Here is a 115,343-nt window from a genome sequence, read left to right as displayed (position 1 = left end):
GAAGGGCCTGTGTCATCGGACTCAGGCCGGAAGGATGCCGGATTTCTGCATGAAGTCGCGCACCTGATTCCACTCGTCGCGCTGGGCGATCATGTGGTCACCGATGCGGGCCCGCGTCTGGCTGGTGAGATAGAACATCTCGTAAAGCTCGACGCGGCTGCCGAGAGCGGAGCCGGCGAAGTCCCAGGCCATGCGCATGATCCGCGCGCGGTCTTCCGCGGCCATGCCGTTGGAGCCGGGCAGATATTTGCGCAGCTTGTCGCCGATTTCCGGGTTCTCGAACAGGTCGAGCGAGGGCGTGCAGAGCAGATTGTGCCCGCCGATCACGCGGATGATCTGGTTCACGCGGGTCATCCAGCCAGGCATCACGCAGCGCAGCACGGACAGGTCGCGATGCGGGAAGAAGGCGCCTGCGCCCCAATCGTGCGCCCGCGCTTCGGCCGCCACGATGGCCGAACGAGTGAGCGAGAGATAGGAGTGAATCTCGCCCAGCATCTCGGCGGTTTCCGGATAGGCGAGGCTGTTGGTTACCTTGGCGATGCTGGAACACAGATCATAGGCGAATTCGAGCTTCACCATGGCGCGGATGGCGGTCTGCTGCAGGGTGTTCCCCGGGGAGACGCCTGCATTGAGGTTGTTGTAGACGGTCAGGTCGCCATCGCAGAACACGCGCTCGTAAGGCACTTCGACATCGTCGAAGATCACGAAGGCATCCTGCTCGTCGAAACGCGAGGAGAAGGGGGCATCGGCCACGCTGGCATCGACGCCATAGTGATCGCGGCAGATCTGGATCACGCCCTTGGTGTTGACCGGAATCGAGAAGATCAGCGCGTATTCCTCGGCACCCGAGGGGATCGGCGCCGAGGAATAGACGTAAAGCTCGTCGGCAAGCGGGCCGAGGGTCGCCAGCACCTTGCCGCCGCGCACGATGATGCCGTTCTCGTTGCGGCCAACCACGCGCAGGGTGAGTTCGGAGTTCATGCCCGCAAGCGGCGGGGCCGACTTGTCGATATTGGCATGGACGATGGTATGAGTCATCGAGAGGTCGCCCTCGATCACCTCGCGGTGGAACTTCTTGAGGCGGTCATAGCCTTCCGGTGCGCCCTTGGCCCAGATGTCCGCGCGGGCGGTGTGGCCCGACAGCACGACATTCACATAGTCCGGCGTGCGGCCCAGCATGCCGTTGGAATAGCGCGACAGACGCTCAAGGCCGCGGTGGCGGATCGCCAGGTCTTCCTTGGACTTGGGCAGCATCAGGCTGACATTCATCTTCTCGCCCGGACGTTCCGGATCGGGAATGAGGCACTCGTCCGCATATTCGTGCTGCCAGTCGAAATAGCCGGCCATGCCGTCGATCGACCCGGCAAGCTTGGGATCGGTCGCCACGTCGACCTTGCCTTTGCCGAGCCAGACCTCGCGCCCGTCAGCCAGCGATGCCTTGTATTCCTGTCCAGTTCTTGCGGCCATGTCGCCTCTCCTTGGTATTTGTTGAAAACGCCTGTATTCACGATTCGCGAGTCATGCAAGAAAAACAGACTATCGTTCTGTTTGACGGACCAACGCGTATCCTCAACCGGTTGACGGCTGGTGGTTCGCAGAATAAAAGAATGATGTTCTGTTATAGAGAACGATGAGCCGGGTCGCCGGCCTGCAAGGAATGCCGGTGCAACCGGCTGGGAGAACGTGATGCAGTCACAAGGCAGGCCGTGGGCGCGCCCATCGGCGGATATGCTCGAAAATGCGCGGGAGCGATTCTCCCGCTTGCTCGGCGCGGAAGGCGTGCAGGCCGAAGGGCCGCTTTTCGCCGAATTCCACGATCCCTTCGAGGGGCCGGACGCTGTGGGGCACCAGCCCTCGCTGGTGGTGCAGCCCGCTTCGGTCGAGGAAGTGCAGGCCGTTCTAAGGCTCGCCACCGAACTGGGCGTCCATCTGTGGACCTCCTCCATGGGGCGCAATTTCGGTTATGGCGGTTCGGCGCCGGTGGTCGACGGCGGGGTGGTGCTCAATCTGCGCCGGATGAACCGCGTGCTGGAGATCGACGTGGCCCAGGGCTACGCGCTGATCGAGCCGGGCGTCAGCTTTGCCCAGCTTTATGACGCCCTGCGCGAACAGGACGCGCCGCTGATGATGTCAGTGCCGGATCTCGGCTGGGGCAGCATCATCGGCAATGCGCTGGAGCATGGCTATGGCTATAACGTCATGGGCGATCACGCCTCGGCCATCTGTGGGATGGAGGCGGTGCTGGCCGACGGCACATTGCTGCGCACGGGGCAGGGCGCATTGCCGGGCAGCCCGCTATGGGCGTGTCACCGCCGCGGCTATGGCCCGTCGCTCGACAGCCTGTTCATGCAGAGCAATTTCGGTGTGGTCACCAAGGCCGGGCTGTGGCTGATGCCCCGGCCTGAGATCTTCGCTACCGGCACGATCACTTGCCAGGGCGAGAACGATATCGCACCGCTGGTGGACATGATCCGGGGCCTGCTGCGCGAAGGGGTGCTGCAAGGCGTTCCGATGATCGTGGGCTCGCCGGACGATGTCGATGGCGAGGAAGGCGCTGGCCGTTTCACCAATACCAATCTCAGGCAGGTTCTGCGCCCCGGGCGCTGGAGCGTGCGAATTGGCCTTTATGGCGATGCCCGCATGGTTGCGACGCGGCGGGCGATTCTTGAGAGCGCGGTGGCCGGGCTTGAGGGTGCGGAGCTGGACCTACGGACCTATCCTGGCGATGCCGGGCCGGAGACAGTCGAGCCGCGCGATCTTATCCCCGCGGGCATTCCCAATCAGGTGCTGCTCGAACGGCTGAAGGGCGTGTTCGGAGAAACGCTCGGGCATATGGATTTCTCGCCGGTTGTCCCCCTCACCGGGGAGGCGGCACAGCGTGTAGACCGGTTGGTGCGCGAGACCATGGCCCGATACGGGTTGATCGCGCCGGTGGGCTTCCTGCTCAACCAGCGCAGCATGGTCAGCGCCTGCATGGTGATGTTCGATGCTTCGGACGCGGCCCGCGTGCAGCTGGCGCGCGAGGCCGTGCGCGAAATGTACGATCGCATCGCCGAATGGGGCTGCGCGCCCTATCGTTCGCATATCTGCCTGGCCGATCACGTCGCGGGCAAGTTCTCCTTCAACGGCCATGCGCTGGGGCGGACCTATTCGCGCATCAAGGATGCGCTCGATCCGGCAGGCATTCTTTCACCCGGCAATCACGGCATCTGGCCCGGTTTCCGGGCGGCGGAGGCTGGTTGACTCTGTCATGATCGAAAAATAAGAAAACGTCATTCTGTAGAAAAGAACATTGTGGCGAAGGGGCGCGCAGGCAGTCAGGCGCGCCGGTTTCTCGCCAGAATCCGAAAAAGGAAAACAGGTAATGGGAGAAGATCGCCCCTCCATCGGCACGATGCGGCGCTATGCCTGGGCCAATGTGGCCACGGGCTTCCTCGTCTGGGGCATCGCGCTGGCCGGCATCTCGATGATGATGCCGGTGATGTATGCCACCATCTCCGAGGATATGGGCTGGACCGTGGCGCAGACCACCAGCTTCATGGTCATCAAATCCACTGTCTCGGCCGTGGCCGGGCTGTTTGCGGGCGCCATCTTCGTGCGCTTCGGGGTCAAGCGGGTCTACCTGCCGTCCATCTGGGCCGTGGGCCTCAGTTCCGTGGGGCTCTATTTCATTGACAGCCTGTGGGAATATTACGTGCTGGCTGCGGTTTCGGGCTTCGCCTCGATCCTGTGCCTCATTGCCATCCAACTCACCCTGGCGCGGTGGTTCGACAACAAGCTGGGCCGGGCGACCGGCGTGGCGATGATGGGCGGGGCGGCTGCCGGTGCGATCGTGCCGCTGGCTACCACCTATGGCCTCAAGCATTTTGGCTGGCAGGCGACCGCGGGCATCTCCGGCCTGATCGTGCTCGTCACGCTGTCGCTCGTCGTCATGTTCCTCGTCCATGAAAAGCCCGAGGATTACGGCTACTCTGCCGAGGAACTCGATCACGGCGCACGCGCCGACGGCAAGGGCGCTCCGCCGCCTGTGGCACGCGATCCGGGGCCGGAATTCCGCGACATCGTGCGCACCGGGCCGTTCATTCTGCTGGTGGTCGCTACTGGCCTGTCGGGCGTGATCAGCAACGGCATCAATGAATATATCCCGCTGTTCATCGAAACGCAGACCAACCTCGGCAGCTATATGGCGGCCCTGGGCTTCACTATCGTGATCGTGCTGTCGGGCCTCGGCAAGCTGCTGTTCGGCTGGCTGTTCGACAAGTTCTCCACCCGGGGCGTTGCCATGTGCTGGGCGCTGTGCGGCATTGCCGTGCTGCTGGCCTTCCCGGTTTCGGGCATCGTCACTTTCATGCTGTTCACTGTGGTGCGCGGCCTTTCGCACGGCGGCATCGTGGTACAGGCGCCGATCCTGGGGCGGCACATCTATGGTGTGCGCTCCATCGCGCAGCTTATCGCGGTGCTTAACGCCACCTTCCACATCGGCGCGGCGGCGGGCATCGGCCTGATCGGCCTGGCGGTCGACTGGACCGGCGGCTTCACTGTGCCGTTCACTATCGTGATGGTGGTGGCCTTCGCTTCCGCATTGCTCGCCCTGAAGTTCGAGCCCCGTTACTGGAGCGGCTATCGCGGGTCCAAGGGGTGAGTGACGCCCTGACGCTGGCGCTGCTGGCGGCGGCCTCTTTCGTGGCCGCGCTGGTAAGCGCCAGCCTCTCCATCGGCGGAGGCTACGTGCTGTTCGGGGCGACGACCCTGCTTTACCCGCTGCCTAGCGCCATCGCGCTCCAGCCAGCGCTGTCCTACGCCTCGCTGGTGGCGCGCGCGGTCGCCTTTCGCGAGGCGATCGCCTGGCGGATCGTGCGACCCTTTACCTTCGGTTCGCTCGCAGGCGTTGCGGCGGGGCTGACGCTCTACCACGCCTTGCCGGAACGGGCGCTGGCGGTGGGCGTGGGGCTGATGATGCTGGTGCTGACCTGGACCCAGCTGCCCATGCGGCATGTTCATTCCCAGCCGGGCATGGCGGGCGTCGGCGTGGCCCATGCGGTCAGCGGGACGGTGCTGGGCATGGGTTCGGTACTGCAGCCGGTGCTGCTCAATTCGGGGATCGACCGGCGCGCGCTGGTGGGCACTTTCGCGGCCTGCCTGCTGGTGCTGGAAGCGATCCGGGCGGGCGGATATGCGGTGACCGGCTTTGCCTATGGCCCCTTCGCCGCAGCCATCGCGATTGCCACTATCGCCGGTTTTGCCGGCACATGGTGCGGCAAGCAGCTGATCGGCCATATCCCGGAAGAGAAGTTCCGCATTGTCATGCGTCTGATGGTCAGCGCATTGGCGCTGCGGCTGATGTGGACCGGCCTTGCCGGGGCCGATTGACTCCACTTTTGCCCGTGCTAGAAATTACAGAACACAAATCTGTCTAACAGAACATTATCCGGCTTCGGGCCTCAAGCCCGCCAGCTGTGGGGAGAAGACATGCAGCCCAGTCCCTTGCCGATAGGCGTTGGCGCGGAAGGCTTCCGCGCGGCATTGACGGCGTTTCGCGCGGCGCTTGGCGCGGATGGCGTCCTCGACCGTGACGAGGACCGCACCGCCTATCTCGATCCCTATGCCTTCGGCGACGGGCTCGACCATGAATCCTCCGCGATCCTTGCCCCGGCCGAAGTGGCCGAGGTGCAGGAAGTGGTGCGCATCGCCAATCGCTTCGGCATTCCGCTCTGGCCGGTAAGCCGGGGCAAGAATTTCGGCTATGGCTCGGCATCGCCCGTGCGCCGGGGGGATGTGATCCTCGATCTCAGCCGGATGAACCGCGTGCTGGAAGTGGATGAGCGGCAGGCCAATTGCCTGATCGAGCCGGGGGTGAGCTTCTTCGACCTGTTCGATCACCTGTGGGCCAACAACATCCCGCTCTGGATGTCTGTGCCCGGCAATAGCTGGGGCAGCGTGCTGGGCAATGCGCTCGATCGCGGGATCGGCTACACGCCGCTGGGCGACAATTGCGAGGCGCTGTGCGGGCTGGAAGTGGTGATGCCCGATGGCGATCTGGTCCGCACCGGCATGGGTGCCGTGGGCAAGGGCGCGACCTGGCGGAATTACAAATACGGTTACGGCCCCGGCTGGGACCAGATGTTCATGCAGTCCAATCTGGGCGTCGTCACCAAAGCGGGCCTGTGGCTGCAGCCCGAGCCGGAAATGACCGCCTCTGTCGAGATCGCCTTCCCCAATTTCGACGATGCCGGCTGGGCTATCGATATTCTGGCGGATATGCGCCGGCGCGACATCATCCAGCATAATGTCGTGTTCGGCAGCCCGGTGCGCGCCGCCTCCACTCTGACCCAGCGCGCCGAATGGTATGAAGGCGAAGGCGCCCTGCCTGAAGAGGCGGAACGGGCGATCATGGAAAAATACGGCCTCGGCTGGTGGAACGCCAAGATCAGCTTCTACGGCCCGGCCTATGTGGTCGAAGGCAATATGCGCCAGCTGCGCGAGCTGTTCGAGCCGAAGCTGGGCACGGAGCTGAAGTTCCGCATGTGGCACAAGGGCGAGCCCTACGATGCCTCCGCGCGCGGCGTGCCTTCCACCCTGGGGCTGCAATCGGTCAACTGGTTTGGCGGCCGCGGCGGCCATCTCAGCTTCGCGCCGGTCATGCCGCAGGATGGTGTCCGCGTGCTTGACTATGCCAAGCGGGTGAAGAGCATCTATCGCGAAGTGGGGCAGGATTATTACTCCACATTCACGATCGGGCGCCGCCACATCAACAATGTCAGCCTGATCCTCTACGACCGTGACGATCCGGCGAGCACCGGGCGGGCCAATACGCTGTTCCAGCGCCTCGTCGTGGAAGCGGCCAAGGACGGGTACACCGAATATCGCGGCCATATCGACTATATGGACACCATCGCGCAGACCTATGACTTCAACGATCATGCGCTGAACCGGCTGAACAACAAGGTGAAGGCGGCGCTCGATCCCAACAACATCATTGCCCCGGGGCGCAACGGCATCGGGGGGAAGAAGTGATGGCTGCCGATCGCACGATACTGGCCCTCGCGGCCGTGGCCCTGATCGCTGCCTGCTCGGCCAAGTCCGATGCCGGGGAAGAGAAGCCCAGGCCGGCGCTGCCTTCCCAGATCGAGGCTGTGACCTTCGGCCAGAAATCGGCCGATCCGGGCGAGCGTCTCTATGGCAAGGAATGCGCCTTCTGCCATGTCGGTCGGAACACCGGCACGGTGATGCTGCAGAAGCGCCTGCCCGAGGATGTGCCCGCCCAGCTTCATCAGCGGACCGATTTGAGCGCCGATTACGTCAAGGCCGTGGTGCGGAACGGGCTGATGAACATGCCCGCTTTTTCCCGCGCGGAACTGAGCGATGCGGAGCTGGAGCAGATCGCGGCCTATCTGGCGAAGGACAAGACCAAGTGAGGCGGCGCGAACTTCTCGTCGGGGCGCTCGCCGCGCCGATGGCGCTGGGTCTCGGCTTTGGGGGGACTCTCGCCCGGGCGGCAGAGCCTGTTCTGCTGCTCTATAATGGAAGCATGCCCCGTGCCGCGCGCGCGGCGAAGCTGGCGACGGCGGGCGGCGCGCAGGCCCGCGCGACCGGCGGAGAGATCGCCGCCCTGCTGCTGCGCGAGCGGCTGTTCGCCGGTGCCAAGCCGGTGCTGGGGATCACCGGCCATTCCGAATATGTCCTTGCCGCCGACATTGCCCGCATGGGCGGGCGCCGGGTCGTTCCCCTGATGCAGCTGGGGCGGCAGGACCGCTGGCTGGGCAGCGCGGCTGAAGAACAATGGCGGCCGCTGCTGGGCGGCCTGACCGGCGGGAAGGGCGCGCAGAGTGCCGAGACGGCCTTTGCCTGGCTTGCCCTTCCCGGGCGCAATTCCTGAAGAAAGTGATGGGCGTGAGCGACGCGGAATTCGATTACATCGTCGTGGGTGCGGGCAGCGCGGGGGCAGTGGTTGCCAACCGGCTGAGCGAGGACCCCGATTGCACGGTGCTGCTGCTGGAAGCGGGCGGGGAGGCGAGCCATCCCTATATCCGCATGCCGCTGGGCTTCCTTCAGGCACTGCGCAATCCGCGCTTCACCTGGCAGTTCGCCTCCGAGCCCGAACCGCATCTGGATGGCCGCGTCTTCCCGCTGCCGCGCGGACGAGTGCTGGGGGGATCGTCCTCGATCAACGGCACTGTGCATTTTCGCGGCCACCCGAAGGATTTCGACGATTGGGCGCAACTCGGCTGCACCGGGTGGGATTATGAAGCCGTCCTGCCCTTCTTCAAGCGGTCGGAGGATTTCTGGAAGGGTGCCAGTAATCGGCGCGGGGAGGGCGGGCCGATTGCGGTGCGCCCGGTCGACAATAGCCGCCTGATGGGCAAGGAATTGCGCAAGGCCGCCGCTTCCATGGGGATCGCCTATGTCGGCGATTACGATGGCGAGACGAATGAAGGCCTGGCCGATGTTCATGTCGCGCTGAAGGATGGCAGCCGCTGCGGCAGCGCGCGGGCCTATCTGGAACCGATCCGCTCTTCCCGGCGCAATTTGACGGTGTGGACCGACAGCCTGGCCGCCAAGCTGGAGATTGCCGAGGGCCGGGCGCGAGCCGTGGAGATCGAGCGTAACGGGCAGCGCATGACAGTAAGGGCACGGCGCGAGATCGTGCTGAGCGGCGGGACCTATAATTCGCCGCAATTGCTGATGCTGTCCGGCATCGGCGATGCGGAGGAACTGCGCCAGCTGGGTATCGATCCGGTGCACCACCTGCCGGGCGTGGGGCGGAACCTGCAGGAGCATCCGCGCGTCGCGAACCAGTACGATGCGCGGCTCAATCACAGTTTCGCGCAGGAATTGCGCTTCGACCGGGCGACGCTTTCGTTCCTTAACTGGTATTTCAGGGGCAAAGGCCCGTTCACCAATCAGATCGCGGCAGGCTGCCTGCTGCTGCGCAGCCGCGAAGGGCTCGACCGGCCGGATATCCAGATCATGGTCAGCCCGGTGCGAGTGGATGCGAACATCTGGTTCCCCGGCATCCGCAAGGCGAAGCAGGATTGCTTCTACAGCTCGGTCTGCCTGCTGCGCCCGCGCAGCCGGGGCGCAGTGAAATTGCGCGATGCCGATTTCCGCTCCAACCCGAAAATCCACCTCAACATGCTGGCCGATGCGGATGACTGGCGCCGCCTGAAGGACGGGCTGGCCCTGTCCCGCAAGCTCTTCGCGCAGGAACCGCTCGCGTCCCATGTGCTGGAAGAGACGATCCCCGGCCCGCGCGGGACGATGGAAGAACAGATCGACGCCATGCGCGCGGAACTGCTCGGCGTGGTCCATCATCCGGTGGGCACTTGCGCCATGGGCGTGGGGGCAGAAGCGGTGGTCGATCCGCAGCTGTGCGTGCGCGGCATCGAAGGGCTGCGCGTGATCGACGCATCGGTGATGCCGCAGCTGGTCGGCGCCAACACCAATGCCGCTGCCGTTATGATCGGCGAAAAGGGCGCGGACATGATCCGCGCCGCCGCCCGCAACTGAAAGGGATTTACCAATGACCGACCTGGCGCGTGAAGCCGCCTTCCGCTCTGCACGCGCATGGATTGCCAGTGCGGGCGGGCACATCGTCGGCGGGGAGACGCAGGCGATCTCCGGCACGGCGATCGATGTCCTGAACCCGGCGGACGAGACAGTGCTGGGGCGCATCGCCGAGGGCACGGCGGAAGATGTCGAGGCTGCCGTCAGTGCCGCCAGGGCCTGTTTCAGCTCGCGTGAGTGGCGCGACATGCTGCCTGCCCGGCGCGAGGAATTGCTGCTGCGCTTTGCCGCGCTGGTGGAGGAAAACGCCGCCCAGCTGGCCGCCATCGAGACGCTGGACAATGGCGTGCCCTATCCCATGGCTCTGATGATGGCAGGCAAGGGCGGGCCTTCCGCGATCCGCTATAATGCGGGCTGGGTCCGTCGTCTGGGCGGGGAAACGGCAGAGCCATCCGTGCCGGGCCGCTGGCATGCCTATACGGTGAACGAGCCATTGGGCGTCGCTGGCCTGATCGTGCCGTGGAACGCGCCGCTGGCCATTGCCTGCAACAAGGTTTCCGCCGCGCTGGCGGCAGGCTGTACGGCAGTGCTCAAGCCTGCCGAACTGGCGCCCTTCAGCTGCATCCGTCTGGTCGAACTGGCCCACGAAGCGGGCTTTCCCGCCGGGGCGATCAACCTGGTCAATGGCACCGGCCAGTCGGCTGGCGCGGCACTTGCTGCCCATCCCGGCGTGGACAAGATATCCTTCACCGGCTCGACCATGACCGGCAAGGCGATCATGCATCAGGCAGCCGAGCGCGTGACGCGCATCTCGCTGGAACTGGGCGGGAAATCGCCCGTGGTGGTGTTCGACGATGCCGATCTCGCCCGTGCCGTCCCCGGCGTCGCCATGGGCATCTTCGCCAATAGCGGGCAGGTCTGTGCCGCAGGCTCGCGCCTGTTCCTGCACGATGCGATCTATGACCGTTTCATGGATCAGCTCTGCGCCTTTGCCGCAAAGCTGGCGCTGGGGCCGGGCGAGCGGGAAGGCAGTGCCCTCGGTCCGCTGATCTCCGCCGCTCAGCGCGCCAAGGTAGAAGGCTATGTCACCGGAGCGCTCGAGGCGGGTGCCCGTCTGACCTTTCGCGGCGAAGTGCCGGAAGGGCCCGGCTATTTTGTGCCGCCCACGATCCTCGATCGCGTGACGCCCGACATGCGCGCCGTGCGGGAGGAGATTTTCGGCCCCGTCCTGTGCGTCCAGCGCTTCTCGGATGACGAGGAACTGGAGGCGCTGGCTGCCCGCGCCAATGACAGCGATTACGGCCTGTCCGCCTATGCCTGGACCAGCGATCTCGAACGCGCACAGTCCATGGCTCGGCTGCTGCGTGCCGGTTCGGTGAAGATCAACGGTTCCGGTATGGAATTCACTCTGCCGTTCGGCGGTTTCGGCCAGTCCGGATTGGGCCGCGAGAATGGCCGCCACGGGGTGCTGGCCTTCACCGAGACCAAGTCGGTCATGCTGGGTTACTGACCTCTCCCAAAAGAAACCCCCCGCGGCCGGGCCGCGGGGGGTGGGGAGGGTACCTTTATAGTGGCCTCAGGCCGCTTCGAGCGCGGGCACGTCCATCGCATTGGCCCAGTTGCCGTGCAGGCCGAAGCGCAGGCGCACGGGGATGTCGATCGTGGCGATCGGGCCCTGTTCGATGTTGGTGGCTTCGAACAGCAGCAATTCGCTGCCGCGTTCTTCAAGCCGGTTGCAGACCATCACGATCCAGCCATCGCCTTCGGCGGCATCCGGCGTGCGCGGGATGAAGCAGGGTTCCTGGATGCTGGAAACGGGGCCGCACCACCATTTCTGTTCCTTGCCGGTTTCATGGTCGACCATGCCCAGCGTGTTCATCACCCAGCCGCCGGCGCTGCCGCCCTTGAGCTCCACCGGCTGCGAGGGATCGATCACGACCAGCCAGCCAAAGCGGTAGTTCTGGCCGCAATAGCGGTCGTCATAGCGCGGGAATTCGCCGATCATCTCGGACAGGCGCTGCGACTGATATTCCTCGGTGTTCTGGGCCATGTCGACGGTCCAGCGGGTAAGGTAGGTCGCGCCTGCCACCGGATCGAACGGGGCATCGTTGATGTCGGGGAAGAACGGCATCATGTTGTTGGCCGCAACCGGCAGGTCGAGATGGATCTTCGTCCCGTCCTGGAAGGCATTCATCACATGGGCGGTGAAGCAACTCGGCCCCTTGAACCAGCGGATATCCTCGGCACTGGTCCCGGCCTTGCGCGGCACCACGGCCAGATAGCTCGGCAGGGACGTGTCGAAGCCGAAATGCGGCTTGCCTGCCTTCAGGCGATCCCAGTTGCTGGTCATCCCCATCACGGTGAACAGCGCATAATCCGGCGTGATCGCGAAATCATGCATCATGCAATAATAGGGCGTTTCGAACCAGATATCGAACAGCAGGTTCCCGTCCGTGTCGATCTCGTAATAGGTCATGTCGCGGGTCAGCACGCCCTTGGAGGCATAGCCGAAGCTGCACAGATTGCCGGTGGCCGGATCGGTCTTGGGATGGGCGGAAAAGGTCTCGCCCGTCATCTTGCCGTCGAAATCGGTGTAGCCGAAAGTTTCGAGCGAAGCCGGGTCCATCACCAGGGCGGGGGAATCTTCCTTCAGCGCGTAAAGGCGCCCGCCATGGATATAGGCATTGGTGTTCGCGGTGCCGCGAATCTTGCCCTTCACTTCCTCATCGTCGGTCAGTGGGTTGCGATAGGCGCCGAACACGGCGCGGCCGGCGGCGTTTTCCAGCTTCCACTTGTCGGTCTTTGCCCAGCGCTGCCGGTAATCGACTTTCCCGTCCTTGAAGCGGAACATGGAGATCATGCCGTCGCCGTTGAAGGCGATGTCATTGCCCAGCTTGGGCGGGAACTGGTGTTCGGGCTGCACGCGATAGAACGCGCCGTCGAGCTCCGGCGGAATCGTGCCGCGCACGTTGAGATCCTGCACATCGGCCTCGACTCGCGACGGCTTGTTGAAGCCCGTGAATGCCGGAACGTCTGGGAAACTGGTCACACATCCTCCTAGATTGTTCTAATTGACAGAACATCATTCTATTAATCAAAATTGGATTTGTCCAGCATTCGTTGGCGATTGGGCGCCGATCCGGGGAGCGGGCGGGTGCGCGATCCGGAGGTGCCGAAGCGGCCTGCGCGTCAGGGATTTGACAAAGGGCCGAATCATCGCCTAAACGGAAAAAGAATGAGGTTCTGCTAGAGAGAACGACTGACTTGAAAGTTGGCGTTATTCGGGAGAAAAGTGATGCGAATGTGCGATCTTCGTCTGAAGCTGCTTGCCGGAGTCGGGGTTGCTGCCCTGCTTCCCGTTCCTGCCTTTGCGCAGGATGCGGAGCCGCAGGAGGCCGAGAATACCCATGAAATCATCGTGACCGCCCAGTTCCGCGAGGCGAGTGCCCAGGACACGGCGATCTCGCTCGAAGTCCTGTCGGCCGACGATCTCGCCAAGGCCGGCGTGACGCAGATGACCGATCTCAACCGCATCGCCCCCGGCGTGCAGGTGACTCAGGGCGGCACGGCGCTGCAGATCTTCATTCGCGGCGCGGGCGACTTCTCGACCACGTCCTATAACGATCCCGCCGTGGCGCAGAATTTCGACGGCGTCTTCGCAGCCCGCACCCAGTGGATGGGCGGCACCTTCTTCGACCTCGAGCGCGTGGAAGTCCTCAAGGGCCCGCAGGGCACGCTTTACGGCCGCAACTCGACCGGCGGCGTGCTCAGCATCCTCCCGGTGCAGCCCAAGCTGGGCGAGACCTCCGGCTATGTGCTGGCAGGCGTCCAGAATTATGACGGCTACCTGGCCGAAGGCGCGGTGAACGTGCCCCTGGGCGACAAGGCAGCCCTGCGCCTTTCCTATCAGGGTTCCTGGCGCGACGGCTACATCAGCGACGGCACCGACGACGACAAGCACCAGTCGGTCCGCGCGCAGGTCAAGTTCGAGCCCACCGCAGACGTCACTCTGCGTCTGGCCGGCAATTACCAGCATCTCGGCGGTCGCGGCCATGGCCAGGTGATCTATGCCGAAACCGCGCCGAACGGCCCGGGTATCACCAATCCGCAGCCGATCCTGCCGGAAGATCGCTGGACCTCGATCAACGACACTTTCAATACCCTGACGGGCCAGCTCACCGCGCCTCCGGGGCCCTATCAGATCGACACCAGCAAGGTGCAGCAGGATATCGATTCCTGGGGTGTCAGCGGCCATCTCGACTGGGATCTCGGCCCGGCGACCCTGACGATCATCCCCGCCTATCAGCGGGTGGTGAATGACAGCCAGTCCTATCCGGCGCTGAGCTACAATTCGATCAACCCCTATACGGGCGAGCCCACCACTTCCGACGCGCAGACCCTGGAAGTGCGCTTCGGCAATTCGGATGGTGCGCTGACCTGGGTTGTCGGCGGCTATTTCTTCAACGAGGATCAGGACAGCCTCAACGAAGTCTCGCTCGGCAAGGCCAGCGACACGGCCTTTGTCGCGGATCTCAATACCCGCGCCTATGCCGGCTTTGGCGAGCTGACCTATTCCCTCACCGACAGCTTCCGCGTGACTGCAGGCTTGCGCTATACCGACGAGACCAAGACCGTCGACGCGCATCGCTATGCCAAGAAGGGCAGCCTTGCCTGTCCGGCGGGCGGCAATGGTCCGGGCCAGAGCTGCGAATTGCTGACCTCGGCGGGGACCTGGGTGCAGGGCACCTATTCGGCCGATCGCCTGAACTACAAGGCCGGTATCGAATTCGACGCGGCGCCGGACAGCCTGCTCTATGCAACGGTCACCACCGGCTTCAAGTCGGGCGGCCAGTCGAATGCCGACCTCGATCCCTATCGCCCGGAAGACGTGACGGCGTTCACGCTCGGCTCGAAGAACCAGTTCCTCGACCGGACGATCACGCTGAACCTCGAAGGGTTCTATTACGAATACAAGGACCGTCAGGAAAACTTCGCCTCGCTCGATCGCGGCGGCGCGCAGGTTTCCTCGCTGTTCAACGCGGGCAAGGCCGTGGCTCAGGGCGGCAGCGTCGAGCTGGCCTGGGATCCTTCGCCCAACGACTCCCTGCGCGTCACTGCGGAGTATGTCGACAGCGAGTACAAGGATTTCACCTATCGCACCTATCGTGCGGCGAACCCCGATGCCCGCACGGCCTGCGCCGTCAGCGCGGTGCAGGGCGGCAATGCCCAGATCGGCTTCTGGGAAATCAATTGCGACGGGTTCCAGCTGCCGCGCACGCCCAACTGGACGGGTTCGGTCAGCTATAACCACACCTTCGATCTGGCCAACGGCGCCGCGATCGACTTCTCGCCCAACATGACCTTCGCCAGTTCGCGGTGGCTGTCGGCCGAATTCGTCGAGAACGCCCGCGGGGCAGCCTATGCGGTGTTCAATGCCAGCCTGACCTATCGTTCGGCGAACGATAACCTCTCCGTGCAGGCCTTCATCCGCAACATCACCAATGAAGCGGTCTACACCGGCACGCAGCAGGCACCCTTCATCAACAATTACAACGGCCTCGACATCCAGGCCCCCCGTACCTTCGGCGTCCGCGTCCGGTACGGCTTCTGAGGTTCCTCCCGCGGGCGGCGGGAGGGACGGGATCCATGCGTACCGGTTTCTTCCGTCGCCCAAGGGCGAAGCATAAGTATTAAGTCGAACGATATTCTATTCAACAGAACAACGGGTTTCACATGCGCTTGGCACGATATGATGGAGGCAAGATTGGGCTGGTAGTGGATGGCGGCGTTGTCGACGTCTCCGACATTGCCGGGGCAGCCACCGGGGCATCGGCCGAGAACTGGCCCGATACGGCACCGCTGCGCCTGATCCGCGATTTCGAAAAGCTCCGGCCCTCGCTCGAAGGTGCCATGCGCGAGCGGGCGCCGGTGCCTCTCGACCAGGTGCGGCTGGAAACGCCGGTTCCCTGGCCGAACAAGGTCATTGCCTATCCGGTGAACTACCACGCCCATGGCAAGGAAATGGGCGCCAATTACCGCGCCAAGAACCAGGGCTTCTTCCTGAAGCCCAGCTCCTCGGTCAGCGGGCCGAACGATCCGGTGGAACTGCCGAACGTGCCGGGCCGCGAAGTCCACCACGAGGCGGAACTGGGCATCATCATCGGCAAGGAATGCCGCGACCTGCCGCGCGAGCGCTGGCACGAGGCGGTGTTCGGCTATGCCTGCCTGCTCGACATGGTCGTGCGCGGGCGGGAAGAACGCGTGTTCCGCAAGGCCTACGATACGTTCTGCCCGGTCGGCCCGTGGATCGTGACCGCCGACGAAGTCGAGCATCCCGATGCGCTGTCGATGAAGCTGTGGGTGAACGGCGAACTGCGCCAGGCGGCCAATACGCGCGACCTGGTGCTGGATATTCCCGGCATGATCGCGACGGCCTCTGCCGTCATGACGCTCTATCCCGGCGACATCATTGCCACCGGCACGCCCGAAGGCGTCGGCCCGGTGCAGGATGGCGACACGATCCGCATCGTGATCGAAGGCGTGGGCGAAATGAACGTGCCCGTCGTGCAGGGCAGCCGCGGCATGACCGAGGTCTTCGCAGAACCCTACGTGCCCCCGATCGTGAAGCAGGAGCTCACCGCAAAATGAGCGCCGCCGCCGATCTGGAGGCGCTCTACGCCTCGTTCTCCGATCTCAACATGGAGGGCGGCTGGCATCGCAAGGTGCCAGCATTGTGGCCCGAACCGCGCGCCAATTTCCTGCCCCATATCTGGCATTACGCCGATGTCCGGCCGATCCTCGACCGGGCGGGCGAACTGGTCGACACAGAATTCGCCGAACGCCGCAACCTGACCATGTTCAACCCGGTGGAAGGGAACATCTATTCCACCGTGCGGACGCTGGTGGCGGCCTATCAGATGGTGAAGCCGGGCGAAGTCGCCCGCGCGCATCGCCACACGCCCAACGCCCTGCGCCTGATCCTGGAAGGTCGCGGCACCTATACGGTGGTGAATGGCAAGCAGGTGGAAATGCGCCCCGGCGACGTGCTGCTGACGCCCAATTGGGCGTGGCACTCGCATGAAAATCTCGGCAGCGAGAATTGCTACTGGATGGACTTCCTGGATGTGCCGCTGGTGCATCTGCTGGAGCCGATGTTCTACCAGCCCCATCCCGACGGGGTGGAAGCATCGCCCGAACGGGTCGAGAGCGCGCCCATCGCCTTCCGCGCGGAAGATATCGACCGCGATCTTGCGGCCGCCGCACCGGATCCCGCGCAAGGCGGGCTTCGCGCGATCACGCTCGGCCCTGCGGAGCTGGCTTCCATCGCGCTCGACGTGATCGGGCTCGATCCCGGCCAGACAGGCGGCGAAGTCCGCGACACCAGCAATGCGGTCTATGCCGTGATGGCCGGTGATGGCGCCATCGAGATCGACGGCAAGCGCATGGCCTGGGCCTTCGGCGACACGATCGCCGTGCCCGCATGGCGTGCCCATTCGCTTTCGGCGGGGCCGAAGGGAGCGAAGCTCCTCAAGGTTTCCGACCGTCCCCTGATGAAAAAGCTCGGATGGTACCGTCGCGCCGGTGCCGGTGAAGCGGCGTGACCGCCTCCGCTTCCCCCTTGCTCGCCCCCCAAACAAGTCTGGAGTAATTTATGGCCGATAAGCCTCGCATCACAATCGCCGGCGGTGGAATTGGCGGCATGGCTGCTGCGCTTTCGCTGCTGCGGCGCGGCTATCCCGTGCAGGTGTTCGAACAGGCGCCCGAACTGGGCGAAGTCGGTGCCGGGGTGCAGATCAGCCCCAATGGCTCGCGCGCGCTGGATTCGCTGGGCGTGTTCGAAACGCTGCGTGCGCAGTCCTGCGCGCCCAAGCGCAAGGAATTCCGCCTGTGGAACACTGGCCGCGCCTGGCCGATGTTCGATCTGGGCCCGGTTGCGATCGAGAAATACGGCTATCCCTATCTCACCGTCTTCCGGCCCGACCTGCTCGCCACGCTTTACGATGCCGTGCGCGCCATCGACCCCGATGCTGTGCATCTGGGCTGCGAAGTGGCCGGTGCGGAAGCGGATGACGACAAGGCCGTGCTGATCCTCAAGGACGGCCGCCGGATCGAAAGCGACGTGCTGATCGGGGCGGACGGGGTGAAGTCCATCGTGCGCAAGAGCCTGTTCGGCGACGATCATACCGAATTCACGGGCATGATCGCCTGGCGCGCCGTGATCCCCATGGAGCGCCTGCCCGAGCGGTTCCACGAAATGGTCGGCTGGACCTGGATCGGGCCGGGCGGCCATCTGGTGAATTACCCGCTGCGCGGCGGCAAGCTGATGAATATGATCGGCACGATCGAGCGCAACGATTGGCAGGTCGAATCCTGGTATGCCGAAGGCTCGATCGAGGAATGCGCGAACGATTTCGCCGGCTGGCACGAGGATGTGCAGACCCTGATCCATGCGGCGCCCAAGGTGCTCAAATGGGCCTTCATGGAACGCCCGCCGCGCCAGATCTGGAGCAAGGGCCGCGCCAGCCTGCTGGGCGATGCCTGCCACGCGACGCTGCCTTTCCTGGCGCAGGGTGCGGTGATGTCGATCGAAGATGGCGTGGTGCTTGGCCGCTGCCTCGACAAATATGCCGATCCGGTGGAAGCGCTGAAGAAATACGAGCAGGCGCGCGTGGAGCGCACCAGCAAGATGGTGCGCGGTGCCAAGGACAACACGGCCCGCTTCCACGAATCCGCCCTCAAGACCGAAGAGGGTGCGGTCGCCTATATGGAAAGCGAATGGAGCCGCGATCCGATCAAGGATCGTTACGACTGGCTCTATCGCTATGACGTGGAGACGGCCGAGATATGAGTTCTGCGCCGTCGCCCGCGCGGCAGCTGGAAGGTGTCCGGGTCCTCGACCTCACCAATATCCTTTCCGGCCCCTATGCCGCCTTCCAGCTGGCCTTGCTGGGGGCGGAAGTGATCAAGGTGGAGCGTCCGGACGGGGGCGATCTCGCCCGCAAGCTGGGCGCCGATCCCGCGCTGAACGAACAGATGATGGGCACTTCCTTCCTCGCCCAGAATGCGGGGAAGAAGTCCGTCACGCTCGACCTCAAGAAGCCGGAGGGGCGGGCGCTGTTCCAGCGGCTGGCGGCGACGGCGGACGTGTTGATCGAGAATTTCCGCCCCGGCGTGATGGACCGGCTGGGGCTGGGTTACGAGACTTTGGCCAGGGATAATCCCGGCCTGATCTATTGCGCCATTTCCGGCTTCGGGCAGGAAGGCCCGCTCAGCGGCAATCCGGCCTATGACCAGATCATTCAGGGCTATTCCGGGGTGATGAGCATCACCGGCGATGCCGAATCCGCGCCTCTGCGGGTCGGCTACCCGCTGTGCGATACTCTGGGCGGGCTGATGGCGGCCTTTGCCATTTCGAGCGCGCTCTACGGGCGGGACCGGACCGGGAAGGGCGCCTTCATCGACGTGTCCATGCTCGATGCCACGCTGTCGGCCATGGGTTGGGCGGTCTCGAACTATCTGATCGCGGGTGTCGAGCCCCGGCCGCTGGGCAACCAGAACATGACTGCCGCCCCTTCGGGCGCCTTCACGGCGGCGGACGGCCAGATCAACGTCGCGGCGAACAAGCAGGAACAGTTCGAGGCCCTGTGCGAGGCCATGGGCCTGCCGGAGCTGGTTTCGGACCCGCGCTTTGCCGAGCGCGAGGCGCGCAAGCGCAACCGGGCCGAACTCAACGCGATCCTCAACCTTGTATTCGCGACAAGGCCGGGTGCCGAGTGGGAGGAACTGCTCAACCGGGCGAATATACCCGCCGGGCGCATCCTCACCATTCCGCAGATCCTCGATCACCCGCAGACCCGGCAGCGCGATTTCCTGCAGGAAACGGGCGGGATCAGGGTGGCTCGCAGCGGCTTTGTGATGGCGGATTCCCGGCCCGAGGCCGCCTGCCCGCCGCCTCGCCTTGGCGAACACAGCGCCGAGATACTGGGCTCTCTGGGCGTGGACGAGGCGGAACTGGAACGCTTGCGGAATGCCGGTGTCGTTTGAGAGGGAAGACGCGCTAAGGGGCGGGGCTGGGTTGGCTAGGGCGGCGCTGGCCGGGGCGTCAGGCGCCCCGGAACAGCCCCGGTTGTGCCCCCAGCATACGCGAAAGGGTGACGACCTGCTCCGCCAGGACCGGCTTCAATCGCGCGACCGAAGGCTCGTCGAAGCGCGAGAGCGGCCCGGAAAGGGTAATGACGCCCACCAGATCGTTGCCCTGTCCGAAGACCGGCGCCGCCAGCGCCGCCATTTCCGGCGTGACCGATCCGAACGATCCGACGACCAGATCGTCCACCGTATAGGGCCCGCCCTTGTTCTCGAACTTGCGGAAGGCCTCTGCCGAAGCGCCCTTGTCGAGCGGGCGGCGGTCGCCCAGGCGGATCGTGTAGTCGCGGATGGTCTGGTTGCCGTCGACGCGGAACAGGCACATCTGCATTTCGGCGTGGCGGATGAAGAAGCTGGCGCCTTCGCCCGTTTCCACGACCAGCCGTTCGAGCGTGGGGTGCACGAACTGCCGCAGGTCGAAGGAATCCTGGTAGATGCTGGCCAGTTCCAGCAGGCCGGGGCCCAGCTGGTAGCTGCCATCGGCGCGCTGCACCACGAAGTAGGATTTCTCCAGCGAGCCCAGCAGGCGCAGGATGGTGCTCTTGTAGAGCCCCGTCACGCGCGAGATTTCGGCCAGCGTCATCACCGGCCGCTGATGCGTGAACGCCTGCATGATCGCGAATGCCCGATCGACTGCGGCCACACCGCCCTTGGAATTCATGCCAACCCCTCTCTATCGTCTCAATTCGAACCCGCGTTCTACATAGCGGAACGTTACTGCCCCTTGTCAACACGCCATTGCAGGAAAATCGTATAAATGACCCAACTCCCCGATCGCGTCTTCATCAAGGAGGAAGGCCCCCGCGAAGGTTTCCAGATCGAAGGCGGCGATATCGCCACGGCGCGCAAGATCGAACTGATCGATGCCCTGTCGCAGACCGGGCTTCGTCATATCCAGATCGTGTCCTTCGTAAACCCCTCTCTGGTGCCGGGCATGGCCGATGCCGAACAGGTGGTCGCCGGATTCACGCCCCAGCCGGATGTCGCCTATGCCGGATTGTGGCTCAATAGCCGGGGGCTGGAGCGGGCCATCGCCACCGGGCGGCTGGCGCTCGACGGGAAGCTGACGCTCTACGCCTCCGACGCGTTCCTGAAGCGCAACCAGAACCGCACGCCGGTCCAGCAGCTTGCAGCGCAGCCCGAACTGATCCGCATGTATCGCGATCATGGCATTCCGGTGCGCACCGGCTTCGTCACTGCGGCCTTCGGCTGCAACTTCGAAGGCGATGTGGCGCCTGCGCGGGTGGTGGAACTGGTCGGCCAGTTGCTCGACATCGCCGCGGCGGAGGGAGAGAAGCTGGAGATCGTCGGTCTGGGCGACACCATGGCCTGGGCCACGCCGGAGCGTATCCGCCGCGTGGTCGGCATGGTGCGCGATGCCTATCCGCAGCTCGAACTGTCGCTCCACCTCCACGATACGCGCGGACTGGGCCTCGCTAATGCCTATGCGGGCCTGCAGATGGGCGTGCGCCATTTCGATGCTGCCGTTGCCGGACTGGGGGGCTGCCCCTTCGCTGCGCATAAGGGCGCGGCGGGGAACATCTGCACCGAGGACTTCGTGCTGATGTGCGAGGAAATGGGCATCGCCACCGGTGTCGATCTTGAAAGGCTGATCGAATGCGCCCTGCTCGCGGAGGACATTGTCGGCCACCCGTTGCCCGGCAAGGTCAAGCAGGGCGGGACGCTGGCTAGGCTGCGCAGCAGGATCGCGGGCTGAGCGGGCGAGGCATGACGGATCGGCTTCCTACGGCCTGGGACAGGTTGGACAGTTCCATGCAGGCCCGGCTCGCGGGCCTGCCGCGCTCGCTGCGCCTGCTGCTTGAGAACGCGCTCGGTCATGGGGCCCGGCCCGATGTGGCGAGAGGGTTCGCAGCCTGGCTGGACGGCAGGCTTGAGGGGCTGACCGTTCCCTTCGCTCCCACGCGCATCCTGATGCAGGATACGGCGGGCGTCGCCGCGCTGGTCGATCTGGCAGCGTTGCGGGACAAAGCGGCACAGGCGGGAAATCCGATCAATCCGGCGGTGCCGATCGATCTGGTGATCGACCATTCGGTCAAGGTCGACTTCAGCGGCACGCCCGACGCGCCCGAGCGGAACATCGCGCTGGAATTCGAGCGCAATCTGGAACGCTATGGCTTTTTCAAATGGGCCGAAAGCGCCTTCGCCTCGCTGCAGATCGTGCCGCCGGGCAACGGCATCTGTCACCAGATCAATCTCGAGCGGCTTTCCGCCATTGCCCGTTCGGCCAAGGACGGTAGCGGCAGGATCGTGCCCGAAGTGGTGATCGGCACCGATAGCCACACCACCATGATCAACGCGCTGGGCATATTGGGTTGGGGCGTCGGCGGGATCGAGGCGGAAGTCGCGGCGCTGGGGCAGTCCTCGGACATCCCGATTCCGCCGGTGACGCAGGTCGTGCTCAGCGGCGCGCTGGCACCGGGCGTGAGCGCGGCCGATGCTGCGCTCAGCCTCACGGCCTTCCTGCGCGGGCAGGGTGTGGTCGATCAGATACTCGAATTCATCGGGCCGGGCGCAGCAAGCCTCCGCCTGCCGGACCGGGCGGCAATCGCCAATATGTGCCCCGAATATGGGGCGACTGCCGGGCTGTTCGCAGTCGATGGCGAAACCCTGCATTATTTGCGCTCCATGGGGCGCAGCGAGGAAGATCTGACGCTTTACGAGGCCTATGCCCGGCAAAGCGGCCTTTGGGCGGAGGACGGTCAGGAGCGCCGCTACAGCCGGACCCTGAAATTTGACCTGTCCTGCGTGGTGCCGGTCATGGCCGGGCCTGCGCGGCCGCAGGACATCCGGCCCTTGGCGGAGGTGCCTGCCAGCTTGCCTGCTCGCACAGACGCGGAAGGCAACGCCGATGGCGCGGTGCTGATCGCCGCGATCACCAGTTGCACCAATACCGCCAACCCGGTGCTGATGCTGGAAGCGGGCCTGGTGGCTCGCCGAGCGGTGGAACACGGCCTGCATCCACCCGCCTGGGTCAAGACCAGCCTAGCACCGGGATCGCGCGCCATGGCGGACCTGCTGATCCGCGCAGGGCTGATGCCCTATCTGGAACAAATCGGCTTTTCGGTGGTCGGTTTCGGTTGCACCACATGCGTGGGCAATTCGGGCGCACTGAAGCCCGAGGCGGAGGCCATGCTGGCGGCCGATCCCGGTCTGGTGAGCGCCGCTGTATTGTCGGGCAACCGCAACTTTCCCAATCGCATTCATTCCCGCGTTCAGGCGAACTATCTCGCTTCGCCGCCGCTGGTGGTGGCTGCCGCCTTGGCTGGCAGTCTGTCGGGCGATCTCGCAGCGATGCCGGTAGGCAGGGATGCGCAAGGCAAGGACGTCTACCTCGCCGATCTCTGGCCGGCGCCGGGCGAGGCACAGTGCCTGCTGGCGGAACTGGAGCGCGAGGGTAAGCCTGCAGGTGCGCCCGCCAATGCCCGCTGGGACGATCTGGCTGCACCGGAAGGCGATCTCTTCCCATGGAATGCCCAGTCGCTGCTGATCCGCAGGCCGCCTTTCTTCGATGTGGATGCGGGCCCACCGGCAGCGAAAATCCGCGAGGCGGCGGTACTGCTCTGGCTGGGGGACAGCATCACTACCGATCACATCTCACCCATCGGCGCAATTGCCGGGGATTCTCCGGCTGCCGAATGGCTGCGGGCCCATGGCTGGCAACGCGGCGATTATGGCGGCTATGGCGATTTTCGCGGCAATCACGAAGTGATGCTGCGCGGCACCTTCGACAATCGGCGGCTGGTGAACCGGTTTGCGTCGGACGAGGGCAATCGTGCTATCGACACTGCCGGGCGCGAAACGAACATCTTCGATGCGGCCCTGTCGTATCAGGCAGAGGGCCGACCCTTGGTGATCTGGGCAGGCGAGGCATATGGCTGCGGCTCCGCGCGGGACTGGGCCGCAAAGGGCACTGCCTTGCTGGGCGTGCGCGCCGTGATCGCGCGCAGTTTCGAGCGGATACATCGCAGCAACCTCATCGCCATGGGCGTCTTGCCTATCCGGCTGGAAGATACGCGGGAGCCCATGCTCGATGCCGCGAGCCGCTTGACGATCCATGGGCTGGATCAGGCGGGCGTCCATGCGCGCCTATGGATCGAGGTCAGCGGACCTGGCGGCGGCGAATACCAGGCTGTCGCTGAATTGGTCACGCCGCAGGATGTGGCCGTCTATCGCGCGGGCGGCATCCCGCGCATGCTGGGCGGGGGCATGTGCGTCGAAGAATGATCGGCCCGGTGGTGGGCCCCGCCGCACAAGGGGGGTAGTGTGACGAGGCCCGAGATCAGCCCGAGGAAATGGCTGACAACACGAACAGGGCAGCGGCGCGAAGCCACTACCCGGCTGTGATCCGACTTGGGGAAATCAGACATTCGCAAGACTTCATTTCTGTTTAGCCGATCTGGGGCTCTGGCTCGACCTGTCCTTTAGGGCAATCGCGGCGGTGTTTCGCATTGTCGATGCGGCCAGGAAGCATCGGAAAGTGTCACCCTTACAGGCAGGAAATTGGCCCTTTTCGTGCACACCGTCTCCCTCCCGCGGGGCGCGGTTTCGAGCCGTTTCAGGGCACTGCGCGCGGGCCGGAGTGTCACCTTCCATGTCGGCGTTTCGTGCAGGCTTAGCGCGCCTGGGATGACCCGGTCGGAAGCGAGGCAAGGCAGGGGAAAGTCGCGGCTGTTCATCGCGCAGGATAAACGCCATTTCAGGGTCTGTAGGAAAGTGTTTTTCCGCCCCTAGAGCCCGGCTTCGACTGCAAGGCGGATCGCATCCGCGCTGGTCTTCACGTCGAGCGCCTTGAGCAGGGCTGCCCGGTGCATCTTCACTGTGCGTTCGCTCAGGCCCAGCGCATAGGCGATCTGCTTGTTGAGCTGGCCTGCCGACATCATTTCAAGGATTTCCCGCTGGCGCCCGGTTAGCGCGGCGATCTTGTCCTGTGCCTGACTGCTGCGGTCCGCGCTGGAAAGGCCTGAGGACAGGACCACTTCCATTTGGGAACCGAGAAAATATTCCAGTTCGCCCGCGTCGTCGAAGATCGGCGCTACCATCACCGCGTTGCGGAAGCGGCTGCCGTCCTTCTTGTAGTTCAGGATTTCCACCATCACCGGTTGCTTGCGGCGAATGCCGTCGCGCAGCATTTCGGTCAGTTCCGGCTCCGTCTCCGGCCCGCTGAGAAAACGGCAATTGCGGCCCACGATCTCTTCGCGCGCATAGCCGGTCAGCCGCACAAACGCGTCATTGCAGGCAATGATGGGATTGTCGGGCTGACGGGGATCGCTGATGACTGCAGCGGTAGGGCTGGCGTCGATTATGTCGTGTATGGCCATGATCGGAAGTTAGCATTTCCCTTGCCGAGGGCAAGGCGCTGCCCCTTCGGCCATGTTGGCGCAAGCGCCCGTCCTTGGCAACGCAGACGTGCCCATGACTATTTCACGCCCCCAGTCCAACCGCCCGTCTGAACGCGAAGGTGTGCTCGGATGAGGGTGGGGATCATCGGGGCTGGAATTGCAGGGCTGTCCTGCGCAGAAATGCTTTCGCGGCACGGCCATTGCGTAAGCCTGTTCGACAAGGGGCGTGCACCGGGTGGGCGAATGTCGTCCCGCCGGATGGAAACAGATTGCGGCAATGTCACTTTCGATCACGGCGCCCAATTTCTGGTGGCCCGCGATCCTGAGTTCATCAGGCAGATTGGCCAGTGGGAGGCCGCTGGCGTGGTCAGCCGCTGGAGCGAGGCACGCGATGACGCCTGGGTGGGCGTGCCGGCAATGAATGCCATTCCAAAGCATATTGCCCATCCGCTCGACGTGAGCGCGGGCGTGCATGTGCGCGGGATCGCGCGCAGTTCGGATGGCTGGCATCTTGCCTTCGAGCAAGGACGGGCCGGCCCGTTCGATGCGCTCGTGATTGCGTTGCCCGCCGAACAGGCTGCCCCGCTGCTGGGCCTCTATTGCCTCGATATGGCGCGCGTGGCGGTTTCCGCTCCTTCAACGCCCTGTTGGGCTGCCATGCTGACCTTTGCCCTACCGTTGGAAGGCCCACCCGTCGTGACGAACAGCGGCATCGTTGCCTGGGCTGCGCGCAACAATTCCAAGCCGGGACGTTCGGGGGCAGAGGCATGGACCATTCACGCAACGCCCGAATGGTCGCGCGAACACCTTGAACGCGATCCGGATTGGGCGGCAGCGGCATTGTCCCGCGCTTTTCTCGCCGCATCGGGAACCTCGCAACAGCCTGTCGCAGTCGTCGGCCATCGCTGGCGTTTTGCCTTGTCCGGCAGCGCCGGGCGTGGGGCGCTCTGGGATAGCACCTCCCGCCTCGGCGTTTGCGGAGACTGGCTGATCGGCCCCCGCGTGGAGGCGGCCTGGCTTTCCGGCCGCCGCCTTGCGGAGCAGATCTTGTCCGGCGCGACCGGTGCTTCCTGCGATCAGCCGATGGCGCGCAGTTCAGGCATTGCCTGATCGAGCGACTTGCGGATGATCTCCACCAGATCGTCGATCTGCTGGCGTGAGATGGTCAGCGGTGGGCACATGACGATAGTGTCGCGGATGCCACGCACCATCAGGCCATTGGCGATGCAGTGATCGCGCACGATGGGCCCGGCAGTACCTTCCTTGCCGCCGAAACGCTCGTTAGTGCCCTTCTTGCTGACGATCTCGACCGCACCCAGCAGGCCGATGGAGCGGGCCTCGCCCACCAGCGGGTGATCCTCGAGCCGGGCTAGTGCCTCGGCCAGATAGGGCCCGGTATCCTCGCGCGTGCGGGCAACCAGCCCTTCGCGCTCGATGATGTCGATATTGCGCAGGGCGACCGCGGCAGACACTGGATGGCCGGAATAGGTGAAGCCGTGGACGAAATCGCCGCCGGTCTTCAGCACCTCCACGATGTCGCTGGACACGGCGGTGGCGCTGATGGGCAGGTAACCCGACGATAGCCCCTTGGCCATCGGCACCAGATCGGGCGTGAAACCCAAGGTCTGATGGCCGAACCATTCGCCGGTACGGCCAAAGCCGCAGATCACTTCATCCGCCACCAGTAGGATGCCGTATTTGCGGCAGATCGCTTCCACTTCCTGCCAATAGCCTTCGGGCGGGATCACCACCCCGCCCGCGCCCTGTACCGGCTCGCCGATGAAGGCGGCGACGTTTTCCGGGCCGACTTCAAGGATGCGTTCCTCGATGGCGGCGGCGCAGAGCTTGCCGAACTCGCGCTTGTCCATGCCGAAGCCTTCACCGAACCAGTAGGGCTGGCGGACATGCTCAACGCCTGGAATGGGCAGGTCGCCCTGTTCATGCATGAACTTCATGCCGCCAAGGCTCACCCCCGCCACGGTAGAGCCGTGATAGGCGTTCCAGCGGCTGATGAATATCTGGCGCTTGGGCTCCCCTTTCAGCTTCCAGTAGTGGCGCACCATGCGGAAGACGGTGTCATTCGCTTCGGAGCCGGAACTGTTGAAGAACACGTGCTGCAGCTTGCCGCCAGTTAGCCCGGCAATGCGGTGGGCCAGCAACACCGTGGCAGGGGCGGCGGTCTTGAAGAAGGTGTTGTAGAAGGGCAGTTCGCGCATCTGCTCGGCGGCCACTTCCACCAGTTCCTCGCGCCCATAGCCGACATTGACACACCAAAGGCCGGCCATGCCGTCCAGAATGCGGTTGCCGTCGCCATCGTGGATGTAACAGCCTTCCGCATGGGTCACGATGCGGCTGCCGCCCATATCCTCGATCAGCTTGTAATCCTGTTGGGCAGGCAAATGGTGCGCCACGTCGAGGCGCTTCAGTTCGGCGATGTCGTAATTGCGAGGCATGTCGGTTCTCTCTCGGAAGGAAGGGGTGCAGGCCGTGCGTGTTACACGGATGTGTAACACGCCTTCAGGGTGAGAACCCGATCCGGGCGAGAAACCGATTGGTGCGCGTGATGGGCATCATTCCCCTCGCAACATCTGTCCGAGCAGGCGGAAGAAGGCCTGGCTGTCGGCATTGCCTTCCGGGTGCCACTCGGGGTGCCATTGTACCGCAAGCACGGGGGCGCTGCCAATCCGGGTGGAATAGGCTTCGACGAGCCCGTCGGGCGCGGTGGCTTCCACGTTCAAGCCATCCGCCAGCCTGCCCACGCCCTGGAAATGGACCGAGTTGACGGTGAGGTCCTGTTTGCCGAACGCCTGTGCCAGCATGCCGCCTTCGGCAAGGTGGACCGGGTGCATATGGTCGAACATGGCGTTGAACGGCACATCGTCAGGCGCGTGGTGATGCAGCGGGGCGCCATCGGCGGATACATCGCGCCTTAGCGTGCCGCCCAAGGCGACATTGATTTCCTGAAAGCCCCGGCAGATGCCGAAAACCGGCCTGCCCAGATCGGTCATGCGGCCGACCATGGAGAGGGCGATCTCGTCCCTGCCCGGATCGAAGGGGCCTTCGCCGCCTTCGTCCTCATAACGAAAGCCTTCGATATTGGAGGGGCTGCCCGTGAGCAGCACTCCATCGAGCCTTGAGGCGACTTCGCCTGCCGTCATCAGATCGGGCAGGGAGGGAATGATCAGCGCCGCCACATCGGCATATTCCATGGCCGCGCGGATATAGCGTTCGATAACGGTCTGGGCCGGTTCGATACCGACCCTGCGCTGGCAGGCGATGACTCCGAGTACGGGGCGCGACATGGGGTCAGTGCTTAATCATCACATGGCGCGTCGTCATGTAATGTTCGAGGCAATAGATCGACAGGTCCGAGCCATAGCCGGAACTCTTCACCCCGCCATGAGGCATTTCCGTCGCGTTGACCGAATGGGTGTTGATCCACGTCACCCCATATTGGAGCTGCGCGGCGAATTGCGCGGCCTTGCCGACATTGGTGGTCCAGACCGAGGAGGCGAGGCCATATTCGCAATCATTCGCCCATTCGAGCGCCTGGGCATCGTCGGTAAAGCGGGTGACGGAGACAACGGGGCCGAAGACCTCCTTCTGCACGATCTCGTCCGTATGGCGCGCGCCTGCGATCAGGGTGGGGGCGTAGAAGAAGCCTGGCCCTTCCGGGGCAAAGCCCCCGGTCACGATCTCGGCGGGTGTATCTGCGGCGGCACGGGCGACGAAGCCGTCCACACGGTCGCGCTGGCGGGCGGTGATGAGCGGGCCGAGCTGGGTTCCCGCCTCGGCCGGATCGCCCATCGGGATAGCCTCGATTGCGGCCTGCAGTTCGGCCACCAGCCGGTCATGCACGCTGGCGTGGGCGTAGACGCGGCAGGCGGCGGTGCAGTCCTGCCCCGCATTGTAATATCCACCCTCGGCAATGGCGCTGACGGCGGCGGGAATGTCCGCATCCTCCAGCACGATCACCGGGGCCTTGCCGCCCAGTTCGAAATGGGTGCGCTTGATGGTGGGGGCCACTGCCTCCAGAATCTTGCGTCCGGTGGCAACATCGCCCGTCAGCGAGACCATGCGCACTCGCGGATGGGCGACCAGCTGGGCGCCGACACTGGAGCCATTGCCGGTGATCACGTTCACCACGCCCTCGGGCAGGAATTCCGCGCAGACCTCCGCCAGCTTCAGCGCGCTGAGCGGAGTGTGTTCCGAAGGCTTGAGAACCACGGAATTGCCGGCGGCGATCACCGGGGCGATCTTCCAGCTGGCCATCATCAGCGGATAGTTCCAAGGCGCAATGCCCACGCACAGGCCCAGCGGGTCTCGGCGGAGCATGGACGTATGGCCGGGGCGGTATTCGCCCGCAGGCACGCCGGGCACGGTACGGGCGGCCCCGGCGAAGAAGCGGAACACGTCCACCGTGTTGCCGACATCGACTGCGCGGGCAGTGCCGATGGGCTTGCCGCAATTGATCATCTCGATCCGGGCGAATTCGTCGGCGAGTTCCTCGATCCGGTCGGCAATCTTCAGCATCCGGCGCGAACGCTCCGCCGGCGTCATGCGCGACCAGACGGTAAAGGCCTTCTCGGCAGATGCAACGGCACTTTCCACCTGCGCGCGGCTGGCGCTGGCGAGGCTGGCGATTTCCCCTCCAGTGGCCGGATTGAACACTTTTTCGGGCGCTTCGTCCCCGTTCATCGGCTGGCCGGCGATGAACTGGCTGTACTGGTCTACCATGGGATTCCTGCCTTGCTGATGCCGGTCGAAGTTAGGCTTCGCTCCGCGCAGGAGGAAATACGAAAAGAAAAGCGCAGGTCATCGAATTTACCGATAGGCCGGGGGAATGGTCAGGACAGCAGGACGACAGGGCTGTCCGCGCGCCAGTGCATCGATACCCGATCGTCCCAGGAGAACACCTCCTGATCGTGCCGCGAAAGATTGGGGCGCGATACGCGCAGCATGGCGCCTGAATCGAGGCGGATTTCGTAGAGGGTGATGTCGCCCAGATAGCTCATCCCCTTGATCTGCCCGCGCGCGAAATTGTGATCGTCGGGCGCATCCTGCGCCGCGCCCCGGATGGCCTTGCCCTTGCCGGGAACGTGCAGATAGATCTTCTCGGGCCGGATCGCGACCCAGACGTCGGCGCCGTGCGGGCCGGTGACCCCGTGATTGAGATAGACCTTGCCCAGACCCGGGCAATCGACTGCCGCCCGGTGCGGCTCATCCAGCGTCAGCTTGCCTTCGAACAGGTTCACCGAGCCGACGAAATCCGCGACGAAGCGGTTGGCGGGAAACTCGTAGAGATCGGCGGGAGTGGCAAGCTGCGCCACATCGCCCTTGTTCATCACGGCAATGCGCCCGGCCATGGAGAGCGCCTCGTCCTGATCGTGGGTCACGGTGATGAAAGTGATGCCTACCTGATCCTGCAGATCGGCCAGTTCGAACTGCATCTGGGCGCGTAGTTTCGCATCGAGCGCGGAAAGCGGTTCGTCCAGAAGCAGCACCTTGGGCCGCATCACCAGAGAGCGGGCAAGGGCCACGCGCTGGCGCTGGCCACCGGAAAGCTGGTTGGGCTTGCGAGCGCCGAAGCCGTCGAGCTTCACCAGTTCCAGCGCCTCCGCCACGCGGCTGTCCCGTTCTGCCTTGCCGACCCCCGCGATCTTCAGGCCATAGCCGACATTGTCCGCCACGCTCATATGCGGGAACACGGCGTAGGACTGGAACACCATGTTCACTGGCCGCTTGTTGGGCGGCACCTTGGCCATATCCTGCCCGTCGATCAGAATCTGGCCTTCGGTGGGCATCTCGAAGCCCGCGATCATGCGCAGCAGGGTCGTCTTCCCACAGCCCGATGGGCCCAGTAGCACGAAGAATTCGCCCGGCATGATGTTGAGCGAGACATTGTCGACCGCAGTGACCTGCCCGAAGCGTTTGGACACATTGCGGATCTGGATGATCGGTTGCTTGTATTCCATGCGATCAGTGACCTTGCGCGATCGTGCCCATGCGGCTCTGCATCTTGAGCGTGATCGTAGTGAGAATGACAGTGAGGGCGATGACCATGGCAGAGGCGGCATTGACCTCCGGCGTCACCGAGAAACGGACCATGGAATAGACCTTGACCGGGAAGGTCACGGTATTCGGGCCGGACGTAAAGAAGGTGATGACAAAATCGTCGAGGCTGAGCGTGAATGCCAGCAATGCGCCTGCCACCAGCCCCGGCTTCATGTGGGGCAGCAACACGTCGCGGAAGGCCTGCCATTCATTGGCGCCCAGATCCTTGGCCGCTTCCTCTTCCTCACGATTGAAGCTGGTCAGCCGGGATCGGACTACCATCGTCACGAAGGGGAAGCAGAACGTGATATGCGCGATGGTGATCGCGCCCAGATTGAACGGCCAGACCAGGTCGCTCGGAAAGCCGATCTTGGCGAAGAACACCAGCATCGCCACGCCCATGCAGATTTCCGGCACCACGATGGGCAGGGCCATCGCGCCTTCGGCCGCAGCCTTCATCGGGAAGCGGAAACGCCACAGCATCACCGCCGCCAGCGCGCCGAGCACCACGCTGACCACGGTGGCGAGGGCGGCAATGGTGATGGAGTTCACCAAGGCTTCCATCAGGCTGTCGTTATTGATGGCCTTCTCGTAATATTTGAACGTGAAGCCGCGCCACACGATGTTGCGGCGGCTGTCGTTGAAACTGAAGGCGACCAGCGTGATCAGCGGCGCGTAGAGGAAGAACAGCACCAGAGCGACCCACGCCCGCATCCACAGGCGGCGCGTATATTCCAGCGGTGCGATCGGGGTGCGCTTGCCGAGCCCGATCATTGCCGTGCCTCCGCCTGGCGCGCTTTCATCGCCTGGAAGGCAATGGCGATGAAAGTGGCATACATCAGGATGAAGGACAGGGCGGCGCCGAAGGGCCAGTCGTTCGCGCGCTTGAACTGGCGTTCGATCACATTGGCGATCATCTGGCTGTCCGGCCCGCCCAGCAGATCCGGAGTAAGATAGGCGCCCAGCGCCGGCACGAAGGTGATGATGATGCCCGAGATAATGCCCGGCGCGGCCAGCGGGGCCACGATCATCAGCAGGGTGCGCAAATGCCCGGCACCCAGATCGAGGCTGGCCTCGATCAGCGATTTGTCGAGCTTGTCCAGCGCGGCATAGAGCGGCAGGACCATGAAGGGCAGGTGGACGTAGACCAGCCCGAAGATCACCGCGAAATTATTGTAGAGCAGGTGCATCGGCTCATAGGCGCCGGGCGGCGGAAGGCCCACCAGCGTCATCAGCCAGCCGAATTTGTCATGCAGCCAGCCTATGGTCTGGTTGGCGTAGCCTTCGGTCCGCAGCACAGCCATCAGCGCGTAAGTACGGATCAGCAGATTGGTCCAGAAGGGCAGCATGATGCCCAGCAGCAGCCACGGCTTCCACTTGTCGCTTGCAAAGACGATGGCCAGAGCCACCGGGAAGCCCACGATCAGGCAGATCACGGTGGTGGCCGCCGCCACCAGCACGGACTTCCACAGGATGCCCAGGTACAGCGGTTCCAGCGCCCGCGCATAGTTGGAGAAAGTGCCCGAGATATCGATCTCGGTCAGGCCCTGATTGGTGCCGAAACTGTAGAGCCAGACTATGCCAAGGGGGGCGAGAAAGAACAGGATGAGCCATGTAAGAGGCGCTGTCGCAATCGCTGCGAACAGTGCCCTGTGGTTCTTCCAGCTCTCCATTCGCGGCCCCCCGGTTGCTGGCTGATCGTCTGGTTTCTCAGGCCGCCCGGATGCGGGTGAAAGCCTCTTCGTAAAGTGGCTGGAGCTTCTCGTTGTAGGAAGCGTATTCGCACTTCGCGAGCAGGTCCGCCGGCGGGAAGATCACCGGATTGTTCTTGTAGGAATCCGGCATCAGCGCCTTCGCTGCCGCATTGGGGGTGGGGTAGAGGATCGTTTCGGTGATCTTCTTGCCCACTTCCGCATCGAGCAGGTTGTTGATGAAGGCATGGGCATTCTTCGGATGCGGCGCGCCTTTGGGGATGCACAGCGTGTCCGAATTGAGCTGGCTGCCCTCCTTGGGGAGCACGAAATCGATATCGTCGTCCTCGACCATGATCTGGGCGATGTCGCCATTATATTCCATCACCACATCCACTTCGCCGGACAGCAGCAGGTCCTGCCCGTTATCCTCGTGGAACGTCTTGATGTTGGGCTTCTGCTTGATCATCATCGCCTCGACCTGCTTGATGATCTCGGGCGTAAGCGCATTGACGGAATGGCCGAGATATTTCGCGCCGAGGCGGATCACGTCGCCGGCTTCGGAAAGCAGGGCGATGCGGCCCGCGTATTCCGGCGAATCGAACAGATATTTCCAGCTGTCGGGAACGCCCTTCACCTTGGACTTGCGATAGCCGATCCCGAGCGTCAGCCAGGTGTAGGGCATCGAATATTTGCGGCCCGGATCGTAGGCGACGTCGATGAAGGTCGGGTCGACGTTCTTCATGTTGGGGATCAGCGCGTGATCCAGCGGCACGATCAGGTCGGACTCAATCATGCGCTCGACGAAGTCGTTCGAGGGCACGATCACGTCGAAGCCGGGATTGCCCGCGCGCAGCTTGGCGAACAACTCGTCATTGGTCGCGAACAGGCTCATATTCACGGAGATGCCGCTGGCATCCTTGAAATCGTCCAGCGTGGTTTCGCCGATATAGGTGTCCCAGTTGTAGAAGTTGAGCGTGGCTTCCTCGCCGGTGGCTGCCACCTTGTCGCCGCCAGACTTGCTGCAGGCGGCAAGCCCGCCAAAGCTGATGCCGACCGCCGCAACACCCAAGGCCTGGAGCAGCGAGCGGCGGCCCATTCCCCTGTGCTGTGCGATTTTGCGTGCTGGAATCTCGAAGTCGCTCATGTGGACTGACCCCTTATTCGTGCCCGGTTGCAACCCGGTGCTGTTCCCCATGGACGGGATGCTACCTCACGCTGGAAATGCTGCAAGTGCACAATTCAGCCCGAGCGAAAATATGAAACCTCTCTATCGCCCGTTGCGCCAGTCGATTATGCAAAGCGAGAGCTATCGGAAAGACAGATGAACATCACCTTCCGCCAGATTCGCTACTTTATCGCCGTGGCAGAGGCGCGTTCGGTATCCGGCGGATCGAGTGCGGTGGGTATTTCGCAATCGGCAGTGACCGACGCGATCCGCACGCTGGAACTCGAAACGGGCGTCACCCTGTTCCATCGCCATGCCAAGGGCGTGACGCTGACGCGCGAAGGCAGCCAGTTCCTGCGCCACGCGCGCTCGATCGTGGATGCGATCTCGAATCTGGCCGGCGGGGTAGGCAAGGGCGAGGATCATACCGAAGGGCATATCCGCATCGGCGTCACCCCGCTGGTGACCGGCTATTTCCTGTCCGATCTCCTCTCCCGCTTCCAGCGTCTGTTTCCCCGCATCCAGGTTTCGCTGGTGGAGGACAAGCGCGCTTATATCGAGCACATGCTGGTCAATGGCGAGTTGGACCTGGCTCTGCTGATCGTCTCCAATCTGGAGCAGCGCAGTGCGATCGATCACGAGGTGCTGCTGCGCAGCGAATGTCGCGCGTGGCTGGCTCCGTCGCATCCGCTGGCCAATGTGGACGGGCTTTCGCTCGCCCAGTTGGAGAACGATCCGGTCGTGATGCTCTCGCTCGACGAGTTGGAGGGGCTGGTGGAAGGGATATGGTCGAAATTCGATCATCCACCGCGCGTGGCTTTCCGCACGTCCTCGATGGAGGGGGTGCGCAGCCTTGTCGGCACCGGGGCAGGGATCACCCTGATGCCCGATCTCGTCTATCGCCCGTGGAGCCTTGAAGGCGACCGCATCTTGTCAAAGCGAACGCGCGAAAGCCTGCCCACGGTGGATATCGGTATCGGCTGGCGCCGCCTGACGCGCCATAGCGATGCGGCGAACATGTTCATGGAAACGGCGCAGAACCACCGGCGGCAGTAAGCATTGGTGCAGTCAAATATACTCTTCGTCATTGCGAGGGGCGAAGCCTCGACGCAATCCAGGGCCCAACGGGTTACGCTCTGGATTGCTTCGCTGCGCTCGCAATGACGAAACAGGCGTGTTTTTCGTTTTCAAGTTAACCGGGTGTTGGCTTGGCGTTTGCGAACGGCTTACGCGTTACGCAGATACCAGGCGTAATCCAGTTCAGTCACCTGCCCCATGAAGTTGGCCATCTCCACCTGCTTGACGATGGCGTAGTTCTTCACGAAGCGCTCGCCCAGATAGTCCTTCAATAGGTCCGAATTCTCGAAGGCCTCGATAGCTGCCGCCCAGTGATTGGGCAGGCGGGTTGCGGAGGCTGCCTCGGCATAGCCATTGCCCACAACAGCCGGGCCGGGATCGATCTGGTTGCTGATGCCATGATGCATGGCGGCCAGCACTGCCGCCGTTGCCAGCGTGGGATGGGCATCCGCCCCGCACACGCGGTGCTCGACGTGGCGCGAGGAGGGCGGGCCGGCGGGGACGCGCAGGCTGACCGTGCGGTTGTTCACGCCCCAGGTCGGCGCGACCGGGGCATAGGAATTGGCCTTGAACCGGCGGAAGCTGTTCGCATTGGGAGCGAAGATCGCCATGGAATCCGCCAGCAGTGCCTTCATGCCGCCAATCGCGTGACGCAGCAGGGGCGAGCCTTCCGGGTCTTCGCTGGCGAAGGCATTGTTGCCCTTCTCGTCCGCCATGGAGATGTGCAGATGCATGCCGTTGCCTGCCTGATCGGCAAAGGGCTTGGCCATGAAGGTCGCCTCGAAGCCGTGCTTCATGGCGATGGCCTTCACCAGCCGCTTGTACATCGCCGCCTCGTCCGTGGCGCGCAGCGCATCGGCCTTGTGGCGCAGGGTCAGTTCGAACTGGCCGGGTGCAAATTCGGAGATGGCGGATTCCAGCGGCAGGCCCTGAACATCGCAGGCGGAATAAAGATCGTCGAAGAAGGGCTTGAATTCCTGCAATTCACGCAGGCCATAGACCTGAATGTCATCGCTGCGGTGGCCGGTCAGCTGCCCGGCGGCAGGCTCGATCTTGCTGCCCTTCACGTCGACCAGATAGAATTCCAGCTCCACTGCAACCACCGGAGTGAGGCCGTCCGCCTCCAGCCGGTCGATCACGCGGCCGAGCACATGGCGCGGGTCGAGATCGTTGGGCGTGCCGTCCAACTCGTAGAAGCTGGTGAGGAACTGTGCGGCCCTGTCACCCAGCCAGGGAGCACGTACCAGAGTGCCGGGCACGGGCTTCACATAGCGATCCGCGTCGCCATCTTCCCAGACCAGCCCGGTCTCTTCCGTATCGCGCCCGGTAATGTCCACCACCAGCACCGATCCGGGGAGAAAGCGGCCGGATTCATACACCGCTATCACCTCATGCTGGCGCAGCCGCTTGCCGCGCGGCACGCCGCACATATTGGTGAAGATGATGTCCACCGCGTCGATGTCCGGGTTGGCCTTGAAGAAATCATAGGCCTCCGCAGCGGAGGCGATCTTGTTCGAACTGTAAGGCGGCTTGGTCATCCGGGTCATCCGATCAGTGTCTTGAGGCAATCGTCGAGCACGCCTGCCAGCCGCTCGACCTGGGTTTCGGTCGTAGAGGGGCTGACCAGCGTCATATTGTGGAACGGGGCGATAAGCACGCCGCGATTGACGAGGAACAGGTGCAGCGCATGTTCCAGCGGCCCCTGCATAGCGGCGCGGGCCTGAGTGCCGTTGCGGGGCGCCTCGGGCGCGCAGATGAACTCGCCGCGAGAACCGATATGGGCGACATGCCAGTCAAGCCCGCGCCCCGCGATTACTTCGCGCAGGCGCCGGGCGAGATGTGCGGCCAGCGGCAGCATGTGGGCATAGGCGGCGGGCGTCATCACCTGAGTGAGGCAGGCGCGCATCGCGGCAAGGGCCAGGGCATTGGCTGAAAGTGTGGTGCCGATGCCGGAATGGCCGGTCTCCCCTTCGGCGCGGGCCCGTTCCATCCGGTCTGCCACTTCGGCGGAGAAGCCGAACACCGCGCAGGGCACGCCGCCTGCCACTGGCTTGCCCAGCACGAACAGGTCCGGCAGCGGGCCGTAAGTGCCGGTATGGCCGCCATAGCCGGTGGAGATCGTGTGCGTCTCGTCAAACACCAGCATGGTGCCGTGGCGGGTACACAGATCGCGCATGGCTTCCAGGTAACCGGGATCGGGCAATACCATGCCGACATTGGTGAGGGCCGGCTCGGTCAGGACTGCGGCGATATCGCCCTTCGCCAGTTCGGCCTCCAGCGCGGGCAGGTCGTTGAATTCGATGACGGCGGTATGTTCGCGCACGTCATAGACCTGCCCGACAAGGCTGCGGCGCAATTCGGGCACGCCGTCGCGTAAATCCACGAACACATCGTCCACCGCGCCGTGATAGCAGCCGTTGAATACCAGAATGCGCTTGCGGCCGGTGATGCCCCGGCACCAGCGGATCACTGCGCGGTTGGCGTCGCTCGCGCTGCCGGTGACCTGCCAGAAGGGCAGGCGGAAGCGGGTGGCCAGTTCTTCTGCCACCGCCACTGCGTCTTCCGAAGGGAGCATGTAAGTCAGCCCGCGGCTCGCCTGCCGGGCGATGGCTTCGGCCACTGGGGCGGGGGAATGGCCGAACATCGATCCCGTGTCGCCCAGGCAGAAATCGTCGAAGCGATTGCCGTCCACGTCCCACAATTCTGCGCCCTGCGCGCGGTCCACGAAGAGCGGGAAGGGCGTGCCCCAATCGAGCATCCAGTGGAACGGCACGCCCCGGTGCCAGTGGCGCGCGGCCTCCATCGCCAGCGCGGCCGAGCGGGGATTGCGCTTCACGAACAGGTCTCGCTCGGCGGCGATCATCGCCCTGATGGATGTGTCAGCGATCATAGGCGGTCCTTCAAGGCAAACCACAACATGCCGAGCACGTAGAGTGGATGGCGCAGCAGCGCGCCGCCGGGGAAGGGGCGCTTGGGCAGGTTTGCGAACAGGTCGAACTGCTCGGCGCTGCCGCGCATCGCATCCGCGATCAATTCGCCGGCCAGCGTGGTCAGCAGCACACCGTGGCCGGACCAGCCATGGGCGTAGAAGCAGTTACCTCGCCGCCCGAAATCGGGAAGCCGGTTGAATGTGACGCCGACGAGGCCGCCCCAGGCATAGTCGACCCGGACGCCCTGCAATTGAGGGAAGACCTGCTCCAGATAGGGGCGCACGAACCCTTCGATATCGCGGGGCGGGGTAGGAGTATATTTCTCCCCTCCGCCGAAGATCAGGCGGTTGTCCGCGCTCAGCCGGTAATAGTTGAGCACGAACTTGCTGTCGGACACGGCCGCACCTGACGGGATCAGCGCGTTGGCCTGTTCGGGCGACAGCGGCGCAGTGGCGACGTTGTAATTGGCGACCGGCATTGTCATCCGGCCAAGCCCCTTGTCGACCGAGGCCATAAAGGCATCGCAGGCAAGCACGCCGTGGCTGGCCGTAACCCGGCCCAGAGGCGTGGTGACGATCACCGGGCTGCCATGGTCGACATCGACGGCAGGCGTGTTCTCGAAAATCCGCACACCGGCACCCAGCGCTGCCTTGGCCAGCCCCAATGCATAGTTCAGCGGGTGGAGATGGCCGCCATTCCGGTCATAAAGCCCGCCGTGATAGATCGGGCTGGCGACGAACTCCTCGACCTCGCCGGTGCGTACGATGCGAGCGCCTTCATAGCCCAGATTTCGCTCCAGCCAGTCCAGTTCGCGGCGCATGTCATAAAGATGGCCGGGTCTGGCGGCGGCGTGGAAATGGCCCGAGCGGGGCGCGCAGGCGATGTGGTGGAGGGCAATCCGATCGCGGACCCTGTCGCCCGCCCGGTTCGCCACGGCAACCAGACGCCGGGCGAGATCGTTGCCGAATTTCTCCGCCAGATCGGCCGCGCCCCAGCGCATGCCGGGGATCATCTGCCCGCCATTGCGCCCGGACGCGCCCCAGCCGATGCGGTTGGCTTCCACCAGTACCACGGAAAATCCGGCCTCGGCGGCATGGAGCGCTGCCGAAAGCCCGGCGAAGCCGCCACCGACCACCACCACATCCGCCGAAACTTCGCCGGCAAGCGTGGGCTGATCGGGAAAGGGATTGGCGGTCGCCGCGTAATAGGACGGCGCGTGATCCGTCACCTCACACCTTCAGCAGCAGATGTTCGCGCTCCCACGAACTGATTACCGACTGGTAAGCGAACAGTTCGGTTTCCTTGATCGCGTAGAACAGTTCGAAGAAATCCTCGCCAAGCAGCTGTTTCACCGGGCGGCAATGGCTGAAGCGATCGAGTGCTGCTTCCAGCGTGCGGGGCAGGGTGCGTGCGCGATTATAGGCACTGCCGGTGATGGCCTTGGGCGGCTGCATCCGGTCGATCATGCCGATATAGCCGCAGATCAGCGACGCGGCGATGGCGAGATAGGGATTGGCATCGGCGCCGGGCAGGCGATTCTCGATCCGGCGATCCTTGTGGCCTGAAACTGGTACGCGCAGCCCGCAACTGCGATTGTCCTCGCCCCAATGGACGTTGATCGGCGCGGCCGTGTCGGGCTGCATCCGGCGGAAGGAATTGACGTTGGGGGCAAAGAGCGGGAGCACTTGCGGCATCAGCCTTACCAGCCCCGCGATATGGCTGCGGAACAGCGCACTGTCGCGACCGTTCTGGGTGGAAAAGACATTACGGCCCGTATCGATGTCCAGGATCGACTGGTGGATGTGCATCGCGCTGCCCGGCTGGTCGGACATGGGCTTGGCCAGGAAAGTGGCGTAGACGCCGTGTTCCAGCGCCACCTGCCGGACGATACGCTTGAACAGCAGCGCCTGATCGGCCAGCGCCAGCGGATCGCCGTGGATGAAGTTCACTTCCAGCTGTGCGGCGCCGGCTTCGTGGATCATCGTATCGATGTTCAGATCGGCCTTTTCGCACCAATCGTAGATCTGCTCGATTATGTCCTCGAACTCGCCGAGTGCCTCTAGGCCGAAGGGCTGGCTGGCGGTTTCCGCGCGGCCCGACCGGCCGACGGGCGGCACCAGTGGCAGATCGGCGTCGAGGTTCTTGGAAACGAGATAGAATTCCAGTTCCGGCGCGATCACCGGCTTCCACCCCCGCTTTTCGTAGAGGGCCAGCACGCGCTTGAGAATCTGGCGCGGGGCGATCTCGATCGGGTGATCGTCCCCGTCGAAGGCGTCGGCGATGACATAGGCGGTAGGCGTGGTGAAGCCCGGTGCCTCGCGGATAGTGGTCGCATCCGGGATCAGGACCAGATCGGGATCGTATCCCGGCATGATCCCGTCCATGTCCTCGGGATAGTCGCCCGTCACCGTTACCATGAAGACGCTGCCCGGAATGCGCAGGGTCTTGTCGGTCAGGCTCTTGAGGAACTTGTTGGCGGGCAGGACCTTGCCGCGCTGGATGCCGTTCATGTCGGGCACGATGCACTCGACCTCGGCTATCCCTCGTTCCCTGATCCAGCTGGCAATGTCGGTGGTCATGCGTGTCTCGCTTTGCGGGCGGGGAAGCCGGGGCCCCCGCCCATATGCCTAGAATGACTTGCTGATGGAGAATACCGCAGTCGCATCGCCCAGCGAAGTGAGTGAATGGGCGGTGTCTACGTAGTCGAGCGTGGCAGTGAAGCCCGCGCCCATGTCGAAGCTGGCGCCGACCAGCCAGTCCTTCTTGTTGTCGGCAAAGCCGCCGTCTTCATAACCGAGAGTGCCGTGCAGCGAGAGCGGCGTGCCCTCGATCGGCACTTCGCCGGAGATATAGACATAGGTATTGTCGACATTGCCCAGCGCGTCCTGGCTGGGGGCATAGGCGATCCCTACGGTGATGTCCGCCGGGCCGATGGTTGTGCCGATGGAGCCGGTGAACTCGATATAGTTGAAGTCGTCATTGCCGGGATAAAGGTAATAGACCGCCCCGATATCGAGGCTCGCGCCGCCCAGATCGGTGGCGAAGCCGGCCAGAAGGTCCACTTCCAGATCGTCGGCCCCGTCATCCAGATCGACATTGGAAACCCAGGTGCCGGCATAGAAGCCGGATTCGTGAGAGACAGTCACTTCGGCAGTCACTTCAGGATCGTTGCCGGAGAGCGAAATGCCGCGAAAGCGATAGTCGGTAAGAGCGGCGATCCCGGCATCCACTTCCCATGCGCCTGTGGCTTCTTCCTCTTCATCCTGCGCGTAGGCTGCCGTTGGCAACATGGCGAGCGGAACGGCCGCGAAAGCCAGCAGTCTGATCAACTTCATGACATACCCCCTTCTTATTGGGCCTCCCCCTGCAGGTAGGCCGTAAGTTCCGAAGCAGTCCGCCGGGCCTGTTCTGGCGGATAAAAGTGAAGTGCCATTGTCCCAGTCTGCATTGTGTCGGTCATTCGCCTTGAAGGCCAATGGGATTTATTGGGGCTATGGCTATCAGCTTTTCCGATAGGTGAAAACGATGCGAACCGAATAGCGGTCGTCATCACAGGCGGTTACTGTCCAGCAAGGCCTAAATCCCCACTCAGGAGTCTCCATGAGCGAGCCCAACGATCTTTCGGCATTCTGGATGCCCTTTACGGATAATCGCGGCTTCAAGGCCAATCCGCGCATGTTCGTTGCGGCGGAGGGGATGCATTACACGGCGGCGGCTGGGCACAAGGTGCTGGATGCCACGGGCGGGTTGTGGTGCGTGAATGCCGGGCATTCCCGGCCCGAGATCGTGGAGGCGATCCGCAAGACCGCGGGCGAAATGGATTTCGCACCCACGTTCCAGCTCGGCCATCCGCTGGCCTTCGAAGCGGCATCGCGCCTGTCGCTGATCATGCCGGAAGGGCTGGACCGGATATTCTTCGTCAATTCGGGTTCCGAATCCGTCGATACCGCGCTCAAGATCGCGCTCGCCTATCAGAAGGCGCGCGGGCAGGCTGGGCGCTATCGCTTCATCGGGCGCGAGCGGGCCTATCACGGGGTGGGGTTCGGCGGGATTTCCGTTGGCGGGATCGTGGGCAATCGTCGCCCCTATCCGACGCTGCTGCCGGGCGTGGACCATCTGCGCCACACGCACGATCCGGCGCGTAACGCCTTCAGCCGCGGTCAACCGCTGCATGGGGCCGAACTGGCGGACGATCTGGAACGGCTGATCGCGCTGCACGGGGCGGAAACCATTGCGGCGGTGATTGTGGAGCCGGTCTCAGGCTCCACCGGCGTGCTGGTGCCGCCGGTCGGCTATCTCAAACGCCTGCGTGAAATCTGCGACAAGCACGATCTGCTGCTGATCTTCGACGAGGTCATCACTGCCTTCGGCCGCGTGGGCAAGGCCACTGCGTCCGAACGCTTCGGCGTCACGCCCGATATCATCACCATGGCAAAGGGGCTGACCAACGCCTCTGTCCCGATGGGGGCTGTTGCGGTACGGCGTGAGGTTCACGACACTATCGTCAACAGCGCCGCACCGGGCACGATCGACCTGTTCCACGGTTATACCTATTCAGGCCATCCGCTGGCCTCTGCCGCCGCGATCACGACTTTGGGCATCTATGAGCGCGAAGGGTTGTTCGAAAAGGCAATCGAACTGGAAGAGTACTGGGCCGATGCGGTCCATTCGCTGAAGGGCGTGCGCAACGTGATCGATTGCCGCAATATCGGCCTGATCGGCGGGATCGAACTGGAACCGCGCCCCGATGCGCCGGGCAGGCGGGCGATGGAAGTGTTCCACCGGGCCTTCGACAGCGGGCTGCTGATCCGCGTGACGGGGGATATCATTGCCCTTTCACCGCCCCTGATTCTCGAGAAATCCCACATTGACGAGATATTCGGCAAGCTGGCCCAAGTGCTCGCGCAGGTGGATTAGAAGGCGCCGGGATTCCCCGCCAAAGGAGTGCGATCATGATCGTCGGTACGGTTCGCGAGATCAAGAACAACGAATTCCGGGTGGGCCTTACGCCCGAAGGGGCGGAAGAACTGGTCCATTCGGGGCATCAGGTGCTGGTGCAGAGCGGCGCTGGGCTGGGCATCGGCTCTTCGGACGAGGCCTATGTCCGCGCCGGGGCGGAGATCGTGGCCGAGGCGGCCGAGGTTTTCGCACGGGCCGAACTGATCGTGAAAGTGAAGGAGCCTCAGCCGGGCGAGCGGGCCATGCTGCGCGAAGGGCAGATATTGTTCACCTATCTCCACCTTGCGCCCGATCCGGAACAGGCGGCGGACCTGATGGCCAGCGGCGCGGTCTGCATCGCTTATGAGACGGTGACGGACAGTTCCGGCGGATTGCCGCTTCTCAAGCCGATGAGCCAGGTGGCTGGGCGCATGGCAGTGCAGGCGGGCGCGACGGCGCTGGAAAAGGCCCATGGCGGGCGTGGCGTCCTGCTGGGCGGTGTGCCGGGCGTGCTGCCGGCCAAGGTCGTGGTGATCGGCGGCGGCGTGGTCGGCTTCAATGCCGCGCAGATGGCCGCAGGGCTGGGCGCCGATGTCACCATTCTCGACCGCTCCGCCGAAGTGCTGGAGCGGCTCGGCATCCATTTCGAGGCGCGGGCGAAGACGCGCTTTTCCAACAAGGCGAACCTCAGCGCCTGCGTGGCCGAGGCCGATCTGGTGATTGGCGCCGTGCTGATCCCGGGGGCAGAGGCGCCCAAGCTCGTCACTCGCGCTATGCTCCACACGATGAAGCCCGGCGCAGTGCTGGTGGACGTCGCCATCGATCAGGGCGGTTGCTTCGAGACGAGCCATCCCACTACGCACGCCGATCCGACCTATGTGGTGGATGGCATCGTCCACTATTGCGTGGCCAACATGCCCGGCGCCGTGGCGCGGACTTCGACCTACGCGCTGAGCAACGTCACCCTGCCGCATATCCTGCGGCTGGCCGGGCTGGGGTGGAAAGAGGCCCTGCGCCGCGATCCCCATCTGCTGGCGGGGCTCAATATCTGTGCGGGGAAGGTCACGTGTCGTCCGGTGGCCGATGCTCTTGCTCTTGCTTATACCGATCCCGCCGACATGCTGGCCGCCTGACAGAAGAAAGACGCGCGCGAATGGCCCAGATTACCCATTACATTGCCGGACGCCGGGTGGCGGGCGGCAGCGGACGCAATGCGCCCGTGTTCAACCCCGCAACCGGGGAACAGAGCGGCCGCGTTCCGCTCGCATCGGCGGCGGAAGTGGGCGCGGCAGTGCGTGCAGCCCAGGCGGCCTTTCCCGGCTGGGCGGCCACTCCGCCGCTGCAGCGCGCGCGTGTCCTCAACCGCTTCCTGCGCATTCTGGAGGCGCGGTCCGGGCAACTGGCAGAGGTCATCACTGCCGAGCATGGCAAGTTGCTCTCCGACGCTCTCGGGGAGGTCCAGCGTGGGCTGGAGGTAGTGGAATTCGCGACGGCCGCGCCGCAACTGCTGAAGGGCGAATTCAGCGAAAATGTCGGCCGTGACATAGACAGCCACGCGATCCGCCAGCCTCTGGGCGTGGTGGCGGGGATCACGCCGTTCAACTTCCCGGCCATGGTCCCGATGTGGATGTTCCCTGTGGCGCTGGCTTGCGGCAATTGCTTCATCCTCAAGCCGTCGGAACGCGATCCTTCCGCCTCGCTGCTGATTGCCGAATGGCTGACCGAGGCGGGGCTTCCGGCGGGTGTGTTCAATGTCGTCCATGGTGACAAGGAAGCAGTCGATGCGCTGCTTGCCGATCCGCTGGTCAAGGCGATCAGCTTCGTGGGCTCCACCCCCATTGCACGCTACATCTACGAAACAGCGGCGCAGAACGGCAAGCGTTGTCAGGCGCTCGGTGGGGCGAAGAACCACATGGTGATCCTGCCCGATGCCGATCTGGATCAGGCTTGCGATGCACTGATGGGCGCGGCCTATGGCTCGGCTGGGGAGCGCTGCATGGCAGTATCGGTCGCTGTGCCGGTGGGCAAGGAGACGGCGGACGCCCTGATCGCGAAGCTCGCCCCGCGCGTGCGTGCGCTCAAGGTCGGGCCGGGCACCGATCCTGAGGCCGAGATGGGGCCGCTCGTCACGGCAGCCCATCGCGACAAGGTCGCCTCCTATATCGAAAGCGGCATTGCCGAGGGAGCAAAGCTGGTTGTCGACGGGCGAGGGCTGGAGCTTCAGGGCTATGAAGGCGGCTATTTCCTGGGCGGTACCCTGTTCGACGATGTGACGCCGGACATGGCGATCTATCGCGAGGAGATATTCGGTCCGGTCCTCTCCGTGGTGCGCAGCCCCGATTTCGAGGACGCAGTGCGGCTGGTGAACGAACATGAATATGGCAACGGCACTGCGATCTTCACGCGCGACGGCGATGCGGCGCGCGAATTCACCTATCGCATTCAGGCGGGCATGGTGGGCGTGAATGTGCCGATCCCCGTGCCGATGGCGTTCCACAGCTTTGGCGGGTGGAAGGCGTCACTGTTCGGCGATCATCACATGCATGGGGCGGAAGGGGTGCGTTTCTATACCCGCCTCAAGACGGTGACGACCCGCTGGCCCAAGGGCATCCGTGCGGGCGCCGAATTCACCATGCCTACGATGAAATAAGCCGCGAGTAGGGGGCGAAGCGGCGCTTTCCCCCAACTTCCGCCTCTCAATCGGGCCTTCTCCCGGAGCGATCTGCGCGTCCGGCCGATCGCGCTCGCCTCCCTGCGTATTATGACCTAGGCGTTTTGGCTGGACATAATTCCGTTGCAGGAATTGTATCCATTGGATACAATTATTCAGGTTGGGGGCGATGAAACTTGCTGAAATTGTCGGTTATCAACTGGATATGGCTCGCTGTGCCGCGTTGCGCAGCGTCCATCGCCGGCTTGATGGCACAGGATTGCGACCGGCTGACACGACTGCGCTGGCACTTGTCCGGGAACGACCGGGCTGCAACCAGACCATGCTTGGCCAGGCGCTCGCCGGGGGACGTTCGGTGGGCATGAAGGTAGCCAACCGGCTGGAGGCTCGCGGCCTGCTGACCCGCGCCGAGGGGCGGGACGGGCGCAGCAAGGGGCTATACATTACGCCGCAGGGCGAGGCTGCTCTGGCCGATCTGCTGGAGCGGCACGGCGATGCCGAACAGCGGCTCGCCATTTATCTCGAACCCGAGGAGCGCGGCCAGTTGCTGCGCCTGCTCGGCAAGGTTCAAAAGGCCATCGATGACGAAGAAGCCGAAATACGGCGCGCGTCCTCGAACCGGCCTGCCGCGCGATCCGCGCGGAAGGAGGCTGTTGGTTAGGCGTTTGCCGTCTGCGGTGGGGCGCCTGACGTTTTCTCAGGAGGAGGGGAAGCATGAGGTTGAAATCGTTTATTCTGGGCACGTCTGCGCTGGTGCTGTTCGCACCGGCGCTTGCTCACGCCCAGGAAGAAACCGCCGCGAAGGAAGAGGCAGACACGGGCGAGATCATCGTTACCGCCCAGTTCCGCGAGCAGAACCTGCAGGATACGCCGCTGGCGATCACCGCAGTGAACTCCGCGATGCTGGAGGCCCGCAGCCAGACCGACATCACCCAGGTTGCCAATCAGGCGCCTTCGGTTACGCTCAAGCCCCAGGGCGCTGCCTTCGGCCCGTCCATCGCGGCCAATATTCGTGGTGTCGGCCAATATGACTTTAACCCGGCGCTGGAGCCGGGCGTCGGCCTCTATGTGGACGACGTCTATTACGCCACGCTCACTGGCTCGATGTTCGATCTGCTGGACCTCGACCGGGTGGAGATCCTGCGCGGGCCGCAGGGCACGCTGGCAGGCCGCAATTCCATCGGCGGTGCGGTGAAGCTCTATTCCAAGCGCCCCGAAGGCACCAATACCGGCTCGATCCAGGCGGCCTATGGCAGCCGCAACCGTGTCGACCTGCGCGGCAGTGCCGATTTCAACCTCGCCGAAGGGCTCGACGCACGGTTTGCGGGCGTGGCCAAGAAGCAGGAAGGCTACGTCAAGCGGCTGGACTTCGGCTGCGTCTATCCGATGGGCGGCGGCGATCGCCTGCCGTCGGACGCGCCGCTGAACGCCGGGGCGGAAATCAATCCGGCCGTGGGCGGCATTCCCGCCACCATGCCGTCGGGCAGCGATTGCGTTGTGGCGGATGAGGGTAACGTCAACCTCTTCGGCCTGCGTGGCCAGCTGCGTTGGCGTCCGACCGACACGGTCGATATCAATATCATCGCCGATTACACGCTGGACGATCGCTGGCAGGTAGGTTCCGTCCTGCTCGAAACCTATTATCCCAACGATGTGCTGGCGAGCCCGCACTTCCCGCTGCCCGCGAACCCGCCTTACAACAATGCCACTGCACCGGGCCGCGACATCAATCCCTATGGTCCGGGCATTGCCTATGACACGCGCTTCGTGTGCGGGCCCTACTGCAACTTTGCCAGCTACACGAACGAGCCGGACACCAACTCGCCGTTCCGCGATCAGGCTGCTGGGCGGATCAAGTTCGAAGGCTGGGGCATTTCCGGCCAGCTCGACTGGGATCTGGCGGATCGCCTGAAACTGGTCTCGATCACGGCCTATCGCGAATATGTCTCGAACTTCGAGAACGACAACGATACCTCGCCCATGGCGCACAGCCTGGGTTACGGCCCACTGACTTTCCATTCCTTCAGCCAGGAACTTCGCCTCAACGGCGCCTTCGGCGAGAATGACGAGGTCCAGTACACGATCGGCGGCTATTACGGTGATCAGAAGTCGGTCTACACCTCGTTCCAGGGGCTGCGCAGCTCGAACCTGCGCTTCGAGCAGAGCGACCCGGTCGACCTGACCAGCAAAGCCGTGTTCGCCAATGTCACCTGGAATGCCACCGAGGCGCTCAGCGTCAATGGCGGCATTCGTTACACGGACGAGAAGAAGACCTACCAATATGTCCGCCGCAGCCCGGAAGGCGGCCCCGCCCCGGCGGCGCTGGCTCCGCTCAACGGGCTGGTCGGCACGTCGGCGGGCGATCAGGTCGATTACCGCATCGCCCTCCAGTACCGCTGGAACGATCAGTTCATGACCTATGCCCAGTTCGCCACGGGCTATAAGGGCGGCGGCGTCAATCCGCGTCCCTTCTATCCGCAGCAGGTGCTGCCTTTCGGGCCGGAAACGCTGCAATCGTGGGAAGCGGGCTTCAAGAGCGATCTGTTCGATCGTCGTGTGCGCCTGAATGTGGCTGGCTTCTTCAGCAAGTATAAGGGCATCCAGCTCACCCTCACCAACTGCACTGTGCAGGCTGGTACCGGCTTCGGAGCACCTTGCGCCCTGCCGGTGAATGCGGGCGATGCCGAGATGAAGGGGATCGAGGTCGAGACCACGATCGAGCCGGTGGACGGCTTCCTGATCGATGGCTCGCTGGCCTATCTGGACTTCGACTACAAGAAGTTCGCCAGCTTCGCCACGCCGGGCGGCGGCTCGGTCAGCGTTGGCGGGCCGACCAACATCAACGCCCCGCAATTCGGCGACTATCCGGCCTTCACTCCGGCATGGAAGTGGAGCATCGGCGCGCAATATGAGATCGATCTGGGCGGAAAGGCCGGGACGCTCACCCCGCGTATCGATGCGGCCTATCAGGGCAAGATGCACACCAATGCCATCAACCGGGACAGCAATCTGATCCCCGGTTACACTCTGGCCAATGCGCGGCTCACCTGGCGTAATGAGGAAGGCGATCTGAGCATCGCGGCCGAGGTTACCAACCTGTTCGACAAATACTACTACCTCAGCATCAACGACCAGACGACTGGCGGCCAGGGTTACACCAATGCCCAGCCGGGCCGTCCGCGTGAATGGGCGGTGACGCTGAAGAAGCAGTTCTGATCCAAAGGGGGGGAGGGCCGCGATCTTCGCCGGAAACGGTGAGGGTCGCGGCCCTTTTTGCCTGCGCCGCGCGCGGGGCTGAAACAATTGAAACAATTCTCCGCCGAAACAGAAACAAGGCGGAAGCGCTGGCCTGTGTAGGGTGCCCGGCAAAGAGCCGGAATTCCCCTTCAGGTCGCGCCGGCTCGATGGAAAAAATGCTGCAAGCGATGCAGAAAAGAAGGCAAGCATCGAGCCATGACGAATGAAGCCGCCGATTCCATGGCCGCCATTGCGCAAGAGGCGGGCAACCTTACGGGCGCCGCCGGAGGCACTGCTGCAGGAGCGGCAGGGGACAATCCCTTCATGCTGGAAATCCTCAGGTCCGCCATCGACTGCATCGTGGTGGCCGACGAGGAAGGACGCATCCTCTATTTCAATCCTGCCGCCGAAGAGACATTCGGCTGGCTGGAGCAGGAAGTGCGCGGGCAGTTGCTGGACGAGGCGATCATTCCGCATCCCTATCGCGCTGCGCATCGGGCGGGCATGGCGCGGCTGCGTGACAATCCGCAGGCCATGATCGGGCGCCGCAGGGTGGAACTGGAGGGCCTGCGCCGCGATGGCAGTGTGTTCCCGGTCGAACTGGCGCTGACGCAGATATTCGAGGGCGGGCGGCGGCGCATCGTCGCTTTCATGCGCGATCTGACCGAGCAGCGGCGCATCGCTGCCGAGCGCGAGCAGGCCATGGCACGGTTCGAAGCCTTCTTCCGCCATGCGCCCGCCACCATGAGCATCCGCAACACCGATGGCGCGTTGCTCCTGATGAATGACTGGGTCGCGAACAGATATGGCCTCAAGCGCGACGACGTGCCGCATATGGGCACGCCGGTCCTGCGCCATGAAGACGAGGCTCGTGCTCGCGCCCAGATTCGCCGCGTGATCGAGAGCGGCGAGCCACAGGTGGACGAATATGAATATCATCTGCCCGGTGGCCCGCGGCTGGGCCAATGCACTGTCTTCCCGATCCGCGATCCCGACGGCAAGGTGCGGCATGTGGGCGAGATCGTGGTCGACATCTCGGAAGAGCGGAAGGCCCAGGCAGACCTCGTCGCCTCGCGTGAGAGCCTGTATCAGGCCGAGAAGCTGGGTGCACTTGGCCAGTTGCTTGCCGGGGTCAGCCATGAGCTGAACAATCCGCTGGCGATTGTGGTGGGCCGCGCGGCGATGCTCAAGGACCAGCTTGCCGGCACTCCGCAGGAAGCCTCCATCGATAAGCTGCGTGCGGCGGCCGAACGCTGCGGGCGGATCGTGAAGACCTTCCTCGCCATGGCTCGCCAGTCCGGCCCCCAGCGCAGCCTTGTCCAGCTCACCGATCTGATCGAGGCTGCGCTCGATCTCACCGAATATGGCCTCGCCAGCGCGGGGATCGAGGTCTCGCTGACCGCAGGCGAAGATCTGCCGCTGACCTATGCCGATGGTGACCAGATCGTGCAGGTGCTGATCAACCTCTTCGTCAATGCCCAGCATGCGATGGAAGGGCTGGAGGGGGAGAAGCGGCTGGAGATCGAGGCGGGGCGCGATCCGCGCAGCGGCGCGCTTTACGTGCTGGTCCGCGATACCGGCCCGGGCGTGGACGAAGGGCTCGCCACTCGCATTTTCGATCCTTTCTTCACCACCAAGGATGTCGGCACCGGTACCGGCATGGGCCTGCCGGTGAGCCGGGGCATGATCGAGGCGCAGGGCGGCGTGCTGGAACTGGCGGCCAATGGCCCTGAAGGCGCCTGCTTCCGCATCGTCCTGCCGGTTCTGGAACATCCGGGCGATACGGCGCAGCAGGAGCAGGCCGTCCCCGCCGCCTCGCGCGGGCGGGTTCTGATCGTGGATGACGAGCCGGAGATCGCCGAAATGCTGGCCGAGTGTCTCGAGGCTTACGGCCTGACCTGCGAAGTGCGTTTCAATGCGCTTGCGGCGCTGACCAATATCTCGGCACGGAATTTCGATGTGGTGGTCACCGATCTCAAGATGCCCGGCATGGACGGGATCGCCTTTCATCGCGAACTTGCCCGGCGCGATCCGGTGCTGGCGCGCAAGATGATCTTCGTGTCCGGCGACGTGCTCCAGCGCGAGCGCACGCGCGCGCAGATACCTGCAGGGCATGTCCTGCTGGAAAAGCCGTTCGACCCCGTGCAGGTCTGGGAAGAGGTCAAGCTCCTGATCGATGGGGAGAGCGGGCAATGAATGCCACCCGAGCTCGGATCATCGTCTGCGACGACGAAGCCGACGTGCGCGACATGCTGCAGGAATATCTGGTCGGTGAAGGCTATGACGTGACCTGCGTTTCGGGCGGGCCCGAACTGCGCCTTGCCGTCCCGCAGGTGCGGCCCGATCTGGTGATCTGCGATCTCCGCATGCCGGGTGAGGATGGGCTTTCGCTCACGCGCTGGCTGCGCTCCGAATATCATTGCGGGGTGATGCTGCTCACCGGCATGGGCAGCACGATGGACCGTGTGATCGGGTTGGAAATGGGGGCAGACGATTACCTGCCCAAGCCATTCGAACCGGCGGAGCTGCGTTCCCGCATCAAGGCGATCCTGCGTCGCACCATGTCGCCTATGCATGCCGATGGTCGACCGGCCACGCGCATCCGCCTGGGCAAATGCGTGGTGGACACGGAACAGCACCGCATGTTCGACGATCAGGGCAATGCCGTGCCGCTGACGGCGATGGAATTCGACCTGCTCTACACTTTCATCACGCATCCCAAGCGCGTGCTGTCGCGCGATCAACTGCTGGAGATGGCGCACCACCAGCGCTGGGATCCCTATGACCGGTCGATCGATATCCGCATCACTCGCCTTCGCAAGAAGATCGAGCGCGATCCTGCCAGGCCCTCGGTCATCAAAACCGTGCGTGGCGAAGGGTACATGCTTATACCTGAGGGTTGAATTTGAAAATTTGTCAAATTCAATCTGAAACAAAAGAAACAAAAATCAGGTTTTCAAGAAACACCTGAACAACACGGCACTCATACTTGCTCCCCATCCGGCGACTGCGCCGAGTTTCTTTTCAAGGGGGAGTATGAAATGAAGTATCTGACCAATATCGAGCGCGCTGAAAACAGCAAGCGCCTGGGCTTCGGTGTCGCGGGCCTGTTCGCAACCGTCTGCGCCGCTGCCCTGCTTGCGCCGGCCGAGCGAGCCCACGCGGCGGAATGTCTTATCGACACCAACAAGAGCGATGCGCCCGATGTAGGCGACAGCACCGCTGGTGCCAACGATGGCGACGTCGGCTATGACGCGAATGCGTTGGCCTGCGGTGATCATGCTAGCGCGACCGGCGACAAGGCCACCGGGATTGGCACCTATGCTGCCGCGACCGGCGTTCAATCGACCGCCGTAGGCTTCGAAGCTACGGCAAGCGGTGGCACCAATGGTGTCGCCATCGGCTTCAGCAGCGAGGCGACCGGCACTTGGGCAACTGCGGTGGGTGGCAATGCTACCGCCGGTGCGGAGTCAGCCACCGCCCTAGGCGGAGCTGCCAATGCCAGTGTCATTGGCGCGACGGCGCTGGGTAGCAGCACGGTCGCCAGTGGTCTTGGCTCGACAGCAGTCGGCTTTGATACGGAAGCCACTGCAAGCAACGCATCGGTCTTTGGTAACCTAGCCAAAGCCTCGAGTCAGGGGGCGACCGCACTGGGTACCAAGGCAGAGGCCTCCGGCTCCTCCTCGCTTGCCGCGGGTGACCGCTCCAAGGCAACCGCCGAAGGAGCGGTGGCGCTTGGCAATCTGGCGAGTGCGAGTGGCATTAACTCTGCGGCACTGGGTCAGGGTGCGTCTGCCACCGGCGAACGGGGGCTCGCGCTGGGTAACAGCGCCACGGCTACGAAATCCAGCACCGCGGTGGGCTTCAGCGCGGATTCGGTCGATTACGCTGTCGCGCTCGGTGCCAGCGCACAGGCCATGGCCGGTTCCTCGCTTGCCCTTGGCATGGAGGCGAACACGCAAGCGATCGACAGCATCGCAATCGGCTCCGTTGCGAAGGTCAAGACGGGCGCGGAAAAAGGCATCGCGATCGGCACTAACGCCAGCGTGGACGCGACCTATGGCATTGCGCTGGGTTATGCGGCGCAAGTCACCGGCGGCAGCGCCCTTGCCCTCGGTGCCAGCTCGCAGGCGCTATTCTACAATTCCGTCGCCATCGGCCCCAGCGCTGCCACCACTCGAGAAGGGCAGATCATGCTCGGTAATTCGCAGCAGTCGGTCACGGTCGGGGGGCTCATCAACGGCAACGACTACCAGACGGGCACGCTCTACATGGTCACTGCCGACGGCGACGGCAATCTGGGCATGACCGCCATTCCCGCAGGCGGCGGCGGTGGCGGCTCGGTCGATCTCACCCCCATCAACTCCGCCATCGACGATCTCAACGCCCAGATGGATGTTGTAAACGACCAGCTGGCATCGCAGGCGAGCCAGATCGCGGCGCAGGGCTCCCAGATTGCCGCGTTGAACGGGCAGGTTGGCGGCAGTGGCGACATCGGCGCACTGGGCGACGAAGTCGCCGATCTGAGCGATGCGGTCGATGCGCTGGGCGAAGAAGTGGATGCGCTCGGCAACCAGGTCGCAGATCATGAAACCCGGCTCGATTCCGCCGAGACCCGCCTCGATCAGCATGACGAACGTCTGGGCTCGCTGGAGGAAGGGCAGGCCCAGCTTTACGACATGGCCGCTCGGGATCGCCGGGAAGCTCGTCAGGGTATTGCTGCAGCGGTCGCCATGTCGGACGCACCGATCCCTTCGGCGCCGGGCCGCACCAGCTATGTGTTCAATCTTGCGGAATTTCGCGGTCAGGCTGCAGTCGGCGTCAGCATGGCGCACCGCCTGAACCTCGACAATCCTTTCGCGATCACCGTCGGCTTCTCCCAGGCTGGCGGAAAGAACACCGCCTTCCGCGTCGGCGTGGCGGGAGAATTCTGACCTGCCCGGCGATAGCAGTCGATCGCCGAGGCAAATTCGGGCCGGTGCATTACGCACCGGCCCTTTTTGTCGACTGCCCGCCCGGGGGGTGGGGTTGGGTCAGGTGGACGGTCAGTCGATCGTAATCGTGGCGGCGCGGCGGTTCTGCGCCCATGCGGCTTCATCGGAGCCCAGCGCCACCGGACGTTCCTTGCCATAGCTGACCACCGCCAGGCGCGAGGCATCGATGCCCACGCTGACAAGATAGTTCTTGGCCGCATTGGCGCGGCGCTCGCCCAGCGCGATATTGTATTCGCGCGTGCCGCGTTCGTCGCAGTGACCTTCGATAGTGGCGCGCTTGGCCGGGTAACGCTTCAGCCATTCGGCCTGGGCACGAAGGGCCGCCGCGTCGGTCGCGTCGATGTCGAACTTGTCCGTGTCGAAATAGACCACGTTGCGGCCCTGCATCTGCGCCACGAAGTCCGCATTGCTGCCCGGGATCGGGCCGGTCGGCTGCGGCGGAGCAGGGGTGGCGGGCGAAGTGGCAACCGTAGCCGGCGGCGGCGGCAGGTCCTGCACGTCCGACTTCTTGGAGCAGGCGGCGAGCCCGGTGGTCGCGGCAAGGATCAGGCCAACCCGAATTGCGTTCTTCATGCATTTTTCTCCATGTCCGGCCGCAGCGCTCCCGAAGGCCCGGCCAGTATCGAGCGGCAGGTTAGGGCAGGGCGCGCCATCGCGTTAGCATGGCTTTTTTACACGGCTCGTCGCGTACCCCCGGCCGATGTGAAAATGCTGTAGGTACGCAAGGGGCGCGATTGCGCTAGGCTGGCCGGAGCGGCGGAGTTTCAACCGAGATAACGGAATTGCGCCTGAATTCCCGATAGCCGGCGCCTTGCGAGTGGGTGCCGGCTATCTCTCTCGAGCCGCTCCATCCGGCGATCCGGCGTTCGATCAATCCGGCAGAGGCGCCGCGCCCAGGCGATAGCCTACGCCCGGTTCGGTCAGGATCAGCTGCGGCTCGGAAGCGTCATATTCCAGCTTTTGCCGCAGCAGGGCGATGTAACTGCGCAGATACTGGCTGTCGGCATGGGGATCGTTCCATCCGGCTATCAGCAACTTGCGATGCGTCACGACCTGCCCTGAATGGCGGCATAGCGTTTCCAGCAGCGCGAATTCCTTGGGCGAAAGCCGGATTTCCTCGCCCAGCAGCCGCACCTCGCGCGTGGCGAAATCCACTGACAGTTCCCGCGAGACGAAGCGCGTGAGCCCGCCGGGGCTGCCCATTCCCGAACGCCGCCCGGCAGCACGAATGCGGGCCAGCAATTCCTCGATCCCGAAGGGCTTGTTGACGTAATCGTCTGCCCCTTCATCCAGCGCGCGGACCTTTTCCGCCTCCTGGTGGCGGGCGGAAAGGATGATGACGGCGTGGCACAGTTGCTTGAGCTTGGCGATGATATCCACGCCATCCGCATCGGGCAGGCCCAGATCGAGCAGCACGAGATCGAACTGCTTCATCTCGGCTGTCTTCAGTGCGCTCGCGGCCGATTCCGCCGAGGTGATGAAATAGCCCTGCGATTGCAGCACCGGACTCAGCGCCGTGACGATGGCCGGCTCGTCATCCACCAGCAGAATGTTCATCCCCATGTGCCGACCCGATCCAGCGAGACATCGGCCAGCGGCAGTTCCACCGCGATCTTGGTGCCATGCCCTTCGAAATGGGGGCTGACGATGCGGATCGTGCCGCCGAATGCCTCGGCAAAGCCATTGGCGATATGCAGGCCCAGCCCATTGCCCTCCCGATGCGTGGCCGAGCGGGAGCGGTAGAATTTGTTGAACACCAGTGGCTGCTCATCCAGCGTGATGCCGGGGCCGAAATCCACGATTTCCAGCACGCAATTCCCCGCCGCGCGGGTAATCACGACATAGATCGGCCTTATGCTGGCGCCGTGAAGGATGGCGTTCTCGATCAGGTTGAAGATCACCTGTTCCAGCATGGCCGGATTGGCCTTTACCACGGCCGTATCGAGCTGGATCTGCTTCTCGATCTCCTGCCCCGGATAGGCCTCGCGGATGGCGCCCAGCACCACGCCCAATATCTCGATCACATCCACTTCGATGAATAGGAAATCGGGAATGCCGGCCTGGATGCGCCCCATGTCGAGCAGGTTGGCGGTATAGCGATTGAGCTTGCGGCATTGCTGGCTGATCGTATCCAGCATCTTTTCCCGGTCGGCGGGGGTCAGGCTCCTGTCGAAGGATCGCAGGCTCGTCGCAGCGGCCTCGATCGCGGTCAGTGGCGTGCGCAGATCATGCGAGACGGAAGAGAGGATCGCGGTCTTGAGTTCTTCCGATTTCTGCAGTGCGGCGCTTTCGGAAAGACGTTCCAGCAACTGGCAGCGGTCGATCGCCAGGCCCAGGATGATCGCAATGCCCTGCAGATCCGGCAGGCCGATATGGACATTGGATCGCCGGTCCAGTTCGAAGCAAACGCTCCCGATGGTTCCTTCCGCGCCATTGAGGGGCAGAGTGCGGAAGCCGGTGTCGGGCTCGGCCGCTTCCTCTGGCCGGGAATACTCCTCGCCCTTGCGGATCAGCGAAATTTCCAGATCGAGCAATCGCCCGAAAGGCAGGCTGCGCCGCGCGATGCGGGCAACGTCGTCCACGGTGATGGCCCGCTGCAACTCATCGCTCAGCCGCAGCAGATGGGCATTCTTTTCCTCGGCCGTGCGGGCCAGCTTCACGCTGTCCTTCAGCCTGCCGGCCATCGCACCCGACAGGATCGCACTGGCGTTGAATGCAATCAGCGGAATCCATTCATCCGCCGAAGGAGTGCTGAAGCTGAAGACCGGTTCGCTCAGAAAGAAGTTGTAGACCAGTGAAGCCGAGAGCGCCGCAGCCAGGCCCCACACGAGGCCCGAACGGGCACCGATGACCATCACCCCCACCAGATAGATCAGGACGGCGCTGATCGGCCGTTCCCACGACTGGGCGAGGTAAGTGCCCGCCGTGGCGAGTGAAAAGATCAGCACATCCCCGGAAACCGCATTCGCATCGCGAAAATAGCCGGCCAGGCGCTGGCGATTTGTCATTTCGACCATGGGCCCGCTCTAGCACGGTAAGCGAGGCACAGGGCCTACGAGTTTTTTATGCCGCCCGAGCGGCAGCCAAAAACGCCGAAGGAACCCCGCCGAAGCGAGGTTTCCCTGTCGTTTCCGATAGTTGGAAAGGAATGGTGCCAGAAGAGGACAAGGCACTTATCGCCAGAAAACCGCAGAAATCCATGCTTTTCCAAATGGCTGCTATAGTAGTTGGAAGACCCGATTGTAGCAGTTTGGGCAAGTGGGGAGCAAAAGGCGAAGTGATTTGAGTCCTAAATGAGGACTCGAACCGGCCAGACTGGCAAGCGAATATCAGGCCAAGTTCCTCACGGTACTCACTCCCCCTTGTACCCAACTTCCGCCAAGCGCTCGCTGGCCAGCTTCCGTGTTTCGTGGTCGAACAATTCAGGGTGGCGAAGCGTGACGGCCTCAAAGGTGTACTGCGGCATATCGCGTTCGATCATCATGTCGAACCCCGACGACTTCTTACCAGTCACCAAATCCAGGACAGTTTGATACTCGCCATCTCTGGCAATTTTTTGCCGGGTACGACCGAGGCGGATTGTTAATCCCCTCTCTTCAGTCTTGGCATCCTCCAGCGCGTAGATGCATTTCCAGACAGCGTGCTCAAAACTGCCCGGAGCAAACGCGGGTGCAACCTCATAGAGGCGCTCCTGCGCTGCCCGCGCCACAGCAGTTTCTTTTGCAACGTTCGCGTTGCGGATAATTGTGTGGAGCTTGTCAGGGTCCGTGATCTTGCTAATGGTCAGCATTGCTTGCGCAATCTTGTCGCTCAAAATAGCCTCCTCATTCACCTTCAATGTAGAACGAGCCAGCGGTGTTCGGCATGGCGGCTTTCTCGGTGTTCTGCCAACCGAACTCTACTTGTACCGATATGCCCAAGCTGGAAGCTAAGCGGTATACCTGCCTCCACGCGCCATTTGCATCCTGACCTTGGACCGAAATGCCAGCGTTCGGTATGTAATTGAAACCCGCGTCCTCTTTCTTTCCCTTCTGGTAGTTTACGGTCAGTAGATCACAGATATCTTCGGAGCGGACGCCCCGCTCTGCGGCCTCAGCAATCACCGCGAACATCAGCGGGTTCCAATAAGTCTTGCTACCAGGGAGCAGCTTGCCGCCAATCCGCACCAGGTGCGGGGTGGTGTAGGTGAGGCTGGGAGGGGCGGCGGGATTGAAGGAACGGACGCTGGAGCCCTCCGCTGCAGTCGGCTCCTCGTCCCCCTGCGCCAAAGCGGTGAGCGCCCGCTCAATTACGGTCAGCGGTGTATCCACAAGCGGAATCGCATGTTTCTGAAGCTTGGCAAACAGCTCGTCGGGCAACGTTATGGTGGTGGGCATGACAGTTCATCCTATCGTTTAATCTAGATCCCATATGAAGTCGGATTCCCTCCATATCAAGTCTACAGGCCCTACAGCGCCTACAACTATGCCGCCATACCACTTCACAATCTGAATCTGACGCGCCTATGCGCGACCCTCCCTCCTACCAGAATGGGAGAAAATCCCCCGGCACCCCCTCGATGGCGCAACAGACCTCTTGTCATGTAGACTGTGCACATATAAACAGAGGTTAATGTGTGTACGGTGAGGGGCAAGCTCATGGAATATCTAGGCCAGGCTATCAGTTATCTGCGCGTATCAACTGATCGCCAGGGCCGGAGCGGTCTGGGGCTGGAGGCCCAGCGCGAAGCGGTGGCGCGGTACGCGGCTGAGGCGCGCCTGGAGTTGATCGGGGAATATGTGGAGGTGGAGACGGGTAAGGGTAGCAACGCCCTGGCCAAGCGCCCTCAACTGCTGGCGGCACTGACACAGGCAAAGCGCAGCAAGGCACGGCTGGTCCTGGCCAAGCTGGATCGCCTGGCGCGCAATGTCCACTTCGTCTCTGGCCTCATGGAAACGGGGGTGGACTTCGCGGTTGCTGACATGCCCCATGCCGACCGTTTCCAACTGCACCTGTTCGCCGCCCTGGCGGAAAAGGAAGCGGAAATCATCTCGCAGCGGACCAAGGCCGCACTCGCCGCCGCAAAAGCGCGTGGAACGGTCCTGGGGCGCAATGGCGCGGTGCTGGCTAGTCGGAACAAGGCGGACGCGGTGGAGCGCCTGGAGCCGTTCGCAGGGCGACTATCGGCCATGCGAGACGAAGGGCTGAGTATCCGTGCAATGGCGGCCCGCTTAAATGACGAAGGGGTGCCGTCACCGGGGGGCGGGAAGTGGCATCCCACAAATCTCCATCGTGCCTTGGTTCGGTTGAGTTCCTGATCGTTCGGCGACGGCTCAGGAAGGAGAAGGCTCATGTCCATTGTCCGGCGGGGAGGGAAGGGTGCCTTGCGCACTCCACGACCTCCTGGTGCGCCTCCGACGCGTATTGCCTGAAACGACTAGGGGAGGCGAACTGCATTCCGTCTCGTCGGTGGATTTGATACCATCACGCACACAGGAAGCGATTGGCCTTGGTCGGTTAGCTTTATGACACCTTGGGAGAGGCTGCTTGGCAGCTTGGTGTCACCGGCATCTCACAGACCGCTCAGCGCCCCTCAAGGTTCATGCTTGCCGGCCTCCCTCATATCTATTTCAGGAATCCCCATGGGATACCACATTGTACCAATGGAATAGACATGGGGGAGAGCCGGACAAACTCCATCCCGCTAGGCCCCTAAGGTTCATATCTATTAAAATACCCATGGGAAGACATGGCTTAGCCATGGATATAATGAGGCTCCATCCGCAGCCTTCGAGCCTGGACTATCTATCTTAGTTCGGGAGCCGTGGGGCATTATTGAGCCACTGCCTTGATGGCGGATCATCTGGTCTCAGACTTCCGCCAACCCCTCACCAATCTCAAAACGGGGAAACTTGGCAAGCTGGTTGGCCAGTGCTGGGATTGTGTTTGAACCGTATTTGCGTCCCTGCCCTTTTGAGGCGTGACCTTGCATGTAATCAGCCGCCCGTTCTTCGATCCCAGCTTCCAAGCAGATGCCTTTGAACGTGTGTCGCCAAGCGTGATTGGGTTGAACATTAGGATCATTGACGCCCAGGTCACGCACCCACTGGGCCAAAAACATGCCAACCTTCTTGTGCTGTCCTCGGACGCTCCCGCCCCTTTGCCGGTCCGGGTCATAAAACAGGGGGCCATCATCCTTGCCGCTGATCGCCGCGACAAAGCCTTGGTCAATCAAGTGTTCGTGCAAAGGGACGGTTCGGGCCTCATTGGTCTTAACCCCTCCTGCCTCTGGCGTGATGCGAACCGTCCAAACACCGTCGATCTTCTGAATGTCCTCTTTCCGTATCTGGGTCATCTCATTCACTCGTGCGCCAGTATATGCGCAGAGCCAAGGAACCCACCGGCGAGCAAAGGCGCGCTCTTGTGAAAGTCTGCCATCCGTCGGGAGGAGTGCTGCTGCGAGGATGGTGCGCCGCTCTGCCTTAGTGAAGTCCTTCTCTCGCAGCTTGGCGACTTTCGGGACGCGAGCCTTAGCCAAGCCGGTTGTCGGATTCGCTGCGATCAACAGCATATTGAGGCCATAAGAAAACACGACGTTTGCAGCGGCCAGATAACTACCGTTGATCGTTTTGGCGGAGCGGGGCTTGCCGTCCGCCATTGGCTCTTGGAGCAAGTGCTCTCGCCACCGTGCCAAGTCTGGCAACGTGACCGCCTTTGCATCGTCATGGCCCAGGAATGCGACCAGATGCTTGATGATCGCCCGAAACTGCCGGGCAGTGGCCTCGTTGATCCCATCTTGGGAGGCGTATCCTTCAAACATTCCGGTGATGGTGACGGCGGGCTCCGGGGAACTTGGAGCAATCCGAGCGGGGGCAGCCGCGTCCCTTCGCTTCCTTCGATAATACCGTTCTCGATAACGGTCGCGCTCATAGCGGGCGCTTCTCAGCAAGCGCTTCGCTGCCGCCTCGTTTTCGCTCAGCAGTTCGACCGGACGACTGAGCCTTGCTTCCAATGCCTCTTCGGCTTCCGCATTAGCTTCATCCCTTCGCTCGAACTCCTGCCAGAACTCGGCGTTTTCGTCCTCCCAATCCGCTTGGCTCTGGGTCATAGGATAGATGACAGCATTTGAAGCCGCGCGGGCTTCTCGGTCGGCAAGCTCTCTTTCGGCAGCCGCTATAATGGATTGCGCCTCTTCAAGCCACGCGGGCAGTAGCCGCTTAGCTTCGGCGCGGTCTTTCGTTTTCAGTGAGCGGCCTAGATCGCTTTTCCCGATGATTGACCGAAGTCGGGGCGGGACCACCATGCGGGTGTAATATACGCCACCATTTCTCGGGCGAAGATAGGAACACATTTCGGCTTCCCTGACTGTTACATTTGTAGCAGCCACTTGGGGAAAAGCCTTGGATTTCCTAGCATTCCTAAGCCAATCAATGGCTTAGGAGGTGATGGTGCCCAGAAGAGGACTCGAACCTCCACGCCCTTGCGAGCGCCGCCACCTGAAGACGGTGCGTCTACCAATTCCGCCATCTGGGCACGGGCTGCTTCGGAAAAGCTCCGGAACAGCAGGTAGGAGCGGGCCGATAGCGGGGGGGTGGGCGGGCTGTCAACTGATTAGACGTGCGATTTGCGAGTAATTTTGAATTGGCTGTGCAGGACTGCCTGCAAAGGCGGCTCCGGCGCCTCGCCTGGCGCTTACCAGGGGCGGTTGGGGCCGCCCGTGCTGCCGCCGGGGCCGGCATGCGAAGGCTCGCTCCGCGGCGGGCCCTGTGTTGCGGGAGGGTTCAGCTTGCCGCCGGCTACGCCGAGGCCTTGCGCCGCAGGCGGGCCATAGACAGGTGCGGGCGATGCCGAGGAATCCACTGGGCCGATTGTGGGCGTTTCGGCTGGATTATCTTTGTGGGCGAGTTCCACCGGCTGCTGCTGCCCGGTAGGAGCCTGCGGCGTTGCAGGCGCTGTGACAGACTGGCGAACGGCAAGAGCTTTCGATGCGTGGCTGACGCTTTCCGGCCGCTCGCTGGCGATATTCTGGGGATCGATCTGCGTAGCCTGTCTATTCCGGTTACCCGGGGCGCTGGTTGCGGAAGGCACATCGAGTGCCGCCTCGGCGAGGGCAGGGGACTGGCTGCCAAGCGGTGGTGCGGTCGGGGCCGAGGCCGGGGACACATCGGCTGCGAGCATGCGGTCCGGCGGAGGCATGCCGCGCTCGCCGCTGCGCGTGATCAAGGCCGTGCCGAGAAGGCCGATCGCAAGCACGGCTGCGACTGCGAAACCCGTTGCCAGCCGGCTGCGCGGCGCTTCGGGCGAATGGGACGTATCGCTGCGGATGAGGCCGGGAGCGTCCTGCGGCAGGCGAGTGACGTCAGCCACGATTCGCGCCGACAGTCCCGGCGGGACCTGCGGAGTGGGCGTGCGGGAGAGCGCGCGGTCCAGAGCGGCTTCCGCCTCGTTATGCCGCGTAATCATGGCATGAATTCCACATCGGCCAGCGAAAATTCGCTCGATTCCAGCAGGCCGCGCAGCTGGCGCCGCGCACGCACGAGCAGGGACTCGAAGGCCTTGAGGTTCATGTCCATGGCGTCGCAGGCTACAGAATTGGGGAAGCCTTCGAAATAGCTGAGTGCCAGGGCGGCCCGGTAGTGGGGCGGCAAGGCGTTGAGCGCCCGCTCGATCGCCATGCGCGCCTCGTGCCCTTCGATGCGCCGGTCGGCCAGCGGGGCCTCGTCATGGATATCCGGGAGAGTGTCGCAAAAGGACGGGCGGGTCTTGCGCAGCCGGTCGAGACACAGGTTCATGGTTACGCGGTGGAGCCAGCCGACCAGCCCGGCACCGCGCGCGCTCCAGTTGGCGGCCTGCGTCCACAGGCGGGCGAAGCATTCCTGGACCACGTCCTCCGCCTCGGCTCCGTCCCCGAGCATGCGATAGGCAACACGGTAGAGGGCGGAACTGTGCCGTTCGACTATAATGGTGAAGGCATCGACACTGCCCTTGCCGGCAAGGGCGACAAGGCGCGTATCGTCTTCCGACTGACTGCCTGCGCGGCGATCGTCGTTCTGCGCCATGCGCGCAATGCGCGGGCTGTCGCCATGCTGGCCGTCTTGCCGGAAGAGTCTCAAGGCGCCCCGATCCAAATTTTCTGAATAGCGGAGCGCCAGAAATCCGGCCCGGCGGCTTAACGCAAGCTGACCGGACTTTTTTGACGCCCTTTCCGAAGGGTTCGCGCTGCCCCCTCGTTTAAGCCTGTGAACGGCTTCCCGCAGCGTCCCCGCTCCAGCACCGGGCGGTCGTTCCTCTGATGTCTGCAAGTCCAATCCTTGCAGCCACGGAAAAACCGGCGCCCGGTGGTCCGCAGAGCCGCCGGGCGCCACCCAATTCAGGTGACGAACCCGATGATCCACGCCTTCCGCAAGCATATCCTTCTCACCACCATGCTGTCGTCGGCCCTTGCCGCACCAGCCATGGCCGATACCGTCGTGTCCAGCGACAGTACGACGGCCCTTGCCACGTCCACGGCAGGGAACATCACCGTGAACGAGGATGTGCTGCTGGACGTGCGCGAAACGACGCCGATCACAGTGGACAGCAACAACAGCGTGACGATTGCCGAAGATGCCACGGTGCTGGCGGATGCCGGAGGTGGGCGCACTGGTATTCTGGTGGAGGACGGAACGAATTTCTCCATCGACAATGCCGGCAACATTCAGGTCCTTGAAGACTTCGTGCCGGATGACGACGACGACAATTCCATCCCCGATGGGCCCATCGCCAGTTCCCAGGGGCGATACGGCATCCATATATTGTCCGGTGCCCCGGTGACGGGATCGATCGACAATAGCGGCACGATCACGTTGGAGGGCATCAATTCCTACGGCATTGCCGTGGATTCCCATTTCATCGGCAATATCGACAATAGCGGCGATATCACGGTGACCGGCGATTACAGCACCGCGCTGGTCACTCAGGCAGTCGACGGCGACATCCGCCTTGGCGGCACGATCACTGCCGTGGGCGAAGGCGCCGCGGCCGTTGACGTGAATGGCGACGTCAGCGGCACGATCACCATTGATGGCACGATCAGCAAGGCGCGATCCTACACCACCGACGACGACGATAGCCTGACCCTCTCGCGCTCCGATCTGCGGGTGGAGGCTCCGGCGGTCAGCATCGAAGGCAATGTCGAAGGCGGCATCATCGTCGCCAACCGGCCTTATGACCTCAGCTCGACCGATGAGGACGAGGACGATGACGGGGTGGACGACGATGAGGAAACCGCCGGCGCTATCACCTCCTACGGCGCCAGCCCCGCGCTGGTGATCGGCGGAGCGAGCGATACGGAGATCGGTTCGGTCACCGGGCGGGACGGGACCTATTCCCTCGTCATCGACGGGACGGTGCAGTCCAACACTCATTACAGCAGCTTCGATACGACCGCAGTGGTGATCGGCGGGCAGGGCGGCTCCGTCACCATGGCGGACGGGATCGGCATTTCCGGCACGGTGCAGGCCACCACTAACGATGCCTCGGCCACTGCGCTGCTGATCAATGCGGGTTCGACCGTGCCCACACTGGACAATAGCGGCACGATCAAGGCCTATGTCCAGTCGAGCGGCGAGGGGCATGTGACCGGTGTCCGTGACCTGTCCGGCACGCTCACCACCGTGAACAACACCGGCTATATCTACGCCACCGGCTCGAACGAGGATGAGCGGATCGCACTCGATCTTGGCGCGAACAGCAGCGGGGTGACGATCCGCCAATATCTCAACGATATCGACCAGGCGACCAAGGAGGATGAGGAAGCGGAGGAGGATTACGATCCTTCCAGCCCCACCATCTACACTGCCATGGTCGGCGATATCATCACCGGATCGGGCAACGATCTGTTCGATATCTCCTCCGGCTCGGTGGCGGGTGACACCTATTTCGGCGGCGGGGACGACCGGCTGCTGCTGTCGGACGATGCGGTCTATGCTGGCGATATCCATTCGGGCGGTGGCGCGCTGGAGATGAGCCTTTCGGGCACTTCCGGCTATTACGGCACTGTCGATGCGGGCGGTGAGGCGGCGCAGATCACCCTGTCGGACAGTGCGGTGTTCAACGGTTCCTTTGCCAATGGCGAGAATGTCTCGGTCGATGTGAATGGCGGAACGCTGGTGGCGGGCGAGGGCGAGACTGTCTCGTTCGACACGCTGCAGGTCGCTGCGGACGGCTCCATCGGCATCATCATCGACAGTGAGAGCGGGACGAATTCCTCCTTCGACGTCAATCAGGCCAGTTTCGCGGACGGCTCGATCCTCACCGTGGGCGTGACCTCGCTGGCCGGGGTGGACGGCACCTACGAGGTCCTGACGGCCGATAGTTTGAGCGGCTCGCTCGATCTCGACCTGTCGGATGGCTTTGCCCTGCCGCTGCTCTACACCGGCACGCTGACGCAGGACGATACTTCGATCACGCTCGATATTCACCGCCGCTCGGCGGAGGAACTGGGTCTGACCGGGCCGCAATCGCAGATATTCGATGCCGTGCTCACTCAGGCAGCGGAATATTCGCTGCTGGAAGCCAGCCTGCTGGAAGCGGAGGATTTCGATTCCCTGTTTGGCCAGTTCGATGGGCTGATGCCTGACTATGCGGGCGGCGTGTTCGATTTCGTCACCCGCGCCTCACGCCTTGCCGCGCGGCACATTTCCGATCCTTCGATCAGCTATGACGTCAGCCCGGTGAGTGGATGGATCGAGCCGATCTATTTCCGAGGCAGCAAGGATGCGGGCGACACGGCCGGCTTCAAGACGCAGGGCTATGGCCTGTCATTGGGCATCGAGCGGGATTTCGGCATCGGCTATCTCGGCCTAGGCTTCGATTACGTCGGCGGCTCGGTCAAGAATGGCGATCTGCAGGATATCGGCTCGGAAGTGTACGAGATCGCCGGTCACTGGCGGCTGCGCAAGGGAGGCTTCGCGGCCTTCGCGCGCATCTCGGGCATGCATGCCAAGCTCTCTTCCTCCCGCACTTTCGAGACGACAGTCGAAGAGACGGATTACAGCTACACTTCCGAGGGCAGCTGGGGCGGCTGGGCCCTGTCCGGCATGGCGGGTGCCACTTACGACCTGGCCCTGGGCTCGCGCGTCTCGCTGCGGCCCAAGGCCACGGTCGACTATTACTGGCTCAAGGAAGACGGCTATCAGGAAGACGGCGCGGACATCATCGACCTGACGGTCGACGGCCGCACCAGCAAGGCCGCGACCGCCACCACGACGCTGACGGCGAGCTACCGCTTCGGTCGTACCTCGCCTGACGAAACGCCGCTCACGCTGGAACTGGAAGGTGGATGGCGCTCCGTGCTCGACAGCCAGCTGGGTTCGACCACCGCGGCCTTCGAGGACGGCGAGAGCTTCACTCTGACCCCCGGCACGCTGAAGAGCGGCTGGACGACCGAGGCGCGGCTGCTGGCGGGCGGTTTCGACTATACCTGGCTGATCGGCCTTGGAGCCGAAAAGACCCAGGGCGATATCGATCTCTCCGCACGGGCGGGCCTCAGCATCGCGTTCTAGCGGTTCACGCTGCCCGAAAACGAAAAGGGCAGAAAACGAAAAAAGGCCGGCACCTCGCGGGCCGGCCTTTTTCGAGACTGTTCAGGATTAGCTGTCAGGCAGCGACCGAACGGGGGGCAGCATCTGCCTGATCCTGACCGTAAGCCGTCGGCGCAGGGCCTTCCGCTTCGGCCAGTTCCGCGCCGGCACGGTCGAGATCCTCGAGCGAGGCTTCGAGCCGGGAGAGCATCCGGCGGAATTGGTCGGTCTCGGCAGTGCCGAACTGGCCGAGTACCTGCCGCTCCATTTCCTCGATCGCTGCGGCGAGGGAGAAATAGACCTTGCGGCCCTGTTCCGACAGCTCAAGCAGGTGCGAGCGGCCGTCGAGCCGGTTGGGGCGGGTGCCCACGAGGCCGGTTTCCTTCAGGCGGGCGGAGGCACGGTTCACAGCCACCTTGTCCAGCTTGGTGAGGTCCACGATGTCGCGCTGCGAGCCAAGGCCCAGTTCGAACAGGCCGGACAGCACCAGCCAGTCCCGCAGGTCCAGCCCATGGCGGCTCAGCACATCGCGGCTGGCGATGCTGCGCATGCGGGCGGAGACCGCGCAGATGCGGTGCAGGAACGGGTCCTGCGCCACCGGGCGGAGGTGAGACTGCTTTGCGACGCCGGGGCTCTTTTCAGCCAGACGGAGATTCGTTTTGTCCATACACCCTTTATGCCATCTCCGGAGCGCAAGATCGTTTCAGAATTGACTAAGCTGCGACGAAATGTGAGATGTGGTTTCGAATTGGAGCTGGTTTGTGAAACAGGATGTCGATCTCGATCGCGTGGACCGGAAGATACTCGCGCTGGTGCAGCGGGACGCGACCCTGAGCCACGCCGAAATCGCGGAAAGGGTCGGCGCCTCGAGCGCGTCCTGCTGGCGGCGGATCAAGGCGATGGAGGCGGCCGGCTATCTCATCGGCAGTGTCCGCCTGGTCGATCCGAACCGGGTGGGGCGCGGGGTGACCGTGATCTGCAACGTGCGGGCCAAGGATTTCTCGCCCGCTGCCTCGCAGGCTTTCGAGGAATTCGTGCACGACAGCCCGGAAGTGGTGGAATGCTATTCCATGTCGGGCGACTGGGATTTCCTGCTGCGCATCGTCGCCTCCGACGTGGCCGATTATAACAGCTTCCTGATGGACAAGCTGCTGCGCCACCCGACCGTGGCGGGCGCCTCTTCGCATTTCGCGCTCGAAACGCTCAAATACACCACCGAATTGCCGGTCTGACTTCGGTCTTGGCCGGGGCTGTCAGCCGTAGAGGTGGCGGGCGAGGGCGCTGGTCGTCCAGCCGGCATGCAGGTCCAGCGCGTCGCATTCGCTCTGCGTGAAGCTCCGGGGAGCAGTGAAGAGGGTCGAGAGCACGGCGAGCAGCCGGCCGGACGAATCCTGAAGCGGGGTCGACTGCACGGCGCGGATGCCCGCTCGCTCCGCCACTTCCAGATGCGGGCGGTAGGAGGGTTCTTCCGCCACATCTTCGATGATCACGCGGCGGCGTTCCGTGACGCAGCGCGAGCAGGCCAGATTGTCATTGGGTCGCACTACGGCGAAATATTCCAGCTGCGGCTCCCTGAAATTCCGCTGAGCGACGATTTGCAGCGTCTCCGTCTCGGGATCGTAGAGTTGCAGGCTGCCGAATTGCGCGCCCAGCAGGCGCATCGCTTCGATCACGGCATGATCGGCGATCGCCAGCAGGTCTCCATTGGTATCGGCGAAGGACTGGTCCGCGGGCAGGGCAGCGAGCATGGCCTGGGTCTGCTCCGCCTCCGCTTCGGCGAGCAGGCGAGACAGCTTGGCGTGCATGGCTGCCGGCAAGTCTGAAGAAAGCGCCTCCTTCAGGCGCTCGATCTTCTGTTCCAGCGCTGAACGCGACATAGATCAGTTCCGTCCAAAACCCCGGATCAATTTAAAACAATTCTTGATTCTGCAAAAGTGCACGAAGGTGAATTACCACCACTTGAGATCATTCTTGTCTGCATGCGCATGGAGTGCGCTTCGGCCATCATTGCGAGACCGTATGACAGGCGCCTCATGGAGGCGGCGATGGCTTGTTTTGGGATTCTCAAGACCGATCAACAGTTTGGGAAAGAAATCTAAGATTAAAATAAGTCGTTCGAATACTAATAAATACGTAAATTGGAAATGAACGAATATTTTACTCCCGAACCTGCATAATTGATGCACGTACTTAGGTGGCTGCTTTAGCTCCCAGTCAATGTGGGGTGGGCATGGCAACAAAGAGAAAGCTGCTCTCGTTAAAGGGCTCCGGACCGATCAAGGCGGATTGGACGTCTGGCATCCGGATCCCGCGGGAGAATTCATCGCACGAACTTTCCTACACGGCGCAATGCGTCGAGGTGCTGCGTCCGCTCTTTCCGCTGATGGGCGGAATGCTGCTGATCTACACTTCGCTGCTGCTGGTGCGGAATTGGGGGAGTATCGGCTTCGCTGGCGCCATCTGGTTTGCCGGAGCGTTGGGCCTTGCCCTGCCGCTGCTGCTGGGCGGGATCAGGCTTTCGCGAAAGCTGCGTGCCAACCAGATCAGCACGGCCCGCATCATTTGCCTGGGCGGCGCCCTGTGCGGCATCTTGCTGGGCAGCGAAGGGGCCGTGCTGGCGTTCCCGCACAGCGTGGCGATAACGCTCGCATGCGTGATGATAGGCATGGTCATCCTTGCGGCCTTCCCGCTGGCGCAGATGATCTTTGCCGCCAGCTTCGCGGTCTCGGAACTCGTGCTGGGCGCCGACGGATTGCCACCGGGAGTGGTGGCCTTCTCGCTCGCCTTCAGTTTCGCCGCGATCTGGGCCAGCTCGCATGTCCGCTTCGTGCGGGCGAGCGGGCGCATGGACCTGCAGAACGAGCGGATTTCCCGCATGTCCGAACAGATGGGCAGCTTCATCTGGGAAACCGACAGCGACGGACGCCTGACACGGGCGAGCGAGGGCATGTTCAAGGTGCTGGCTCGCCCGGCCTCGGAACTGGTTGGCGAATATATCTGGGCACTGGTGGGGCCTGAGGCGAATTGCAACAAGCGGCAGGAGCGCGAGATCGCGTTCGGTACCGATATCCTGCGGCGCCATCAGATCATGCAGGCGCCGTTTGGGGACCTCACCGTTTGCGCCCGTGCACGCGATGGCATCCACAGTCTCTCCCTGTCCGGGCAGCCGCGTTACGATGCGGCGGGCAATTTCGTGGGCTTCATGGGTATTGGCCTCGATCTCACGGAATTCACTCGCGTGCAGGAAAGGCTGCTTGCCTCGGCCGAGCGCGATGCGCTGACACGGCTGATGAACCGGGCGTGCTTCAACGACCGGCTCGAGGAATTGCTGGGCGGAACCGAAGGCGGACGGGGCGCGACCGCGCTGCTGCTGATCGACCTCGACAAGTTCAAGCAGGCCAACGACACGCTGGGCCATCAGGTGGGCGACCAGGTGCTGCGCCAGTTTGCAGAACGCCTGAGGATGTTCATCAACAGCAGCGGCTTTGTGGGGCGGCTGGGCGGCGACGAATTTGGCGTGGTCCTGCATGAGACCGCCGAAGTGCGGAGGCTGGAAGCGCTGGCTGGCGAACTGGTCCGCTATCTGAGCGCGCCTTACGAGATTTCGGGCATCAAGGTGACGATCGGGGCGGCCATCGGCATCGCCATCGGGCCCGAGCATGGCGATACGGTGGACTCGCTGGTGCGTAATGCGGACCTTGCGCTCTATTCGGCCAAGGCGCGCGGCGGCAATTGCCATCGCATGTTCGATTCATCCCTGCTCGACCATGCGCTCGAACGACGCCAGCTGGAGATCGATCTGGGCAAGGCGATCGAGAATGGCGAGCTGATGCTGCAATATCAGCCGATCGTCGATTCAGGCAGCGAGAAGCTCTGCGGCTTCGAGGCGCTGGTCCATTGGCGCCATCCCGTGCGCGGCGATGTCGCGGCCGACGAGTTCATTCCGCTGGCCGAGACTGCGGGGCTGATCAATCGGCTGGGCGAATGGGTGCTGCGCGAGGCCTGCGCGGAGGCCGCCCAGTGGCCCGCCCATATCAGGCTGGCGGTGAACCTCTCGCCCTCGCAATTTTCCAGCCCGGGACTGACCACGGTGGTGGTCAACAGCCTCGCGCAGAGCAAGCTGCCGCCCGGCCGGCTGGAGATCGAGATCACCGAGAACGTCTTCCTCGACGAGGCGGAAAGCACGCAAACGATCCTGCGCCAGTTGCACGATCTGGGTGTGCGCTGGACGCTGGACGATTTCGGCACTGGCTATTCCAGCCTCAAATATCTGCTCAAGGCCCCGTTCTCGAAGATCAAGATCGATCGCGAGTTCATCAGCGGGCTGTCCGTACCGGGCAGCCAGAAGCGCCCCATCGTGGCGACCATCGTGGCGCTGGCCGAGAATCTGGGCATGGAAACGACTGCCGAGGGGGTGGAATCCCATCAGGACCTCAAGGCCGTGCGGGAACTGGGCTGCGGCCAGATCCAGGGCTTCGTCTATGGGCCCAAGCTCGATGCGCGCGAAGCCCGTACGCTCGCACGCAGCCGCCTGCCCATCGCCACCGAAGGCTATGAGGTCACCAGGCGCGAACAACGCATGGTAGTGCTGCGCAGTGCCGACATCGTCTATCGCGGCGAGAAACTGTACGGGACCGTGCGCAACGTTTCCTCCAGCGGCGCGATGGTCGAGGCAGAATGGCAGGCCGCCGTGGGGAGCCGGGTGGAAATCCACATGGATCACGACCGGCCCCGCAAGGGCATGGTCCGCTGGGTGGATGGCTTCCGCTTCGGCGTACAGTTCGACGAGCTGGGTTTCGGGCCGGACAACATCTCCGAGGAGCAGGTTGATCTGCCGATGCCTAATTCGCCGGCCAATCCGCTGCGGGCTGTGGGCTGATCCCCGGAAATCTACTTAGGTAGCTACGCATAGTCTGTAATGTATCGATGAAATATTCATTCGATTCATGCATATATTTTTGCTGCTTAACAGTTTGCGGATTCATATATCCGGTACCGTTACGGCGGTTTTTAAGCTGAATTTATATATATCTATTTATCAAGAACCCATGTGGGTGTCCTACGCATGGTGCTGCTCCCTGCGGAGACGAATATGATCGACTTGCGATTGTCGGGTGAATGCGGACCTGCCGCCCTGCCGAAGCGGCAGCGGTTGACCGTGCTCGTCATCGACGACAATCCGGGCGATCGTCGCTTGGCCGAAATGTCGCTCAAGGTCGGCTCGCACGATGCGGGTGCGGAATGCGATGTCCTGCTTGCCGGCAGCCTGGCCGACGGTGCGGCCCTGCTCGAAACGCTGGTAGCGGAGGGCCCCGATGCGATCCTGCTCGATCTCGGTCTGCCCGATGCCTCGGGCTTTGACGGTTTGCAGGCCCTAAAAGTCCTGCGGCCCGATGTTCCGATCATCATCCTCACGGGCCTCGACGAGGCGACCAAGGCTGCCAGTGCGCTGACGAACGGGGCGGCGGACTATCTCGAAAAGGACGATATCCGCCCGCGTTCGCTGTGGCGCTCGATCAGCTATGCGCTGGAGCGCAAGAAGTTCCAGGAAGAACTGGTCCAGCTTGCGATCACCGATCCGCTCACTTCGGTAAAGAACCGTCGCGCCCTGATCGAAGGGCTGGACCTGAGCATGGAACATGCGGACCGTACCAAGCTGTTCTGCGCCGTGCTGGTGATCGACATCGACAATTTCAAGCAGATCAACGACCTGCTGGGCCACGATGCCGGCGACGAATTGCTGATACGAGTGGCCGAGCAGATCAGCGAAACCGTGCGCCGCACGGATATTGTCGGGCGGCTGGGCGGTGACGAATTCGCGGTGATCGCCACCAATCTGCCTTCGCCGCGCGGGGCGATGGAACTGGCGCAGAAGATCGCCAAGGCGATTTCCCGTGTCACCCGTCTGGACGGGCGCCCGATCGATATCGGATCGAGCATCGGCATCGCGCTCTATCCTTCGGGCGCGGTCAATTCGGGCGACATGCTGACTCATGCCGATCTGGCCATGTACAAGGCCAAGAAGGAGGGGACGCGGGCGATCTGTCTTTATGACGATTCCCTGCATCGCGAACTGAGCCACAAGCTGGAACTGAAGCGGGCGATGCTGCGGGATATCTCCACGCCCAGTTTCTATCTCGATTACCAGCCCATCGTCGATTGCCGCAGCCACCGGATCGTTTGCGCCGAAGGGCTCGCGCGCTGGCGCCAGCGGGATGACAAGGTGATCATGCCGGGCGATTTCATTCCCATCGCGGAAGAAAACGGCTGGATATCCGATCTGGGCATGCAGATGATCGATCAGGCCTGCGGCTTCCTGGCGGGCTCGCTCGCGGCGGGAACGCCGGTGGTGCCGATCTCCATCAACGTCTCCCCGATCCAGTGCCGCGACAACGGCTTCGCCGGCCTGTTCACTGACGCCATCGACCGCCACGGGCTGACGCCGGACCTGTTCAATATCGAGATCACGGAATCGACCTTCATGCAGAACATCGATTCCGCGCGGCGCGGGCTCGAGGCGCTGATGAATGTCGGCATCGGCATCCATATCGACGATTTCGGCACGGGCTATTCCTCGCTCTCGATGCTGCGCGACCTGCCGCTGAAACATCTCAAGCTCGACCGCAGCTTCGTGTCCAAGCTGATCGACGACAGCGGCACCCAGAAGATCACCGAGGCGGTTTCCGATCTGGCGCACAAGCTGAACTTCAAGACCGTGGCCGAAGGTGTGGAGACGGCCGAACAGGCCGAATTGCTGACCCGGATCGGGATCGATTACCTGCAGGGCTATTACTTCTCCCCGCCGATCAGCGCCGCGCGCCTGAGCGAGGAACTGGTGATCTTCGGCCCCGATGATGCGGTGGTTGCCGTGCCACACGACATGGCCGGCAAGGCGCGGGCGGCGAGCGGCTGAGCCTGCCATGACCGGGGGCATCAATCTGCGCGGCCTTGGCCTTGCAACCCGGATCGCGCTGGCCGCGGGGCTGGTGGGCATGCTCTCGGTCATGGCGCTGTCGTGGTATTTCTATCGCGGCAGCGAGGACATCCTGATCGAACGCGATACGCAGCGGCTTGCCGGCAATGTCGAGGTTTCGGCCACGCGGCTGCGCTCGCGCATCGAATTCGCCCGGCAGGACACCTTGCTACTCACCAAAGTGCCGCCGACAATGGGCACGTTCCGCGCCCTGAGCAGCGGCGGGGTGGACCCGCAGGACGGATCGACCGCCGCGCTGTGGCGTGATCGGCTGGCCACCATCTTTGAAGGCATGATCGAGGCACGGCCCGAATATGTGCAGGTGCGGATCATCGGTTTCCAGAATGGCGGGCGCGAGATCGTGCGGGTGGATCGCCTGCGCGACGGCACCATCCGCCGCATCCCCGAAGCGGAACTGCAGACCAAGATCGACCGGCCCTACGTCCGGGAAACCCGCCTGCTGGGCAAGGGCGAGGTCTATCTTTCTCCCATCGATCTCAATCGCGAGCATGGGCAGATCGAAACGCCTCACCTCGCGGTGATCCGCGCGGCGACGCCGGTCGTGTCGGATAGCGGCGAGAAGCTGGGCATGGTCGTCATCAATGTCGACATGAACAGGATTTTCGAGATCGTCAGGGGCCCGAGGGAGGATGGCGCCGCCTATTTCGTCACCAACCAGTCCGGCGACTATCTTGCCCACCCCGATCCGAGCCGCACTTTCGGCTTCGAGTTCGGCAGGCACTACCGCTTGCAGGACGAATTCCCCGGCATGAAGCACTTCATGGAGGACACTTCCGGGCGTTTTGCGGGCTTCATTTCCACGGGCGACAGCAGCCTGCTCGCCGCTGCCACCAAGGTGGATTACGATCCCCGCGACACGAAGCAATTCGCCGTCATCGCCGAGACGATCCCGGCAGGGGCGCTCGATGCCAGCCTCATCACCGTGCGCAATCGCGCCTTCATGGGTGCCGGAGTGATCCTGCTGCTTGGTCTGGCGGCGATGGCGTGGTTCACTCGCACGCTTTCCCGTCCGCTCAAGGAAATCAGCGAGACGGCCGCCGCAGTGGCCATGGGCGAGCGCTCGGTCGATATCGGGGGGATCGCGTCCCGCTCGGACGAAGTGGGTGCGCTTGCCCGCAGTTTCGAAACCATGGTCGAAAGGGTCGAGGCCCGCGAACGCGACCTGCGCGATGCCGAGGCACGAACCGCCCGCGTGATCGACGTCATGCCCGAGGCGATCCTGGTGGCCGACCGCAACGGGATCATCCGGCGGGTCAATGATCGCACCACTGCTATCTTCGGCTATGAACCGGCGGAATTGCTGGGCCAGCCGGTCGAACTGCTGATTCCGCAGCGTTATCATGCGGATCATCCGGGGCAGCGTCAGGCCTATGTCGCCCAGCCCGAAATCCGACCCATGGGCGCCGGGCGCGACCTGTACGGCAGGCGCAAGGATGGCAGCGAAGTGCCGGTGGAAATCGCGCTGGCCCCGCTCAATGACGACGGCTCGGACGGGCAGATCGTGGTCTCGGTGGCCGATATCACCCGCCGCAAGGCCGGGCAGGACATGCTGCGCGAGACCAACGAGAAGCTCGCCCGTTCGAACCAGGAACTGATGCAGTTCGCCTATGTCGCCTCGCACGATCTGCAGGAACCCCTGCGCATGGTCGACAGCTACATGGGCCTGATCGAGCGGCGCTATAAGGGCAAGCTCGATTCCGATGCGGATGAATTCATCGGCTTCGCGGTGGATGGGGCGCGCCGGATGAAGCGGCTGATCAACGATTTGCTGACCTATTCGCGCGTCAGCAACCGCCCGCTGAAAGTGAAGTCGATCGATCTGCGTGCCGAACTGGAAGCCGTGATTGCCCTGTTCCAGCCCCAGATCGAGGAAAGCGGCGCCACGATCGAGATCGGGCCTCTGCCCCGGATCGAGGGCGATCCCGGCCAGATCGAGCGATTGTTCACCAATCTGATCGGCAATGCGCTCAAATTCCGCAGCGACCGCCCGCCTCACATCAAGATCGAGGCGCAGCAGCGCGGCAGACTGTGGGAATTTGTCATTACCGATAACGGCATCGGTATCGATCCGGAGTTCAATGAGAAGATATTCGAGATATTCTCGCGCCTGCATAGCCGCGAGCAATATGAGGGAACGGGCATCGGCCTGGCCGCCTGCAAGCGCATCGTCGAATTGCATGGCGGGCTGATCTGGGTCGAGCCGGGGACTGGTGGAGGATCGATCTTCCGCTTTACCCTGCCCGAACGTCAGCAAGAGGAAGCTGCCTGATGAACCAAGCACAATCCCCGATCGAGATCCTGCTGGTGGAAGACAATCCGGCCGATATCCGCCTGACCAAGGAAGGGCTGAAGGAGGCAAAAGTCGCCAATGTCCTGCACGCCGTCACCAACGGCAAGGATGCGCTCGACTTTCTTTACCGGCGCGGAGACTTCGGCAACGCGCCCCGGCCGGACCTTGTCCTGCTGGACCTCAACCTGCCGGGTATCAGCGGCCATTCCGTGCTTGCGGAAATCAAGCAGGACCCGACCTTGCTGACCATTCCGGTTGTGGTGCTGACATCCTCGGAATCCGAAGCGGACATCGTGAAGTCTTACGAGGAACACGCCAATTGCTTCATTTCGAAGCCGGTCGATTTCTCCAGCTTCCTCGATATCGTCTCGCGGATCGAGAATTTCTGGTTCTCTATCGTGCGACTGCCCCAGCCGGCCTGACCTGTTTCGGGGCGGCTTGCCGCCGTCGCCAGTGTTGTCAATGCCCGCGGTACTGGCGGCGGCGTGCATTTCCTGCCAAGGATAGGGGCAAAGCAGAAGCGAGCCCCCAATGGCGACCCACAAGCGGCGTCCGACGATCATAGACATCGCAAAGAAGGCCGAAGTCTCGTTCAAGACGGTCTCGCGCGTGTTGAACGAAAATCCGCGCGTCGGGGCAGAATTGCGCGGCCGCGTGCTCAAGGCGATGGCGGAACTGGATTACCAGCCCAACCTTGCGGCCCGCACGCTGGCCGGGCGGCGCGGCTATGCCGTGGCGCTGCTCGTGGACCAGACGGAGTTCTTCCGCGAAGGCGATGCCAATGCCTATTTCTCGCCCTATCTCGTCGATCTTCAGGCCGGTGCGCTGATCGCCTGTCGCGAGCAAGGCTATCACTTCTTCGTTGAGCCCTATGATTTTACGGCGAAAAACTGGCCGCATGCACTGCGGGCGCAATTGTCGCGCATTGCGCTGGATGGGGTGATGCTCGCGCCGCCCTCGGCGGACCGGGTGAAGCTGCTGGATGCGCTGGACGATCTGGGCGTTCCTTACGTTCGCTTCGCTCCGGGGCTGGAGCCGGACCGTTCGTCTTCCGTGGCGAGCGACGAATATGGCGGCGCCCGTGCCATGGCGGAGCATTTGATCGGCCTTGGCCATCGCCGCATCGGGCTGGTCGGCGGGCCGGAAGATCACATCGCCGCCGCCGTGCGTGTAGTGGCCTTTCGCGAAGCGGCCGAGGGCAGGGCGCAGCTGCTGTTCCAGCCGGGGGACTTCACTTTCGAAGGCGGGCTGGCGGCTGGCGAGGCCCTGCTCGCAATGGCAGACCCGCCGAGCGCGATCTTCGCCACCAATGATTTCATGGCGGCGGGCGTGGTCACGGCAGCGACGCGGCGCGGGCTGAAAGTGCCGGCAGATATCTCGATCGCGGGTTTCGACGATTCCGCCGTAGTACGCTTCCTGTGGCCGCCGCTCACCACCGTGCGCCAGCCGATCCGCAAGATGGCCGGCGCGGCAGTGGAATATCTGATCGCACAGGCGAGCGGGGCGGAACTGCCCGAGCGGCATGCGGAACTGGCCAGCGAACTGGTGGTGCGCGCCTCGACGGGGCCGGTTGGGGCGCGGGGCTAGCGGGTTCGTGTTGGGTAGAACGCCTACCCTCTCGTCATCCCGGACTTGATCCGGGATCCCGCTATTTCCGGACACAAAGCTGGACCCCGGCACAGGGCTGGGGTGACGGGGTAGAGTGGGTCCAGCCTGATCCGTCGTCCCGGACTTGATCCGGGACCGCTGGCCACGAAGCGCCCAGATCACAGCGATCCCGGGTCAAGCCCGGGACGACGATATTCAGCAAAGCTTCGCGCCTATGCGCGAGAAAAACCCTCGCATGCGCCGGGTCAACTACGGAGCGCCCGAAACTCGGCCCCTACTGCGGCAGCGTAAAAGCGCCCTGGCCCAGTTCCGCATCGCCGCCCAGCACGCGGTACAGTTCCACGCGGTTCTGCACCGCGATCAGCGAGATCGCCACTTCCTGCCTTTGCGCGGTGTAGAGGCTGCGCTGGGCGACCAGATTGGCGAGGAAGCTGTCCACCCCGCCGCGATAGCGCGCTTCGGTGAGGCTGGCCGTATCGCTGGCCGCTTCGGTATTCATCCGGGCGGCGCTCATGCGATCGGCAATCGTGCCCTTGGTCGCCAGTGCGTCGGCCACTTCGCGGAAGGCGGACTGGATGGCTTTCTCGTAGCTGGCGAGGGCCGCATCGCGATCGGCTTCGCTCACGGCGACGCCTGCCTGCCTGCCGCCACCGGCAAAGATCGCGTAGCTCGCATCCGCGCCGGCCGAGGCACTGAAGGCGCCGCTGGTAAACAGCGAGCCGAGCGCGTCGCTGGCAAAGCCGAGCAGGCCGGTGAGCGTGATCTGCGGGAACAGCCTGGCCCGCGCCACGCCGATGTCGGCATTGGCGGCGCGCAGGAGATATTCGGCCTGCGCCACATCCGGGCGGCGCAGCAGCACGGCGGAGCTGGTGCCAGCAGGCAGGCTCTCGATGCTCGCCAGCACTTCGCCGAGGCCAGCGGGCAGCAGCGCCGGATCGACATCGGCCCCCACCAGCAGGCGCAGCAGGTTGACGTCTTCCGCCAGCGCGGCCTTCTGTGCCGCAAGGTCCCCTTCGGCAGTGGCGAGAATCTGCTCGGCCTGCCTCAGGTCGGTACGCGGGGCGATGCCGCCTTCCAGCCGGGCGCGGGTGAGGTCCACGCTGCGGCGAGCATTGGCGGCGCTCTGTTCGGCAATGGCCAGCAGGTCGCGATCCGCCGCATAGGTGGCCCAGGCACTGGCAAGGTCCGCCACCAGCCCCAGCCGCACCGAGCGGGCCGAAGCCTCGCTGGCCAGCTCGCGCTCGCGTTGGGCTGCCGTGGCGTTGGCGAGCTTGCCGAACAAATCCAGCTCGAAGCCGGAAATGCCGCCCTGCAGCGCATAGCTTTCGCCGCTGGTGCCGCCATTGTCGCTGATATCGGCCGAGCCCCGCACCGAGACTTCCGGGAATTGCGCCGCGCGCGTCACGCGCACCTGCGCGCGGGCGGAGGCGAGGTTGGCCGCCGCGATCCGCAGGTCGCGATTATTGGCCAGCGCCTGCCCGATCAGGGTCTGCAGGCGCTGATCGCGGAATATCTCCGTATAGGAGAGGGCGGGCAGGTCAGCCTCGCCTTCCACCGGATAGGCTTCGCCCACCGGCCAGCTTGGCGGAACCGGCGCTTCGGGCTGCGCATAGTCGGGCGCCATGGAACAGGCACCCAGAACCACTGGCAGAACCAGCGGCAGGAGGGCGAGGGCGGATTTACGCATGGTCTTGCTCGTGGCCCGGCTCATGCCTGTGCCTCCCCCTGGCGGCGGCCGAAGCGCTGGTGCAGCTTCTTCAGCCCGTCGCGCGTGCTGCGGCGGACGAGAACGAACAGCAGCGGGATGTAGAAGATTGCCAGCACGCTGGCGGTCAGCATGCCGCCGATCACCGAAGTGCCGATGGCGATGCGGCTGTTCGCGCCCGCGCCGGTGGAGATCGCCAGCGGCAGCACGCCGAAGATGAAGGCGAAGCTGGTCATCAGGATCGGGCGCAGGCGGATGCGCGCGGCGGCCAGCACGGCCTCGATGATGCGCTTGCCCTTCTTCTCCTCCTGCTCCGCGAATTCGATCATCAGGATCGCGTTTTTGGAGGCAAGCCCCATGGTGGTGAGCAGGCCGATCTGCAGGAACACGTCATTCTCCAGCCCGCGGAGGGTCGCGGCGAACAGGGCGCCGACAAGGCCGAGCGGGATCACCAGCAGCACTGCCACCGGGATGGACCAGCTTTCGTAAAGCGCGGCAAGGCACAGGAACACGACCAGCACCGACAGGGCATAGAGCAGCGGCGCCTGCCCGGAAGACTGGCGTTCCTCATAGGACGATCCGGTCCAGCCCACGGCGGTACCGGGGATTTCGGCCGCCAGCCGCTCCATCTCCGCCATCGCTTCGCCCGAGCTGACGCCCGGCGCCGCCTGGCCGGTGATGCCGAAGGACGGCACGCCCTGGAAGCGGCTGGTGGAATTGGGCGTGGTGGCCCAGCCGATCGTCGAGAAGGCAGAGAACGGCGCCATGCTGCCGTCGGAGGCGCGGACATACCATTGCGAGAGGTCTTCCGGCGTGGCGCGGAATTCCGGCTCGCCCTGGACATAGACGCGTTTCACGCGGCCATTCTCGATGAAGTCGTTGACGTAGCGGCCGCCCCACGCAGTGGAGAGAGTGGTGTTCACGTCCGACGAATTCAGGCCGTAAGCCGTCAGGCGCTGCGTATCGAGGTCGATCTTCAGCGTGGCATTGTCGGGCAGTTCGCTGGAGCGGACCTGGGCCAGCAGCGGGCTGGCGCTGGCCATTTCCACCAGCTTGTCGCGCGCGGCGACGAATTGCTCGCGGCTCATGCCGGTCACGTTCTGCAGGTTCATGTTGAACCCGGCGCTGTCGCCAAGGCCGCGCACCGATCCGGGCACCATGAAGAACACCTGCCCGTCGCGCAGGCCGCTGAAGGCCATGGTGGCGCGCTGGGCAATGGCGTCGGCAGTGTTTTCGGGGCCGGGGCGCTCGTCCCAGTGCTTCAGGTTGATGAAGCCCTGGCCGCTGTTCTGGCCGCCCCCGCCGCCGCCCGCGACCAGGAACATGGTCTCGACATTGGCGCTTTCATGCTCGGCCAGATATTTCTCCACCTGATCGCGCAGTTCGATGGTGCGGACCTGAGTGGCGCCCGGAGGCAGGCGGAACTGCACCATGATGCGGCCCTGATCCTCGTTGGGCAGGAAGCCGCCGGGCAGGTGCAGGAACAGGCCCGCGAGAATGGCAAGGATCAGCCCATAAAGGCCCAGGAAGCGCCACTTGCGATCCACCACGGCCTCGACTGCCTTGAGATAGCGGCCCACCATGCGGTCGAAATTGCGGTTGAACCACACCTTCGCGCCTTCCAGCGCATTCTCGATCCGGGCGAAGCGGCCGTAATGGCGGTGGAATTCCAGATCCTCGCCGCGGTGCTTCTGCTTGAGCACGCTGGCAGTGATCGCCGGGCTGAGGATTAGCGCTACCAGCACGGACAGCACCATGCAGGAGATGATCGTGACCGAGAACTGGCGGTAGATCACGCCGGTCGATCCGCCGAAGAAGGCCATCGGCAGGAACACTGCAGACAGGACGAGCGCGATGGCGATCAGCGCGATCTGCAATTCGTCCATGGACTGGATCGTAGCCTCGCGCGGGGACATGCCGGGGTTCTCTTCCAGCAGGCGCTCCACATTCTCCACCACCACGATGGCATCGTCCACCAGCAGGCCGATGGCCAGCACGAGGCCGAACAGGGTCAGCGTGTTGAGCGAGAAGCCCGCGAGGTAGAACATGCCCATCGTGCCCAGCATCACCACCGGCACGGCCACGACCGGCACAAGCAGCGCACGCCAGCTCTGCAGGAACACGAACATCACGATCACGACCAGCACGATGGCTTCGAGCAGGGCGACCTGCACTTCGCTCACCGACAGGCGGATGAAGTTCGTCGCGTCGTTGGCATAGGCATAGGCGAGGCCGTCGGGCAGGTTCGCGCCCAGTTCGTCCATCTTCGCCTTGACCAGATCGGCCGTGCGCAGCGCGTCCGATCCGGGCGAAAGCTGGATCGCCATGCCCGCGCCGGGATGGCCGTTCATGCGCAGCAGGATGTTGTAGTTTTCCGCCCCGATCTCGACCCGGGCAACGTCCTTGATCCGCACGCTCGACCCGCTGGGCAGTGTCTTGAGCACGATGTTGCGGAATTGGTCGGGCGTCTGCAGGCGCGACTGGGCAGTGACCGTTGCGTTGAGCAACTGGCCCTGCGGCGAGGGCAGGCCGCCCACTTCGCCCGCGGCGATTTCGGTGTTCTGGTTGCGCAGGGCGGTGATGACGTCGCCCGGCATGAGCGAGAAGGCGGCCAGCTTGATCGGATCGAGCCAGATGCGCATCGCGTGCGGCGCGCCGAACACGTTGACGTCGCCCACGCCGTCCACGCGCGAAAGCGTGTCCTGGATGTTGGACGAGAGATAGTCCGACACGTCCTGATAGGAACGCGTGTCGGTCTCGTCATAGACGGCGACCAGCAGCAGCGTGTCCGAATTGGACTTGGTCACGCGCACGCCCTGCTGCTGCACATCGGCAGGCAGGCGCGAGATCGCGGCCTGGATCTTGTTCTGGACCTGCACCTGCGCAATGTCGGGATCGGTGCCCTTCACGAAGGTGGCCGTGATGTTCGACTGGCCGCGCGAGCTGGAATCCGAACTGAAATAGAGCAACCCGTCGATCCCCGTGAGCTGCTGCTCGAGGATCTGGGTGACGCTGTTCTCGACCGTTTCCGCCGATGCGCCGGGATAGGACGCGCGCACATTGACGGTGGTGGGCGCGATATCGGGATATTGCTCGATCGGCAGCGCCGTGAGCGAGCCGACGCCGACCATCATCACGATGATCGCGAGCACCCATGCGAAGATGGGCCGGTCGATGAAGATCCGCGACATTACGCCTTACCCCGGCTTTCCGGGCTGGCTGTTCTGTCCGGGTTTGCCGGGAGGCGGGCCTACGCGCTGCGGGGCACTGGCCGGGACGGGGCGGATATCGGCATCCTGCCTGACATTGGCGAGGCCCTGGGTGATGACCTTGTCGCCGTTTTTCAGGCCCGAAGTGACGACCCAGTCCGTGCCGCTGGTGCGATCCGCGGTGACCTTGCGGCGCTTGGCCTTGTCGCCGGCCTTACCGTCCTTGCCGCCCTTGGCGTCTGTCTCCACCACATAGACGAAGGCGCTGCCGTCGAAATCGCGCTGCACCGCCGATTGCGGCACCAGGAACGCGGAAGGCTGCACGGCCTGATCGAACACGGCGGTAACGAAACTGCCGGGCAGCAGCAGGCCCTGAGGATTGGGGAAGCGGGCACGCAGAGTGACGGTGCCGGTGCTTTCATCCACCGAGATTTCCGAGAATTCGACCGTGCCGGGCAGGGCGTAGAACGTCCCGTCATCCAGCTTCAGCCGCACGCTGGTGCTGCCGGGGCTGACTTCGCCCCGGGCCAGCGCCTGCTTCAGCGCGGTGAGTTCCGCGCCGGACTGCTGCATGTCGACATAGATCGGATCGAGCCGCTGGATCACGGCGAGCGGCTGGGCCTGCGCCGCGCTGGCAAGGGCACCGGTGGTGACCAGCGAGCGCCCGATGCGGCCGCTGATCGGCGCGGAGACGGTGGAGAAGCGCAGGTTGATCCGCGCGGTTTCCAGCGCGGCGGAGGCTTGCGCGACTGCGGCCTGCGCCTGACGGGCCTGCGCTTCCGCGTCGGTCAGGTCCTGCTGCGAGATGGCTTCCTGCGCGGCGAGCGGCTTGTAGCGGTTGGCCTTCGCCGTCGCGGCATCGGCCGTGGCCCTGGCAGCGGCGAGGTTGGCTTCGGCCTGACGCACGGCGGCGCGATAGAGGCTGGCGTCGATCTGGTAGAGCGGCTGGCCCGCACGCACCAAGCTGCCTTCGGTGAACAGGCGCTTCTGGATGATGCCGGTCACCTGCGGGCGCACTTCGCTCGTCTCGTAAGCGACAGTGCGGCCGCCCAGGGAAACGGCGACGGGCACGGCCGAAGGCGCAACCGTGACGAAGCCGACCTGAGGGGGAGGGCGATCGAATTTCTGGTCGCTGGAAGAACAGCCGGCGATCGCTGTCGCAGCAAGGCAAAGGCCTGCGCCAAGGATGGCCGCACGAAAAGTCTTCATCTGGTGCCCTCTATTCCTGCTGGTACCTGCAGGCGATCCTGCCCGGCCTTCCCCGCTCAATGGCCGGTCCGTCCGATCGCCGGCCCCGATTCGAAACACTGCCGTTGCAGCATGTTTGTTTCCGGCACCAGCACTGTCCCCCCTTGAACGGAATTTGACCTATTGCCCTTTTCACGGGGCCCGGACGGCTCGCTTGCCGCATTCCGCAAAACTCATCTCAAATGCTACCGTTCCAGACGGAATTCTGTCCGCCGGAATGGGTGCTTAACGGCCCGCGCTCCATAGCGTTCCCACCCTTTTGGGCAAAGCAATTAGCCAGAGCCACGGATCAAGAAATCAGGCGTGTGCGGTCCTTGACCATGCAGGCGTGCTTGCGCAGGTCTCGGTTTCCATGGACGGAAGGGGCGCCGGGGGGATTTTCCGCGTCTTTTCAATATCCCGAATGAAAGACCGCGCACGATGTCCCTTGCCCCCGATATTGCCAGCAGCACGGATTCCAATCCGCTGGAAGAAACCGGCCAGCCCATCGACGCGCCCGGCCTGCAGGGCTTCGTCTTCGCGCTGTTCTTCATCTTCGGCGGGATCACTTCGCTCAACGACGTGGTCATTCCCCGGCTGAAGGAGCTGTTCACGCTGAACTACACCCAGGCGATGCTGGTGCAGTTCTGCTTCTTCACGGCCTATTTCGTGGTCGGCATTCCCGGCGCCCGGCTGGTCAAGACAATCGGCTACATGCGCGGTGCGGTGGCCGGGCTGCTGACCATGATGCTGGGGTGCCTGCTGTTCATTCCCGCCTCGCAGACCGCGACCTACGGCCTGTTCCTGTTCGCCCTCTTCGTGCTGGCGAGCGGGGTGGTGATGGTGCAGGTGGTGGCCAATCCGCTGATCTCGCTGCTCGGCCCGCCCCAGACGGCGCATAGCCGGCTGACTTTTGCCCAGGCGTTCAATTCGGTGGGGACGACCATCTTCCCCTATGTCGGTTCGATCGTGATCCTCGGCGGCCTTGCGACAGTCAGCGCCGCCGATCTGAGCGGCGCGGCGCTCGATGCCCATCGCACGCAGGGAACCACCACGATCGTGAAGGCCTATGGGGTGCTGGCCTTCGCTCTGGCGCTGGTCGCGGGCGCGGTCTGGACATTCCGCAATCGGCTGAAGGGCGAGAGCCATGCGCAGAGCAAGGGGCTGGGCGGGTTCGACCTGCTGAAGCGCCCGCGCTTCGGTTACGGCGCGCTGTGCATCTTCCTCTATGTCGGGGCCGAGGTTTCCATCGGCTCGCTGATCGTCAGCTATCTCAAGCAGGCGCATGTCATGGGGCTGGACCAGCAGGCGGCGGGCAAGATGATCGGGCTCTACTGGTTCGGCGCCATGGTGGGCCGCTTTGCCGGTTCCGCGATCCTCAGGCTGCTGAGCCCGGGCAAGGTGCTGGCCTGCGCTGCGGCCGGGGCCATCGCGCTGCTGGCGATCTCGGCCAACAGCACCGGGCCGCTTGCCGGTTACAGCCTGCTTTCGATCGGCCTGATGAATTCGATCATGTTCCCGACGATCTTCTCCCTCGCCTGCGAGAAACTCGGTGCCCGCGCGGCGGATGGATCGGGCATTCTCAACGTGGCGATCTCGGGCGGCGCATTCGTCCCGCTCACTACAGGCATGGTCGCGGATGTCAGCGGCAGTCTGGCCCTGGCGCTGACGCTGCCGGCGATCTGCTACAGCGTGATTGCCGGTTTCGGGATATTCGCCCGCAAGCCGGCCTGACGCCTTCCGCCTTTCCTTCCCGCGCCGGTATTCGCGCCGCGCCTGCAAAGCCTGCCCTGCCGCGCGCGGCCATGGTAGGCTGCGATTGCACGGGATGAGGAGAGAGGCGCGATCATGGAGAATTTCATCGACCGGGTGCGCGGCGGCACGCGCGGAATGCTGGGTACCTGGGTGAAGATCCCCTCGCTGGAGACGGTCCAACTGCTGGCCCATGCCGGGTTCGAATTCGTGGTGATCGACATGGAGCATGCGCCCCATTCGCTCGACCGCGCGAATGAACTGGTCTTCGCCGCACAGGCCATGGGCATGGCAGCCGTGGTGCGCCTGCCGGATCACTCGGGCTCCACGATCCAGCCCTTGCTCGATGGCGGGGCCGATGGCCTGCTGATCCCGCGCGTGACCGCGCTCGACCTGGCGCATGACATTACCGCCCGGATGATCTTCGCCCCGAAGGGAGAACGCGGGCTGGGCTTCACCTCGCGCGCGGGCAAATGGGGACTGGGCTCGATCCCCGATTATCTGGCGCGGGGGGACAATCAGTGCCTGCGCATGATCCAGCTGGAAGACTGGGCCTCTATCGAGAAGGCGGGCGATTTCGCCGCGCTCGAACACGTCAACGGCCTCTTCATCGGCCATGGCGACCTGTTCCTTTCCAGCGGGAAGCCCGCCAGCGATCCGGCGGTGCAGGACCTGACTGCCCGGATGCTCGCCGCCACGAAGCGGGAAGACGTCCTGTCCGGCATTGCCGTGGGCAGCCCGGCAGAAGCGCGCGTGGCGCTCGATCAGGGCTTCTCGCTGGTGATGGTCAGCAATGACACGACCCTGTTCGGCAAGGCGGCGGCCGGGGCAGTGAGTGCCACGCTGGAAGGGTCTTGAACCGGCGGGATGGATTTGCCCCACCCGGAGGGCAGACTTTCCCGTTCCGGCATGGCGGGCAAATTGCGTTGCCGCCAATGCGCGGCGTTCCTAGCCGAAAAGGGAGAGCGCCGGCCCCGCTAGGCGCCGCGTGAAGGAGAATGACGATGTACGAAGCCGACGATCCCCGTTCCCGCCTGTCGACTGCCGGCGGCGGCTCTGCGCCCGCATCGGCCTTCGGCGAATCCACCTATGCCAAATTCTACGACACCCAGCCGGACGAGAGCGGGCCGGGCTGGAAGACGTGGTATGCGCGCGGCCAGAACTTCGTGGTCTGCTATTCCGAGGTGGAGCCCGGGGCGGTGCTGGAACGCAAGGGGCAGGTGGATGAATACGTCCTGCTGCTGCACGATCCGCAGACCTCCGCCACCGTGGAAGCCGGGGGCGAGCGGGTGGAGGTGCCCGGCTATTCCATCACCATGATCCCGCCGGGGGATAGCAGCATCACCGTGACCGGGGGCGGCACTCTGGTGCGAATGATCTCTTCCCAGAATGCAGACATTACGGCCAAGGCCCCCAACAACGCCAAATATGCCGGGCCCCATCCGCAGGTGCCGCCGTTCAAGGCATGGCCCGATCCGGTGGGCGGGTTCCGCATTCGCAGCTACAGCCTGGATGTGCCGGACAAGGAAGGCCGCTTCGGCAAAATCTTCCGTTGCACCACCTTCATGGTCAACGTCTTCCCGCCGCAGGGCCCGCGCGACGTGACCAAGCTGAGCCCGCATCACCACGACGATTTCGAGCAATGCTCGCTCGCGCTGGAAGGGCTCTATATCCACCATCTGCGCTGGCCGTGGACCGCCAATCAGCATGACTGGCGCGAGGACGAGCATGTGACGGTGGGATCGCCCTCCGTCTGCGTGATCCCGCCGCGCGTGATCCACACCTCGGCCCCGTCGGACCCGGCCTCCAACGTGCTGGTGGACATCTTCGCGCCGCCGCGGGTGGATTTTTCCGAAGTCGCGGGCTGGGTGCTGAACGCGGATGATTATCCGATGGCGGGAGAGGCCTGAAACACCGTGTCACCCCGGACTTGTTCCGGGATCCCGCTTCCTTTCCAGAACAGCTGGACCCCGGAACAAGTCCGGGGTGACGGGATTTAAAAACCCACCGCGTCTCCGCCCTTGAGTCCCAGCATTGCGCGGGCCTCGGCCGGAGTAGCGATCTCGCGGCCCAGCGCTTCCACCACCAGCCGGATCTTGGCGACCTGCTCGGCATTGGACGTGGCAAGCTCGCCCCGGCCGATGAACAGGCTGTCTTCCAGCCCGACGCGGACATTGCCGCCCAGCAGGGCCGATTGCGTGCAGAACTGCATCTGGTGCCGCCCGGCAGCGAAGGCAGAGAAGATGTAATCCTCGCCGAACAGGCTGTCGGCAATCGTCACCATATGGGCCAGATTGCGCGGATCGGCGCCGATCCCGCCGAGAATTCCGAACACGCCCTGGATCAGGAAAGGCGGGTCTATTAGCCCCCGGTCCGCGAAATGGGCGAGGGTGTAGAGATGGCCGATATCGTAGCATTCGAATTCGAACTTCGTCCCGAATTCGCGGCCCACTTCCAGCATGATCCGCTCGATAAAGGCGTTGTCATTATACATGATCCGCCCGCGCGAACCGGCGACATAGTCCTGTTCCCACCCATGCTGCCAGTGTTCCACCCGCTTTCCGGCGGCGGAGAAGTCGAAGATCAACGGACCCATGTTGAGCGAGCAGACTTCCGGACGGGCGGCCTTGGCCCCTTCCAGCCGCGCGTCGAGCGACATGGTGGCGCTGCCGCCGGTGGAGATGTTGATCACCGCGTCGCTCGCCTGCTTGATGCGGGGGAGGAACTTCATGAAGTCCTCCGCGCGCGGGCTGGGGCTGCCATCGGCATCGTTGCGGGCGTGCAGATGCAGGATAGCCGCGCCCGCCTGCGCCGCGCCGATTGCTGCCTCGGCAATCTGGTCCGCCGTCACCGGCAGATGCGGCGACATGGAGGGCGTGTGGATCGAGCCGGTCGGCGCGCAGGTGATGATGACCTTGGAATGCTTGCGCATAGGCTCCTCTAAAGGCCGGCGTGGCAAAGATATTTGAGGTTCTGATATTCGCTGAGGCCGTGATGCGATCCTTCGCGGCCGAGGCCGGACAGCTTCACTCCGCCAAAGGGCGCGAGCGGGCTGGAGACGAGGCCGGTATTGATCCCCACGATCCCGCTTTCCAGATCGCGCCCAACCCGGGCGATGGTCGCCGGATCGCTGGAGCAGAGATAGGCCGCGAGGCCGAAGGGCGTATCGTTGGCCAGCTTCACGCCCTCTTCCACGCTGTCGAAGCCGATCACGCCGGCCAGCGGCCCGAAGGTTTCTTCCCGCGCCAGCAGCGCATCGGGGCGCACTCCGCCGAGCAATGTGGGCTGCGCAAGGCGGCCGCCGGGCGAGGCTCCGCCTGCCAGCAGTTCCGCGCCGCCGGAGATGGCATCCTCGCGGTGGGCATCGACCTTGGCGATGGCCCGCTCGTCGATCAGCGGCCCGATGTCGCTCGCCTCGTCGAACCCGTCGCCCGCCTTCATCGCGGAAATGCGGGTGGCGAGGGCGGACAGGAAGCGCGGTTCGATCCCGCGCTGCACATAGATGCGGTTGGCCGCGATGCAGCTCTGCCCGCCATTGCGGAACTTGGCCACCATGGCGGTTTCCACTGCCGTATCGAGATCGGCATCGTCGAATACCAGCAGCGGCGCATTGCCGCCCAATTCAAGGCTCAACCGCTTGATCGTGGGGGCGCAGGCTTCGGCAAGGAAAGCGCCCACCGGAGTCGATCCGGTGAAGGAGAGTTTGCGCACGACCATGCTGGAGGTCATCACTTCGCCGATAGAGCGCGAATGGCCGGTCACCACGCTGAACACGCCCGCCGGAACCCCGGCTTCCTCGCCGAGCTTTGCAAAGGCGAGGGCGGTCAGCGGAGTCAGTTCCGCAGGTTTGGCTACCATGGTGCAGCCCGCCGCCAGCGCCGGAGCGACCTTGCGGGTCAGCATGGCGAGGGGGAAGTTCCATGGCGTGATTGCCACGCACACGCCCAGCGGTTCCTTCTCCACCAGCAGGCGGCGGCCGGGAACGGGGGAGGGTATCAGTTCGCCCAGATCATGCGCGGCATAATCGGCGTAGAATTCCATGAAGCCGTTGCCGTAATCCACTTCGGTGCGGGCTTCCTTCAGCGTCTTGCCATTCTCGCGGGTGATCAGCCGGGCAAGGTCTTCGCGGTGGCGCTGGATCAACTCGCACCAGCGGCGCAGGATCGCGCAGCGTTCCTTCACCGGGCGGCGCGCCCAGGCGGGGAAGGCATCGCTCGCCGCCTCGATCGCGGCGGCAACCTGCGCCTTGGAAAGATCGGGGATCGTGCCGACTCTCTCCAGCGTGAAGGGATCGTCCACGCTGATCGGAGCGGCATCGGACCCTGTCCATGTGCCGCCGACATAGGCCCTGTCCAGCAGCAGGCCCGCTTCGTCCAATGCGCCTCTTTGCCCGGTCATAAATCCTCCAGCCTCAATCGTCGTCGAGATTGGGGTTGGTTACCGGAACATCGCCTTCGAACAGATGCTCGAAGCGGCGATAGGTGCACAGCCAGCGGCCGTCGCGGCGGATATAGCGGTCGGTCGCCAGCGAAATGGTGATCGGCGCGTGGGAAGGCAGGATGCGTTCGCCATTGCGGGCGTAGAGCATCAGGAAATTGGTGGCCTCCGCCGCGTCTGGCCCGGTGAACCAGGCGCGGAAATTGGTGAAGGAATGGACCGAAAGGCGCGGGCCCTGGGCAATGCGCCAATCGTAGAATTGCTGGATCTTCTCGACGCCGAGATAGGAGGCATATTGCCCGTGGAACTCGGCATCCTCGACGTAATAGCCTGACGCGTTGCGCCCGCCATTGAAGTCGATCTCGTGCCAGTAATCCGCCAGCTGCAGCGACAGCTCGGTATTCAGTTGCAGCAATTCGGCGTCAGCCATTTCCATTCCTCTTGTCAAAGTGCCGCTTCGTAGATCGCCCGCGCATCGCCTTCGGTGACTTCGCGCGGGTTGCGCATCAGCAGGCGCTGCACGGTGATGGCCGCGGCGGCCATGTGTGGGATCGTGTTGGCGCTGATCCCGAATGCGGACAGCCGCCGTTCGATGCCGATGGCGGCGGAAAGCCGCTCGATCTCTTCGATACCCTTCAGCGCATCGGCCCGGTCATCGCCGGTTCGCGCCACCCCCATCGCATGGGCAACAGCGGCATAGCGCTGCGGCGCGGCTTCCAGATTGAAGCGCAGCACATGCGGCAGCAGCAGGGCATTGGCCACGCCATGGGCGATATGGAACTCGCCCCCCAAGGGATAGGCCAGGGCATGGACGGCGGCGGTGTTCACAGGGCCAAGACATTGCCCGCCCAGATGGCTGGCGCGCAGCATCCCCTCGCGTGCTTCCATGTCGTTCCCGTCAGTCCAGGCGCGTTCGAGATGGCGGGCGATGAGCGAAATGCCCTCCAGCGCCCAGCCATCCACCACCGGATGGGCAAAGCGATTGGCATAGGCTTCGATGCAATGGGTCAGCGCGTCGATCCCGGTCGCGGCCGTGACGCCGCGCGGCATGGAGCGCGTCAGTTCCGGATCGAGATAGGCGAAGTCCGGCACCAGATGCGGGCTGACCACGCCTTTTTTCAGCAGGGCGGCGGTGTCTTCCACGATGGCGATGGGTGTTGCCTCGCTGCCCGTGCCCGCAGTGGTGGGAATGCAGGCCAAAGGCAGGGTACGCCGGGCGAGGAGGTCCGTTCCGACCACGTCGAGAACCTGTTGCCCGCCATCGGCCAGTGCGGCGACCAGCTTGGCCACATCCATCGCGCTGCCGCCGCCGAAGCCGACCACTGCCTCGGCGCCGAATTCCCGCGCGGCGGCAATGGCGGCGGAGAGGTCTTCCAGCGTCGGCTCGCCGTCGCGCGCCTCATGGACGCGGGCCACGCTGCCGATGTCCGTCAGCGCGGCCTCAAGCCCTTCGCACAGCGCCCTGATCGGCGCGCCGGTAATGACCAGCACCTTGCGGCAACCCAGTGCGGCCAGATCGGCTGCGCATTGCGTGGCCACTCCCGGGCCGAGGCGCAGGGTGCGGACATTGTGCAGGGCAAGCGTGGCAGGCGGTTTCAAGGCGGGTTCCCCGATAGGTGCCCGCTCTCTCTTCACCCCGGCCGGATGCCTGTCTTGACCGAAGCGGCGCGCTTATCGCACCCGATCACAGCGCCGCGATATAGCCCCCGTCGAGCGGAATGGTGGCGCCGTTGACATAGGCCCCCGCGCGCGAGGCGAGGAACACCACCAGCCCTTCCGCATCCTCCGCACTGCCGGGCCGGCCGAGCGGAATGAAGGTCGCCACGCTGTTCTTCACGGCGTCGGAATCCGTATCGGTCAGGCGCGAGGGGAAGGGGCCGGGGGCTATGGCATTCACGGTGATCCGGTCCTTGCCCAGCGCCTTGCAGAGCGAGCGGGTGAGGTGATGGATCGCCGCCTTGGAGGTGTTGTAGGCATGGGCTTCCCAATTGGGGATGTGCAGCCCGCCGATCGAGCCGAGATTGACGACCCGCGCCGGATCGTCCTCGCTCGCTGCCGCCTTGAGCAGGGGCAGGAGCTGCTGGGTGAGGAAGAAGGCGGCGCGGACATTGACGTTCATCACCAAGTCCCAATCGGCAACGCTCATTTCGGCCAGGCTGCCCGGGCCGTTTGCCCCGGCATTATTGACCAGCAGGTCCAGCCGGGTCTCCCGCGCCGAAAGCTGGGCGGCGAGAGCGGCGGGTCCGTCTTGCGAACCCAGATCGGCGGCAAGGCCGATGCATGTGCCGCCGCCAGTTGCAAGCTCTTGCGCAAAGGCAGCAGTGCGGTTCTCATCGCGGCCGGAAATGTAGGTCTTCACCCCGCGCCGGACGAGACCGCGCGCGATCATCGCGCCGATGCCGCTGGTGCCGCCGGTGACCAATGCCGTCTTTCCGGCAAGCGAAAACAGGGGATCGGTGTAGCTCATCGCCGCCTCCTCAATGCAGGTGTTTCTTGCGTGCGACTGCTCAATAAGAGCGGATTTCCGCGCCTTGCAAGGACTGAAAGACGCAGGCGAAAATATTGATTGCGCGTCAATTCAAGGCGCCGAGGCAATCAAGCCGCAGCCCGGGCGCCCGCTAGTTATCCGAGCGAATGCCTCTGCCGTCGATTGTTCGCCGGCAGGACTCGCCAAACGTGGCGAACCGTTTAATTCGACTCCTAATCAATAGAAAAGCAATCCTTGGGGGATGCAGGATGTTCACCTGGTATCGTGAATCCGAAAAGAAGACGCGCCGCCTCTTCTGGACCTGCGGGGCAGGCTGGGTGATGGATGCGGCCGATGCGCAGGTCTATCAATATCTCATCCCGCTGCTGATCGGCTCGCTGGGGCTGACGCTGACCGAGGCAGGCTCCATCGCCAGCGCGAATTACTTTTCCGCCGCGATCGGCGGCTGGCTGGGCGGCTGGCTGTGCGACCGGTATGGCCGGGCGCGGATCCTGCAACTGACGATCCTATGGTTCTCGGTGTTCTCCTTCCTCTCTGGCTTCGCCCAGAATTATGAGCAGCTCCTGGCGATCCGTATCCTGCATGGCATCGGTTTCGGCGCGGAATGGGCCGTGGGCGCTGTGCTGCTGGGCGAGATGATCGCACCCAAACATCGCGGCAAGGCGTTGGGGGCAGTGCAGGCCGGGGCGCCCATCGGATCGGGCATTGCGGCGTTGCTCGCCGGGCCGGTCGCGGCGTGGTTCGATCCCGATACGGGCTGGCGGGTGGCCTTCTGGGTCGGCCTGCTGCCCGCGCTGCTGATCTTCTTCATTCGCAGGGGATCCGACGATTCCGAAGTCTACAAGCGCGCCCGTGAACGGCAGAAGGCCGCCGCTCGCTCGGCAAGGCTGGCGGACATCTTCGGCCGAAGGGTGATCGTCATCACCCTGCTTGCCTCGCTGCTCTCGCTGGGCGTGCAGGGCGCAGCCTATTCGGTGGCCAATTACCTCACCACTTTCATGACGCAGGAACGCGGGCTGACTCAGTCGGTCGCCGCCTATCTCGTGCTGGTGAACAGCGCGGGCGGCTTTGCCGGCTGCCTGGTAAACGCCTATCTCAGCGACAAGCTGGGCCGCCGGGCAGTGTTCCGCCTGTTCGGCCTGGGCTTCCTGATCATGGCCTCGATCTATCTCTTCGGACCATGGGGCGGGAATGTTGCGATCCTGATCCCGGTGGGGATGATCTACGGCTTCTTCCAGTTCGGCATGTATGCCTCTTTCGGGCCTTATTTCACTGAGCTGTTCCCCACCGAAATCCGGGGTAACGGCCAGTCCTTCGCCTATAATTCCGGGCGCGCGGCGGCTTCGCTGTTCATCATGGGCGTGCCGCTGGTGGCGCAGTTCATGTCGCTGAGCGCGGCGATGGCGACATTGGGTATCGTGGGCATCATCTGCGCGCTGATCCCCACGCTGATCCTGCCCGAGACGGCGGGGCGCGAGTTGCACGACCTTGGGGGCGAACCCCGGCCCGCTCCGGCCGAGTGAGTGCCAGCCGGTCCGGCTTCAGGGCCGGACCGGATCGCTCGACGGCCAAAAGCGCGAGGTGGAGGCGGGCAGGAAGCCGAAAAACGCGTTGATCGCGCGGATTTCGCCGCCCCACACCTTGAAGCCTTCGAAGGTGACGAGCGCATTGCCCGGCCCGTAAGAGCCGGTATCGCCGAAGTTCATCCATAGCAGCACGGTGCCGTTTTCCTCATCCACCGCAGCCACGCTGGGGATGATGGCGGGATGGAGCATCAGGCGCTGCGAATACATGCCGCAATCCTCGCGCCCGCAGCCGTTTCCGGCCGTTATGACGCCGTTCTCCACCCGGTAGGTGCCGTCTGCGAAAGGCGTGCCGGCATCGGTGAAATTCCCGATCCTCAGCCCCTCGGTATAGCGGAGCGCGGTGGCGATCATCTCTGCGCGGTTCTGCCGCTTCCCGGCTGGGACAGGATCGTTCATGCCCTTGATCGGGGCGCCCAGCTCGGTGGGCTGGAAGCGGGAATCGGGCTGGATGCGCTGCACCAGCGTTTCGATTCCGGCGATCCGACCCCCTTCCAGATGAAGTACGGCGGAATAGAGCACCGGGATCGCCCCCTCGCGCAGTTCCACATGCGTGGCGGCGATCTGCTTTTGCGTGTCGAGATAGTCCTGCCGGAAGCCGGCCTTGCCGCTGACTGTCTGCCACAGGCCCTCACCGAGCTTCAGCTCCTTGCCATCCTCGGTAAAGCGCGTCTTGCCCGCCAGTTGCAGGCGGGCGGGATCATGGGCGAGCAGGGCGTCGAGATAGGCCGTCACTGTGCCTTCGAGGCATTTCCGGTCGCACTCGGCGGCGGATGCCTGCGCCGGGGCGAGCAGCGTGCCGAACGCAACAAGGGCGGCCAGTGCCGCCCCTGTCTTGAGTCTGTTGGGTGTCCTGACCATTCATTTGCCTCCTTCCATTACCATAGCGTCGGGCGGAGTGAGTTCGATCCCGATCCCGTCGATTTCCGGCCCGTTGGGCGGCATCTGATAGCCATTGGCGATCAGGCGCGATTGCGGCAGTAGCAGGCTGGGCGTGCTGTCGGGCCAGTAATGCTCGGGCTCTCGCCCGCTGACCGGGTTCTTGTAGTGGAACCACATGGGCAGGATGCCCGGCCAGTTGACTGTCTTGCCGGTGCCACCACGGAAATGCTCCGCCCGGCGGCCCAGCGCGGTCATCAGAATGTCCGGCGGCAGACGCTTCACCAGCGGGCTCGCGCCCGATCCTTCGCCCGCTTCCACCGGCTTCACGCCGGACCAGCCGCCCTTCCAGCCGGCCATGGTAAAATAGGGCTCGTCGATGGTCAGGCTCCACAGGCGCCACACCCCGTCCTCGATCACGGCCTGATCGTTGGGATACATGCCGCCGAACAGGGACGAGGAATAGAAGCTGTTCCCGTCGCCATCGGGCTTGGCCGTGCGCGGCTGGAACAGGCGTGTACGCAGATTGGCGGAGCGTCCGTCATAAGAGACATGGATCACCGGCTGCGTGCGCCAGTGGTAGGAAATGCCCGGTCGCGTCTCCGGCGCCTTGCCATACATGGCGGTTGCCGCCGCCTTGATCCGTTCCTGCCCCAGATAGAAACCGGCGAAGGGCGAATGCTTGTTGCCCTTCTTCGCGAAGATGGAGGCCATTTCCACCCACTGGAAGTCGGTCAGGTAATAGCCATAGGCGTGGGAGACATTCTCGACCCCGTCGAAGGCGGCGGAGCGGCGCAGTTTGCGCTTCGCCTCCATCAGGCGTTCGTCATCCGAAAGGGTAAGGGCAGCGGGCGCGACGGTCGACGGGGCCGCCGTCAGCCTGTCCTGCCCCACGATCCGGGCACCTGCCAGCGTCACATCCTTGCCGGTCACCGGGTTCGGGCCGGCAAAGGCGGGCAGTATGCCATCCGCCGGCCGTGCAATCCCGCCCTTGGCCCAGCCGGGGCCGTAATCGGCCTTGATCAGGGGATAGAGGCGCAGTTCCTTGATCTTCCACAGGCCCTGATCCTTCACGAAACGGTTGCGGAACACTGTGAACTCCCACGATGCCGTGCCCTTGTCCGCTTCGCCGATCATGCCGAGTTCCAGCCCGCGCGAGACGGCTTCCATGCCGCCGGGCAGCACTTCCACGATGGTGCCGAACAGCGGCCGGTCGTTGAGCTGGCCGTGGGAAAGCCCTTCCGCGCCCATCAGCTCCATCGCCTGGCGCGCGCCGTCCTTGCCCCGGAAGGTTCCCGCGCCCGCGATCTCCACCACCGAGTCCTCGGCGAACAGATCGGTCACGTCGGTCCACATCTTGCGGTCGACGTAATAGCCATAGGCATTCTGCAGATTGCGGACGGCATCTTCCTGGTTGAGCAGGTCGATCCGGCCTTCCAGTTCCGCAAGACCGGCGGAGCTTTTCGGCGCGGGGCCCTGTGGTGGCGGGATCGGGATGCCTGTCTCGTCCACGGTGAAATGATAGGGTATCTGCGGCAGGTCCTTCCCGCCGATATTGGACCAGCCTTTCTCGTAATCCCCTTCATATTGCGGGAAATAGCGCATCAGCGAGAGCTTCCACTTGCCGTCTTCCAGCACATATTCGTTCTCGTAGATGCCGCCCTCGATGCGGGTCTTGCCCTTGCCATCGCCCATCATCGCCATGGCTTCCCACCGGGCCTTGGCGCTGCGGCCATCGACCGAGAGATTGACGATGTCGTCCTCGATGAATTCGCTGTGCAGCGCCCCGGAGGCCAGCCCCTTGCTGCCGCCCACGCGGGCCTTCAGCCAGTCGGCAATGGCCTTCTGGCCAGTGAAGGTCTTGTCGCCCCACACGATCTTCGCATCGCGGGAGAAGAGCGTGGCCATCTCGTCCCACAGGGCGAATTGCGCATATTGCGAATAGCTGCGCTGCAGGTCCTTCACCGCGCGCACGGCTTCCACACGTTCTACATCGCGCGCCAGTTCGTCCACCTGCGCGGACGGCACGGCCTGCGCGGGTGCGCCGTTCAGCAGCATCAGCGTGGCGGCAAGAGGAAGAAGGATACGCGGCAAATCTGCCATACGGTGCTTCACGGCATCGCTCCCATCTATTTTGAATTGGGTCTCCCGCAAGGGAGCATGTGGGCCAGTGCGAGACGAGGCAAGGATGGATTGCCGTTCCGTCACTGGCAGGCCGATCATTGCGCCACTTCAGTCAAAACCGCGCCGGGGCAGTCATGCGGGTCAAGTGTGATTGCCTTGCCGGTAAAGCGGCGCGTTCGGGGGCGTGCCAGTGAATCTGGCACAATCCGTGTGAGTTGACTTGCTCAAGCCCAGGTGCGAGCAATCGGCTTCACGGATTTGCGGGTCACTGTCCGAAAAGGATGGGGCCCTCCGGGGAGGATTAGCCGGATGGAGTTGTTTAGCACACTAGGCTTACCCACCGTGGGTCGTGCCGCGGCATGGAGCGCCATTTACGCCACGCGGATGAGCAAGGTCGAATTCACGCCTGGCGACAAGGACAAGTTCGACGCGGAATTGCGGATCGGGCAGCTCGGCCCGGTCAAGCTTGCGCGCCTTTCGGTCGACAGTTGCAGCGTCGAACGCAAGCAGAGCCACATCGCCACCAACGTGCCCCGCATGTATAATTTCCTGCTCCAGGCCGAAGGGCAGAGCACCTTCTATCATTGCGGCAAGGAAGCCGAACTGGTGGAGGGCGATTTCGTCCTGTGCGACACCGGCCTGCCGCATTATTTCCGCACGCATGATCGCTCGGTCACCGTGATGGTGCGCGTGCCACCCGAGGTCCTACGGTCTTACCTGCCGACGCCCGAACAATATTGCGGCCAGCATCTGGGCCGCGCGACCGGGCTGACCGGAACGGTGGCGGCGATGGTGCGCGAACTGAGTGCAGGCGTGGGGCGCGATTTCTCGCCGCTGCATGAAGACCGGGTGGCGCGCTATCTGCTCGAGATGATCTCGATGTCCTACACCATGGGCTTCGATGCCCGGAACGATGCCTCGGCCATTGCGTGGCAGCGGCGCAAGGACGTGATCCAGTTCATCGAGGACAATCTGCGCGATCCGGAATTGTCGCCTGCCACCATCTCGGAAGGGCTCAGGGTTTCGCCGCGCTATCTGCGCACGGTGTTCGCGCCGGGCGGGGAGAAGATGAGCGCCTATATCCTGCGCCGGCGGCTTGAGGAATGCGCCCGCCAGATGTGCAATCCGGCCTGGAACGCCCATACGCTGACGGAGATCGCCTTTTCCTGGGGCTTCAACAGCGCGGCGCATTTCACCCGCACTTTCCATGAGAAATACGGCATGGCGCCGCGCGATTTTCGCAAGGCTGGCCAGACCAGGGTTTCAGCCGCCGCCGATCCGGTCGGCTGAAATGGGGTGGCCCTTCGGGGCTGCTGAAAAGGGGGAGGGCGCATGGGAGACCATGCGCCCTTTATCGTTGCGGACTGCGGCCATCCCCTCCTGCCCGGCAACATGACGCAAGCGGTCCGAATTCTTGCTCGCCGGTTTCCCTGCGTAGGGAAAACTGGCGGGGAAGGGGTAGTGCACAGCTTGACAAATTCCGAAAGAGACGCGCATAATCCACTGAATATAGGGGAATAAATTTCCCGTCCGGCTGTGCTTTCGGTTGACGGAAATGCCGTCGTGAAAGCGGCGTTTCCACTCCGCGCCTGCAGAACAAGTTCTGCTGCCCACGCAGTCAAGTCCGGTGGGGCGGGCCGGAATACCCAAAGATCAACGTCTGACAAAAACGGATCGGAGGGGATCTCATGAACAAGGGTATGGCACTGGCCGCAGCTTCGCTGATTGCGCTTCTGGCGGCTGAACCCGCTTTCGCGCAGGAAGAAAAAACACCTGCCCAACCGGAAGGCGGAATCAAGGATATCGTCGTCACCGCCACCCGGCAGGCGACCAATCTGCAAGATACTCCTATTGCCATCACTGCCGTGACGGCCGACGCGCTGGAAGAGCGGGGCGTAACCAATATTGGCGATCTGACCTCGGTCGTGCCGAACGCGCAGTTCCGTCGTGTGCAGGGCGCCTTCGGCCCGGGTGTTTCTGCATTCATCCGTGGCCTGGGCTCGGGCGATACCAGCTTGGCCGGACAGCCTCCGGTCGCTTTCTATATCGACGATGTCTATTATCCCGTGCTGCTCGGCGCGAATTTCGACCTCCTCGACATTGACCACATCGAAGTGCTGCGAGGTCCTCAAGGTACTTTGTTTGGCCGTAACTCTCTGGCAGGCGCGATCAACGTGGTGGCGCGCCAACCGCGTCCGGGCGATGCCTCTGCCTATGCGGAAGTGACGACCGGTTCGTTCAACCGGATCGATCTGCGTGCCGGCTTCAACCTTCCAATCGGCGAGAATGCGGCCCTGCTTATGTCGGGCCTCTCAAAGAAGCGCGAGGGTTATCAGAAGCAGCTCGACTTCACGTGCGAGATGAACCGGCGCGGCACGCCCGAACTGGCGGGTAGCTTTCCCTATGTCACCCCGCTGCAGAACTCGACCAAGTTCGACACCGTGGATGACTGCACCATCGGCCATTATGGCGGCGAGGACGTTCGTGCCATACGCGGCAGCTTCCTGTGGGAGGTGACGCCCTCTGTCAAACTGACACTGACCGGTGACTACCTGCGCGACCTCTCGGAAAATCCGGCTGACTCGGTGGTGGATGTCGACCCCACTCGCGCCAACAGCAATATGAAGAGTCAGGCCGCCTATTGGGGGCTGGTAATCGACCAGCGCTTCATGACCGGCGATCCCTACACGACCTACGTTACCTATACAGACCGGATCGCAGCTTGCACGGTGATCCCGGGGAACACCTATTATAACGGTTCGGTCAACGAGCGCGGGCAATGTACGCGCGGTGGCTACGCGCTCCCCAATCACAACAATCTGAAGAATTGGGGCGTTTCAGCCAAGCTGAACTGGGATTTGGGCAACAATATCGATCTCACTGCCGTGGTCGCTCACCGCGATCTGGACGAGACGCACACGTTCGATACGGACGGCATGCCGATCGTGGTCGAGCATGTGATCAACAATTTGATGCAGAAATACACTCAGGCGGAACTGCGCGTCTCAGGCACTTCCGACCTTATCGACTGGGTCGTCGGCGGGTTCTATTTCGATGCTGATGGCGATCAGCACGCATCGCTGATCCAGGCAAGTTCCGGCCTCCAGCGCGCCCTGCACACGACTTACAAGCCCACCAGCAAGGCCGTGTTTGCGAACGCGACCGTCCGCCCCTTCGGTGAGCGCTTCGGCATCGTTTTGGGCGGCCGCTATTCGGACGATAAGATGGTGGTGGACTTCACCAACATTTCCGATGTCAGCTGGCTGACTTCCGCGTCGGACATCGTGTTCACCGTTGTCCCACAAAGCAAGAAGTTCAGCTGGAAGGCCGGTATGAACTACCAGCCGAACAACAACCTGCTGTTCTACGCCTCTGCTGCAACCGGCTATACCCTACCGGGCTACAACACGCGTCCGCTGCAATATACACAGGTTGAGCAGAGCGAGGCGGCCGAGGATATCGCCTACGAAATCGGCGCCAAGCTTGATCTGTTCGATCGCAGGGTGCGCTTGAATCTGGCCGCGTTCTACACCGACTTCAAGAACCGACCGACCACCATCAGCGGCGCGGAGGCATTGCTGGACGATAATGGGAACCCGCAGCCGGGCAACCAGCAACTCGAACCGCTGCCGGGTGGCCCGGAAGGCTCGACCCGCTGCAGTACCACTACATTGCCCAGCAATACCGGCATCACGTGCCTTGGTCGCAGCTATTTCCGTAACCAGCCCGCCACCGTGCGCGGTTTCGAGGCTGAGTATACGATCAATCCGATCGACAATCTGGAAATCAACGGGTCTGTTGGCTGGTCCAAGTTCATGTCGCCCGATATCGAGGCCCGCACGGTAAATCGCCGTCAGAGCAATCCGTTCTGGACCGCCAGCGCCGGTATCCAGTACCGGATCGAGGCCGAAGGACTGGACGGTTCCATCACCCCGCGTCTCGACTGGACATTCGAGAGCAGCCAGATCGTCAGCGGCCTTTCGACCAAATATAACTATCTCATGCCGGCTAAGTCGCTCTTCAATGCGCGGGTTACCTACGAGAACGAGAAGCACGGCTTCACGCTCGCAGCAGGCGTGGTGAACCTGTTCAACAAGTTCTACTATCGCAATGTGTTCGACTATCAGGGCTTGGGTTATCCGCAGACCGACGCTCAACCGGCCCCCCCGCGCGAATGGTCGCTCACTCTCAAGAAGCAGTTTTGAAGCGCAGCCGTCCCGGTCTGTCCACATCGGGCGAGGCCGGGGCGGCAACCGCATTCAAGGGTCGGATACGCCCCACGTCACGATTTTACGACGAAGACCGTATGACGCGGTAAGACAAGGATTCTGGAGGATGGCGCTCCAACTGCTCGACACACATGCGCACCTTATTTCCGGCGACTGGGACAAATATCCTCCTAAGCCGTTTTCTCCCGGGCTGCCCACGCCCGAACGAACAAGTTTCACTGTTACCGCAGAAGCACTGATTGAGATGATGGATGCCAATGGCGTGACGATGTCTTGCGTCGTCCAGCGTGGGCACGTTTACGGTTACGATAATAGCTACATACTCGATTCTACTGCCCGCTATCCCGACAGGCTGCATTCGGTAGTGATTCTGGACACGCAGGATCCGACAACCCCGCAGGTTTATCGCGAGATGGTCGCTGCAGGTCTGGCCTCGGGTTTTCGCATGGCCAATTCGCGGCCATGGTTTCTTGATACCGCTTGGCTTTGCTCACCCACGGCAATGCAGGTATGGGACGCCTGCGCGGAACTCGGCACGCCAATGACGCTGATCTTCTTCAACAACCAGCTGCCTTATCTGCTGCCGCTGCTGAAGATGCTGGCGGAACGTTATACTGAACTTCCCATCATCCTCGACCACGGTGCCATGCCATATGGCATGTCGCAATACGAAGTGGCCCTGCGGGAAGAAGCCGGAGAAATCGTCGTGATGCCGCCGCCGCCCGATTACGGTATCGACGACACAATCGCGCTGTTTCGTGACGTGCCCAACATCCACTTCAAAATCACCGAAATCAATATGGAGCGGTTGGTGAAGGCTGGCGTGCGTGCGGCCGATCTCGTCAGGCGCATGGTGGACATGTTTGGAGAGGACCGGCTCGTCTGGGGCTCCGACGTTGGGCAAAGCATGCTGTGGACCTATGATGAAAAGGTCAAAATGGCGATCGCGGCAACCGAACTGCTGACGCCGGAGGAAGCACGCAAGTTCCTGCACGACAACGCGATGCGCATCTATGGCTTCCACTGCGGCTGAAAGCCGAATTCACCGGCACTCTCTGCCCCCACGTCTCTCGGCGGACAGGTCCGGACTGGCTGCGTCTTTGCGGGAGCCATCCAACCTCCCACGGCATCGCAAAGACGCAGCCTTTTCTCGACTGTAGGGTTAGTGCTTCACTTCCCGGCGAGGAAGGCGTCCGCCGCCTCGTCCATCTCGCGCACCGGGTTCTTCGGGCCCGAGTGGCGGTTGGGGATGAATTCGTTGAGCACCCGGCGCTTGGCGAACAGCCAGTGGCCGTCCACGCGCTTCATTTCATCCTCATAGATGCCGTAAGTGCCCATCTTCATGGTGTCGCCCGGCCCGTCATTGGCCATTTCGACCCAGAGCGAGCGAGCCCATGCGCGATCGCCTTCCACGCGGATAGAAGATTGCAGGATCACGTGGCGCAGCTTGGCGGGCTTGCCGTCTTCGGTGTGGTAATATTTGCCGATATTCTCGCTGAAGCTGGATACGGCCTTGCGGATCGCATCGCGCCCCTTGGAAGTGCCGCTGGCGAATTCCAGTTCGCCGTCCTCGGCGAAGGTGGCGACATAGGCGTCCCAGTCGAAATAATCGATGGCGAAGAGATAGCGGGCCATCAGATCCTCGATCTCGGCCCGGTCCTCGGCATAATCGCGCGCGTAGATGCCTTCCGCGCTCACGGCGGCGGGGGCAGTGGCGCCCAGCAGCAGGGCGGCGGCAAGCGCGGCCCGGCAGATCGTCTTTGCGGGCCGGATGCCCATAATGCGTTCCCCTCTCATCTCAGTTGCCTTCCCAGTCGGCATTGGCTCTCGAAATCACATATTGGTGGATGGCCTCGGCCTCGTCGGCGGAAAGCAGGTCGGCGAAGCTGGCCATGCCGTTCGCCTCGCGCTTGCCGCGGATCACGATGTCGAGGAAGTCCTTGTGGGTTTCCGGCGACATGTGCCGCAGGTCCTTCACCCCGCCGCGCGCGGCGACGCCGTGGCACAGGGCGCAATTGGCGCCATAGAGCTGCTCGCCATTTGCCACCATGTCCGCGCTGCCGGTCACCTTGGGCGGGGCCAGCAGTTCGGGCACTTCGCGCGACTGTTCGGGCAGGGCAGGCAGAGTGGCCTTGCCGCCCAGCTTGAACACCAGCAGGCGCGGCTTGGACAGGAACAGCGCCGCATAGGCGGAGCGTTCCACATGGGCGAGCCCGCCGCCCCAGCCGACATTCACCGCGATATATTGCTCGCCATCAACCGAATAGCTGATCGGCGCCGCGATGGGCACGTTCTGCACCGGCAATTCCCAAAGCTTCTCGCCCGTCTTGGCATTATAGGCCGCAAAAGTGGCGCCGATGGTGCCTTCGAAGACGAGGTTGCCCCCCGTCGCCAGCACGCCGCCGCTGCCCTTGAGCGGGGAGGGCACGCGCCAGACTTCCTTCTGGGTCTTCGGGTCCCATGCGGAAAGCCAGGCCTTGGAATGCTTGTCGGCATATTCGGTGATCGCCTTACGCTCTTCCTCATAGCCCGTGTAGCTCGCGCCCGTGCCGGGGTTGGCGGGATCGAAGCTGGAAGCCGCGGCATAGCCCATGTAGGTCTCGGTCACCGGCAGGTAGACCAGCCCGGTCAGCGGGCTGTAGGCCATCGGGTTCCAATTGTGGCCGCCGCCCGCGCCGGGCGAGACCAGCACCGGCTTTTCGCCATAGCGCGCAGCCGGATTTTCCACCGGGCGGCCGGTCTTCATGTCAACGTGAGTGGCCCAGTTGATCGGCACGAATTTCTCGGCGCTGAGCAATTCGCCCGTCACCCGGTCGAGGATGTAGAAGAAGCCGTTCTTCGGCGCCTGCATGATCACCTTGCGCGTCTTCCCGTTCAGCGGGAGGTCGGCCAGGATCATCTGCTGGGTGGAAGTATAGTCCCATTCCTCGCCTGGCGTGGTCTGATAGTGCCAGACATATTTGCCGGTGCGCATGTCCAGCGCCACGATGCTGGAGAGATACAGATTGTCGCCGCCGCCGGGGCTGCGCCACTTGCGTACCCAGGGCGATCCGTTGCCGGTGCCGATATAGACCAGATGGGTTTCCGGATCGAAGGCGAGAGCATCCCAAACGGTGCCGCCGCCACCGGCTTTCCACCATTCGCCCGTCCAGGTTTCGGCCGCGCGCTCCATGGCCTCGTCCTCGAAGCCCAGCGTGGGATCGCCCGGCACGGTGTAGAAGCGCCACGCCATCTCGCCGCTTTCGGCATCATAGGCGCTGACATAGCCGCGCACGCCCTTTTCGGCGCCGCCATTGCCGATCACCACCTTGCCTTCATAGACACGCGGGGCGCCGGTGATGGTGTAGTTCTTGGAATTGTCGACCGTCAGCGTGGACCAGACCTGCTTGCCCGTCTTCGCATCGAGCGCGATCAGCCTCCCGTCCAGCGTGGCGACGTAAATCTTGCCCTTCCAGGCAGCGATCCCACGCGAGACGATGTCGCAGCAGGCCAGGCGGCCGAAGCGCAGCGGCACCTGCGGATCGAAACGCCACAGCTGGCGGCCGGTCTTCGCGTCATAGGCTGTGACGATGTTCCACGGCTGGACGTTGTAGAGCACGCCGTCGATCATCAGCGGGCTGGCTTCCATCCCGCGTTCCGTGTCGATGTCCGCATACCAGGCAAGGCCAAGCTGGCCGACATTGCCATCGTTGATCTGGGTGAGCGGGCTGAAATGCTGCTCGTCATAAGTGCGCCCGCCGCTCAGCCACTGGCTGTCTTCGGGCGCGGCCATGCGTGCCTCGTCCACCCATGCGGGTGTGGAACCATGGTCTGCGCCCGCGATGGCCGCGCCACCGGCCAGCATCAGCAGGGCAGCGGCCGCGCCGCGCCAGATCGTCTTCATATTCATCGCACTCATGCAGGGGTTGGTAGGTCGCTCGAATCCGCCCAGAAGCCGTGAACCTGGCCGACGCATTTGAACGGCATCTTCACGCGGGCAACGGGCCCGGCGCCTATGTCCTTCGTATCGAACAGGATCAAGTCGCTGCGTCCGGCTTCTTTCTGGCTGCTGCCCATGCCGATCAGGTAGCCGTCGCCTTCCGGCGCGTCTTGCCTACGCGGCACGAAAGTCATTTCGGACAGCGAATAATCCTGCACCCGCGCCATCTCCACCTTGCCGGTGTGATGGTCGAACACGGCCCAGGCGCCGCCGCCCGGGCCCATGCTGTTCAGATAGCCATAGCGATAGGGCACAGTGTGATAGCGGTCATCCTGGCGCGAAAGCACGCCCGAAACCTGCGGGAACAGCGTTTCGGCCTGATAGCGGTCATTCGTCTTGCTGGAGAGGTCCACCGTGAAGCGGCGGACGTAGCCGGTGCCCTTCACGGGATCGAACGGCTCGTGCAGGCTGGGGAAGAAGGGGAACTGGTTCCCTTCGCCGCCATCCATGTCCACCGTCACCTTGTCGCCATCGCTCCACGCGCCCATCACATGGGTGCAGAACAGGTTGGGCCCGGTGAACCACTTCAGGTCCTTCCCGTCGCCGCCACGGCGCATGATGCCCAGATAGCAGGGCGTCTTGCTGTCGTAAGAGAAGTGGACGCCGCCTGCCTTGATCCGGTCCATGTCGGAGATCATGTTGGTGAGGTAGAGGATCACGTGCTTCTGCGTCACCGCGAAGTCGTGCATCATGCCCGCATAGGGCGCCTGCACTTTCACCTGCCAGTTGATGGCGCCGTTCCGGTCCGCGGAAAACACGCAGATGTCCTTGGAACACAGGCCGTTCGCTTCGTAGCCGAAGCCGATATATTCGCCCGTCTCGGAATCGATCTTCGGGTGGGCGGTGTGGGTCTGGCTGTCCAGCTTGCCGCCAAAAGTGTAGTAATCGTCCAGCGTTTCCAGCGTGTTCGGGTCCATATAGACCGGCGGGCTGTCTTCCTTGAACACCAGCAGCTTCTTGTGGTGCACGAAAAGCTGGGTGTTGGCCGTGCCGCGGCTGAGGCCCTTGACGCTGGGATCGTCGGTCAGCGGATTGCGATACATGCCGAACAGCGAACGGCGCGCCTCGTGCTGCGCCTTCCAGCGCTGCGTCTTGGCATAGCGCGTGCGGTAATCGACATGGCCGTCCTTGATGCGGAACATCGAGACATGGCCTTCGCCGTCGAACATGATGTCGCCTTCATGCTCTTTCGGCTTGGGATATTGGGGGTCGGGCCCGACGCGGAAGAAGGTGCCGTTGATGCCCGCAGGCAGGGCACCTTCCACTTCGCAATCGTAAAGGTCGATCTCGGCGCGGATATTGGTGCCGGCAGGGCCGCCGGCAAAGGCGCGGGGATCGCTGGGGAAGTCGACCTGCGGTGCCGGACCCGCAGGCGCGGCAGCCTGAGCCGTCGCTGCGCCCGCGCCGATACCGGCCAGCGCCGCGCCTGTGCCCAGAGCCGCTGCGCCAAGAAATTCGCGCCGGCCCGGATTGCTCGGCGCCCGCGACTCATCCGAAAATTTCGACATGACTTCTCCCCCACGAATTTATGCGATCTCATTATCCCGCGCCGCTCATTTGACAACCGCAAGCCAGTGGAATTTTCACGATCGTGATGATTGGCCCCGGTCCCGTGGCGGTGCAGCACCTCCAAATTGGAGGTAGATAGAACGAAAGGCGTCCTATCCCTGCTTGAGCACCACTGCCGCCCCTTCATAGGCATTCGCGCGAGAAGGGGGATTTGGCATGGGCGCGGATCGGGCGCTGGGTTTCCTGTATGAGGCTTTGTGGACGGGGCTGGTGGTTGCCGGTCCTGTGCTGCTCGTTACCCTGGTTGTCGGGCTGCTGATCTCGATCTTCCAGGTCGCGACCCAGATCCAGGAAATCACTCTCAGCTACGTGCCCAAGACGCTGGCGGCGGGCTTCACGCTCGTCGCGCTTGGCCCCTGGATGCTCGCGCGGCTGACCGATTTCGCGCGCTCGCTTTACATGATCATCCCGAGCCTCGGTCACTAGGCGGGCGGGGTGGAGGATCTGGCCCTTACTCTTGAGGCAGTGCTGCTCGTCAGCCTGCGCATCGTGCCGACGCTGGCCTTCGCGCCGCCTTTCACTCTGTTGCGTCTGCCGGTGCCGATCCGGCTGTTGCTGGCACTGTCGCTCGGCATGGCGCTGGTGGCAGGCAATTCCGATGCGGCGCTGGGCGCCTTGCGGCAGGGGCAATCGCTGCTGTCGCTGGCCACGGGCGAATTGCTGGTCGGCATGGCGATTTCGCTGTCCCTCCAGATCGCCTTTGCCGCAATTCAGTGGGCGGGCGGCGCGGCGGATATTCAGGCGGGCTTCGGCCTTGCCACCGTGGCGGACCCGACCACGCAGGCGCAGATGCCGCTGGCGGGGACGGTCTTTTCCTATGCCGCGGCGCTGATCTTCTTCACCTCTGGCGGACCGTACGACCTGCTCGCCCTGTGGTCCGCCTCGCTGGAGGCGCTGCCGGTGGGCCATGCGCTACGCAGCGGCGATATGGCGGCCGTGGGCGTGCTGCTGGGCGCCAGCTTCTCCATCGCCCTCGGCCTGTTCGCGCTGGTGATGCTGGTGCTGTTCCTGCTCGATCTCGCCATCGCCTTCATGTCGCGCACCCTGCCGCAGATGAACATGCTGCTGCTGGGCTTTCAGGTGAAGTCCATCGCCATGCTGGCCACTCTTCCGGTCGCGCTGGCGCTGTCCACCGGGCTGGCGCTGCGCCTGTTGCGGCTGGCCATGGAAAGCGCGCCGGGCCTGCTGGGGGCGGGGGGCTGAGCATGGCGGAAGGGCAGGAACAGAACCGCAGCGAGGAAGCGACCCCGTTCAAGCTGCGCAAGGCGCGCGAGAAGGGGCAGGTCGCGCGGGGGATGGACCTCGGCTTCATGGGCAGCCTTGCCGCGCTCGTCGCCGTGGTGCTGTTCGCGGGCGAGGGTTTCGCCGCTCGCATTGCGGACCTCATGCGGCTCAGCTTCACCTCGGGAATAGACCGCACGCGCGATCCGGCCGATGTGCTGGCCACTATCGGCGCGCTCTATTGGCCCGCCTTTCAGCCGCTTATCGTTCTGGGGCTGGTCGCCATGGCGCTGCTGGTGCTGCTGGAACTGCTGCAATTGCGCGGCTTCATGTTCACCACTGCCCCGCTGAAGCCCGATTTCAGCCGTCTCAACCCGGCCAAGGGCCTCAAGCGCCTGTTTTCCATGCGGATGCTCAAGGAAACCGCCAAGAACATCGTCAAGCTGGCGGGCTATACGGCAATCACCTGGCTGCTGCTGGACTGGGCGGTGCGGACCTATGCCGACAGCATGGCCGATGCCGGCATGCTCGGCCGGGCCATGTCCGGTGCCGCCACGCGCCTGCTGCTGGCGTTCCTCGGTGCGGCCTTCGCCTTCATGGTGCTGGACCAGATCATCGCCCGGGGCGAATTCCGCAAGCAGATGCGCATGAGCCGGCGGGAGATCACGCGCGAAGCGAAGGAGCGGGAAGGGGAGCCGCGCCTCAAGCAGAAGCGCCGCCAGTTGCATGAGGAAATGCGCAAGCAGTCCGAAGGGCTGGGCAAGCTCGAAGGGTCGGACTTCCTCGTCGTCAATCCCGAACATTTCGCGGTCGCCCTGCAATATCGCCCGGGCGAGATGGCGGCGCCCGTGGTGCGGGCCAAGGGGCGCAATCACTTCGCGCAATTGTTGAAGCGCAAGGCCCGGTTGCTGGGCCTGCCAGTGATTGCCGACCCGGCGCTGGCCCGCGCCCTGTTCCGCGAATGCGAGGCCGGGCAGCCCATCGGCGCAAGCCACTTCCACGGCGTTGCCCGCCACTACGCCAGATTGAGACGAGATGCCGCCCAGCGGCAGGAGACCGAAAATAATGGGTAAGCTTCTGGGCAGGAACAAGGATCTGGTGCTGGTGATCGGCACGGTGATGATCCTGCTGATCCTCTTCTCGCCTATTCCCCCGGCGCTGCTGGATCTGGCGATCATCATCAATTTCGGCTTCGGGCTGACGATCATGCTGCTGACCTTCTATGTCAGGAAGCCGGTGGAATTTTCCACTTTCCCCTCGCTGTTGCTGGTCGCCACGCTTTACCGCCTGTCGCTCAACGTCGCGGCCACGCGCCTGATCCTCACCGGCGCCGATGCGGGCGATGTGATCGACGCCATCGGCCATTACGCCGTGCAGGGCAATTTCGTGATCGGGCTGGTGGTCTTCTTCATCCTGATCGTGGTGCAATATGTGGTCGTCACTTCCGGCGCGCAGCGCGTTTCGGAAGTGGCGGCGCGCTTCACGCTGGATTCCATGCCCGGCCAGCAGATGAGCATCGATGCCGATCTCAATCTCGGCCTGATCGACCAGAAGCAGGCGATTGAGCGGCGCGAGGAGCTGGAGAAGGAAGCCAGCTTCTACGGCGCGATGGATGGCGCTTCCAAATTCGTGAAGGGCGATGCGATTGCCGGGATCATCATCCTGCTGATCGACATCGTGGCCGGGCTGATCGTGGGCGTGGCGCAAATGGGCATGGGCTGGGGCGAGGCCTTGGAGCGGTTCACTCTGCTCACCATCGGTGACGGGATTGCCACGCAGCTGCCCGCGCTGATCATCTCCATCGCCACCGGCATCATCGTCACCCGCTCGGCGGCGGACAAGGAACTGAGCACGGAAATTTTCCGCCAGCTCGCCTCCGAACCGCGCATTCCGCTGATCGTGATGGCGGTGATGGGCCTGTTGATGCTGCTGCCCGGCATGCCCAAATGGCCCATCGCCATCCTGCTGGGCATCACCCTGTTCGCCTGGCTGCGCATCCGCAGGCTGCGCCGGGAAGAGGCGGAGGATATCGGCAAGGATAGCGAGGAGGAACAGGCCCCCGCAGGCACCACGGCCCAGCCGCCGCTGGAAATCGCCTTCGGTGCCCGGCTGGCGGAGGCATGGGCGCATCGCAAGGCCCTGCTGCTGGAGCGTATCTCCACCAGCCGCATCGCGCATGAACGCGCCTTCGGCCTCGCCTTCCCGGCGGTGCGCTTCGTGGAGAGCGACGATCTGGGCGGGCTGGATTACCGCGTGAACATCCACGGCACCACTTATGGCAGTGGCCAGCTTCACCCGGACCGGATGCTGGCCATCGCCCAGAGCGACAATGCCCCGCGCCTTGCCGGGCTGGCCGGGCGCGATCCGGCCTATGGCATCGCCGCGACCTGGATCGAACCCGCCATGGCGAACGAGGCAGGGCAGGCAGGCTACAGCGTGATTGACCCGGAAACGGTGATGATCACCCATTTCGTGGAGATCGTGCGGATGGAGGCGCCCAGCCTGCTGACCCGCGCCGTCACCGGCGAATTGCTCGACGCCCTGCGGGAACGCCAGCCGGGGCTGGTGGAGGAACTGGTGCCCAACATCATGACCCTGTCCGATGTGCAGCGCATCCTGCAGAACCTGCTGCGCGAGCGGGTGTCCATCGCCAATCTGGACCTGATCGTGGAAACTCTGGTGGATGTCGGCCGCAGCGAGCGCGATCCGCTGGAACTGACGGAGAAGGTCCGCCAGGCGCTCAGCACCGCCATCTGCAACGGGCTGAAAGGCCAGAACGCGCATCTTTCCGTCCTCAGCCTCGATCCAAGGCTGGAAAACCGCATCATCGCGGGCGCTGGCACGGCAGAGGCGGCGGCGCTGGGCATGGAGCCGCGCCTTGCCGAACAATTGCTACGCGGCCTTGCTCCACTGGCGGAAGGGATGATGCGGCAGGGCAAGGCGCCGGTGCTGCTCTGCGCCGGGCCGATCCGGCGGCTGCTGGTGAGGCTGACCCAGCGTTCCATCCCGCAACTTTCCGTCCTCTCGGTGGACGAAGTGCCGATGCGCATTGCGCTCCATTCATTCGATGTGGTCAGAGTACCTTCCGACCTATCCGGTTCATCGTGACGGAGCCGAATTGGGCTCAGTGCAAGGAGAGAAGGCGCAGGAATATGTCGATCTTTCAAGACTTCTCGACGCGGCAATGGGCCCAATTCGGCCCGCCGCGAAGCGGTTGCGTCAGGCAGCCCGCTGGCAGCGTTGCATCGCTCGCTGGGGCGACCAGCCCCAGCTTCGCGCTGCGCCTCCCCAGCAGGCTGCCTGACGCAATCACGATGGACCGGATAGGTCGGAAGGTACTCGAGGTAGAGGCGTGATGCAGGCAGAAACACAAAACCGGCTGGAGCTTCTGCTCTCTTACCTCGGGCACGATCCCGATAATCCCAACCTGCTGCGCGATTGCGCCGCCGCCGCGATGGAACTGGGCGATCTGGCCAAGGCGAAAGAACTGTTCGCCCGCCTGCGCGATGTTGGCGAGCTTACCGATGCCGACAGCAATCTATGGGCCATCGCCGCCATGCGCAGTGGCGAGCCGGAACTGGCGGCGGAGACTTTCGCGGGCCTGCTGGAACGCAATCCCGGCAATCACGGCCTCGCCTTCAACCTCGCCTGGGCCAAGGCGCTGGCGGGGGACAATGAAGGGGCGCTGGCCCTGCTGAGCGAGGATTTGACCGAGGCGCTGCCGCAGGCCGCCCAGCTCGAAGTCCATCTGCTCCACGCGAGTGGCCTCTTCGAAAAGGCAGAGCACCGCGCCCGCGCGCACCTCGCGCAGCATGGCGATTATCCGCCCTTCGCCGCCGCCGTCTCCGTCCTCGCGCTGGATGTGGAGGACGAGGTGCTGGCCCGCGCCATGGCGGAAAAGGGCGGCGCCCATCCCGATGCGCTCACCACGCTCGGCACGCTCACTCTGGGCGATCAGCAGCCGGAAGAGGCGCGGGCGATGTTCGAACAGGCCCTCGCGCTCAGCCCCAATTCCCCCCGCGCCTGGGTGGGGCTGGGGCTGGCCGATCTGCTGCAAGGCAATGCGGCCACAGCGGGAGGGCGGCTGGACAAGGGCGCGGAGATTTTCGGCGATCACCTCGGCAGCTGGATCGCGGCAGGATGGGCTTACCTGATCGCGGGAGACCTGCCCACAGCCCGCACCCGCTTCGAACAGGCCGTGGCGCTGGACGGCACTTTCGCCGAAGCCCAGGGCTCGCTCGCCGTCGCGGAACTGCTGACGGGCCAGCGCGAAGAGGCCACCCGCCGCGCCGAAGTCGCCCTCCGGCTGGACCGCCACTGCTTCTCCGCCGCCTTCGTCCAGATCCTGCTGAGCGCCGCCGACGGCAATCCCGAGCGCGCCCAGCGGATCATGGAAATGGCGCTCAAGCAGCCCCTAGGCGCAGATGGCCGGACGATTGCGGACGCGATTGCGCGGATGGCGCGGTGAGGGGAGGGCTTGTGCGTCAGCCGCGTTAACGCAGCCGAAACCCGCTCAATCAGTAGTTTGAGGCGATGGGCTTAAGGCCCGCGGCCTTTGCCCGGGCGTCGGCCCGCTTGAGCGCGGCCCGCTTCCCGGCAGTGCGCCGCGCCCCGCTATTACGGCAGGACTCAACTCCCGGCACCATGCCATCAGGTGCCAGCTTTGCCTTGCGTGCCTTCACGCCTGCAAGATAGCCGTTGAGTTCAAGCGTCTTCATGAAGTGCCAGATAGTCCCAAATGCGCAGGATTACCAGATTCCTCGACTATACGGCGATAGAGATAAGCAATGTCTAAACCCTCGGCGAGGACATAAAGCGCGCGCGCCTGCTCCAGCATTGACGGGTCTCCCCCGGCAACTTCATGCTGGCCCAGCCTGTCAGCGATCATGTCTTCGATAGCGGGCAGAACAATTGCCGCATTTTCGCGAACCACGAGCTTAAGGCACCGCGCCTTGTCGGCGCGCCCATCGAAATAGCCACCTGAAACTTGCTCGACGGCGAATTGAGGATGAGCCGGATGATACCACCCGCCTTGCCCGTGCAGGGCCTTGTCATCATCCACGAAGCCCGCTGCGGCCATGGCTTGAACGAAGGCGGCATCGTTGCTTGCGACCACGTCGAAATCTGCCGACATGAAGGCACCGTCCGTGTGGATCGCAGCGGCCGCCCCGCCGACCAGCACGGCCACTCTTCCGGTAGCCTTCTCATAAGCAGAAAAGGCATCGGCCAATGGGGCAAGGGCAGCAAGATATTCGGGAGGTAAAGACATCTCAGGTAGTGTTTACGCCTGAAACTCCCATCGTCCTAGTCAGTGGAGGCTGCCACTGCTTCTCCGCCGCCTTCGTCCAGATCCTGCTGAGTGGCGCCGACGGCAATCCCGAGCGGCGCCCAGCGGATCATGGAAATGGGCTCAAGCAACCGTTAGGCGTGGATGGCCGGACGCGATTGCGTGGATGGCGCTATGTGGGGGCGCGGAGCTGTTGGTGCTACAGATAAGCCAGATTGACTGAGCGCGACCGCAGGATTTGTTTGGTGACGTCGTTTGTAATTAGGGGCAACTCGGAACGGCTCCTGTCAATAGCGTAGATTGGAATGACGGACGTTCCGTACAGAGTGCAGCGCGTCGGCTTCGGATCCCTTCTAGCCATTAGAAGACTCACTTTTCGTGCTTTGAAGCGGATGGCCGGAAAAAGGGTGGCTGGAATGGCGACGGGAGAATTATTGGCCCAGTAACGTCAAGTTGCATAAGGTAAGTAGCGCGATGTTGACCTCAATATCAAGGGTAGAAATTTTCTTTGAAAAGATGAAAAGTAATGCCTAGTTAATAGGGATATATTTGATGAAACTTCATTAAGTAAAACGCTTCCCCATTCGTCGGGGCGATAGCGCATAATGTTTGAAAACATGCTAGTTATCAAAAAGTGAACGGCAACTTCTGGAAGTATTATTGGATAGAAGGGGTTTTCAATAAACCAAAGATTTCCCCTGAGGTCAGTGTATATCATGGCATTTATTCGTTCGGCTCTTGCTGCCGGTACGGTAACGATCGTCTTTCCGTGTTTTTCTCCCACTTCAAATCCGTCAAAGGCCTGTTCGACCAATGCCGCATTTGGTCGAACCTCTCCATTACCGATTTGAAACTCCCAAGTAACACTGCGGATGTCATTGGCGTTGACGATCTCCAATGGAAAACATCGACTTTGCTTACCTGTTGTGAGTTTAAAATAGTCTGACATTTCTGGTATCAGGCTTAAAAGTGTGCCAAGGCTAACATCAAATTTGGTATTATAAAACTCCATGACGGATTTGGAGCAATCGATATTGAATGAAATTCCGGGAACTTTCACCAAGTGTGTCGGGAATGATCCAACCAAGTCGCTAAAAGTTCCTCGGGCAGAGTCGCCGCCAAATTGTGCTTGAATTGTAGTTGGAAGATAAGACATGCCATGTGAGCCAGGCAGCATGTCCTTCCGATAACGAAGGGGATTATTTAGAATAATGATACCGTATGTATACGCGGTGAGGGCGTAAAAGAAATTTAGTGGCTTCACCATTAGTGAGCCATTGCGTCCGGCTATGAAAAGCTCTCGTCCTTGGCTGAAGCAGTTCTTTAAGCGAGAGGCTTCTTCTGCGGTTATTCCGGCATTGCTACTATTGCCGACCGAAACTTTTCGAAGCTTATACAGTTCTCGTAACTCGTTTACGTTTTCCAAACTTTCTGCAAGCTCTAAGCTTGCGTCCTCAAAGTCCAAGGGCTCGATAGCCAAGAGACTTAACGGATCTTCTCTCTCAACGCGCCTCTTTACTTCCCGCAGTACAAGGGAGGTGTTCTTAGCTGGTATGAGCTCCGGATCTTTCAAATCAGGTAGGCCCTTCCGCTTTTCAAATTCTCCGAGGTCTCGGTAGGCGCTTTTGTCAGTTGCGCTTAATTCTTTCCAATCCTCAAGGATTTCTGCCTTTTTTCGCTGAAGCGCATCGTAGTCCGGCTCTGTCGCGAACATTGGCTGATTGGCTGCGGCCACTCTAGACAGCTTATCGTGCGCAATTTCTTCCAGCATAATACCCTTCCGTTTGCAGAAGAAGTGATAGCCAAGTGTAGGTGTCATGTCAGCGTCTAATCAGCGCACCACTGAAGCCGCCTCTCAGTCGCACGACGAGCGCCTGAATTAAGGGCGGCTTCCGACGAGCCAATCCGACGCAGGAAATGACAGCATTGTTGGCGGGAGTTGTCTTCGGAAACGCGATATTTGACATATCGCCACAAACCACTTTCCTACACGCCCCAAAATCGCGTTTATCCTGCGCGATGGACAGCCACGCCTCCGCCTCGCCCTACGCCTCTCGCGCCCACCACAGCCCGGATTTCCGGGCCGCGCGCAGGCTGCACGAAACTGCAAAACGAAAGGTCACACCCAATCCAACAGGCAAGGCCGAAAAACCTCTCGAAACCGGGCCTTACGGGAGGATCGTGCGAAAAGTTTCGGGGGGTGTTTTGCGTCACTTTCGGGTGACACTTCACCCCTGGATCAGAGGCCCAGAATTACCGACCTTGGGATCTTTGGCCCGCTCAGATCACCGGCCAGACCTGCTTGTCCGGCAGGCCGGTGCGGGCGATCACGGCTTTGCCGGCGCGTGTGGCTTCGGCGTAGAGCTTTTCCTCGTCGATAGTGGTGGAGCGGTGATTGTCGATCACGCGCTTGCCGTCGATCCATACGGAGTGGACGCCCCTGCCGTCGGCTG

Annotated in this window: 89 protein-coding genes and 1 tRNA gene (2 of these 90 running past the window's edge); 45 read left to right on the top strand and 45 right to left on the bottom strand. The window is 63.4% G+C overall.

The features are described from left to right. Nucleotides 1–16 carry the 5' portion of a flavin reductase family protein gene (locus tag WFP36_RS05700; protein WP_336978634.1) on the bottom strand. 500 nt of this gene lie to the left of the window's left edge, so 16 of the gene's 516 nt are visible here — the first part of the coding sequence; the start codon lies at nucleotides 14–16; its stop codon lies beyond the left edge, outside the window. Between the two features lie 5 nt (nucleotides 17–21). Next, nucleotides 22–1,467, bottom strand: a complete 1,446-nt coding sequence (locus tag WFP36_RS05695) for a 4-hydroxyphenylacetate 3-hydroxylase N-terminal domain-containing protein (protein WP_336978633.1) — start codon at nucleotides 1,465–1,467, stop codon at nucleotides 22–24. Between the two features lie 219 nt (nucleotides 1,468–1,686). Between WFP36_RS05695 and WFP36_RS05690 the strand changes: the two genes are divergently transcribed. The 8 genes from WFP36_RS05690 to WFP36_RS05655 all read left to right on the top strand — a co-directional run bounded on the left by WFP36_RS05690 (nucleotide 1,687) and on the right by WFP36_RS05655 (nucleotide 11,014). Beyond that, on the top strand, nucleotides 1,687–3,243 hold the full coding sequence (locus WFP36_RS05690; protein ID WP_336978632.1) for an FAD-binding oxidoreductase: 1,557 nt from the start codon (nucleotides 1,687–1,689) through the stop codon (nucleotides 3,241–3,243). Nucleotides 3,244–3,364: 121 nt separating this feature from the next. Beyond that, complete coding sequence (locus WFP36_RS05685) at nucleotides 3,365–4,642, top strand: MFS transporter (protein WP_336978630.1); 1,278 nt, start codon at nucleotides 3,365–3,367, stop codon at nucleotides 4,640–4,642. Then, complete coding sequence (locus WFP36_RS05680) at nucleotides 4,639–5,370, top strand: sulfite exporter TauE/SafE family protein (RefSeq protein ID WP_336978629.1); 732 nt, start codon at nucleotides 4,639–4,641, stop codon at nucleotides 5,368–5,370. Before WFP36_RS05685 ends, WFP36_RS05680 begins: the two co-directional genes overlap by 4 nt. Nucleotides 5,371–5,469: 99 nt before the next feature. Next, nucleotides 5,470–7,014 carry an FAD-binding oxidoreductase gene (locus WFP36_RS05675; protein WP_336978627.1) on the top strand — a complete coding sequence of 515 codons (1,545 nt, stop codon included), beginning with the start codon at nucleotides 5,470–5,472 and terminating at the stop codon, nucleotides 7,012–7,014. Then, a complete protein-coding gene (locus WFP36_RS05670; protein WP_336978625.1) occupies nucleotides 7,014–7,415 on the top strand; it encodes a c-type cytochrome in 402 nt (133 codons plus the stop codon). The genes WFP36_RS05675 and WFP36_RS05670 overlap by 1 nt, the downstream gene beginning before the upstream one ends. Then, a complete protein-coding gene (locus WFP36_RS05665; RefSeq protein ID WP_336978624.1) occupies nucleotides 7,412–7,876 on the top strand; it encodes a hypothetical protein in 465 nt (154 codons plus the stop codon). The genes WFP36_RS05670 and WFP36_RS05665 overlap by 4 nt, the downstream gene beginning before the upstream one ends. Nucleotides 7,877–7,884: 8 nt before the next feature. Further along, nucleotides 7,885–9,507 (top strand): GMC family oxidoreductase, encoded by a 1,623-nt coding sequence (locus WFP36_RS05660; protein ID WP_336978623.1) that lies wholly within the window; start codon nucleotides 7,885–7,887, stop codon nucleotides 9,505–9,507. 13 nt (nucleotides 9,508–9,520) lie between these two features. Continuing rightward, complete coding sequence (locus tag WFP36_RS05655) at nucleotides 9,521–11,014, top strand: aldehyde dehydrogenase family protein (RefSeq protein ID WP_336978621.1); 1,494 nt, start codon at nucleotides 9,521–9,523, stop codon at nucleotides 11,012–11,014. 66 nt (nucleotides 11,015–11,080) lie between these two features. Here WFP36_RS05655 and WFP36_RS05650 read toward each other — a convergent pair whose 3' ends face one another. Further along, nucleotides 11,081–12,553 (bottom strand): carotenoid oxygenase family protein, encoded by a 1,473-nt coding sequence (locus WFP36_RS05650; RefSeq protein WP_336978620.1) that lies wholly within the window; start codon nucleotides 12,551–12,553, stop codon nucleotides 11,081–11,083. A 252-nt stretch (nucleotides 12,554–12,805) separates the two neighbouring features. Here WFP36_RS05650 and WFP36_RS05645 point away from each other — a divergent pair, with 252 nt between their 5' ends. The 5 genes from WFP36_RS05645 to WFP36_RS05625 all read left to right on the top strand — a co-directional run bounded on the left by WFP36_RS05645 (nucleotide 12,806) and on the right by WFP36_RS05625 (nucleotide 19,548). Next, complete coding sequence (locus WFP36_RS05645) at nucleotides 12,806–15,115, top strand: TonB-dependent receptor (protein ID WP_336978619.1); 2,310 nt, start codon at nucleotides 12,806–12,808, stop codon at nucleotides 15,113–15,115. Nucleotides 15,116–15,237: 122 nt separating this feature from the next. Beyond that, complete coding sequence (locus tag WFP36_RS05640; RefSeq protein WP_336978617.1) at nucleotides 15,238–16,152, top strand: fumarylacetoacetate hydrolase family protein; 915 nt, start codon at nucleotides 15,238–15,240, stop codon at nucleotides 16,150–16,152. Then, nucleotides 16,149–17,105 carry a cupin domain-containing protein gene (locus tag WFP36_RS05635; protein ID WP_336978615.1) on the top strand — a complete coding sequence of 319 codons (957 nt, stop codon included), beginning with the start codon at nucleotides 16,149–16,151 and terminating at the stop codon, nucleotides 17,103–17,105. Before WFP36_RS05640 ends, WFP36_RS05635 begins: the two co-directional genes overlap by 4 nt. A gap of 50 nt (nucleotides 17,106–17,155) precedes the next feature. Further along, nucleotides 17,156–18,352 (top strand): FAD-dependent monooxygenase, encoded by a 1,197-nt coding sequence (locus WFP36_RS05630; RefSeq protein ID WP_336978614.1) that lies wholly within the window; start codon nucleotides 17,156–17,158, stop codon nucleotides 18,350–18,352. Continuing rightward, nucleotides 18,349–19,548, top strand: coding sequence for a CaiB/BaiF CoA transferase family protein (locus WFP36_RS05625; RefSeq protein ID WP_336978612.1), 1,200 nt, complete (start codon nucleotides 18,349–18,351; stop codon nucleotides 19,546–19,548). The genes WFP36_RS05630 and WFP36_RS05625 overlap by 4 nt, the downstream gene beginning before the upstream one ends. 58 nt (nucleotides 19,549–19,606) lie before the next feature. On the opposite strand, the gene WFP36_RS05620 is transcribed toward WFP36_RS05625, so the two are convergent. After that, complete coding sequence (locus tag WFP36_RS05620) at nucleotides 19,607–20,308, bottom strand: IclR family transcriptional regulator (protein ID WP_336978610.1); 702 nt, start codon at nucleotides 20,306–20,308, stop codon at nucleotides 19,607–19,609. Between the two features lie 96 nt (nucleotides 20,309–20,404). On the opposite strand from WFP36_RS05620, the gene WFP36_RS05615 reads away from it, so the two are divergent. Next, the gene (locus tag WFP36_RS05615) at nucleotides 20,405–21,364 is read left to right on the top strand and encodes a hydroxymethylglutaryl-CoA lyase (RefSeq protein ID WP_336978608.1); all 960 of its coding nucleotides are present in this window, start codon (nucleotides 20,405–20,407) and stop codon (nucleotides 21,362–21,364) included. 11 nt (nucleotides 21,365–21,375) lie between these two features. Next, a complete protein-coding gene (gene acnA / locus WFP36_RS05610; RefSeq protein ID WP_336978606.1) occupies nucleotides 21,376–23,892 on the top strand; it encodes an aconitate hydratase AcnA in 2,517 nt (838 codons plus the stop codon). A 503-nt stretch (nucleotides 23,893–24,395) separates the two neighbouring features. Here the strand turns inward: acnA and WFP36_RS05605 are convergent. Then, nucleotides 24,396–24,986, bottom strand: a complete 591-nt coding sequence (locus tag WFP36_RS05605; protein WP_336978604.1) for a PAS domain-containing protein — start codon at nucleotides 24,984–24,986, stop codon at nucleotides 24,396–24,398. Between the two features lie 150 nt (nucleotides 24,987–25,136). On the opposite strand from WFP36_RS05605, the gene WFP36_RS05600 reads away from it, so the two are divergent. Further along, nucleotides 25,137–26,117, top strand: coding sequence for an NAD(P)/FAD-dependent oxidoreductase (locus tag WFP36_RS05600; RefSeq protein WP_336978602.1), 981 nt, complete (start codon nucleotides 25,137–25,139; stop codon nucleotides 26,115–26,117). Here the strand turns inward: WFP36_RS05600 and WFP36_RS05595 are convergent. The 7 genes from WFP36_RS05595 to WFP36_RS05565 form a co-directional block, all read right to left on the bottom strand. After that, a complete protein-coding gene (locus WFP36_RS05595) occupies nucleotides 26,084–27,460 on the bottom strand; it encodes an aspartate aminotransferase family protein (protein ID WP_336978601.1) in 1,377 nt (458 codons plus the stop codon). The two genes, WFP36_RS05600 and WFP36_RS05595, sit on opposite strands and share 34 nt — an antisense overlap. Before the next feature lie 117 nt (nucleotides 27,461–27,577). Continuing rightward, nucleotides 27,578–28,309 (bottom strand): gamma-glutamyl-gamma-aminobutyrate hydrolase family protein, encoded by a 732-nt coding sequence (locus WFP36_RS05590; protein WP_336978599.1) that lies wholly within the window; start codon nucleotides 28,307–28,309, stop codon nucleotides 27,578–27,580. 4 nt (nucleotides 28,310–28,313) lie between these two features. Next, nucleotides 28,314–29,744: a gamma-aminobutyraldehyde dehydrogenase gene (locus tag WFP36_RS05585; RefSeq protein WP_336978597.1), complete on the bottom strand. Its 1,431-nt coding sequence runs from the start codon at nucleotides 29,742–29,744 to the stop codon at nucleotides 28,314–28,316. A gap of 110 nt (nucleotides 29,745–29,854) precedes the next feature. After that, nucleotides 29,855–30,982 carry an ABC transporter ATP-binding protein gene (locus WFP36_RS05580; RefSeq protein ID WP_336978595.1) on the bottom strand — a complete coding sequence of 376 codons (1,128 nt, stop codon included), beginning with the start codon at nucleotides 30,980–30,982 and terminating at the stop codon, nucleotides 29,855–29,857. A 4-nt stretch (nucleotides 30,983–30,986) separates the two neighbouring features. Then, entirely contained in the window at nucleotides 30,987–31,835 is an 849-nt protein-coding gene (locus WFP36_RS05575) for an ABC transporter permease (RefSeq protein ID WP_336978593.1), read from the bottom strand. Continuing rightward, nucleotides 31,832–32,734, bottom strand: coding sequence for an ABC transporter permease (locus WFP36_RS05570; RefSeq protein WP_336978591.1), 903 nt, complete (start codon nucleotides 32,732–32,734; stop codon nucleotides 31,832–31,834). The genes WFP36_RS05575 and WFP36_RS05570 overlap by 4 nt, the downstream gene beginning before the upstream one ends. A 37-nt stretch (nucleotides 32,735–32,771) precedes the next feature. Further along, a complete protein-coding gene (locus WFP36_RS05565; RefSeq protein WP_336978589.1) occupies nucleotides 32,772–33,899 on the bottom strand; it encodes an ABC transporter substrate-binding protein in 1,128 nt (375 codons plus the stop codon). A 177-nt stretch (nucleotides 33,900–34,076) separates the two neighbouring features. Here WFP36_RS05565 and WFP36_RS05560 point away from each other — a divergent pair, with 177 nt between their 5' ends. After that, nucleotides 34,077–34,976, top strand: coding sequence for a LysR family transcriptional regulator (locus WFP36_RS05560; protein WP_336978588.1), 900 nt, complete (start codon nucleotides 34,077–34,079; stop codon nucleotides 34,974–34,976). 170 nt (nucleotides 34,977–35,146) lie between these two features. Here the strand turns inward: WFP36_RS05560 and WFP36_RS05555 are convergent, their stop codons facing one another. Genes WFP36_RS05555 through WFP36_RS05535 form a run of 5 tightly spaced genes read right to left on the bottom strand, consistent with a single transcriptional unit; the run spans nucleotide 35,147 to nucleotide 41,262 of the window. After that, entirely contained in the window at nucleotides 35,147–36,535 is a 1,389-nt protein-coding gene (locus WFP36_RS05555; protein WP_336978587.1) for a glutamine synthetase family protein, read from the bottom strand. A gap of 5 nt (nucleotides 36,536–36,540) precedes the next feature. Next, entirely contained in the window at nucleotides 36,541–37,887 is a 1,347-nt protein-coding gene (locus WFP36_RS05550; RefSeq protein ID WP_336978586.1) for an aspartate aminotransferase family protein, read from the bottom strand. Then, nucleotides 37,884–39,155 carry an NAD(P)/FAD-dependent oxidoreductase gene (locus WFP36_RS05545; RefSeq protein ID WP_336978584.1) on the bottom strand — a complete coding sequence of 424 codons (1,272 nt, stop codon included), beginning with the start codon at nucleotides 39,153–39,155 and terminating at the stop codon, nucleotides 37,884–37,886. The genes WFP36_RS05550 and WFP36_RS05545 overlap by 4 nt, the downstream gene beginning before the upstream one ends. Nucleotide 39,156: 1 nt before the next feature. Further along, entirely contained in the window at nucleotides 39,157–40,506 is a 1,350-nt protein-coding gene (locus WFP36_RS05540; RefSeq protein ID WP_336978583.1) for a glutamine synthetase family protein, read from the bottom strand. Nucleotides 40,507–40,554: 48 nt separating this feature from the next. Beyond that, nucleotides 40,555–41,262, bottom strand: a complete 708-nt coding sequence (locus tag WFP36_RS05535) for a TorF family putative porin (RefSeq protein ID WP_336978581.1) — start codon at nucleotides 41,260–41,262, stop codon at nucleotides 40,555–40,557. Nucleotides 41,263–41,527: 265 nt separating this feature from the next. On the opposite strand from WFP36_RS05535, the gene aptA reads away from it, so the two are divergent. The 8 genes from aptA (at nucleotide 41,528) to WFP36_RS05495 (ending at nucleotide 53,707) form a co-directional block, all read left to right on the top strand. Next, complete coding sequence (aptA, locus tag WFP36_RS05530) at nucleotides 41,528–42,844, top strand: omega-aminotransferase AptA (RefSeq protein ID WP_336978579.1); 1,317 nt, start codon at nucleotides 41,528–41,530, stop codon at nucleotides 42,842–42,844. Nucleotides 42,845–42,879: 35 nt separating this feature from the next. Continuing rightward, entirely contained in the window at nucleotides 42,880–43,998 is a 1,119-nt protein-coding gene (gene ald, locus WFP36_RS05525) for an alanine dehydrogenase (protein ID WP_336978577.1), read from the top strand. 20 nt (nucleotides 43,999–44,018) lie between these two features. Continuing rightward, on the top strand, nucleotides 44,019–45,515 hold the full coding sequence (locus WFP36_RS05520; RefSeq protein WP_336978576.1) for a CoA-acylating methylmalonate-semialdehyde dehydrogenase: 1,497 nt from the start codon (nucleotides 44,019–44,021) through the stop codon (nucleotides 45,513–45,515). A gap of 190 nt (nucleotides 45,516–45,705) precedes the next feature. Beyond that, nucleotides 45,706–46,197 carry a MarR family winged helix-turn-helix transcriptional regulator gene (locus tag WFP36_RS05515; protein WP_336978575.1) on the top strand — a complete coding sequence of 164 codons (492 nt, stop codon included), beginning with the start codon at nucleotides 45,706–45,708 and terminating at the stop codon, nucleotides 46,195–46,197. 53 nt (nucleotides 46,198–46,250) lie between these two features. After that, nucleotides 46,251–48,752, top strand: coding sequence for a TonB-dependent receptor (locus tag WFP36_RS05510; RefSeq protein ID WP_336978573.1), 2,502 nt, complete (start codon nucleotides 46,251–46,253; stop codon nucleotides 48,750–48,752). 237 nt (nucleotides 48,753–48,989) lie between these two features. Next, nucleotides 48,990–50,969, top strand: a complete 1,980-nt coding sequence (locus WFP36_RS05505) for a hybrid sensor histidine kinase/response regulator (protein ID WP_336978571.1) — start codon at nucleotides 48,990–48,992, stop codon at nucleotides 50,967–50,969. Then, nucleotides 50,966–51,676: a response regulator transcription factor gene (locus WFP36_RS05500; RefSeq protein WP_336978569.1), complete on the top strand. Its 711-nt coding sequence runs from the start codon at nucleotides 50,966–50,968 to the stop codon at nucleotides 51,674–51,676. The genes WFP36_RS05505 and WFP36_RS05500 overlap by 4 nt, the downstream gene beginning before the upstream one ends. Nucleotides 51,677–51,814: 138 nt before the next feature. Next, nucleotides 51,815–53,707, top strand: coding sequence for a hypothetical protein (locus WFP36_RS05495; protein WP_336978567.1), 1,893 nt, complete (start codon nucleotides 51,815–51,817; stop codon nucleotides 53,705–53,707). A 111-nt stretch (nucleotides 53,708–53,818) separates the two neighbouring features. Here the strand turns inward: WFP36_RS05495 and pal are convergent, their stop codons facing one another. The 5 genes from pal to WFP36_RS05470 form a co-directional block, all read right to left on the bottom strand. Beyond that, nucleotides 53,819–54,340, bottom strand: coding sequence for a peptidoglycan-associated lipoprotein Pal (pal, locus tag WFP36_RS05490; protein ID WP_336978565.1), 522 nt, complete (start codon nucleotides 54,338–54,340; stop codon nucleotides 53,819–53,821). A 297-nt stretch (nucleotides 54,341–54,637) separates the two neighbouring features. Further along, the gene (locus WFP36_RS05485) at nucleotides 54,638–55,330 is read right to left on the bottom strand and encodes a response regulator transcription factor (RefSeq protein WP_336978563.1); all 693 of its coding nucleotides are present in this window, start codon (nucleotides 55,328–55,330) and stop codon (nucleotides 54,638–54,640) included. After that, entirely contained in the window at nucleotides 55,321–56,784 is a 1,464-nt protein-coding gene (locus WFP36_RS05480) for an ATP-binding protein (RefSeq protein WP_336978561.1), read from the bottom strand. Before WFP36_RS05480 ends, WFP36_RS05485 begins: the two co-directional genes overlap by 10 nt. A gap of 335 nt (nucleotides 56,785–57,119) precedes the next feature. After that, the gene (locus WFP36_RS05475; RefSeq protein WP_336978559.1) at nucleotides 57,120–57,581 is read right to left on the bottom strand and encodes a hypothetical protein; all 462 of its coding nucleotides are present in this window, start codon (nucleotides 57,579–57,581) and stop codon (nucleotides 57,120–57,122) included. A 10-nt stretch (nucleotides 57,582–57,591) separates the two neighbouring features. After that, on the bottom strand, nucleotides 57,592–58,143 hold the full coding sequence (locus WFP36_RS05470; protein ID WP_336978558.1) for a T4SS efffector SepA family protein: 552 nt from the start codon (nucleotides 58,141–58,143) through the stop codon (nucleotides 57,592–57,594). 261 nt (nucleotides 58,144–58,404) lie between these two features. Between WFP36_RS05470 and WFP36_RS05465 the strand changes: the two genes are divergently transcribed. Continuing rightward, entirely contained in the window at nucleotides 58,405–59,064 is a 660-nt protein-coding gene (locus tag WFP36_RS05465; RefSeq protein ID WP_336978556.1) for a recombinase family protein, read from the top strand. Between the two features lie 551 nt (nucleotides 59,065–59,615). Here WFP36_RS05465 and WFP36_RS05460 read toward each other — a convergent pair. The 4 genes from WFP36_RS05460 to WFP36_RS05445 form a co-directional block, all read right to left on the bottom strand. Next, a complete protein-coding gene (locus WFP36_RS05460) occupies nucleotides 59,616–61,097 on the bottom strand; it encodes a DUF6538 domain-containing protein (RefSeq protein ID WP_336978555.1) in 1,482 nt (493 codons plus the stop codon). A 95-nt stretch (nucleotides 61,098–61,192) separates the two neighbouring features. Next, nucleotides 61,193–61,279: transfer RNA gene (locus WFP36_RS05455), tRNA-Leu, on the bottom strand. 159 nt (nucleotides 61,280–61,438) lie between these two features. Then, nucleotides 61,439–62,209: a hypothetical protein gene (locus WFP36_RS05450; RefSeq protein WP_336978553.1), complete on the bottom strand. Its 771-nt coding sequence runs from the start codon at nucleotides 62,207–62,209 to the stop codon at nucleotides 61,439–61,441. Beyond that, nucleotides 62,206–62,859: an RNA polymerase sigma factor gene (locus WFP36_RS05445; protein ID WP_336978551.1), complete on the bottom strand. Its 654-nt coding sequence runs from the start codon at nucleotides 62,857–62,859 to the stop codon at nucleotides 62,206–62,208. The genes WFP36_RS05450 and WFP36_RS05445 overlap by 4 nt, the downstream gene beginning before the upstream one ends. 225 nt (nucleotides 62,860–63,084) lie before the next feature. Here WFP36_RS05445 and WFP36_RS05440 point away from each other — a divergent pair, with 225 nt between their 5' ends. Continuing rightward, a complete protein-coding gene (locus tag WFP36_RS05440) occupies nucleotides 63,085–66,291 on the top strand; it encodes an autotransporter outer membrane beta-barrel domain-containing protein (RefSeq protein ID WP_336978549.1) in 3,207 nt (1,068 codons plus the stop codon). A gap of 94 nt (nucleotides 66,292–66,385) precedes the next feature. On the opposite strand, the gene WFP36_RS05435 is transcribed toward WFP36_RS05440, so the two are convergent. After that, a complete protein-coding gene (locus WFP36_RS05435; RefSeq protein ID WP_336978547.1) occupies nucleotides 66,386–66,976 on the bottom strand; it encodes a MarR family winged helix-turn-helix transcriptional regulator in 591 nt (196 codons plus the stop codon). Nucleotides 66,977–67,070: 94 nt separating this feature from the next. Here WFP36_RS05435 and WFP36_RS05430 point away from each other — a divergent pair, with 94 nt between their 5' ends. After that, nucleotides 67,071–67,541, top strand: a complete 471-nt coding sequence (locus WFP36_RS05430; RefSeq protein ID WP_336978545.1) for an Lrp/AsnC family transcriptional regulator — start codon at nucleotides 67,071–67,073, stop codon at nucleotides 67,539–67,541. Nucleotides 67,542–67,562: 21 nt separating this feature from the next. Here the strand turns inward: WFP36_RS05430 and WFP36_RS05425 are convergent, their stop codons facing one another. Continuing rightward, nucleotides 67,563–68,186: a GAF domain-containing protein gene (locus tag WFP36_RS05425; protein ID WP_336978543.1), complete on the bottom strand. Its 624-nt coding sequence runs from the start codon at nucleotides 68,184–68,186 to the stop codon at nucleotides 67,563–67,565. A gap of 482 nt (nucleotides 68,187–68,668) precedes the next feature. On the opposite strand from WFP36_RS05425, the gene WFP36_RS05420 reads away from it, so the two are divergent. The 5 genes from WFP36_RS05420 (at nucleotide 68,669) to WFP36_RS05400 (ending at nucleotide 77,180) form a co-directional block, all read left to right on the top strand. Next, entirely contained in the window at nucleotides 68,669–71,188 is a 2,520-nt protein-coding gene (locus tag WFP36_RS05420) for an EAL domain-containing protein (RefSeq protein WP_336978541.1), read from the top strand. 213 nt (nucleotides 71,189–71,401) lie between these two features. Continuing rightward, complete coding sequence (locus tag WFP36_RS05415; protein WP_336978539.1) at nucleotides 71,402–73,222, top strand: putative bifunctional diguanylate cyclase/phosphodiesterase; 1,821 nt, start codon at nucleotides 71,402–71,404, stop codon at nucleotides 73,220–73,222. Between the two features lie 7 nt (nucleotides 73,223–73,229). Further along, nucleotides 73,230–75,572 carry a sensor histidine kinase gene (locus WFP36_RS05410; RefSeq protein ID WP_336978537.1) on the top strand — a complete coding sequence of 781 codons (2,343 nt, stop codon included), beginning with the start codon at nucleotides 73,230–73,232 and terminating at the stop codon, nucleotides 75,570–75,572. Continuing rightward, nucleotides 75,572–76,015, top strand: coding sequence for a response regulator (locus WFP36_RS05405; RefSeq protein WP_336978535.1), 444 nt, complete (start codon nucleotides 75,572–75,574; stop codon nucleotides 76,013–76,015). The genes WFP36_RS05410 and WFP36_RS05405 overlap by 1 nt, the downstream gene beginning before the upstream one ends. A 109-nt stretch (nucleotides 76,016–76,124) precedes the next feature. Then, nucleotides 76,125–77,180: a LacI family DNA-binding transcriptional regulator gene (locus WFP36_RS05400; protein ID WP_336978533.1), complete on the top strand. Its 1,056-nt coding sequence runs from the start codon at nucleotides 76,125–76,127 to the stop codon at nucleotides 77,178–77,180. 295 nt (nucleotides 77,181–77,475) lie between these two features. Here WFP36_RS05400 and WFP36_RS05395 read toward each other — a convergent pair whose 3' ends face one another. Genes WFP36_RS05395 through WFP36_RS05385 form a run of 3 tightly spaced genes read right to left on the bottom strand, consistent with a single transcriptional unit; the run spans nucleotide 77,476 to nucleotide 83,324 of the window. Continuing rightward, entirely contained in the window at nucleotides 77,476–78,912 is a 1,437-nt protein-coding gene (locus WFP36_RS05395) for an efflux transporter outer membrane subunit (RefSeq protein ID WP_419716612.1), read from the bottom strand. Next, a complete protein-coding gene (locus WFP36_RS05390; protein ID WP_336978531.1) occupies nucleotides 78,909–82,097 on the bottom strand; it encodes an efflux RND transporter permease subunit in 3,189 nt (1,062 codons plus the stop codon). The genes WFP36_RS05395 and WFP36_RS05390 overlap by 4 nt, the downstream gene beginning before the upstream one ends. A 6-nt stretch (nucleotides 82,098–82,103) precedes the next feature. Further along, a complete protein-coding gene (locus WFP36_RS05385; RefSeq protein WP_336978529.1) occupies nucleotides 82,104–83,324 on the bottom strand; it encodes an efflux RND transporter periplasmic adaptor subunit in 1,221 nt (406 codons plus the stop codon). A 459-nt stretch (nucleotides 83,325–83,783) separates the two neighbouring features. Between WFP36_RS05385 and WFP36_RS05380 the strand changes: the two genes are divergently transcribed. From WFP36_RS05380 to WFP36_RS05370, 3 genes are all read left to right on the top strand, one after another. Next, a complete protein-coding gene (locus WFP36_RS05380; protein WP_336978527.1) occupies nucleotides 83,784–85,076 on the top strand; it encodes a sugar MFS transporter in 1,293 nt (430 codons plus the stop codon). Between the two features lie 114 nt (nucleotides 85,077–85,190). Then, nucleotides 85,191–85,952 (top strand): HpcH/HpaI aldolase family protein, encoded by a 762-nt coding sequence (locus WFP36_RS05375; protein WP_336978525.1) that lies wholly within the window; start codon nucleotides 85,191–85,193, stop codon nucleotides 85,950–85,952. Between the two features lie 140 nt (nucleotides 85,953–86,092). Continuing rightward, nucleotides 86,093–87,004 (top strand): cupin domain-containing protein, encoded by a 912-nt coding sequence (locus WFP36_RS05370; RefSeq protein ID WP_336978524.1) that lies wholly within the window; start codon nucleotides 86,093–86,095, stop codon nucleotides 87,002–87,004. An 86-nt stretch (nucleotides 87,005–87,090) separates the two neighbouring features. On the opposite strand, the gene kce is transcribed toward WFP36_RS05370, so the two are convergent. The 5 genes from kce to WFP36_RS05345 all read right to left on the bottom strand — a co-directional run bounded on the left by kce (nucleotide 87,091) and on the right by WFP36_RS05345 (nucleotide 91,998). Further along, the gene (gene kce / locus WFP36_RS05365; protein ID WP_336978522.1) at nucleotides 87,091–88,026 is read right to left on the bottom strand and encodes a 3,5-dioxohexanoate:acetyl-CoA acetone transferase; all 936 of its coding nucleotides are present in this window, start codon (nucleotides 88,024–88,026) and stop codon (nucleotides 87,091–87,093) included. 8 nt (nucleotides 88,027–88,034) lie between these two features. Continuing rightward, nucleotides 88,035–89,492: an NAD-dependent succinate-semialdehyde dehydrogenase gene (locus WFP36_RS05360; RefSeq protein WP_336978520.1), complete on the bottom strand. Its 1,458-nt coding sequence runs from the start codon at nucleotides 89,490–89,492 to the stop codon at nucleotides 88,035–88,037. A 13-nt stretch (nucleotides 89,493–89,505) separates the two neighbouring features. Then, the gene (locus WFP36_RS05355; protein WP_336978518.1) at nucleotides 89,506–89,961 is read right to left on the bottom strand and encodes a hypothetical protein; all 456 of its coding nucleotides are present in this window, start codon (nucleotides 89,959–89,961) and stop codon (nucleotides 89,506–89,508) included. 14 nt (nucleotides 89,962–89,975) lie between these two features. After that, a complete protein-coding gene (locus tag WFP36_RS05350) occupies nucleotides 89,976–91,130 on the bottom strand; it encodes an iron-containing alcohol dehydrogenase (RefSeq protein WP_336978517.1) in 1,155 nt (384 codons plus the stop codon). Nucleotides 91,131–91,215: 85 nt separating this feature from the next. Continuing rightward, nucleotides 91,216–91,998 (bottom strand): SDR family oxidoreductase, encoded by a 783-nt coding sequence (locus WFP36_RS05345; protein ID WP_336978515.1) that lies wholly within the window; start codon nucleotides 91,996–91,998, stop codon nucleotides 91,216–91,218. Nucleotides 91,999–92,267: 269 nt separating this feature from the next. Between WFP36_RS05345 and WFP36_RS05340 the strand changes: the two genes are divergently transcribed. Next, entirely contained in the window at nucleotides 92,268–93,542 is a 1,275-nt protein-coding gene (locus WFP36_RS05340) for an MFS transporter (RefSeq protein WP_336978513.1), read from the top strand. 18 nt (nucleotides 93,543–93,560) lie between these two features. Here WFP36_RS05340 and WFP36_RS05335 read toward each other — a convergent pair whose 3' ends face one another. After that, entirely contained in the window at nucleotides 93,561–94,463 is a 903-nt protein-coding gene (locus WFP36_RS05335) for a hypothetical protein (RefSeq protein WP_336978511.1), read from the bottom strand. After that, a complete protein-coding gene (locus tag WFP36_RS05330; protein WP_336978509.1) occupies nucleotides 94,464–96,584 on the bottom strand; it encodes a nuclear transport factor 2 family protein in 2,121 nt (706 codons plus the stop codon). Between the two features lie 330 nt (nucleotides 96,585–96,914). Between WFP36_RS05330 and WFP36_RS05325 the strand changes: the two genes are divergently transcribed. The 3 genes from WFP36_RS05325 (at nucleotide 96,915) to WFP36_RS05315 (ending at nucleotide 101,867) form a co-directional block, all read left to right on the top strand. Beyond that, nucleotides 96,915–97,895 carry an AraC-like ligand-binding domain-containing protein gene (locus WFP36_RS05325; protein ID WP_336978507.1) on the top strand — a complete coding sequence of 327 codons (981 nt, stop codon included), beginning with the start codon at nucleotides 96,915–96,917 and terminating at the stop codon, nucleotides 97,893–97,895. 398 nt (nucleotides 97,896–98,293) lie between these two features. After that, a complete protein-coding gene (locus tag WFP36_RS05320; protein WP_336978505.1) occupies nucleotides 98,294–100,810 on the top strand; it encodes a TonB-dependent receptor in 2,517 nt (838 codons plus the stop codon). A 130-nt stretch (nucleotides 100,811–100,940) separates the two neighbouring features. Further along, nucleotides 100,941–101,867 (top strand): amidohydrolase family protein, encoded by a 927-nt coding sequence (locus WFP36_RS05315; protein ID WP_336978504.1) that lies wholly within the window; start codon nucleotides 100,941–100,943, stop codon nucleotides 101,865–101,867. A gap of 137 nt (nucleotides 101,868–102,004) precedes the next feature. Here the strand turns inward: WFP36_RS05315 and WFP36_RS05310 are convergent, their stop codons facing one another. The 3 genes from WFP36_RS05310 to WFP36_RS05300 are packed head-to-tail and all read right to left on the bottom strand — an operon-like array spanning nucleotide 102,005 to nucleotide 106,321. Continuing rightward, complete coding sequence (locus WFP36_RS05310; protein ID WP_336978502.1) at nucleotides 102,005–102,613, bottom strand: nuclear transport factor 2 family protein; 609 nt, start codon at nucleotides 102,611–102,613, stop codon at nucleotides 102,005–102,007. 19 nt (nucleotides 102,614–102,632) lie between these two features. After that, nucleotides 102,633–104,732, bottom strand: a complete 2,100-nt coding sequence (locus tag WFP36_RS05305) for a PQQ-dependent dehydrogenase, methanol/ethanol family (RefSeq protein ID WP_336978500.1) — start codon at nucleotides 104,730–104,732, stop codon at nucleotides 102,633–102,635. After that, the gene (locus tag WFP36_RS05300) at nucleotides 104,729–106,321 is read right to left on the bottom strand and encodes a carotenoid oxygenase family protein (protein ID WP_336978498.1); all 1,593 of its coding nucleotides are present in this window, start codon (nucleotides 106,319–106,321) and stop codon (nucleotides 104,729–104,731) included. Before WFP36_RS05300 ends, WFP36_RS05305 begins: the two co-directional genes overlap by 4 nt. 217 nt (nucleotides 106,322–106,538) lie before the next feature. On the opposite strand from WFP36_RS05300, the gene fliQ reads away from it, so the two are divergent. From fliQ to WFP36_RS05275, 5 genes are all read left to right on the top strand, one after another. After that, the gene (gene fliQ, locus WFP36_RS05295) at nucleotides 106,539–106,808 is read left to right on the top strand and encodes a flagellar biosynthesis protein FliQ (RefSeq protein ID WP_336978496.1); all 270 of its coding nucleotides are present in this window, start codon (nucleotides 106,539–106,541) and stop codon (nucleotides 106,806–106,808) included. A gap of 9 nt (nucleotides 106,809–106,817) precedes the next feature. Beyond that, complete coding sequence (locus WFP36_RS05290; RefSeq protein WP_336978494.1) at nucleotides 106,818–107,585, top strand: flagellar biosynthetic protein FliR; 768 nt, start codon at nucleotides 106,818–106,820, stop codon at nucleotides 107,583–107,585. 2 nt (nucleotides 107,586–107,587) lie between these two features. After that, on the top strand, nucleotides 107,588–108,676 hold the full coding sequence (locus tag WFP36_RS05285; RefSeq protein WP_336978492.1) for an EscU/YscU/HrcU family type III secretion system export apparatus switch protein: 1,089 nt from the start codon (nucleotides 107,588–107,590) through the stop codon (nucleotides 108,674–108,676). After that, on the top strand, nucleotides 108,669–110,711 hold the full coding sequence (locus WFP36_RS05280; RefSeq protein WP_336978490.1) for a flagellar biosynthesis protein FlhA: 2,043 nt from the start codon (nucleotides 108,669–108,671) through the stop codon (nucleotides 110,709–110,711). The genes WFP36_RS05285 and WFP36_RS05280 overlap by 8 nt, the downstream gene beginning before the upstream one ends. Before the next feature lie 247 nt (nucleotides 110,712–110,958). Further along, nucleotides 110,959–112,071, top strand: coding sequence for a tetratricopeptide repeat protein (locus WFP36_RS05275; RefSeq protein WP_336978488.1), 1,113 nt, complete (start codon nucleotides 110,959–110,961; stop codon nucleotides 112,069–112,071). 49 nt (nucleotides 112,072–112,120) lie between these two features. On the opposite strand, the gene WFP36_RS05270 is transcribed toward WFP36_RS05275, so the two are convergent. From WFP36_RS05270 to WFP36_RS05255, 4 genes are all read right to left on the bottom strand, one after another. Then, complete coding sequence (locus WFP36_RS05270) at nucleotides 112,121–112,321, bottom strand: hypothetical protein (RefSeq protein WP_336978486.1); 201 nt, start codon at nucleotides 112,319–112,321, stop codon at nucleotides 112,121–112,123. Continuing rightward, a complete protein-coding gene (locus WFP36_RS05265) occupies nucleotides 112,318–112,833 on the bottom strand; it encodes a hypothetical protein (RefSeq protein WP_336978484.1) in 516 nt (171 codons plus the stop codon). The genes WFP36_RS05270 and WFP36_RS05265 overlap by 4 nt, the downstream gene beginning before the upstream one ends. Nucleotides 112,834–113,338: 505 nt before the next feature. After that, complete coding sequence (locus WFP36_RS05260) at nucleotides 113,339–114,661, bottom strand: YaaC family protein (RefSeq protein WP_336978482.1); 1,323 nt, start codon at nucleotides 114,659–114,661, stop codon at nucleotides 113,339–113,341. Nucleotides 114,662–115,170: 509 nt separating this feature from the next. Then, nucleotides 115,171–115,343, bottom strand: the 3' portion of a protein-coding gene (locus tag WFP36_RS05255; protein ID WP_336978480.1) for an amidohydrolase family protein. It continues 1,237 nt past the right edge of the window; the window shows 173 of its 1,410 coding nt (coding positions 1,238–1,410); its start codon lies off the right edge, out of view — the gene reads right to left on this strand; the stop codon is at nucleotides 115,171–115,173.

Origin of the sequence: Fulverythrobacter fulvus (genome assembly GCF_037154085.1) — a bacterium.
GTDB classification, from domain to species: domain Bacteria; phylum Pseudomonadota; class Alphaproteobacteria; order Sphingomonadales; family Sphingomonadaceae; genus Andeanibacterium; species Andeanibacterium fulvum.
The sequence above is the reverse complement of the archived record's forward strand: the minus strand, read 5'-3'. Positions and strand labels throughout refer to the sequence as shown.

Bases quoted from the DNA above. Each gene is read 5' to 3' on its own strand.
- WFP36_RS05325 (WP_336978507.1), top strand. From the start codon at position 96,915: ATGGAGTTGTTTAGCACACTAGGCTTACCCACCGTGGGTCGTGCCGCG.
- WFP36_RS05635 (WP_336978615.1), top strand. From the start codon at position 16,149: ATGAGCGCCGCCGCCGATCTGGAGGCGCTCTACGCCTCGTTCTCCGAT.
- WFP36_RS05510 (WP_336978573.1), top strand. From the start codon at position 46,251: ATGAGGTTGAAATCGTTTATTCTGGGCACGTCTGCGCTGGTGCTGTTC.
- WFP36_RS05335 (WP_336978511.1), bottom strand. From the start codon at position 94,463: ATGGTCAGGACACCCAACAGACTCAAGACAGGGGCGGCACTGGCCGCC.
- WFP36_RS05640 (WP_336978617.1), top strand. From the start codon at position 15,238: ATGCGCTTGGCACGATATGATGGAGGCAAGATTGGGCTGGTAGTGGAT.
- WFP36_RS05600 (WP_336978602.1), top strand. From the start codon at position 25,137: ATGAGGGTGGGGATCATCGGGGCTGGAATTGCAGGGCTGTCCTGCGCA.
- WFP36_RS05645 (WP_336978619.1), top strand. From the start codon at position 12,806: ATGTGCGATCTTCGTCTGAAGCTGCTTGCCGGAGTCGGGGTTGCTGCC.
- ald (WP_336978577.1), top strand. From the start codon at position 42,880: ATGATCGTCGGTACGGTTCGCGAGATCAAGAACAACGAATTCCGGGTG.
- WFP36_RS05465 (WP_336978556.1), top strand. From the start codon at position 58,405: ATGGAATATCTAGGCCAGGCTATCAGTTATCTGCGCGTATCAACTGAT.
- WFP36_RS05360 (WP_336978520.1), bottom strand. From the start codon at position 89,492: ATGACCGGGCAAAGAGGCGCATTGGACGAAGCGGGCCTGCTGCTGGAC.
- WFP36_RS05375 (WP_336978525.1), top strand. From the start codon at position 85,191: ATGGAGAATTTCATCGACCGGGTGCGCGGCGGCACGCGCGGAATGCTG.
- WFP36_RS05485 (WP_336978563.1), bottom strand. From the start codon at position 55,330: ATGGGGATGAACATTCTGCTGGTGGATGACGAGCCGGCCATCGTCACG.
- aptA (WP_336978579.1), top strand. From the start codon at position 41,528: ATGAGCGAGCCCAACGATCTTTCGGCATTCTGGATGCCCTTTACGGAT.
- WFP36_RS05275 (WP_336978488.1), top strand. From the start codon at position 110,959: ATGCAGGCAGAAACACAAAACCGGCTGGAGCTTCTGCTCTCTTACCTC.
- WFP36_RS05695 (WP_336978633.1), bottom strand. From the start codon at position 1,467: ATGGCCGCAAGAACTGGACAGGAATACAAGGCATCGCTGGCTGACGGG.
- WFP36_RS05330 (WP_336978509.1), bottom strand. From the start codon at position 96,584: ATGGCAGATTTGCCGCGTATCCTTCTTCCTCTTGCCGCCACGCTGATG.
- WFP36_RS05565 (WP_336978589.1), bottom strand. From the start codon at position 33,899: ATGAGCGACTTCGAGATTCCAGCACGCAAAATCGCACAGCACAGGGGA.
- WFP36_RS05385 (WP_336978529.1), bottom strand. From the start codon at position 83,324: ATGAAGACTTTTCGTGCGGCCATCCTTGGCGCAGGCCTTTGCCTTGCT.
- WFP36_RS05320 (WP_336978505.1), top strand. From the start codon at position 98,294: ATGAACAAGGGTATGGCACTGGCCGCAGCTTCGCTGATTGCGCTTCTG.
- WFP36_RS05575 (WP_336978593.1), bottom strand. From the start codon at position 31,835: ATGATCGGGCTCGGCAAGCGCACCCCGATCGCACCGCTGGAATATACG.
- WFP36_RS05590 (WP_336978599.1), bottom strand. From the start codon at position 28,309: ATGTCGCGCCCCGTACTCGGAGTCATCGCCTGCCAGCGCAGGGTCGGT.
- WFP36_RS05300 (WP_336978498.1), bottom strand. From the start codon at position 106,321: ATGTCGAAATTTTCGGATGAGTCGCGGGCGCCGAGCAATCCGGGCCGG.
- WFP36_RS05415 (WP_336978539.1), top strand. From the start codon at position 71,402: ATGATCGACTTGCGATTGTCGGGTGAATGCGGACCTGCCGCCCTGCCG.
- WFP36_RS05400 (WP_336978533.1), top strand. From the start codon at position 76,125: ATGGCGACCCACAAGCGGCGTCCGACGATCATAGACATCGCAAAGAAG.
- WFP36_RS05310 (WP_336978502.1), bottom strand. From the start codon at position 102,613: ATGGGCATCCGGCCCGCAAAGACGATCTGCCGGGCCGCGCTTGCCGCC.
- WFP36_RS05315 (WP_336978504.1), top strand. From the start codon at position 100,941: ATGGCGCTCCAACTGCTCGACACACATGCGCACCTTATTTCCGGCGAC.
- WFP36_RS05555 (WP_336978587.1), bottom strand. From the start codon at position 36,535: ATGACCAAGCCGCCTTACAGTTCGAACAAGATCGCCTCCGCTGCGGAG.
- WFP36_RS05560 (WP_336978588.1), top strand. From the start codon at position 34,077: ATGAACATCACCTTCCGCCAGATTCGCTACTTTATCGCCGTGGCAGAG.
- fliQ (WP_336978496.1), top strand. From the start codon at position 106,539: ATGGGCGCGGATCGGGCGCTGGGTTTCCTGTATGAGGCTTTGTGGACG.
- WFP36_RS05470 (WP_336978558.1), bottom strand. From the start codon at position 58,143: ATGCCCACCACCATAACGTTGCCCGACGAGCTGTTTGCCAAGCTTCAG.
- WFP36_RS05655 (WP_336978621.1), top strand. From the start codon at position 9,521: ATGACCGACCTGGCGCGTGAAGCCGCCTTCCGCTCTGCACGCGCATGG.
- WFP36_RS05340 (WP_336978513.1), top strand. From the start codon at position 92,268: ATGTTCACCTGGTATCGTGAATCCGAAAAGAAGACGCGCCGCCTCTTC.
- kce (WP_336978522.1), bottom strand. From the start codon at position 88,026: ATGCGCAAGCATTCCAAGGTCATCATCACCTGCGCGCCGACCGGCTCG.
- WFP36_RS05435 (WP_336978547.1), bottom strand. From the start codon at position 66,976: ATGGACAAAACGAATCTCCGTCTGGCTGAAAAGAGCCCCGGCGTCGCA.
- WFP36_RS05390 (WP_336978531.1), bottom strand. From the start codon at position 82,097: ATGTCGCGGATCTTCATCGACCGGCCCATCTTCGCATGGGTGCTCGCG.
- WFP36_RS05675 (WP_336978627.1), top strand. From the start codon at position 5,470: ATGCAGCCCAGTCCCTTGCCGATAGGCGTTGGCGCGGAAGGCTTCCGC.
- WFP36_RS05615 (WP_336978608.1), top strand. From the start codon at position 20,405: ATGACCCAACTCCCCGATCGCGTCTTCATCAAGGAGGAAGGCCCCCGC.
- acnA (WP_336978606.1), top strand. From the start codon at position 21,376: ATGACGGATCGGCTTCCTACGGCCTGGGACAGGTTGGACAGTTCCATG.
- WFP36_RS05495 (WP_336978567.1), top strand. From the start codon at position 51,815: ATGAAGTATCTGACCAATATCGAGCGCGCTGAAAACAGCAAGCGCCTG.
- WFP36_RS05450 (WP_336978553.1), bottom strand. From the start codon at position 62,209: ATGATTACGCGGCATAACGAGGCGGAAGCCGCTCTGGACCGCGCGCTC.
- WFP36_RS05550 (WP_336978586.1), bottom strand. From the start codon at position 37,887: ATGATCGCTGACACATCCATCAGGGCGATGATCGCCGCCGAGCGAGAC.
- WFP36_RS05460 (WP_336978555.1), bottom strand. From the start codon at position 61,097: ATGTGTTCCTATCTTCGCCCGAGAAATGGTGGCGTATATTACACCCGC.
- WFP36_RS05505 (WP_336978571.1), top strand. From the start codon at position 48,990: ATGACGAATGAAGCCGCCGATTCCATGGCCGCCATTGCGCAAGAGGCG.
- WFP36_RS05535 (WP_336978581.1), bottom strand. From the start codon at position 41,262: ATGAAGTTGATCAGACTGCTGGCTTTCGCGGCCGTTCCGCTCGCCATG.
- WFP36_RS05570 (WP_336978591.1), bottom strand. From the start codon at position 32,734: ATGGAGAGCTGGAAGAACCACAGGGCACTGTTCGCAGCGATTGCGACA.
- WFP36_RS05480 (WP_336978561.1), bottom strand. From the start codon at position 56,784: ATGGTCGAAATGACAAATCGCCAGCGCCTGGCCGGCTATTTTCGCGAT.
- WFP36_RS05405 (WP_336978535.1), top strand. From the start codon at position 75,572: ATGAACCAAGCACAATCCCCGATCGAGATCCTGCTGGTGGAAGACAAT.
- WFP36_RS05280 (WP_336978490.1), top strand. From the start codon at position 108,669: ATGGGTAAGCTTCTGGGCAGGAACAAGGATCTGGTGCTGGTGATCGGC.
- WFP36_RS05625 (WP_336978612.1), top strand. From the start codon at position 18,349: ATGAGTTCTGCGCCGTCGCCCGCGCGGCAGCTGGAAGGTGTCCGGGTC.
- WFP36_RS05370 (WP_336978524.1), top strand. From the start codon at position 86,093: ATGACGATGTACGAAGCCGACGATCCCCGTTCCCGCCTGTCGACTGCC.
- WFP36_RS05690 (WP_336978632.1), top strand. From the start codon at position 1,687: ATGCAGTCACAAGGCAGGCCGTGGGCGCGCCCATCGGCGGATATGCTC.
- WFP36_RS05605 (WP_336978604.1), bottom strand. From the start codon at position 24,986: ATGGCCATACACGACATAATCGACGCCAGCCCTACCGCTGCAGTCATC.
- WFP36_RS05355 (WP_336978518.1), bottom strand. From the start codon at position 89,961: ATGGCTGACGCCGAATTGCTGCAACTGAATACCGAGCTGTCGCTGCAG.
- WFP36_RS05630 (WP_336978614.1), top strand. From the start codon at position 17,156: ATGGCCGATAAGCCTCGCATCACAATCGCCGGCGGTGGAATTGGCGGC.
- WFP36_RS05520 (WP_336978576.1), top strand. From the start codon at position 44,019: ATGGCCCAGATTACCCATTACATTGCCGGACGCCGGGTGGCGGGCGGC.
- WFP36_RS05660 (WP_336978623.1), top strand. From the start codon at position 7,885: ATGGGCGTGAGCGACGCGGAATTCGATTACATCGTCGTGGGTGCGGGC.
- WFP36_RS05305 (WP_336978500.1), bottom strand. From the start codon at position 104,732: ATGAGTGCGATGAATATGAAGACGATCTGGCGCGGCGCGGCCGCTGCC.
- WFP36_RS05395 (WP_419716612.1), bottom strand. From the start codon at position 78,912: ATGAGCCGGGCCACGAGCAAGACCATGCGTAAATCCGCCCTCGCCCTC.
- WFP36_RS05425 (WP_336978543.1), bottom strand. From the start codon at position 68,186: ATGTCGCGTTCAGCGCTGGAACAGAAGATCGAGCGCCTGAAGGAGGCG.
- WFP36_RS05685 (WP_336978630.1), top strand. From the start codon at position 3,365: ATGGGAGAAGATCGCCCCTCCATCGGCACGATGCGGCGCTATGCCTGG.
- WFP36_RS05260 (WP_336978482.1), bottom strand. From the start codon at position 114,661: ATGCTGGAAGAAATTGCGCACGATAAGCTGTCTAGAGTGGCCGCAGCC.
- WFP36_RS05270 (WP_336978486.1), bottom strand. From the start codon at position 112,321: ATGAAGACGCTTGAACTCAACGGCTATCTTGCAGGCGTGAAGGCACGC.
- WFP36_RS05500 (WP_336978569.1), top strand. From the start codon at position 50,966: ATGAATGCCACCCGAGCTCGGATCATCGTCTGCGACGACGAAGCCGAC.
- WFP36_RS05585 (WP_336978597.1), bottom strand. From the start codon at position 29,744: ATGGTAGACCAGTACAGCCAGTTCATCGCCGGCCAGCCGATGAACGGG.
- WFP36_RS05620 (WP_336978610.1), bottom strand. From the start codon at position 20,308: ATGAATTCCAAGGGCGGTGTGGCCGCAGTCGATCGGGCATTCGCGATC.
- WFP36_RS05285 (WP_336978492.1), top strand. From the start codon at position 107,588: ATGGCGGAAGGGCAGGAACAGAACCGCAGCGAGGAAGCGACCCCGTTC.
- WFP36_RS05595 (WP_336978601.1), bottom strand. From the start codon at position 27,460: ATGCCTCGCAATTACGACATCGCCGAACTGAAGCGCCTCGACGTGGCG.
- WFP36_RS05380 (WP_336978527.1), top strand. From the start codon at position 83,784: ATGTCCCTTGCCCCCGATATTGCCAGCAGCACGGATTCCAATCCGCTG.
- pal (WP_336978565.1), bottom strand. From the start codon at position 54,340: ATGAAGAACGCAATTCGGGTTGGCCTGATCCTTGCCGCGACCACCGGG.
- WFP36_RS05345 (WP_336978515.1), bottom strand. From the start codon at position 91,998: ATGAGCTACACCGATCCCCTGTTTTCGCTTGCCGGAAAGACGGCATTG.
- WFP36_RS05670 (WP_336978625.1), top strand. From the start codon at position 7,014: ATGGCTGCCGATCGCACGATACTGGCCCTCGCGGCCGTGGCCCTGATC.
- WFP36_RS05540 (WP_336978583.1), bottom strand. From the start codon at position 40,506: ATGACCACCGACATTGCCAGCTGGATCAGGGAACGAGGGATAGCCGAG.
- WFP36_RS05515 (WP_336978575.1), top strand. From the start codon at position 45,706: ATGAAACTTGCTGAAATTGTCGGTTATCAACTGGATATGGCTCGCTGT.
- WFP36_RS05410 (WP_336978537.1), top strand. From the start codon at position 73,230: ATGACCGGGGGCATCAATCTGCGCGGCCTTGGCCTTGCAACCCGGATC.
- WFP36_RS05580 (WP_336978595.1), bottom strand. From the start codon at position 30,982: ATGGAATACAAGCAACCGATCATCCAGATCCGCAATGTGTCCAAACGC.